The sequence below is a fragment of the Sporomusa malonica genome (assembly GCF_900176355.1).
GTDB classification, from domain to species: domain Bacteria; phylum Bacillota; class Negativicutes; order Sporomusales; family Sporomusaceae; genus Sporomusa; species Sporomusa malonica.
Genome location: NZ_FWXI01000013.1, coordinates 1 through 115,343 on the forward strand (window position 1 = coordinate 1; position 115,343 = coordinate 115,343).

108 protein-coding genes, 6 tRNA genes, 1 rRNA gene and 3 riboswitches (1 of these 118 running past the window's edge) are annotated in these 115,343 nt (G+C 45.3%); of the genes, 83 read left to right on the top strand and 32 right to left on the bottom strand.

Annotated features, from left to right (window positions below):
- Positions 1-313: ribosomal RNA gene (locus tag B9A22_RS14685) — 16S ribosomal RNA — on the bottom strand; the annotation flags it as partial.
- Positions 314-786: 473 nt separating this feature from the next.
- Positions 787-3,240: a DNA gyrase subunit A gene (gene gyrA / locus B9A22_RS14690; RefSeq protein ID WP_084576623.1), complete on the bottom strand. Its 2,454-nt coding sequence runs from the start codon at positions 3,238-3,240 to the stop codon at positions 787-789.
- Between the two features lie 188 nt (positions 3,241-3,428).
- Between gyrA and B9A22_RS14695 the strand changes: the two genes are divergently transcribed.
- From B9A22_RS14695 to buk, 3 genes are all read left to right on the top strand, one after another.
- The gene (locus B9A22_RS14695; RefSeq protein WP_084576625.1) at positions 3,429-4,067 is read left to right on the top strand and encodes a manganese efflux pump; all 639 of its coding nucleotides are present in this window, start codon (positions 3,429-3,431) and stop codon (positions 4,065-4,067) included.
- Positions 4,068-4,091: 24 nt separating this feature from the next.
- Positions 4,092-4,718 carry a sporulation membrane protein YtaF gene (gene ytaF, locus B9A22_RS14700; protein ID WP_084576627.1) on the top strand — a complete coding sequence of 209 codons (627 nt, stop codon included), beginning with the start codon at positions 4,092-4,094 and terminating at the stop codon, positions 4,716-4,718.
- Between the two features lie 94 nt (positions 4,719-4,812).
- Entirely contained in the window at positions 4,813-5,886 is a 1,074-nt protein-coding gene (buk, locus tag B9A22_RS14705; RefSeq protein ID WP_084576629.1) for a butyrate kinase, read from the top strand.
- A gap of 58 nt (positions 5,887-5,944) precedes the next feature.
- Here buk and B9A22_RS14710 read toward each other — a convergent pair whose 3' ends face one another.
- The 4 genes from B9A22_RS14710 to B9A22_RS14725 all read right to left on the bottom strand — a co-directional run bounded on the left by B9A22_RS14710 (position 5,945) and on the right by B9A22_RS14725 (position 12,378).
- Positions 5,945-7,246: a SpoVR family protein gene (locus B9A22_RS14710; protein ID WP_084576631.1), complete on the bottom strand. Its 1,302-nt coding sequence runs from the start codon at positions 7,244-7,246 to the stop codon at positions 5,945-5,947.
- Between the two features lies 1 nt (position 7,247).
- Positions 7,248-8,453 carry a YeaH/YhbH family protein gene (locus tag B9A22_RS14715; RefSeq protein ID WP_084576633.1) on the bottom strand — a complete coding sequence of 402 codons (1,206 nt, stop codon included), beginning with the start codon at positions 8,451-8,453 and terminating at the stop codon, positions 7,248-7,250.
- A gap of 19 nt (positions 8,454-8,472) precedes the next feature.
- On the bottom strand, positions 8,473-10,398 hold the full coding sequence (locus B9A22_RS14720) for a PrkA family serine protein kinase (protein WP_084576634.1): 1,926 nt from the start codon (positions 10,396-10,398) through the stop codon (positions 8,473-8,475).
- A 291-nt stretch (positions 10,399-10,689) separates the two neighbouring features.
- Positions 10,690-12,378, bottom strand: a complete 1,689-nt coding sequence (locus B9A22_RS14725) for a methyl-accepting chemotaxis protein (protein ID WP_084576636.1) — start codon at positions 12,376-12,378, stop codon at positions 10,690-10,692.
- 210 nt (positions 12,379-12,588) lie between these two features.
- On the opposite strand from B9A22_RS14725, the gene B9A22_RS14730 reads away from it, so the two are divergent.
- Complete coding sequence (locus B9A22_RS14730) at positions 12,589-12,927, top strand: L,D-transpeptidase (RefSeq protein WP_084576638.1); 339 nt, start codon at positions 12,589-12,591, stop codon at positions 12,925-12,927.
- Between the two features lie 2 nt (positions 12,928-12,929).
- Here B9A22_RS14730 and B9A22_RS14735 read toward each other — a convergent pair whose 3' ends face one another.
- Entirely contained in the window at positions 12,930-13,457 is a 528-nt protein-coding gene (locus B9A22_RS14735; protein ID WP_084576639.1) for a hypothetical protein, read from the bottom strand.
- Between the two features lie 138 nt (positions 13,458-13,595).
- On the opposite strand from B9A22_RS14735, the gene B9A22_RS14740 reads away from it, so the two are divergent.
- On the top strand, positions 13,596-14,075 hold the full coding sequence (locus B9A22_RS14740; RefSeq protein ID WP_084576641.1) for a YbaK/EbsC family protein: 480 nt from the start codon (positions 13,596-13,598) through the stop codon (positions 14,073-14,075).
- An 81-nt stretch (positions 14,076-14,156) separates the two neighbouring features.
- On the opposite strand, the gene B9A22_RS14745 is transcribed toward B9A22_RS14740, so the two are convergent.
- A complete protein-coding gene (locus B9A22_RS14745; protein ID WP_084576643.1) occupies positions 14,157-15,146 on the bottom strand; it encodes a beta-ketoacyl-ACP synthase III in 990 nt (329 codons plus the stop codon).
- Between the two features lie 322 nt (positions 15,147-15,468).
- On the opposite strand from B9A22_RS14745, the gene B9A22_RS14750 reads away from it, so the two are divergent.
- Complete coding sequence (locus B9A22_RS14750; protein ID WP_084576644.1) at positions 15,469-16,557, top strand: FUSC family protein; 1,089 nt, start codon at positions 15,469-15,471, stop codon at positions 16,555-16,557.
- 432 nt (positions 16,558-16,989) lie between these two features.
- Here B9A22_RS14750 and gyrB read toward each other — a convergent pair whose 3' ends face one another.
- From gyrB to dnaA, 7 genes are all read right to left on the bottom strand, one after another.
- Entirely contained in the window at positions 16,990-18,906 is a 1,917-nt protein-coding gene (gene gyrB, locus B9A22_RS14755; protein WP_084576825.1) for a DNA topoisomerase (ATP-hydrolyzing) subunit B, read from the bottom strand.
- A 5-nt stretch (positions 18,907-18,911) separates the two neighbouring features.
- A complete protein-coding gene (gene remB, locus B9A22_RS14760) occupies positions 18,912-19,175 on the bottom strand; it encodes an extracellular matrix regulator RemB (RefSeq protein WP_084576646.1) in 264 nt (87 codons plus the stop codon).
- Entirely contained in the window at positions 19,153-20,019 is an 867-nt protein-coding gene (locus B9A22_RS14765; protein ID WP_084576648.1) for a DciA family protein, read from the bottom strand. The genes remB and B9A22_RS14765 overlap by 23 nt, the downstream gene beginning before the upstream one ends.
- Before the next feature lie 4 nt (positions 20,020-20,023).
- A complete protein-coding gene (gene recF / locus B9A22_RS14770; protein WP_084576650.1) occupies positions 20,024-21,121 on the bottom strand; it encodes a DNA replication/repair protein RecF in 1,098 nt (365 codons plus the stop codon).
- Positions 21,118-21,339 carry an RNA-binding S4 domain-containing protein gene (locus B9A22_RS14775; protein WP_084576652.1) on the bottom strand — a complete coding sequence of 74 codons (222 nt, stop codon included), beginning with the start codon at positions 21,337-21,339 and terminating at the stop codon, positions 21,118-21,120. Before B9A22_RS14775 ends, recF begins: the two co-directional genes overlap by 4 nt.
- 34 nt (positions 21,340-21,373) lie before the next feature.
- Positions 21,374-22,504, bottom strand: coding sequence for a DNA polymerase III subunit beta (gene dnaN, locus B9A22_RS14780; protein WP_084576654.1), 1,131 nt, complete (start codon positions 22,502-22,504; stop codon positions 21,374-21,376).
- A gap of 288 nt (positions 22,505-22,792) precedes the next feature.
- The gene (gene dnaA / locus B9A22_RS14785; protein ID WP_084576826.1) at positions 22,793-24,361 is read right to left on the bottom strand and encodes a chromosomal replication initiator protein DnaA; all 1,569 of its coding nucleotides are present in this window, start codon (positions 24,359-24,361) and stop codon (positions 22,793-22,795) included.
- A 507-nt stretch (positions 24,362-24,868) separates the two neighbouring features.
- Between dnaA and rpmH the strand changes: the two genes are divergently transcribed.
- The 5 genes from rpmH (at position 24,869) to jag (ending at position 27,016) form a co-directional block, all read left to right on the top strand.
- The gene (rpmH, locus tag B9A22_RS14790) at positions 24,869-25,003 is read left to right on the top strand and encodes a 50S ribosomal protein L34 (protein WP_084576656.1); all 135 of its coding nucleotides are present in this window, start codon (positions 24,869-24,871) and stop codon (positions 25,001-25,003) included.
- A gap of 111 nt (positions 25,004-25,114) precedes the next feature.
- On the top strand, positions 25,115-25,477 hold the full coding sequence (gene rnpA, locus B9A22_RS14795) for a ribonuclease P protein component (protein WP_084576658.1): 363 nt from the start codon (positions 25,115-25,117) through the stop codon (positions 25,475-25,477).
- A complete protein-coding gene (gene yidD / locus B9A22_RS14800; protein ID WP_084576659.1) occupies positions 25,474-25,692 on the top strand; it encodes a membrane protein insertion efficiency factor YidD in 219 nt (72 codons plus the stop codon). The genes rnpA and yidD overlap by 4 nt, the downstream gene beginning before the upstream one ends.
- Before the next feature lie 55 nt (positions 25,693-25,747).
- Positions 25,748-26,377: a YidC/Oxa1 family membrane protein insertase gene (locus B9A22_RS14805; RefSeq protein ID WP_084576827.1), complete on the top strand. Its 630-nt coding sequence runs from the start codon at positions 25,748-25,750 to the stop codon at positions 26,375-26,377.
- Between the two features lie 3 nt (positions 26,378-26,380).
- The gene (gene jag, locus B9A22_RS14810; RefSeq protein ID WP_084576661.1) at positions 26,381-27,016 is read left to right on the top strand and encodes an RNA-binding cell elongation regulator Jag/EloR; all 636 of its coding nucleotides are present in this window, start codon (positions 26,381-26,383) and stop codon (positions 27,014-27,016) included.
- 135 nt (positions 27,017-27,151) lie between these two features.
- On the opposite strand, the gene B9A22_RS14815 is transcribed toward jag, so the two are convergent.
- Positions 27,152-27,811, bottom strand: a complete 660-nt coding sequence (locus B9A22_RS14815; RefSeq protein ID WP_176215535.1) for a hypothetical protein — start codon at positions 27,809-27,811, stop codon at positions 27,152-27,154.
- Between the two features lie 337 nt (positions 27,812-28,148).
- Between B9A22_RS14815 and B9A22_RS14820 the strand changes: the two genes are divergently transcribed.
- Complete coding sequence (locus B9A22_RS14820) at positions 28,149-28,916, top strand: sulfite exporter TauE/SafE family protein (protein ID WP_084576665.1); 768 nt, start codon at positions 28,149-28,151, stop codon at positions 28,914-28,916.
- 140 nt (positions 28,917-29,056) lie between these two features.
- On the opposite strand, the gene B9A22_RS14825 is transcribed toward B9A22_RS14820, so the two are convergent.
- A complete protein-coding gene (locus B9A22_RS14825; protein WP_245824000.1) occupies positions 29,057-29,959 on the bottom strand; it encodes a chemotaxis protein in 903 nt (300 codons plus the stop codon).
- A 266-nt stretch (positions 29,960-30,225) separates the two neighbouring features.
- Here B9A22_RS14825 and mnmE point away from each other — a divergent pair, with 266 nt between their 5' ends.
- From mnmE to noc, 4 genes are all read left to right on the top strand, one after another.
- Positions 30,226-31,611, top strand: coding sequence for a tRNA uridine-5-carboxymethylaminomethyl(34) synthesis GTPase MnmE (gene mnmE, locus B9A22_RS14830; RefSeq protein ID WP_084576828.1), 1,386 nt, complete (start codon positions 30,226-30,228; stop codon positions 31,609-31,611).
- A gap of 16 nt (positions 31,612-31,627) precedes the next feature.
- On the top strand, positions 31,628-33,502 hold the full coding sequence (gene mnmG / locus B9A22_RS14835) for a tRNA uridine-5-carboxymethylaminomethyl(34) synthesis enzyme MnmG (protein ID WP_084576668.1): 1,875 nt from the start codon (positions 31,628-31,630) through the stop codon (positions 33,500-33,502).
- A 12-nt stretch (positions 33,503-33,514) separates the two neighbouring features.
- Positions 33,515-34,234, top strand: a complete 720-nt coding sequence (rsmG, locus tag B9A22_RS14840) for a 16S rRNA (guanine(527)-N(7))-methyltransferase RsmG (protein ID WP_084576670.1) — start codon at positions 33,515-33,517, stop codon at positions 34,232-34,234.
- A gap of 78 nt (positions 34,235-34,312) precedes the next feature.
- Positions 34,313-35,263: a nucleoid occlusion protein gene (gene noc / locus B9A22_RS14845; RefSeq protein WP_084576672.1), complete on the top strand. Its 951-nt coding sequence runs from the start codon at positions 34,313-34,315 to the stop codon at positions 35,261-35,263.
- 150 nt (positions 35,264-35,413) lie between these two features.
- Here noc and B9A22_RS14850 read toward each other — a convergent pair whose 3' ends face one another.
- From B9A22_RS14850 to B9A22_RS14860, 3 genes are read right to left on the bottom strand one after another with little or no spacing between them, the layout of a single operon-like run.
- The gene (locus B9A22_RS14850) at positions 35,414-36,337 is read right to left on the bottom strand and encodes an ADP-ribosylglycohydrolase family protein (protein WP_084576673.1); all 924 of its coding nucleotides are present in this window, start codon (positions 36,335-36,337) and stop codon (positions 35,414-35,416) included.
- A gap of 12 nt (positions 36,338-36,349) precedes the next feature.
- Positions 36,350-38,716, bottom strand: coding sequence for a homocysteine S-methyltransferase family protein (locus tag B9A22_RS14855; protein ID WP_084576675.1), 2,367 nt, complete (start codon positions 38,714-38,716; stop codon positions 36,350-36,352).
- Positions 38,716-39,402: a hypothetical protein gene (locus B9A22_RS14860; protein WP_084576677.1), complete on the bottom strand. Its 687-nt coding sequence runs from the start codon at positions 39,400-39,402 to the stop codon at positions 38,716-38,718. The genes B9A22_RS14855 and B9A22_RS14860 overlap by 1 nt, the downstream gene beginning before the upstream one ends.
- Positions 39,403-39,612: 210 nt before the next feature.
- Here B9A22_RS14860 and B9A22_RS14865 point away from each other — a divergent pair, with 210 nt between their 5' ends.
- The 9 genes from B9A22_RS14865 (at position 39,613) to B9A22_RS14905 (ending at position 47,917) form a co-directional block, all read left to right on the top strand.
- Positions 39,613-40,374 (top strand): ParA family protein, encoded by a 762-nt coding sequence (locus B9A22_RS14865; RefSeq protein WP_084576679.1) that lies wholly within the window; start codon positions 39,613-39,615, stop codon positions 40,372-40,374.
- Complete coding sequence (locus tag B9A22_RS14870) at positions 40,367-41,296, top strand: ParB/RepB/Spo0J family partition protein (protein ID WP_176215536.1); 930 nt, start codon at positions 40,367-40,369, stop codon at positions 41,294-41,296. Before B9A22_RS14865 ends, B9A22_RS14870 begins: the two co-directional genes overlap by 8 nt.
- 167 nt (positions 41,297-41,463) lie before the next feature.
- Positions 41,464-42,861: an aspartate ammonia-lyase gene (locus tag B9A22_RS14875; RefSeq protein WP_084576683.1), complete on the top strand. Its 1,398-nt coding sequence runs from the start codon at positions 41,464-41,466 to the stop codon at positions 42,859-42,861.
- 17 nt (positions 42,862-42,878) lie between these two features.
- Entirely contained in the window at positions 42,879-44,102 is a 1,224-nt protein-coding gene (gene hydF / locus B9A22_RS14880; RefSeq protein ID WP_084576685.1) for a [FeFe] hydrogenase H-cluster maturation GTPase HydF, read from the top strand.
- Between the two features lie 13 nt (positions 44,103-44,115).
- Positions 44,116-45,261, top strand: coding sequence for an aminotransferase class V-fold PLP-dependent enzyme (locus tag B9A22_RS14885; protein WP_084576687.1), 1,146 nt, complete (start codon positions 44,116-44,118; stop codon positions 45,259-45,261).
- Between the two features lie 3 nt (positions 45,262-45,264).
- The gene (locus B9A22_RS14890; protein ID WP_084576688.1) at positions 45,265-45,960 is read left to right on the top strand and encodes a DUF554 domain-containing protein; all 696 of its coding nucleotides are present in this window, start codon (positions 45,265-45,267) and stop codon (positions 45,958-45,960) included.
- 43 nt (positions 45,961-46,003) lie between these two features.
- Entirely contained in the window at positions 46,004-46,522 is a 519-nt protein-coding gene (locus B9A22_RS14895; RefSeq protein ID WP_342747840.1) for a DUF4446 family protein, read from the top strand.
- A gap of 78 nt (positions 46,523-46,600) precedes the next feature.
- Positions 46,601-47,521, top strand: coding sequence for a M23 family metallopeptidase (locus B9A22_RS14900; protein WP_084576690.1), 921 nt, complete (start codon positions 46,601-46,603; stop codon positions 47,519-47,521).
- 15 nt (positions 47,522-47,536) lie between these two features.
- Positions 47,537-47,917: a bactofilin family protein gene (locus B9A22_RS14905; RefSeq protein ID WP_084576692.1), complete on the top strand. Its 381-nt coding sequence runs from the start codon at positions 47,537-47,539 to the stop codon at positions 47,915-47,917.
- A 146-nt stretch (positions 47,918-48,063) separates the two neighbouring features.
- Here B9A22_RS14905 and yyaC read toward each other — a convergent pair whose 3' ends face one another.
- Positions 48,064-48,690 carry a spore protease YyaC gene (gene yyaC / locus B9A22_RS14910; RefSeq protein ID WP_084576694.1) on the bottom strand — a complete coding sequence of 209 codons (627 nt, stop codon included), beginning with the start codon at positions 48,688-48,690 and terminating at the stop codon, positions 48,064-48,066.
- Positions 48,691-48,845: 155 nt separating this feature from the next.
- Here yyaC and selA point away from each other — a divergent pair, with 155 nt between their 5' ends.
- From selA to B9A22_RS15150, 49 genes are all read left to right on the top strand, one after another.
- Positions 48,846-50,231, top strand: a complete 1,386-nt coding sequence (gene selA / locus B9A22_RS14915; protein WP_084576695.1) for an L-seryl-tRNA(Sec) selenium transferase — start codon at positions 48,846-48,848, stop codon at positions 50,229-50,231.
- Positions 50,232-50,292: 61 nt separating this feature from the next.
- Positions 50,293-52,173: a selenocysteine-specific translation elongation factor gene (gene selB / locus B9A22_RS14920; protein ID WP_084576697.1), complete on the top strand. Its 1,881-nt coding sequence runs from the start codon at positions 50,293-50,295 to the stop codon at positions 52,171-52,173.
- Between the two features lie 280 nt (positions 52,174-52,453).
- Positions 52,454-53,560, top strand: a complete 1,107-nt coding sequence (locus tag B9A22_RS14925) for a class II glutamine amidotransferase domain-containing protein (protein ID WP_084576699.1) — start codon at positions 52,454-52,456, stop codon at positions 53,558-53,560.
- A complete protein-coding gene (locus tag B9A22_RS14930) occupies positions 53,548-55,185 on the top strand; it encodes a glutamate synthase-related protein (protein WP_084576701.1) in 1,638 nt (545 codons plus the stop codon). Before B9A22_RS14925 ends, B9A22_RS14930 begins: the two co-directional genes overlap by 13 nt.
- 12 nt (positions 55,186-55,197) lie before the next feature.
- On the top strand, positions 55,198-57,507 hold the full coding sequence (locus tag B9A22_RS14935) for an FAD-dependent oxidoreductase (protein WP_084576703.1): 2,310 nt from the start codon (positions 55,198-55,200) through the stop codon (positions 57,505-57,507).
- Positions 57,508-57,678: 171 nt separating this feature from the next.
- Complete coding sequence (locus B9A22_RS25495) at positions 57,679-57,831, top strand: hypothetical protein (RefSeq protein ID WP_176215537.1); 153 nt, start codon at positions 57,679-57,681, stop codon at positions 57,829-57,831.
- 72 nt (positions 57,832-57,903) lie between these two features.
- Positions 57,904-59,034: an ABC transporter substrate-binding protein gene (locus B9A22_RS14940; protein WP_371361043.1), complete on the top strand. Its 1,131-nt coding sequence runs from the start codon at positions 57,904-57,906 to the stop codon at positions 59,032-59,034.
- Positions 59,035-59,383: 349 nt separating this feature from the next.
- Positions 59,384-60,562, top strand: a complete 1,179-nt coding sequence (locus tag B9A22_RS14945; protein WP_084576707.1) for an ABC transporter substrate-binding protein — start codon at positions 59,384-59,386, stop codon at positions 60,560-60,562.
- A 111-nt stretch (positions 60,563-60,673) separates the two neighbouring features.
- The gene (locus tag B9A22_RS14950) at positions 60,674-61,570 is read left to right on the top strand and encodes a branched-chain amino acid ABC transporter permease (RefSeq protein ID WP_084576709.1); all 897 of its coding nucleotides are present in this window, start codon (positions 60,674-60,676) and stop codon (positions 61,568-61,570) included.
- Positions 61,571-61,580: 10 nt separating this feature from the next.
- Positions 61,581-62,549: a branched-chain amino acid ABC transporter permease gene (locus B9A22_RS14955; protein ID WP_084576711.1), complete on the top strand. Its 969-nt coding sequence runs from the start codon at positions 61,581-61,583 to the stop codon at positions 62,547-62,549.
- Entirely contained in the window at positions 62,527-63,291 is a 765-nt protein-coding gene (locus B9A22_RS14960; protein ID WP_084576713.1) for an ABC transporter ATP-binding protein, read from the top strand. The genes B9A22_RS14955 and B9A22_RS14960 overlap by 23 nt, the downstream gene beginning before the upstream one ends.
- 9 nt (positions 63,292-63,300) lie before the next feature.
- Complete coding sequence (locus B9A22_RS14965) at positions 63,301-64,005, top strand: ABC transporter ATP-binding protein (protein ID WP_084576830.1); 705 nt, start codon at positions 63,301-63,303, stop codon at positions 64,003-64,005.
- A 64-nt stretch (positions 64,006-64,069) separates the two neighbouring features.
- Entirely contained in the window at positions 64,070-64,714 is a 645-nt protein-coding gene (locus B9A22_RS14970) for a CBS domain-containing protein (protein WP_084576715.1), read from the top strand.
- A 52-nt stretch (positions 64,715-64,766) separates the two neighbouring features.
- Positions 64,767-64,846: riboswitch (NiCo riboswitch) on the top strand.
- 45 nt (positions 64,847-64,891) lie between these two features.
- The gene (locus B9A22_RS14975; RefSeq protein ID WP_245824001.1) at positions 64,892-65,818 is read left to right on the top strand and encodes a cation diffusion facilitator family transporter; all 927 of its coding nucleotides are present in this window, start codon (positions 64,892-64,894) and stop codon (positions 65,816-65,818) included.
- A gap of 127 nt (positions 65,819-65,945) precedes the next feature.
- The gene (gene selD / locus B9A22_RS14980) at positions 65,946-66,974 is read left to right on the top strand and encodes a selenide, water dikinase SelD (protein ID WP_084576719.1); all 1,029 of its coding nucleotides are present in this window, start codon (positions 65,946-65,948) and stop codon (positions 66,972-66,974) included.
- Positions 66,964-67,569 (top strand): sulfurtransferase-like selenium metabolism protein YedF, encoded by a 606-nt coding sequence (gene yedF / locus B9A22_RS14985; protein WP_084576721.1) that lies wholly within the window; start codon positions 66,964-66,966, stop codon positions 67,567-67,569. The genes selD and yedF overlap by 11 nt, the downstream gene beginning before the upstream one ends.
- A 36-nt stretch (positions 67,570-67,605) precedes the next feature.
- Positions 67,606-67,866: a putative Se/S carrier protein gene (locus tag B9A22_RS14990; RefSeq protein ID WP_084576722.1), complete on the top strand. Its 261-nt coding sequence runs from the start codon at positions 67,606-67,608 to the stop codon at positions 67,864-67,866.
- A gap of 1 nt (position 67,867) precedes the next feature.
- Positions 67,868-68,719 carry a mechanosensitive ion channel family protein gene (locus B9A22_RS14995; RefSeq protein ID WP_245824002.1) on the top strand — a complete coding sequence of 284 codons (852 nt, stop codon included), beginning with the start codon at positions 67,868-67,870 and terminating at the stop codon, positions 68,717-68,719.
- 1 nt (position 68,720) lies between these two features.
- Positions 68,721-68,918, top strand: coding sequence for a DUF951 domain-containing protein (locus B9A22_RS15000; protein WP_084576726.1), 198 nt, complete (start codon positions 68,721-68,723; stop codon positions 68,916-68,918).
- Between the two features lie 97 nt (positions 68,919-69,015).
- Entirely contained in the window at positions 69,016-70,125 is a 1,110-nt protein-coding gene (ychF, locus tag B9A22_RS15005; protein ID WP_084576728.1) for a redox-regulated ATPase YchF, read from the top strand.
- Positions 70,126-70,260: 135 nt separating this feature from the next.
- Positions 70,261-71,430, top strand: a complete 1,170-nt coding sequence (locus tag B9A22_RS15010; protein WP_176215538.1) for an MFS transporter — start codon at positions 70,261-70,263, stop codon at positions 71,428-71,430.
- Positions 71,431-71,579: 149 nt separating this feature from the next.
- Positions 71,580-71,864: a 30S ribosomal protein S6 gene (rpsF, locus tag B9A22_RS15015; RefSeq protein ID WP_084576732.1), complete on the top strand. Its 285-nt coding sequence runs from the start codon at positions 71,580-71,582 to the stop codon at positions 71,862-71,864.
- 27 nt (positions 71,865-71,891) lie between these two features.
- Complete coding sequence (locus B9A22_RS15020) at positions 71,892-72,287, top strand: single-stranded DNA-binding protein (RefSeq protein WP_084576734.1); 396 nt, start codon at positions 71,892-71,894, stop codon at positions 72,285-72,287.
- A 21-nt stretch (positions 72,288-72,308) separates the two neighbouring features.
- On the top strand, positions 72,309-72,539 hold the full coding sequence (gene rpsR / locus B9A22_RS15025) for a 30S ribosomal protein S18 (protein WP_084576831.1): 231 nt from the start codon (positions 72,309-72,311) through the stop codon (positions 72,537-72,539).
- A 161-nt stretch (positions 72,540-72,700) separates the two neighbouring features.
- Positions 72,701-73,009, top strand: a complete 309-nt coding sequence (locus B9A22_RS15030) for a MazG-like family protein (RefSeq protein WP_084576736.1) — start codon at positions 72,701-72,703, stop codon at positions 73,007-73,009.
- A gap of 3 nt (positions 73,010-73,012) precedes the next feature.
- Positions 73,013-73,972 (top strand): YybS family protein, encoded by a 960-nt coding sequence (locus B9A22_RS15035; RefSeq protein WP_084576738.1) that lies wholly within the window; start codon positions 73,013-73,015, stop codon positions 73,970-73,972.
- 14 nt (positions 73,973-73,986) lie between these two features.
- Positions 73,987-75,990, top strand: coding sequence for a DHH family phosphoesterase (locus B9A22_RS15040; protein ID WP_084576740.1), 2,004 nt, complete (start codon positions 73,987-73,989; stop codon positions 75,988-75,990).
- The gene (gene rplI / locus B9A22_RS15045; RefSeq protein WP_084576742.1) at positions 75,950-76,396 is read left to right on the top strand and encodes a 50S ribosomal protein L9; all 447 of its coding nucleotides are present in this window, start codon (positions 75,950-75,952) and stop codon (positions 76,394-76,396) included. The genes B9A22_RS15040 and rplI overlap by 41 nt, the downstream gene beginning before the upstream one ends.
- 39 nt (positions 76,397-76,435) lie before the next feature.
- The gene (lonC, locus tag B9A22_RS15050; RefSeq protein WP_084576744.1) at positions 76,436-78,382 is read left to right on the top strand and encodes a Lon family ATP-dependent protease; all 1,947 of its coding nucleotides are present in this window, start codon (positions 76,436-76,438) and stop codon (positions 78,380-78,382) included.
- Positions 78,383-78,469: 87 nt separating this feature from the next.
- Entirely contained in the window at positions 78,470-79,804 is a 1,335-nt protein-coding gene (gene dnaB / locus B9A22_RS15055) for a replicative DNA helicase (protein WP_084576746.1), read from the top strand.
- Between the two features lie 50 nt (positions 79,805-79,854).
- Positions 79,855-79,919, top strand: a riboswitch (Fluoride riboswitch).
- A 51-nt stretch (positions 79,920-79,970) separates the two neighbouring features.
- On the top strand, positions 79,971-80,663 hold the full coding sequence (locus B9A22_RS15060; RefSeq protein WP_084576748.1) for an iron-sulfur cluster assembly scaffold protein: 693 nt from the start codon (positions 79,971-79,973) through the stop codon (positions 80,661-80,663).
- 22 nt (positions 80,664-80,685) lie between these two features.
- Positions 80,686-81,690, top strand: a complete 1,005-nt coding sequence (locus B9A22_RS15065) for a GGGtGRT protein (RefSeq protein WP_084576750.1) — start codon at positions 80,686-80,688, stop codon at positions 81,688-81,690.
- Positions 81,691-81,728: 38 nt separating this feature from the next.
- Positions 81,729-81,793: riboswitch (Fluoride riboswitch) on the top strand.
- Positions 81,794-81,814: 21 nt separating this feature from the next.
- The gene (locus B9A22_RS15070) at positions 81,815-83,044 is read left to right on the top strand and encodes a cation:proton antiporter (RefSeq protein ID WP_245824003.1); all 1,230 of its coding nucleotides are present in this window, start codon (positions 81,815-81,817) and stop codon (positions 83,042-83,044) included.
- Positions 83,028-83,462, top strand: a complete 435-nt coding sequence (locus B9A22_RS15075) for a universal stress protein (protein WP_084576752.1) — start codon at positions 83,028-83,030, stop codon at positions 83,460-83,462. The genes B9A22_RS15070 and B9A22_RS15075 overlap by 17 nt, the downstream gene beginning before the upstream one ends.
- Positions 83,463-83,484: 22 nt before the next feature.
- A complete protein-coding gene (locus B9A22_RS15080) occupies positions 83,485-83,859 on the top strand; it encodes a DUF190 domain-containing protein (RefSeq protein WP_084576754.1) in 375 nt (124 codons plus the stop codon).
- Between the two features lie 157 nt (positions 83,860-84,016).
- Positions 84,017-84,451 (top strand): EamA family transporter, encoded by a 435-nt coding sequence (locus tag B9A22_RS15085; protein ID WP_084576756.1) that lies wholly within the window; start codon positions 84,017-84,019, stop codon positions 84,449-84,451.
- A 250-nt stretch (positions 84,452-84,701) separates the two neighbouring features.
- Positions 84,702-86,291, top strand: coding sequence for a PocR ligand-binding domain-containing protein (locus B9A22_RS15090; protein ID WP_084576758.1), 1,590 nt, complete (start codon positions 84,702-84,704; stop codon positions 86,289-86,291).
- A 260-nt stretch (positions 86,292-86,551) separates the two neighbouring features.
- Positions 86,552-88,663, top strand: a complete 2,112-nt coding sequence (locus B9A22_RS15095) for a sigma 54-interacting transcriptional regulator (RefSeq protein ID WP_084576759.1) — start codon at positions 86,552-86,554, stop codon at positions 88,661-88,663.
- Between the two features lie 174 nt (positions 88,664-88,837).
- The gene (dhaK, locus tag B9A22_RS15100) at positions 88,838-89,836 is read left to right on the top strand and encodes a dihydroxyacetone kinase subunit DhaK (protein ID WP_084576761.1); all 999 of its coding nucleotides are present in this window, start codon (positions 88,838-88,840) and stop codon (positions 89,834-89,836) included.
- An 18-nt stretch (positions 89,837-89,854) separates the two neighbouring features.
- The gene (dhaL, locus tag B9A22_RS15105; RefSeq protein WP_084576763.1) at positions 89,855-90,490 is read left to right on the top strand and encodes a dihydroxyacetone kinase subunit DhaL; all 636 of its coding nucleotides are present in this window, start codon (positions 89,855-89,857) and stop codon (positions 90,488-90,490) included.
- 3 nt (positions 90,491-90,493) lie between these two features.
- A complete protein-coding gene (dhaM, locus tag B9A22_RS15110) occupies positions 90,494-90,886 on the top strand; it encodes a dihydroxyacetone kinase phosphoryl donor subunit DhaM (protein ID WP_084576765.1) in 393 nt (130 codons plus the stop codon).
- Between the two features lie 58 nt (positions 90,887-90,944).
- Complete coding sequence (locus tag B9A22_RS15115) at positions 90,945-91,211, top strand: HPr family phosphocarrier protein (protein WP_084576766.1); 267 nt, start codon at positions 90,945-90,947, stop codon at positions 91,209-91,211.
- Positions 91,212-91,213: 2 nt separating this feature from the next.
- Positions 91,214-92,929 carry a phosphoenolpyruvate--protein phosphotransferase gene (ptsP, locus tag B9A22_RS15120; RefSeq protein WP_084576768.1) on the top strand — a complete coding sequence of 572 codons (1,716 nt, stop codon included), beginning with the start codon at positions 91,214-91,216 and terminating at the stop codon, positions 92,927-92,929.
- A 257-nt stretch (positions 92,930-93,186) separates the two neighbouring features.
- Entirely contained in the window at positions 93,187-94,479 is a 1,293-nt protein-coding gene (purB, locus tag B9A22_RS15125) for an adenylosuccinate lyase (protein ID WP_084576833.1), read from the top strand.
- 16 nt (positions 94,480-94,495) lie between these two features.
- A complete protein-coding gene (locus tag B9A22_RS15130) occupies positions 94,496-95,779 on the top strand; it encodes an adenylosuccinate synthase (protein ID WP_084576770.1) in 1,284 nt (427 codons plus the stop codon).
- Positions 95,780-95,974: 195 nt separating this feature from the next.
- Positions 95,975-96,050, top strand: a tRNA-Lys gene (locus B9A22_RS15135).
- Positions 96,051-96,057: 7 nt separating this feature from the next.
- Positions 96,058-96,132: transfer RNA gene (locus B9A22_RS15140), tRNA-Glu, on the top strand.
- A gap of 7 nt (positions 96,133-96,139) precedes the next feature.
- Positions 96,140-96,215: transfer RNA gene (locus B9A22_RS15145), tRNA-Val, on the top strand.
- Positions 96,216-96,627: 412 nt separating this feature from the next.
- Positions 96,628-97,962, top strand: coding sequence for an L-lactate MFS transporter (locus tag B9A22_RS15150; protein WP_084576772.1), 1,335 nt, complete (start codon positions 96,628-96,630; stop codon positions 97,960-97,962).
- Between the two features lie 32 nt (positions 97,963-97,994).
- Here the strand turns inward: B9A22_RS15150 and B9A22_RS15155 are convergent, their stop codons facing one another.
- Genes B9A22_RS15155 through B9A22_RS15165 form a run of 3 tightly spaced genes read right to left on the bottom strand, consistent with a single transcriptional unit; the run spans position 97,995 to position 101,139 of the window.
- Positions 97,995-98,687, bottom strand: coding sequence for a cache domain-containing protein (locus tag B9A22_RS15155; protein WP_084576774.1), 693 nt, complete (start codon positions 98,685-98,687; stop codon positions 97,995-97,997).
- A gap of 23 nt (positions 98,688-98,710) precedes the next feature.
- Complete coding sequence (locus tag B9A22_RS15160; protein ID WP_084576776.1) at positions 98,711-99,439, bottom strand: LytR/AlgR family response regulator transcription factor; 729 nt, start codon at positions 99,437-99,439, stop codon at positions 98,711-98,713.
- Positions 99,436-101,139 carry a histidine kinase gene (locus B9A22_RS15165; RefSeq protein WP_084576778.1) on the bottom strand — a complete coding sequence of 568 codons (1,704 nt, stop codon included), beginning with the start codon at positions 101,137-101,139 and terminating at the stop codon, positions 99,436-99,438. Before B9A22_RS15165 ends, B9A22_RS15160 begins: the two co-directional genes overlap by 4 nt.
- A 289-nt stretch (positions 101,140-101,428) precedes the next feature.
- Here B9A22_RS15165 and B9A22_RS15170 point away from each other — a divergent pair.
- From B9A22_RS15170 to B9A22_RS15190, 5 genes are all read left to right on the top strand, one after another.
- Positions 101,429-101,505, top strand: a tRNA-Asp gene (locus B9A22_RS15170).
- A gap of 7 nt (positions 101,506-101,512) precedes the next feature.
- Positions 101,513-101,588, top strand: a tRNA-Phe gene (locus tag B9A22_RS15175).
- Positions 101,589-101,779: 191 nt separating this feature from the next.
- Positions 101,780-103,474 carry a methyl-accepting chemotaxis protein gene (locus tag B9A22_RS15180; RefSeq protein WP_176215539.1) on the top strand — a complete coding sequence of 565 codons (1,695 nt, stop codon included), beginning with the start codon at positions 101,780-101,782 and terminating at the stop codon, positions 103,472-103,474.
- A gap of 118 nt (positions 103,475-103,592) precedes the next feature.
- Positions 103,593-104,243, top strand: coding sequence for a phosphoribosyltransferase (locus tag B9A22_RS15185; protein ID WP_084576782.1), 651 nt, complete (start codon positions 103,593-103,595; stop codon positions 104,241-104,243).
- A gap of 348 nt (positions 104,244-104,591) precedes the next feature.
- On the top strand, positions 104,592-105,236 hold the full coding sequence (locus B9A22_RS15190; protein ID WP_084576784.1) for a GGDEF domain-containing protein: 645 nt from the start codon (positions 104,592-104,594) through the stop codon (positions 105,234-105,236).
- 112 nt (positions 105,237-105,348) lie between these two features.
- Here B9A22_RS15190 and B9A22_RS15195 read toward each other — a convergent pair whose 3' ends face one another.
- Entirely contained in the window at positions 105,349-105,972 is a 624-nt protein-coding gene (locus B9A22_RS15195; protein ID WP_084576786.1) for a CBO0543 family protein, read from the bottom strand.
- A 441-nt stretch (positions 105,973-106,413) separates the two neighbouring features.
- Between B9A22_RS15195 and B9A22_RS15200 the strand changes: the two genes are divergently transcribed.
- Together B9A22_RS15200 and B9A22_RS15205 are read left to right on the top strand one after the other, a co-directional pair.
- Positions 106,414-106,488 (top strand) — tRNA-Gly (locus B9A22_RS15200).
- Positions 106,489-106,679: 191 nt separating this feature from the next.
- Complete coding sequence (locus B9A22_RS15205) at positions 106,680-107,636, top strand: tyrosine-type recombinase/integrase (protein ID WP_084576787.1); 957 nt, start codon at positions 106,680-106,682, stop codon at positions 107,634-107,636.
- A gap of 121 nt (positions 107,637-107,757) precedes the next feature.
- Here the strand turns inward: B9A22_RS15205 and B9A22_RS15210 are convergent, their stop codons facing one another.
- The 3 genes from B9A22_RS15210 to B9A22_RS15220 all read right to left on the bottom strand — a co-directional run bounded on the left by B9A22_RS15210 (position 107,758) and on the right by B9A22_RS15220 (position 110,013).
- Entirely contained in the window at positions 107,758-108,615 is an 858-nt protein-coding gene (locus B9A22_RS15210; protein ID WP_084576789.1) for a macro domain-containing protein, read from the bottom strand.
- Complete coding sequence (locus B9A22_RS15215) at positions 108,612-109,220, bottom strand: hypothetical protein (protein ID WP_084576791.1); 609 nt, start codon at positions 109,218-109,220, stop codon at positions 108,612-108,614. Before B9A22_RS15215 ends, B9A22_RS15210 begins: the two co-directional genes overlap by 4 nt.
- Before the next feature lie 325 nt (positions 109,221-109,545).
- Positions 109,546-110,013, bottom strand: coding sequence for a JAB domain-containing protein (locus B9A22_RS15220; protein ID WP_084576793.1), 468 nt, complete (start codon positions 110,011-110,013; stop codon positions 109,546-109,548).
- 399 nt (positions 110,014-110,412) lie between these two features.
- On the opposite strand from B9A22_RS15220, the gene B9A22_RS15225 reads away from it, so the two are divergent.
- Positions 110,413-110,892, top strand: a complete 480-nt coding sequence (locus B9A22_RS15225) for a hypothetical protein (RefSeq protein WP_084576795.1) — start codon at positions 110,413-110,415, stop codon at positions 110,890-110,892.
- 36 nt (positions 110,893-110,928) lie between these two features.
- Here the strand turns inward: B9A22_RS15225 and B9A22_RS15230 are convergent, their stop codons facing one another.
- Together B9A22_RS15230 and B9A22_RS25000 are read right to left on the bottom strand one after the other, a co-directional pair.
- A complete protein-coding gene (locus tag B9A22_RS15230) occupies positions 110,929-111,579 on the bottom strand; it encodes a hypothetical protein (protein WP_084576797.1) in 651 nt (216 codons plus the stop codon).
- A gap of 213 nt (positions 111,580-111,792) precedes the next feature.
- Positions 111,793-112,002 carry a hypothetical protein gene (locus B9A22_RS25000; RefSeq protein WP_139796263.1) on the bottom strand — a complete coding sequence of 70 codons (210 nt, stop codon included), beginning with the start codon at positions 112,000-112,002 and terminating at the stop codon, positions 111,793-111,795.
- A gap of 766 nt (positions 112,003-112,768) precedes the next feature.
- Between B9A22_RS25000 and B9A22_RS15235 the strand changes: the two genes are divergently transcribed.
- Entirely contained in the window at positions 112,769-113,053 is a 285-nt protein-coding gene (locus tag B9A22_RS15235) for a hypothetical protein (RefSeq protein WP_084576799.1), read from the top strand.
- A 703-nt stretch (positions 113,054-113,756) separates the two neighbouring features.
- On the opposite strand, the gene B9A22_RS15240 is transcribed toward B9A22_RS15235, so the two are convergent.
- Both B9A22_RS15240 and B9A22_RS15245 read right to left on the bottom strand, forming a co-directional pair.
- Positions 113,757-115,082, bottom strand: coding sequence for a DNA primase family protein (locus tag B9A22_RS15240; RefSeq protein WP_084576801.1), 1,326 nt, complete (start codon positions 115,080-115,082; stop codon positions 113,757-113,759).
- A gap of 84 nt (positions 115,083-115,166) precedes the next feature.
- Positions 115,167-115,343: the 3' portion of an ERF family protein gene (locus B9A22_RS15245; protein WP_084576803.1), read on the bottom strand. It continues 438 nt past the right edge of the window; the window shows 177 of its 615 coding nt (coding positions 439-615); its start codon lies off the right edge, out of view; it ends in the stop codon at positions 115,167-115,169.

Sequence of the window (115,343 nt, forward strand, 5' to 3'; positions counted from 1 at the left end):
TCATCCTCTCAGACCGGCTACTGATCGTCGCCTTGGTGGGCCTTTACCCCACCAACTAGCTAATCAGACGCAGACCCATCTCTAAACGATAGCATATTCAGAGGCCATCTTTCTTATCTCAGTCATGCAACCGAGATACCACATTCGGTATTAGCACCACTTTCGCGGTGTTGTCCCCATTTTAGAGGCAGGTTGTCTACGCGTTACTCACCCGTTCGCCACTAAGTAACCATAAATAAATACTCCGTTCGACTTGCATGTGTTAGGCACGCCGCCAGCGTTCGTCCTGAGCCAGGATCAAACTCTCCAATAAAGTTGTATGCCGTCTATATGACTCTTGGCATGCTGTTTCTTGATTGAGGAGACAAGCTACTCGATCAGAAGAGACAGGCCAAATTCAAAGTCACATTGTGACTACATTATATTGAAGCCATTTAATGGCTCATTAAAATCAAAAATTGTTTTTAGTTTGTGTCTTGCGACACGCACGCACATCTGGCATTTTTTATGATGCATTACTTTACATTGTTCAGTTTTCAGAGAACGTTTGTGTTGTCGTTTCGCATTACTGCTGAATTCGACAGCTTTTATATGTTATCACGTCTATCTCGCCGTGTCAACATCTTTATTCTTGGTATTTCTTGCTGTCATTATTCGTATTTGGTTATTATTGCCTTGTACTGAACCGACTTGATTATATTATCACGTCTACCTTGTTGATGTCAATATTATTCTGAGGACGGTTGAAAAAACAAAGCGCCCCGCTAACGCGGGGCGCTTATAACTTTAATCGTTATTGGCTTTCTTTTCAACGACCGCTAAGGCAACCACTTGATCATCTTTGTCGGTTCGCATAACCTTTACGCCCTGAGTACTACGACTAGTCACTGATATCGTATCGATTTCCATCCGAATGATGATACCGTCACTTGTTATCAGCATCAGTTCTTGGCCTGGCTTAACAACTTTTATACCAACAACATGGCCGATTTTTTCAGCTGCACTTGGTTTAATGTTAATAACACCTTTACCACCACGACCAGTGATGCGGTATTCGTTGACTGTTGTACGTTTACCATACCCTTCAGAAGTAACAGTCAGCACTTCGCCGTCTTTCCTCACAACCTCCATGCCAATTACTTGATCGCCTTGATCCAAGTTAATTCCACGAACTCCATGAGCAGTCCGTCCCATTACGCGCACATCGGATTCATGGAAAACAATGGCTTTGCCATCCCTAGTACCCATGATGATGTCTTGCTCGCCATTGGTTAACTTAACACCGATCAAATCATCGTCCTCATCCAGGGAGATAGCGATCAGGCCACCTTTACGCGCCGTATCAAATTCCAGTAGCTCGGATTTTTTGACAATCCCTTTTTGGGTAGCCATAAATAGGTGCCGATTGGCACTAAACTCTTTGAGAGGAATAACGGCTGTAATTTTTTCATCCTTTTCCACCTGGAGCAAGTTGACAATAGCCGTCCCTTTGGCCGTACGCCCTGCCTCTGGCAGTTCATAGCCCTTCAGTCGGTACATTCTACCCCTGCTGGTAAAGAACAAGAGATTGTGGTGAGTTGTCGCAACAAAGAGATGCTCAACAAAGTCCTCTTCTTTTGTTCCCATCCCGGTTACACCTTTGCCGCCTCGGCGCTGACTGCGATAAGTATCAACAGGCAGACGTTTGATGTACCCTTGGTGAGTCAAGGTAATTACGATATCCTCTTCTGCAATAAGGTCTTCCATATTCATCTTGGACACATCGCTGGTAATAATAGTACGCCGTTCATCAGCAAACCGTTTTTTGACATCCAGCAACTCTTCCTTAATGATATTCATTACTTTACCCTCGTCTGCCAGTACGCCCTCCAACCATTCGATGGTCTCAAGAATGTCTTTGTATTCATTCTCGATTTTCTCGCGTTCAAGTCCAGTCAGACGTTGGAGACGCATATCCAGAATAGCCTGAGATTGCTTCTCGCTTAGGGTGAACTTGTCCATCAAAGCATTTTTTGCAATCTCAGGGGTTTGCGATCCCCTAATTGTTTTAATAACAGCATCCAAGTGGTCAAGCGCAATTTTTAAGCCTTCTAAAATATGAGCTCTAGCTCGCGCTTTATCCAATTCGAACTTGGTCCGACGAACAATTACAATTTTTTGATGCTCAATGTAGTGGTACAGAACTTCTTGCAGGTTAAGAACTTTAGGGCGACCATTAACAAGCGCCAGCATATTAACCCCGAAGGTATCCTGCATTTGCGTATGTTTATAAAGCTGATTTAAAACAACATCAGCATTAGCATCGCGTCTAAGTTCAATGACTATCCGCATACCCTTCCGGTCACTCTCATCTCGGAGATCAGTAATGCCATCAATGGTCTTATCCCGAACAAGACCAGCAATGTTTTCAATCAGTCTGGCCTTATTGACCTGATAGGGTATTTCACTAACTAAAATACGCTGTTTACCGCTGGACATGTTTTCAATTCTGGCCTGCGCCCTCATTTTGACACTGCCTCGCCCAGTAGCATAGGCCTGCCTAATACCTTCACGCCCGAGGATTAAGGCTCCAGTCGGGAAATCAGGCCCCTTAATAGCCATCATTAATTCCATGATAGTCACTTCGGGATTATCAATCATCATGATGAGACCATCAACCACTTCCCCAAGGTTGTGCGGGGGAATGTTAGTAGCCATACCAACAGCAATACCAGACGAGCCATTAATGAGCAAGTTTGGCACTTTAGCCGGCAATACTGACGGCTCTTTTAATGATTCGTCATAGTTGGGAACAAAATCAACTGTGTCTTTTTCAATATCGGCCAGCATTTCCTCGGCAATTCGCGACATACGCACTTCAGTATAACGCATAGCCGCCGCCGAGTCGCCATCAACAGAACCAAAGTTTCCATGTCCATCTACCTGCATATAGCGGGTAGAGAAATTTTGCGCCATTCTAACAATGGCATCATATACCGAAGAATCACCATGAGGGTGATATTTACCCAAAACTTCGCCGACAATACGTGCCGATTTTTTGTACGGCTTATTGGCAGCCATTCCGGCTTCGTGCATAGCGTAAAGTATCCGCCTATGAACAGGCTTGAGACCATCACGAACATCAGGTAATGCCCTCATAACAATTACGCTCATCGCATAATCGATATATGAATTTTTCATTTCGTCTTCAATTTTGATAGGCAGCACTTTACCTAATCCTAAATCTAAACCATCTTCCACAAAACCACCTCAATACTCGACATCTTACTATATTTTCCCCACATATGCAAAAAAATCCTGCAAAAAATCAAACAAACAGGCAAAAGTATCTGATAACCCTGTGGCTGTAACCGATTTTTGCCTCCAACCATATACTAATCACGAAAAGACAAAACAGTCTTATCATCATAACAGGAGGCGCACGGTTCATGAGCATCTTTTATGTTTTGCTGCTTGGCTTAGCTGTCAGTATTGACGGTTTTGTGGCCGGCATCGCTTATGGCTTGAGAAATATCCGCATGCCCTTTGCTTCTTTGTGTATTGTCGGATTTGTAGCCAGTATTTGCACGGCTGTAGCAATGGTTATGGCCTACATGGTCGGTCAGTTTATTCACACAGATATTGCCATTGCTATCGGGGCTGCCTTGCTGATACTGCTTGGCCTATCAAGCCTGTTTCAGCAATATTTGACCAAGGACGTCACTTCATATGAAATAGACGGTGAAGTAACTGCCCGCAAACTCACCTTTTCCTTAGGGCGTCTAGTAATTAGTATTATGGCTAAGCCGGAGACTGCCGATGTTGACAAACTCGGTTTTATAAGTCCTTTAGAAGCTGTTTTTTTAGGATTGGCTGTTGGAGCTGACGCTATGGTTGGCACTTTTGCCGCTGCGCTTATGGGGCCGCTGCCGCTCTACACACCGATCATAATCGGGGTAATACATATGATATGTATCTCTGGCGGCTATCACTCTTCACGGAGGCTTGTTTCAGAGAAATTAAAAAAAAGATTTCCTTATCTTCCCGGAACCTTATTAATTATTCTAGGGTTACTGCGTTTAGGTTAAGGTTGCTGCTAGGAGGCAGAAATTATGTTATATGTAGTTTTGTTAGGCTTCGCGGTCAGTCTTGACGCCTTTGCCGCCGGTGCAGCTTACGGATTAAAATCTATAAAAATGCCTGCCACCTCACTTGCTGTCATCGGCCTTATCACCGCACTCAGCACTAGCGTTGCCATGGTTCTCTCATACTACCTAGGCTCATTTCTCAATACTCATATGGCGGTCGCCGCGGGGTCCCTGCTTCTAATTGCCATAGGGGCATGGAATATTTTTCAGGAATACATTACAAAAAAATGCGTAAGCCAGGATACCTTGATAGCAGATACCCGCCTTACATTCCGGATAGGCCGTATTGTTATCAGTATAATGGCAGACCCCGAAACAGCAGATGTTGACCACTCCCGTTCTATTAGCCCTTCTGAGGCCATCTTACTTGGTTTAGCCTTAGGTATTGACAATATGATTGCCACCTTCGCCGCGGCACTAATTAAGCCGCTGCCAATCTATACCCCTGCAGTTATGGCCTTTATCCAGGTGCTGCTGATTGCTGTGGGCATTGGTGCTGCCTCCCGCCTGGTTTCAGAGGACCTGAGAAGACGTTTTCCTTATATTCCTGGAACAATTTTAATCATCCTGGGCTTACTTCGCCTGGTTTAAACCAGGCGCTTTTTATTCTTTATTTTGCTTAACAAATTCCGATAATAATACTACAATAAAGGTAGTTGTAATTAGATGCGATTGGGAGGTTATCATGGCATATCAGATCTTAACAATTAACCCTGGCTCAACATCCACCAAAATTGGTTTATACCATGACACAAATGAAGTATTTACTCAAAATATTAGCCATAGTGCTGAAGAAATTGCGCAATTTACTACGATCACCGATCAGCTTGATTACCGTCTGGAAAAAATAAATGATTTTTTAACTACTCAAAACGTTAAATCAACTGACTTCGCAGCAGTCGTCGGACGTGGTGGTCTCTTAAAACCGATGGTAGGCGGTACATATCAAGTTACTGATAGCATGCTGGACGATTTAAAGCATAGTCGCTATGGCTCCCACGCCTCTAATCTTGGTGCCATTCTGGCTGATCTCATAGCCAAGCAAGGCTGCTGCCCAGCCTATATTGTTGACCCTGTAGTTGTTGACGAATTGGCCCCGGTAGCCCGGATTACTGGAAGGCCGGAAGCTCCCCGCAAAAGTATTTTTCATGCCCTTAATCAGAAAGCTGCAGCTAAACGGTTTGCCAAAAGCATCAACCGCCCTTATAACAGCCTCAATCTGATTGTGGCCCATCTGGGCGGCGGCATTTCGGTTGGTTGCCACACATTTGGCGAAGTTGTTGATGTAAACAATGCCTTGGATGGTGACGGCCCCTTCTCACCGGAGCGCGCCGGCACGCTGCCTGCTGGACAGTTCATCGAGAAAGTAATTACAGAAAAACTCGACTATACAGCTGTAGCTAAGTTATTAGCTGGAAAAGGGGGGCTGGTAGCTCATCTGGGAACCAATGACGTGCGTGAGGTTGAGCACCGCGCCGCAGCCGGTGATACTCAAGCTGAACTTATCTATCAAGCCATGATTTATACCATTGCCAAAAGCATCGCCGCCGCCGCCGTACCAGTATGCGGCAAGGTAGACCATATTATCCTGATCGGCGGCATTGCATACTCAGAGCAGCTTACAACCAAACTTAAAGAATATATTAGTTTTATTGCACCTGTCACTGTCTTGCCTGGTGAGAACGAACTGCAGGCACTGGCCGAAGGCGCATACCGGGTACTCACTGGTGAAGAGACAGCCCGCGAATACGCTGAATAGAAACTCCCCCCAGGGCAAGGCTCCAGCCTTAACCTGGGGGGAGTTTACTAATACCTGGCTACGCGTCCCATACTGACACAATCTTATCTTCGGTACAGCGAATAATCTTATCCTTGTTATTAAGCTTGGTTTTCAAATCTACTTTGCCGCCCCATAAATCAGAAATATACTTAATCGTTTCTTTAGCATAATTGATCTCTAGTTCCCGGTCGTCATAGAGATGCTCAAGGTTCAATGTCCCATTTTCTACGCCTTGCGCGTCTATTTCCGGCACCATCCCCAAACCAACGGAATTAGCCAAGTCGTTCCTGATGGCTTTCCAGCCGTCTTCGTCAGATACTTCGGATACTACAATATCAACACCACGCACTTTATAATTAAACAGGCACATCTCCTCACACAGTTCTCTGTTCAAATACCGTCGTAGAAAAGACTGATCTCTTTCTTGCGCGCGGATCTCAAAGATCTTTTCCCGCCCGCTTGTTTTATCCAGATACTCAAACATTTTAAAACCAATAAAATACGGATTAATCTGGCCTTCGTGCGGTCTAACTACAAGGTTGTGGCGCTGCAAAAACTCAAAATGCAGGCCCTGTGGCAATTCAAGCTGATTGAGCAGCGTATAATGCCAATAGCTGGCCCAGCCTTCATTCATAATCTTAGTTTCCAGTTGTGGCAGAAAGTAAAAGGTTTCTTCCCTGACAATATTGATTAAATCCTTCTCCCAGTAAGCCAGCTTACCACGCTCGCTTAAATAACTCAGCAAGTCACATTTAAGCCGTTCAGGTATCTCTTCCAATGTCTCTTGGGCCAGTTCACTCCTGTTTGGCAACTTACCCTCACCTTGCCGCCTGACTTGGAATCGAAGAGCGTGAGCAGCGTCGAGAATGCGTTCAACCTTCCTTGGGCCTATGCTGGGATCGGCAATGTAGTCTCGCACTCGGCTGGCATGACTCTTGAACATCTCGACAGTCAGCTCAGCCCGGGTGTTCTGTTTAAATAGCCGGTTATTCTTAAAAAAGTCGTTATGTCCATACACGTGAGCAATTGTCAATATCTGTAAGAGCAACGTGTTATCTTGCATTAAATAGGCGAGGCAAGGGTCAGAATTAATTACCATTTCATAAGGCAGGCCGGTTAAGTTATAGCTATAATAGGTTTTTTGCCGTTCATACATTTTACCAAAACTCCAGTGAGGATAATGAGAAGGCATGCCGACATAGGCTTCATAGCACAACATATCTTCGTAACTGCAAATCTCAAACTGCTGCTCATAGCACTCAAGACCCACGTCTCTAATCAGTGCTTCAATCTGGCTGCTCCAGTTTTGTAATTCACTTATTGTATACTCGGCCGGCATTTTATTCCCCACCCCCAGCTCCGGCCTCGGCCTCTGACTCTTTTTCAAGTACTCGCCTAAAGGCCGGCCAAATATCCTCTTTTCGCCCCATAGTCACAATAATAAAGTTTTGATCTTTTATATTCTGCTCCAGTTCTCGACGAACAGTAACACCATAGCCATAATTGGCAAGAATCTCGACATAGCCAAATAAATTGCTGACACTGGTAAGCTCCTTAGCCTTTTCAATTGTTCTTGAATTATCTTCTGTCCAGTTGTCGCCATCTGTGCAATGAAAGGAATAAATATTCCATACGGTCGGGCTATAGCGCTGCTCAATAATTTCAAGTGCTTTTGCGTAGCCGCTCGAAATCATTGTTCCGCCTGTTTCTCCATGATGAAAGAACTCCCGCTCATTAACTTCTTTGGCCTCCGTGGTGTGGGCAATGAACACGACCTCTACCTGTTCATACTTCCAGCGCAAAAACTGATATAAGAGAAAGTAAAAGCTACGGGCCAGATACTTTTTACTCTGATCCATCGAGCCTGACACATCCATAATGCAGAATACAACAGCATTCGAGTGGCGGCGAATCTCTTCTTTTACCCGGAAATAGCGTAAATCGTCTTCACGGAAAGGTACCCGCTCCCGTACCCGGGAGCCATCTTCTGCGTAGCGTTCAGTACATACATTTTCCCGGATTAATCCTTGCTGGCGCTTGAGCTTCTCCACCATGGTCCGCTTCTTGGCCAGTCGCGGTGGAATACCTTTACGCTGGTAGCCTGACTTTTTGAATTTATGCTCTGACTCTTGCACGGCAAATTTTTTCCGCTCTAAATCAGGTAGTTTAAGATCCTCAAACATATAATTGACGATTTCGTCCATGGTAATCTCAGTCTCATAGATATCTTCGCCTTGTTCACTACCAGCGTGCCCCATCCCCTTTTCCTGCTGGCTGTTAGTACGGCCAACTACCTGGCCGCGCTGCTCGTTGCCGCTGCCACTGGCAGTACCGCCGTTATTCTTGCCATAGATAAACTGGTACTCTTTAATCCCGCGAATAGGTATCTTAATTTTTTTGTTTTTACTCTGGCCGATAATACTTTCATCGGCAATAATATCACCCAGATTCCGCCTAATGGCATCTTCCACCAACTCCCGGTGGCGCTTGCGGTCATATTGTGAACGGTCAGACTGTCCAGTGCGTCCCTCCTTAAAGATTGCCATAGGTCACCTCCGCTTTCGCCTAGTCCTTCCACAGATTATTGGCAGCATATTTTAAGACCACATTGCAGCAGTGCGGGCAGTAGCCATTGTCTTTCATGGCTTCGACCATGGCATTATACTTGGAATCCTGTTCCTTATCCCTTACTCTGGCCTGGGTAATGATGCGGGAAAGTTCTTTGACTGATGCTGTCAATTTCTTTTCAATCGCTTCTTTCAGCGGTTCATAGCTCCCGTATTCAATTTTTCCCCCGCCCCGCATGACTGAAAACATATAAGACGTCACATCCTGGCGGAACCCCTGGGCTGCCGTACCAGTAATGCCGATTTGTTCTTCGATAGATTGTAGAAACTTGATGTCAGGCTCAAGCTCTTCCCCTGTACTCTTATCTTTTAACTTAGTCGTATTAACATAGGCCTCAGCGTGGTCAAGATAGTTGTTAAACAGACTTTCAGCTTGTTCTCTATACCCATGAATAAAGGCTTTTGTTACCTCTTTTTCCAATATCTTATTATACTCTTTCTTGATGGTATCCTGTAGAAAGCCAAGATATCTTTTCTTTTCATCCTCGCCAATAGCCATTTCCTTCGTCGCCTTAACCATAGTCTCAATAACGGCAATCGGATTAATGCAGTTAAATTCAGATTCTGACAATGCCGTATCAAGAGCCTTCATGATAAAACGGGTAGAGATGCCGGTCATGCCCTCACGCAGAGATTCCTCGCGAAGCTCAAATATGTCGATTTTTTTGGTCGAACCCTTTTCAACAATTTCTTCGCCATTATAAATTTTGAGCTTAGTAAACGGATCAACCTTAGTAGAAAGCGTTAGCCGGGTAAGAATGGCAAACATAGAGGCTACCTCAATGGTATGGGGGGCAATGTGGGCGTTAAAACTGCTGCTCTTTAGTACCTTGCGATATATCTTGACCTCTTCGTCCAGTTCCAGGCAATAAGGCACTTCTACTTTGACAATCCTGTCAAGAATAGCCTCATTGGTATGGTCAGATTTGAACTTATTCCATTCTGCTTCATTGGAGTGGGCCAGGATAATGCCGTCGAAATAAATCATGGCGCCCTTACCAGGCGACGGGATCGACTTTTCCTGAGTCGCCGTGATCATTGTATGAAGATATTCAACGTCATTTTTAAATACTTCGATAAATTCGACTACACCCCGGTTACCCACATTAAATGCGCCATTTAAGGACAGCACCCGCGGGTCATCTTCTGGATACAGATCAAGTTTGGAGATATCTACAGACCCTGACAGCACTGATGTATCCTGGTTATTTGGATCAACTGGCGGCACAACGCCAATGCCTTTGCGAGACCGGATAGAAAATCCGGATGTTGTAACAGGAAAGCGCTCGAACTCACCGTTATATTCGTGATTAAGCCGGTAACGGCAGATAGGGCATAAATCGCCTTCAATCTTAACGCCAAGCATTTCCTCAAATTGGGGACGGAGGTGCTTAGGAATAAGGTGAAGCGGCTCCTCCCGCATTGGGCAGTCTTTCAAAACATATACTGGCAGACTCATTTCCAACGCCTGTTTTAATGATTCCATAATGGAGGACTTACCTGCACCAACTGGGCCTACCAGATACAGTACCTGCCGGGATTCTTCGCCTTTCATAGCAGCTGAATGGAAATAACGCATAATTTTCATGATACTTTTATCAATACCAAAAAATTTATCTAGAAAAAAACTATACCTTTTTAAGGTATCATTGCCGTATATCCGTTTTAGCCGTGAGTTTTCTTCTGTCTTTATTGTCTCGACACCGGGCTTGACTAGCAGTTCATACATTCGCTGATGGGCTAGCACGACTACGCTAGGGTTTTCTTTTACAATTGTCAGATAGTCTATCAAGTTACCGTCAAACTTGTATTGCTTGTGTTCATCCCTGTCTTTCTTAATCAGTTTCTCGAAATCATAGGCCATATTACATGCCTCCTCCTTCTTATTTAACGGAAAGCACCCTGGGGAATATTTCTAACATTTAATCAATATGCATTTTCTTATGTCACAGGGGAGAAAAACTACTTTTTACTAATTTATTATCCTCACAAAAAAATTGGGCCTGTCTTAAATAAAAAAAAAGCAGCAGGTGTTTTTGAAACACCTGCTGCTTTGCGTTTATCCTGTAAGAAAGTACAACTTTCCGTCTGGATAAGGCAACATCGGCTTCCGCTGTCGCCAAAGGCTCGGCGCAAGCCGTGTTTTCTTTATCTACTAAACTTTTTGCTTTTCGCCTACAAATAGCATCCCAATGATATGCCCGCTTTTATCTTTGAGCGGCTCATAATTGACGATATACCACTGCCTCATTACAGTAGCACGACCAATATACTCAGTAGCCCGTTCAAGTACAGCCTTTTCAACATACTTAGCTGCCGGTGTGCCTGTGGCTCGCCGTCCCGACTTAGTTGTCACGGTTGTGGCAATTCGGGTATTTCCCTGGAACACCGTACAGGCTGCCCCGACTTTTTGCGCAATGTCATCAACAAGCCTATCATTGTTATTAATTACTTGATCACCGGCAACCACCTGATTGTTGCTATTAATATAAATAGGTCCATATTGGGTTAATAAATTACGGGCTTTATCCAGCTTATCTTTAATTCTCTTCCGTGTGATTTCATCAACAGCAACAAATTGAGCTGTCATTTCTTCCATGCTTTGGGCCATAAGATCCAGATCATGTGCTGAGGCTGCGATTTTTTCAATTGTCGCAAACACCTCTTCACTGGCAGCATTAATTTCCTGACTAGAGCCTGAGAAATGGCGGGCAATACTGGTGATTTCGCCTACATTAACCGCGATATCCTCTATATCATTGGCAACACCGGCTGTATTGTGCGCCATAGAGCTGACTTGTTCATTTAGCTTTTTGCTTACGGCGATAATGTGGTTCAAGGCAGCTTCTGAACCGCTAGCCTTCTCAGCTCCCTGATGGGCCTGGTTAAGCGCGTCCTCGATGGCTGCTACCGTGTCTATCGTTTCCTGTCTTACCCCTTGTACCAGGCTGGTTATTTCCTCAGCCGACTGACGCGAGCTTTCTGCCAGTTTTCGTACCTCATCAGCAACTACAGCAAAACCTCGGCCTTGTTCACCTGCCCGAGCCGCCTCAATAGCTGCATTGAGCGCCAAGAGATTAGTCTGGGCGGCAATCGCTGTAATCACTTCGACAATCTGCCCAATCTGGTTAATTCTCCCAGCCAGACCATGAATAGCCTTAGCCGAGATATCCATTTGATTCTTTACCCCGGTCATGGTTATAATGGCTTCTTTAACCTGACCTGCGCCATCAACAGCACTGGCACTGGCTTCTTTAGCCAGTTCAACTGTCTGAACAGCCATGCGATTGGTATCCTGTACCTGGGTACTGGCATGATTAGCAGACTGACTGCATAACTCAATGTCATGTACCTGCCTGGCCGAACCAGCTGCAATTTCACCCATATTCGCGGTGGTTTGGCGCATGGCTTCCGTAGTCTGTATTGTATAATCAGACAAATATTTACTTGCTGAAGATACTTTTCCGCTAATCTGCGTAAGTTCCCCCACTAAGTCCGATATTTTTCCCATGAGATTATTTGTCGTATGGGCCAATTGACCAATTTCATCATTTGTTGCTATTTTTAATTTTTTACTCATATCCCCGCCGCCCCCAGCCATTTCCATTAGGCTGGCCAGCAATTGGTGAATTGGATTGGCAATAGCCCTGGAAACAAACAGCGCCCACACTGCTAGAACGAATAATGATCCTATAATATACATAATTATAATTGCCTGAAAAGTCGCAGGAGACATGATGTTCATTAGCAGAAGAATCCCGGCCAAAGGTGCTATACCGGTAAAAAACAGACAGCTAGCCAACTTACCATTAATACCTTGCAACCATTTTAATAGCTGCTTCATTTTGACTCACTCCTTTCAAATCAGATAGATCATTCTCATTTTTCATTACTTCGTGAAATTTCTGTTAATTCCTTCTGTAACTGGATTAAATTGTTAAAAATATCACATCATCTAACTAAAAATAAAAATAGTGTCACATATTGTCAACACTATTCCATGATCACATCACATCCGCCTCTATCAGCATAGAATAGTAGCGGAGGTGAAAATATGGCTTATTCTATTAAAATCTCGTTACTACAGAAACTCCTAATTCTTATGAAAGACGGCAAAATCGTGAGAAGTTATCCTGTCGGCGTAGGCAAAACAGCTACCACTACCCCCATAGGAAGATATCATATTATTAGTAAGATCCGTAATCCTGGTGGCCCCTTTGGAGTAATGTGGATGGGGCTCAGTCAGCCTCACTACGGTATTCATGGCACTAACAATCCATCTTCTATCGGCGGTGCGGTATCTAAAGGCTGTGTTCGTATGTATAACCGGGATGTGCTTGAATTAGCGGGCTTAGTTGATGTCGGCACCCCGGTCACAATTGAAACTAATTAATCTTAACCCAACTCAACACTATCCTCGTCCTCTATATTACGTGAAAAACACATTTCTGCAGTGAGCTGTTCAAAAAAGTTTACATTGAAGACCCCAGGTACAGTACCATTTGTCATGCGGTTGCCGTGAAAACCGATAATGACCCCTTGGACGATGGCTGCTGTCTTACCGTTTGACAGTGGTATGCCGCGAAAAGGATTAAAATCAAGAGGAGCAATATAATAATTAAGTACACCGTCACTATTGACGACCAACCGATTAGGGTCTAACCCATCAGCAGTGTAAATGGCATCAGTAGGAGCAGCTGGCCTAAGACCTCTATCTGTAGCAAACCAGACAGTATAGACGCCCTGCGGAATAAGCCCTTCAGCCGATATTGAAATACTACCGCCACCGTCGTAACCGCATACCTCACCTGTGGCTGTAGCTTGCACCCAAAAACCAGCATCAATAACCGGCGGCCTGTTGGCAGGCAATATATCAAACTCAAGCTGACAGCAGCCTTGACATTTATCAACCTTTCTGTCCATTACACATCTCCCCTTCCCGAAACATTATGTTGCTATATTATATGCCTCATTTAGCGTAAATGCTAAAGCCACTTCACATCTGTTGTGATTATTGTATAATAATACATAATTAGTCATATTTACCAGGAGGATATTGTTATGGCAGAAACATTAGGAAAAAGTGCGGCCAAAATCCAGGAAGAGCTCAATAAATTCGGTCTGGAACTCCAAGTAGTTACCATGCAGGATTCAACCCGTACTTGTGTCGAAGCGGCCACTACTATTGGCTGCGAAGTCGGGCAAATCGTCAAATCTATGATCTTTCGCGGAAAAAATACCGGCATACCGGTACTTATTGTTGCCAGCGGTGATAACCGCATTAATGAAAAAAAAATGAAAGAATATCTGGGTGAAGCTGTATCCAGGCCTGATGCCAATTTTGTTCAAGAAACAACAGGCTTTGCCATTGGTGGTATTCCTCCTATCGGACATGTGAACAAACTCAAATGCTTCATCGATTCAGACCTTTTCCGCTATAATGAGGTATGGGCCGCTGCCGGCACACCGTTTGACGTATTCCGGCTTAGCCCTGATCAATTAGCGGCAATCACGCAAGGTCAAATTATTGATGTCAAATAACGCAAAACCGCTGGCACCTGGCCAGCGGTCTATTTTTTTATTATAAGCGGACTCTTCCCCGCTTTTTGTAGGTCTTCTCCCTTATTGCCATTTGATTATGGTTGCGCCCCATGTAAGACCGCCCCCAAAGCCAACTAATGCAATTACATCCCCACTTTTTATCCTGCCGCTTTTAACGCCTTCATCGAGAGCAATAGGAATAGACGCAGCCGATGTATTCCCATATTTGTCAACATTAACGATAACCCGCTCCATTGGCAAACCTAGCCGTTTAGCAGCTGATTGAATAATTCTCAAATTTGCTTGATGTGGTACAAGACAGGTAATATCAGTTGCTGTAAGATTTGCATTTTTAAGCGCTTTGTTTACCGTTTCTCCCATAACCTTAACAGCAAATTTAAAGACCTCATTACCATCCATATGGATAAAATGGAGTTTATTTGACAGTGTTTCTTCAGATGCAGGCAAACGTGATCCACCGGCAGGCACCTTGAGCAGATCACCCCCTGCGCCCTCTGCTCCCAAATCAATCCCAAGAATTCCAGTTTCTGGGCTGGTCTCACCTAAGACAACAGCTCCTGCTCCATCCCCAAAGAGGATAGCAGTATTCCTGTCTGTCCAGTCGGTAATGGTTGACAGGGTTTCTGCGCCAATAACTAATACTTTTTTATAAGTACCGGATTTGATAAAACAACTGCCGGCAGAAAGTCCGTAAATAAAACCAGAACAAACTGCTGTGAGATCAAAGGCAGCCGCGTTAACAGCTTTGATATTACTTTGTACTAGACAGGCGACAGAGGGGAACATCATATCTGGCGTAACAGTCCCAACGATAATCAGATCAAGCTCCTCAGCACGAACGCCTGCAGCTAACAGGGCTCTCTCAGCCGCTTTAGTCGCTAAATCTGATGTAGCTTCCCCTTCGGTTACAACATGTCTTTCACGAATCCCTGTGCGTTCAACAATCCATTTGTCTGATGTATCAAATTTCTCTTCTAGATCATAATTTGTAATCACTTTTTCTGGAATATATGATCCTACTCCCAAAATTCCTACAGATATTTCGCTCACTAAACGCCCTCCTTATTAACATTCTACACCCTATACCTTTACTATCAGTGCGATTATTATACCACAAATAAGTTACATAAAATACCAAGGAAAATACAACCCTTTATTATGAGTTGACTGGTATTCGTGAATAAAATTCACCTTCTATCTCCTCGTATAAAGCGATCTCTATGTTATTCTATTGGATTATTTTAAATTAATACCTACTATTATATTCTGCCATTAAATTCTCTGAAAATCAACTATTTTATTGCTAGGATTGCCGAAATGGATTATATTAACCATGTAATCACATATTTTTTTAAGGATTGATTAAAAACACATGAAAATAGGCGCTCGCATTATAAAAACAGGTATTGCAGTCACAATTACCATGTTTATTTGTAAGATGCTCGATCTTGAGCCAGCCTTTTTTGGCGCTGTCTCGGCGGTCATTAATATGCAGCCATCTATATTTTTAACAATTACAACCGCAAAAGATCAGATTATGGTACACATTTTGGGAGTTAGCGCTGGCCTAATTTTGGGCTACCTACTTGGAAGTAACCCTATTACAATGGGCCTTATCACCATCCTGCTCATCTATTTACATATAAAGTTTGGCTTTAAGAGCAATATCACAATGGGGATAATTGCTGCCTTATTTGTCCTGAGTTCAAACACTGAGCAATTTTTACCACACGCATTAATCAGAACAGCAGTAATATTTGTTGGTCTGAGTGTAGCTATGCTCATTAATATCATTCTCTGGCCCCCCCGCTACAAACAGCAATTCAAAGAGAAACTACAAGCAAGCAACCAACAAGCAGTCAGTTATTTTTGCCAGGCCATACAGGACTATGTTCAACTTGAAAATAACAAACCGCCTATACGTCATGAACAAAAGAAAGCCGTCCATAAAATAAATAAGGAGTCACGCAAACTGATAGAGTTTTTACAACGGGAAGGAGAAATATTAAGGCCAGGTGCAACAGAACAAAGTGATTGGCTTACCAATGCTGAAAAGTTTATTGACTACAACCAGTCGCTGATCGGAAAGGCAGATAGAATTTATGAACTCTTGCCTGCCAGATTTGACCGGCGACAACAATCAGGCTCTCAGTCGATTAGTGAAGAATTTAGAATGATTTTAGAGATATTAGAAAGTGGCTGCTCTACCATCGCCAGGATTAACGGAAAGCTCAGGTCTGTTATTATCGATGAGATTCCAGCTGAACCTGAAGAGATTAGTGAAGATTACTGGGAAAAACTGACCCAAGCTATTGAGCACTGGCAACCCAAACTAACTGGTAGTTATTATCTGCATGCTTTACTTGATGTAGCAGTGACCGCAAATGAAATAAAATGGGCCTCACGCCAAGCTAAAAAGCTATTATATGACAGCATGTCAATAAACATGCCAGAGGGCTAATTCGGCTAAACGATTTACTACAAATCTGTGCTTTTAAGTAGTCAAATTTTTCTAAATAAATATTACTTGAAAAGCAATCTAAGCTATGGTATTATCTAAGTAAGCACCATCCCTATAGAGCCGTAGATTCAACCAGGATTGCAGTATCTAGGAAATATCCAGGTTTCCGTTAATTGCAAGTAGGTTAGTTTCAGGCAGGATAGTGTTTTTTGTTTGTAAAATAGGGCCGTTTGAAACAAGTTTTCCGTCTGGTATAAGAGTAAAGTTAACCCGTTTCGGAAGCAAGTTGTTTGAGATTGTCGTGTTCATGAATTCTATAGGGATGGCTGCTAAAGTAAGAGGAAGGGGAAAACCTTCCTCTTACTTTTTTTTAAAAAATCACCCAGTCAATATTTTTATTGACTGGGTGATTTGCATTTATAAACAACTATTTTATATATCCAAATTCCTAACCTTACTTGCATTATCCTCAATAAACTTACGTCTTGGTTCTACTTTATCACCCATGAGTATCGAAAATATTTCATCCGCAGATATAGCATCTTCAAGTTCAACCTGGAGGATTGTCCTGGTTTCAGGATTCATAGTAGTTTCCCATAATTGCTCTGGATTCATTTCACCTAAACCTTTATATCGTTGAACATTAATGCCTTCACGACCAATTCTGCTTAGCAGATTATCCATTTCGGCATCACTATAGAGATACCAGCTTTCTCTGCCTTTTTTGATAAGATAGAGCGGCGGTTGGGCAATATATACATGACCACTCTGGATTAACGGCTGCATATACCGATAGAAGAATGTTAACAGCAAGGTGCGGATATGTGACCCGTCAACATCGGCGTCTGTCATGATAATAATCTTGCCATAACGGCGTTTTTCGATGTCAAACTCCTCGCCAATCCCACTACCAAAGGCAGTAATCATAGCTCTGATCTCTTCATTGTTGAGGATTTTGTCCAATCGAGCTTTTTCTACGTTAAGGATTTTTCCCCGTAATGGCAGAATAGCTTGAAAGCGACGGTCACGGCCTTGTTTTGCCGAGCCTCCGGCGCTATCTCCTTCTACGAGATATATCTCTGTCTGGTCAGGATCTTTTATTGAACAATCGGCCAGTTTCCCTGGTAGTGAGCTTGATTCAAGGGCACTTTTACGCCTAGTTAATTCACGCGCTTTACGGGCAGCTTCTCGTGCCCGAGAAGCTGTTAGAGATTTCTCAATGATTTTTTTAGTAACTGCAGGGTTTTCTTCAAAAAATTCATTAAGACCCTCTGAGACAATATTATCGATAATACCTCTGACTTCGCTGTTGCCCAGTTTAGTCTTGGTTTGCCCTTCAAATTGCGGTTCCTGCAGTTTGACGCTGATGACTGCTGTCATTCCTTCGCGAACATCTTCGCCGCTTAGGTTTTCATCATTTTCTTTAAGGACATTAAATTTGCGGGCATATTCATTAATCGTCCTGGTTAAGGCAATCTTAAAGCCACTTAAATGTGTGCCGCCTTCCTGGGTATTAATGTTGTTAACAAACGAATATATATTTTCAACATAGCCGTCATTGTATTGAATTGCGATTTCAGCAAGAGTAGTGTCTTTTGATCCGTTTAGGTAGATTGGCTTGGCGTGAACAACATCCTTATTTTTGTTTAAATGCTCAACAAAAGAAGAGATGCCGCCCTCATAGTAAAACTCTTTCCTTTCTTCAGTCCGCTCATCCTCAATAATTATAGTCAGCGTTCGATTAAGGAAAGCCAGTTCCCGGAGGCGATTTTTTAGTGTATCAAAACTATATTCAGTTTCCTCAAAAATTTGTGCGTCAGGTTTAAAAGTTACCTTGGTTCCAGTTTCTTCAGTCTCGCCGATAATCTTAAGACTTTGTACAGTATTACCGCGTTCGAAGCGAATAAAATGAATCTTACCATTTCTTTTTACCTCTACCTCCATCCATTCGGACAGCGCATTAACTACAGATACGCCAACACCATGGAGGCCACCAGAAACTTTATAGCCTTCACCGCCAAATTTACCGCCTGCATGTAGGATGGTAAGCACGACTTCAACAGCCGGTTTTCCTGTTTCATGCATATCTACCGGGATACCGCGGCCATTATCAATAACTGTTATACAATTATCTTTATGTATTTTTACTTGAACTCTGTTGCAGAAACCGGCCAAAGCCTCGTCAATACTATTATCCACAACCTCGTATACCAGATGATGCAGTCCTTTAGCTGAAGTACTTCCAATATACATACCAGGGCGTTTGCGGACAGCCTCCAAGCCTTCAAGAACCTGAATCTGCTGAGCACCATAACTGCCGTTTACTGTTGTATCACTCATTTCTGACATCATGCCTAACCCCCGTATTCCTCATCGCCGACCGCTATATGGCCAGCTCTTTTTTTCAATGTTTGTGATGATATAGCTGATAGATAAACATTTTGGTCTGTTATAATAAAACTTTTTGCATTGTTATCAGATATATCAATGGTTTTGTTCATAGATTTTACTTTTTTTATATATTTTTCAGTGATTGCTGAGCCAGCTATCTTCAAATCAAAAATGGCTATTACATTGCGTAAGGGAATAACAGTATCAGCGCCCAGGTGAAGAAACATATTTTTTCCTCCTGACTTTTTCCGCAAGTCGCACTTTTATTTTGCTAATAACAGTATCAATAGTTTCTTGGTTTATTCTATCTGGTTTGATTCCTGTCATCAGCATAACTAATACAGCTTCGTTAAGCTTATCCCATCCAGGCTCAAACAGACCACGAATTAGTTTATGTACTAAGCGCTTTTTAACAGCGTGAAACTCACGCGGAACACAAGGAACAAAATTGCATGTTTCCTGATAATTAAACCAGGGAGCCTCCATTAGGAGCTTTGTGAGCGCCTGACTCTTTTCCTGCTTACATTCAATATAGCAGGCTGTGCAATGCATTTGCCCTGGAGGCACTAATACGCTGCAGCGTTTACAGGACTGCCAGCCTGCTTTTTGTTTTGTTTTAGTAATCCCTGTTTGTTTTATTAACATGTAATAGCATTTTTTCCGAAGGTTAGCATCCTGAATAGCTTCAGTTTTTTGCCACACATCAGCTAACTCGCCAGCATCAAGCTTAGCTGGTTGCAAAATAGCAATATTTTCCCCATCTTCTTGATGATTCTGGTATTTTTTCAAATCTCCTGCCTGAAACCGAATATCTACTATTAGTTTTTCATTGAGAAATGTATTAATCTTATCCATTATCCCTAGTTTAAGCATCATCAAATGATGACTCCATACTGGATTATTCACAGCTAAAAGTAGAGTACCGCGCTCTACTGAAATGGGCCACGAATGACTTGAGATTTCCTCACCTACAATCTCCTGCCAGTGAATAATAACAGATTGAGCATTATACTTTTTGGTTAAACCCATCGATTTTAGCGTCCCTGGCAATACATCCTTTAGCCTGAACATTGTATCACTCCGTTACTGTACCACTTAATATTCGGTAGAATTTTCCTAATTTTCCTTCAGAAAAATATTGTTCATCAGCAGCGGTGATAAATGTTTGAACACGTTCCCTAATAAATAAGAGTAACTCAGAACGGCGTCCGGCGTCAAGTTCACTCATAACATCATCTAACAATAAAATAGGATATTCGCCAGTTTCTGATTTAATAAATTCTAATTCAGCCAGCTTTAAAGCCAATACACCTGTACGTTGTTGACCCTGTGAGCCAAAATTGCGCATATTCTTGCCATTTACTGAAAAAATTAGATCATCACGGTGTGGGCCAATACTTGTACTACCGCTCATAATATCCTGTTTACGCTGACATTTAATTTGCTCATGATACCAACCGCTCAAATCATCAACTTTATCCTGATTTGAGCCGTTTAAAAAGTATGCTACTGACAGGTTTTCACGGCTGCCGGTAATTTTACGATGATGGAGATTGGCGAGCATTGTCAGTTTTTTTACTGATTCAAGGCGTTTTTTTGTAATATTTGCAGCTGATCCAGCTAGTTGTTCATCCCATGGATGCAGCAAATCAGTACTTGCCTTGCCTTCTCTGATTTTTTTTAGCAGATTATTACGTTGTCCCAACATCCGGTTATAGTTTAAGAGTTGTCGGTAATATACCGGGTTAGCTTGCGATATTTCATTATCCAAAAAGCGCCGACGTAAAGCCGGCGCTCCTTTTATTAGCAGCAAATCCTCTGGCGAAAATAATATTGCATTAAGGGAACCTACAATCTCCCGCGCCGGCAAAGGATGACTATTATATAGTATCTCCTTATTTTGGTTGGCTATAAGCTTTATTTTAAGCGAATTTTCCATATCTTGCCGATCAAAAATAACTTCTATACTGGCTGCAGGCTGATCCCAGCGAATTAGCTCCAGATCGGTGCTAGTACGGTGGGATCGCCCCATCGCCGAAAAATACAAAGCCTCTAAAAGATTGGTTTTCCCTTGTGCGTTTAATCCAACAAAAATATTAATGTTAGCCGTAAAGTCAATATTAATATTTACATAATTTCTGAAATTACGTAAAGTCAGCCGTTTTACTCTCATGCCTCACCTGTAATAATTCTCCAGCAGCCAATACCTTTTATCTCAATAATATCACCAGGACGGACTTTCTTTCTTCGTTCAGTAATAATAGTGCCATTAAGTTTAATCATCTTGTCCTCAATAAAAGGCTTAATGTGGGCACCATTATCAATAATTCCTGCCCATTTTAGCAACTGATCCATATTAATTTCTGAGGTGTGTATTTCGATTTCTTCCATAATTTTTCCTCCATACGAAATCGCGCTTTAACAGTTAACTGGTACGAACTGGAGTAATAATATATGTATAGTTATCATCATTAACAGGCTTTATACTTGCTGGACTAAGAGGAGTATTTAGGGAGAAATGTAGTTCGGTGGCGCCAATGTTTTTTAGAATATCTGTTACATACTTAGCATTAAATGCAATTGTTATTTCTGTACCCTCTGTAACAATAGGTACTGTTTCATAGGCCTTTCCAATATCAGGATTATTCGAGGTTATGATAACTTCATCAGCGTTGAATTGAAACTTAATTACGTTATATTCCCCGTCTTTAGCCATAAGTGAAACACGTTCGACAGCATCCATAAATAAGGCTGTATTGATCGATGCGACTGTACCAAATTGCGGAGGAATTACGCGGTTATAGTCAGGGTATTGTCCTTCAATGATTCTAGACTCTAAATATACATTTTCAAAACGAAAGGCTACCCGGTTTTTTTCCCAGCAAATATTAACATCAACAGGCAGCTCTGATGATAATAAACGAGCTAATTCATTAAGCACCTTAGATGGAATAACGATTTTTAAAGGATTACTATTATCACTAGATTTTTCTAATATACTCTTTTTTAATGCTAGTCGATGAGTGTTGGTAGCAATCATTCGTACATCAGTTTCTGTTGATTCTAATAGCGCACCAGTAAAAATAGGTCTGCTTTCTTCGGTAGCGCAAGCAAATACAGTTCGTTTAATTAGGTCGCGCAGTAAATTGTCTTTAATTATAAGTGTATTGTTGTTATCTGATTTATCAAAAAGAGGTTTTAAGATAGGAAATTCTTCAGCAGGCAGACTTAGAAGATTAAATTGAGATGTACCTGCGGTGATTTTTATTGTGCGATCTTCAGTTGATGAGGCAATTTCAACTGTTTCGCCTGGAAGCCTTTTTACTAGTTCTTGAAAATAACGGCCTGATAAAACAATTTGTCCTGGAATATCGACTTGGGCATCGATAGCGCAGCTTATGCCAATTTCATAGTCTGTCGCTTGAAGTTCGAGTTTGTTATTTTGGGCTGAGAGATATATACCTGCCAGGATAGGGAGAGTTGCTTTTGCAGCCACAGCCTTTTGAACTGTTTGAACAGCATGGTTCAGCTGGTCTTTAGCACAGGTAATTTTCATAGAGAAGCCTCCTTGCATTTCTCGGTTGCAGTAAAAAATTTGGATAAAGCAGTAATATTATTATTATTTAATACATATAGTAATAAAATAGCCGTAATAGTAGTAGGTGCTGTTGATATGTTGATAAATATGTCGAGTGGTGGATTTATTTGAAGTTAGCGTGTTTATAATATGTCGATAAGTGTTATAGCGGTTATCAACATATCAACAGAAAAATGTCTGTATAAAATTATACACAGTTTGTGTACATCTTAAACTTGTGGTTATACACAGAGTTATACACTGATACTATGATTCAATACGCTTAATCAGATCCTTGAGTGTATTGTTAAGTTTGGCGTCCATATTTTTCTCCCGGCTGATTTTGTCGTGAGCGTGTATAACGGTAGTATGGTCACGGCCGCCAAATATTTCGCCGATCTTTGGCAGTGAAGTTTCGGTTAGTTCGCGGCATAGATACATGGCGATTTGCCGGGGGTAAGCCACATTACGGGTTCGTTTCTTGGCTGACATATCCTCTAATTTAAGTTTAAAGTGGCCTGCGACAATTTCTTGAATTAGATCTGTGGTAACCTGTTTTGGCCGGCCATTAGGAAAGATATCTTTAAGGGCTTCGGTAGCCAAATCAATATCGATTGGTTGATTATTAAGTGATGCATAGGCAATAACCCTGATTAATGCACCCTCAAGCTCACGAATATTGTTTTCAATCCGGCTGGCAATATATACGACAACTTCATTGGGAACACTAAGACTTTCCATCATAGCTTTTTTTCGGAGTACGGCAATCCGTGTCTCTAGGTCTGGGGTCTGGATATCTGTGATCAATCCCCATTCAAAGCGGGAGCGCAGCCTGTCTTCAAGGGTTTGAATTTCCCGAGGCGGCCGGTCACTGGAGATAATGATCTGTTTGTTTGCCTCATGCAGGGTGTTAAAGGTATGAAAGAATTCTTCTTGAGTATGTTCTTTTTTAGATAGGAATTGAATGTCATCAACAAGGAGAACATCAATATAACGGTAACGCTGACGAAAACTTTCCGGATTACCGCTAATAATGGAATTAATGAGTTCGTTGGTGAATTTTTCGCTGGATATATAGACAACCTTCATGTTTGGGTTGTTTTCTTTGATGCGATGACCGATAGCATGCATAAGATGAGTTTTCCCTAATCCTACACCGCCATAAATAAAGAAAGGATTATAGACTTGTGCTGGTGCCTCTGAGACGGCCAGCGAAGCAGCATGGGCTAATCGATTGGAGTTGCCAATAACAAATGTGGAAAAAACGTATTTAGGATTTAAATTAAAATCATCTCCGGGTATTGTATAGTATGGCTGGTTTCTTGAAGGCCTTTTTTCCGGTTGGATAGTGGTTTGGGGAGCAGGTACAGCAGCCGCCGGTGAAAGTGACGCAGCTGCTTCAGGAATATCGCCCATATCATCAAGGTATTTCAGAAAGTCATTATGGTTGATATCATCCTCAGCCTCTTGCTGAGCAGGACTTTGTGGAAGCGAGAGTGTGTCTTTGGCTGGAGTGGTGAAAGGAATATCCTCAGCAAGTACGTCAGCTTCCGTATCTACGTCAAGCAGGGGAGTTTCTTCGACACCTTCCATTTCAATATCCATATTTATAAAGATAACTTCAAAATCTTTGTTGGCGGCAGCTTTTAAGGCAGCCTTAATAACAGGCACATAGCGGCTTTCCAACCATTCCTTGACAAATTGCTTAGGAGTGCCAATTTCAATAACATTATCGTTAATTGACAGCGGCATTGTCGATTTGATCCATGTTTCAAAAAGCGGTTTGATAAACGCTTTTTTCATATGTATCAGGGCCTGTTGCCAAATGCTTGCCATATAAGCGGTATCCGCGCTCATTTCAGTTGATCAGTCCTTTCCTTGTTATGTTTTCCACAAAATGTGATGACAATTAACATAAGTTATCCACAAAGATATCAACAACTGTGAATAAGTTTTATTCAGACAGTGTTTAGGGCGAAAAAAAAATACAACGGCGGTACATAATATTCCCGCGACCGTGTATTATCAAGTTATCAACCTTTGTGGACAAACTTGTGAATAAGTATGGTTTTTTGTGGATAAGTCAGAATAAATGTATATAAATCAACGTTATCCCAAGAGATTGTTGATAACTGCATAATTTATATTAACAAATCACGTGACAGTTATCAACAAGATATTTTCCCCTTGGACAAAAAATGGCGAATTTTATCCACAGAAGTCTATGTTTGATACTGTCAATATTCTTGACATATTGCCTTGCGCTAGTCTATAATCTAAGCTAGTGAAATTTTGTAGATTTCAGTGTAGTATGTTCTCCGCTTTAATAAGGAGGTGTTTAGAATGAAACGTACTTATCAACCAAATACGCTGTGGAAAAAAAGAACTCATGGTTTTCGTGAGCGTATGTCGACAATAGGTGGCCAGGCCGTTATTAAGAGAAGACGCGCTAGAGGCAGAAAAAAATTGTCAGCATAAGTAGGCCGCTTTAGTGGCCTATTTTTTCCATCAGATAGGGCTGTTTGTAAATGCATAACTGCGCTACTAAGCAGCCCTGAGAAAAATAATGAAGAAACCGGATGATTAACTATGGTCAAAAGGTTTGCCCTGCCCAAGTGTAGCAGGCTTTGTCAGAATAAGAGCTTTCAAGCAGTATATCGTGCAGGCAAGTCATATGCCAACAAGTATTTGGTGCTTTATGTCTTGCCTAATCGAACTGCTAAACGCCAGATTGGTTTTGCCGCCGGCAAACGACTAGGCTGTGCTGTTGTGCGCAATCGCCTTAAGCGTTTGTTAAGGGAATCATATCGTCTCCACCAGAGTAACCTTATTAATGGTGTCGATTTAGTGCTTGTTGCCCGCCAGCCGTTAACTAATGCCGGCTTAGCGCAGGTAAATCGAGCATTTTTAGAGCTCTGTGCAAAAGCTAAAATAATGGTGGAGAAGTCATGAAAAAAATAGTTACTTTATTAATTGTCGGCGCTATTAAGTTTTATCGGCTATTTATATCGCCGCTAAAACCGCCTAGCTGCCGGTTTGTACCGACATGCTCTGAGTATGCGTTAACAGCTATCGAAAGGTATGGGATTGCCCGCGGCTTGGTGATGGCTATACGACGTGTCTTGCGTTGCCATCCCTTTCACCCTGGCGGGTATGATCCTGTTTAAATAAACAGCCAATTATTTGCAGGAGGGAAATTTCTTGGATTTTTTAAGCAATATCATGCAGAGTGCATTGACTTTCTTTTATAATTTGACAGCTAGCGCAGGTTATGCCAATTATGGTATAGCGATAATTCTTCTAACCATCGCCATTAAAGCGCTGATGTATCCGCTGACTGTTAAGCAGGTAAAATCAATGAAGGCCATGCAGGACATTCAGCCAAAAATGAAGGAGCTTCAGGAAAAATACAAAGGCAACCCAGAGAAGCTCAACAAGGAACTGGCTAATTTATACAAAGAGGCTGGGGTAAATCCTCTGGCTGGCTGTTTACCGCTGCTAGTTCAAATGCCGTTCTTAATTGCCATATTCTTCGCGATTCGCGATTATCAATATGCCCAGCTGCCGCCAAGCTTTTTATGGATGACAGATTTGGCTCAGCCTGATCCTACATATATATTACCGATACTTTCGGCACTCACTACCTTCATTCAGCAAAAACAGACGACAACAGAGATGACCCAGCAAAATAAGATGATGCTGATATTCATGCCGATTTTCATTGGTTATATTAGTTTAACCTTCCCAGGCGGTTTAGTACTCTACTGGGTAGTAAGCAATCTTTCTCAAATTGCTCAGCAGTGGTTTATGTATCGTAATAGTGCGTCAGTTGCTCGTGAGGAGGCACGCTAATTTATGAATGATAAGCTTACAGTTTCAGAAAAGACTGGAAAAACGATCGAAGAGGCTATTGAACTTGCACTGGCCGAACTAGGGGTAAGCCGCGATCGCGTTGACCATGAGGTGTTGGAAGTACCTAGTAAAGGATTATTTGGGTTTATCGGCTCCAAACTCGCTAAGGTAAGAGTGGCTATTCGTCCCATTGATCCGATCGACGTGGCCAAGCAATTTTTAGAGTCAGTCTTTAAGGCCATGAACATTACTGTGAGTATGGAAAAGAAAAATCAGGATGACCATGTAGTTATTAATCTGCGTGGCGAAGATTTAGGCATTCTTATTGGCAAACACGGTCAAACGCTTGATGCTTTGCAATATCTTACCAATCTTGCTGCCAACCGTGATGCTGACGAGCGCAGCCGGATTGTGCTTGATGTAGAGGACTATCGCAAACGCAGGGCAGAAACGCTTTCGCGCTTGGCGATGAGGCTGGCAGATAAGGTTAAAAGACGGGGAGAACGGGTAGTTCTTGAACCTATGAGCCCACAAGAGCGCAAGATTATTCATATGGCGCTCCAGAGTGATAATCGGATTGTGACATATAGCGAAGGTGACGAACCCTATCGCAAGGTAGTTATCTCCTTAAAGAAATAAATAAATAGTAAAGCCAGGGATGAAGTCCCTGGCTTTACTTATGTGAGTCTACCAGAATTTACAACGCAATTTTGTTGACATAAGAACGACTAAGGCTTCTGCCGGCGTCCTGAAGGACTTGGCACAAGCCAAGTCTTATCTTATGATTGTGCGTTCATATAGTTGGCCGCAGTGGCATCTCTCGTCAGGAGGTGCGCTGTCTGCATAATCTTCTGATATGTAGCCGCAACCGATACATTTTGTCTTAAGTTTTATTAAATATTTTTTTGCCGCTTTGGCTTTCCTTATGGCCATTTTACTTGCAGTCAGGTATTCTGCCGGTATTGTGAAAATATCGGTTTGGCAGCCGTTTAGATCAGCGTAGCTTATAGACAGGCTGTTAGCTTGGATTGGGTCAGAAGAGGCAGTCATTTGATTGTAGGGGATAATGAGTGAGCGGCATTCTTTATCACCGTCTGGTTTGTCAATAAAATATACAGCATGACTGGTTATCACTAAAGCACCGTCTGAACCTAAAAAGTTTGCAGGAACAATTATGTGTATTGTTTCTCCCAACCAGAGTTTGGGTGGAACATCAACAAGCAGTAATTGCAATTCAGGGCTTAAATCTAAAAGACCAGGGTAAATTTTATATAAAGCCAAAGATGGCGGTACGCCATCAGTAGTAACGGTTATTGCCGCTTTTTCAGCTGTAAATGCCCGCAGTACAGGAACAATAGTATCAACTTTACCCTTATATATAATAACAGCTGGCATCTGATCAAGAGCCATTCTTATAGCTAGTTTTCCCCTCATTAGCACGGTTTCCAGACGGGAACCGAGCTTTTCCCGGCGGGAACACCCTTTAATTATAATGCTGTAATACTTGTGTTCGCAGACCATTCAGACACCTCACTTTTACCAATATTGTACACTGCCAGTTAACTATTGACAATAAAGAAAACACGGCTTGCGCCGAGCCTTAGCAAAAGCGGAAAAGCCACCTGTGCCCTTTGGGTAATGTTGCCCTTATCCAGACGGAAAGTTATACTTTCTTACAGGATAAAAAGACAGCGAAATAATCCTTGATTTATAAAGTGCGTAAGGTTTATGATAATAACGTCGCAATCTTACCATAACAGGAGATGTTATCTTGGAAAGTATAAGTCCGGAAATCATTGTTTTTTTACTTGTAGCAGGCTTTATTGGTTCATTTATTGACTCGGTAGTCGGTGGCGGCGGTCTGATATCATTGCCGGCGCTTATGTTTACCGGTTTACCTCCCAGTGTAGTGCTGGGTACTAATAAGATCGCCGGTACTATGTCATCAATGACAAGCACTATTTCATTTTTACGATCAGGAAAAGTCGACTGTCGGTTGGTTGCCTGGTTGTTTCCGTTATCTTTTGGCGGCTCGGTTTTGGGTGCATATACTGTACGGCATATTCCTCCGGAATTCTTAAAGCCGCTGGTGGTTGTGCTATTAGTGCTAGTTGCCATCTATACGGTTTTAAAAAAAGACTGGGGTTCTGAGTCTACCTATCAGGGGTTAACCACCAAGACAAAGTTTTTTATTGGACTGGCTGCCTTTAGTATCGGGTTTTATGATGGTTTTTTTGGGCCTGGGGCTGGTTCATTTTTTATTTTTGCATTTTTACTGTTAGGTTTTGATTTTATTGTAGCTGCTGGTAATGCGAAAGTAATGAATTTTGCCAGTAATATTGCAGCAGTGACCACCTTTATCTATCTGGACTCAGTTAATTTTCAATATGGACTGATTATGGGGGGCGCCATGATTGCCGGGGCGATTGTCGGCTCGCGCCTGGCTATTAAGAGTGGTACCGCTTATGTGCGTCCACTGTTTATTGGGATGACTAGTTTGTTGATTGGTAAGCAGCTATGGGATTTGATGCTAAAATAGAATTGTGGGTTAAAAAAACGACTACCCGGAAAGGGCAGTCGTTTTTCTTACCCTCATAGAAAGGTTAACTTTCTTCAAGACAGGATAAGGAAAACAGCAGCTTGCGCTATTGCCAAAGGCTTGGCGTAAGCTGTGTTTCGTTACAGAATATGTTTATCAATCAGGTCGATTAGTTGAACAATTTCAGGTTTGGACACCTGTCCGTTGGCACCGATGGACTGGCCTTTAAGCCGCATCTCTTCATTGATAAGCGAAGAGAAGATAACAACAGGCAAATGTTTAAACTTATCATTTTCTTTAATGCGCTTAGTGAGATGGTGGCCATCCATTTGCGGCATCTCAATGTCTGTTATCACAAGCTGGATGTGGTTTTCAATCGGTTCACCGCCAGCGGCCAGCTGTTCAATTTTATTCCAGGCAGCTTGTCCGTTTTCTGTCGCGATGACATTGGCATAGCCTGCATTGTGGAGGGTGCCTAATAACAAATCGCGCAGCATCTTGGAATCTTCAGCAACTAAAATAGTTTTGGTTTTGCGAATATCAATTATATCAGCAGGTTTTTTTGTAAATTCATTAAATTTTTGGTTCATATCTGGGTTGATATCGGCTACTATTTTTTCAAAGTCCAGCAGGACGACCATTTTATCGGTCATTTTAATAATGCCGACAACCATATCCGAGTTTGCGATATGAGGAGGCGGTTCCATGGCTGTCCAGGAAATACGATGAATGCGCGAAACTTCGTCAACAAGGAAGGCAACATAGTAATTATTTAGTTCGCTTACAATAATCTTAGGGGAAGTTGTTGAGGATTCAGCGCCAAGGCAACGCGGCAGATTAACCAGCGGCATAACACGGCCGCGCAAAGTGAAGATACCATCAACCCATGGATGGACGGTAGGCATTTTGGTGACAGGTATGGGGTTAATGACTTCCCTTACTTTTGCCACATTAATACCATAGCTGACAGGGCCAATTGAAAATTCCACTATCTCAAACTCATTAGTACCAGTTTCCAGCAAAATCCCCTTTTTATCAGACATTGCCATCCCTTCTTTCTCTTATGAATAACGCACAATATAGCGATATGTATAGATAATTACTATTTCTATGTTATGGTTATTTTACCTGCTAAAGTTATGTCGAATAATAAAATTATGTGTATTTTTTATTTTCCCAGTAAATACTATATTAATTATTTATTTTTGCAGGAACAGTGGAAAGTATAGGGAATATTAATAATTTTACAGTATAATTAAATAATCAAATTATGGTTACTATGCGCAAGGAGTGGAAGTTATTGAATGTGCTGACCAGCGATGATACTATTAGCGCTATAGCCACGGCGATCGGTGAGGGCGGCATTGGCATTGTCAGGGTAAGCGGCAGTAAGGCTGTAGCTATTGCGGACAAGCTGTTTATCGGTAAAACAGGCAAGCGGGCTGCTGATATTCTGTCCCATCAAGTTGTTTATGGTGATATTGTTGACCCGGGTAGCGGTGAAACGATCGATGAGGCAATACTGATTATTATGCGCGGTCCACGGTCTTATACCCGTGAGGATATTGTCGAGATTCATTGTCATGGCGGCCCAGTGCCGTTAAGGCGTATTTTGGATTTGACGCTTACGCTGGGTGCCAGGCTGGCTGAGCCTGGTGAGTTTACTAAACGGGCATTTTTGAGCGGGCGCCTTGATTTGGCTCAGGCCGAGGCGGTCATTGATATAATCAGATCAAAAACAGATGCTTCCCTTAGGGTGGCAGTAGGTAATCTGTCAGGGACTTTATCTGGCGAGATTAAACACTTACGCCATGATATCCTCAAGATGATTGCCCAGCTAGAGGCAGCCATTGATTTTCCTGAAGAGGATATTGAGGAAGCGGCAGCTGCTGATGTCGCTGAGCTAATTGTCAAGGCTAACGCTGAGATTGGTAAACTCCTATCCACAGCTCAGACAGGCCGGATTTTGCGTGAGGGTCTGGCAACTGTTATTGTTGGTAAGCCCAATGTTGGTAAATCAAGCCTGCTCAATGCCCTGCTGCGGGAAAAGCGGGCTATTGTTACCGATATACCAGGAACGACCAGAGATATTATCGAGGAATATGTTAATATTCGCGGCATACCGCTTAAAATTATTGATACAGCAGGTATTCGTGAGACAACCGATGTTGTGGAGAAAATTGGCGTAGAGCGGGCTAAGGAGCTTGTAAATCAGGCAGATCTTATTTTACTGCTTTTAGATGCCTCCATGCCACTGTCTGCTGAAGACCGGGCTGTATTAGAGCTGCTTGCAGGCAGACAAGCCATTATTCTTGTGAATAAGAGTGATTTGCCATCCTTGCTTGAGTTTGAGGAACTAAAAAAGGCTGCAGGCAACCGGCTGGTATTAAAAATTTCTGTAACCCAAGGGGATGGACTGGCTGAATTGGAGCAAGCAATCGCTGATTTAGTTTACAGTGGTCATGTCAGTCAGGGGGAAGCTGCTTTTGTTAACAATGTTCGTCATGCTGACGCGTTAAGGCATACCAGTCAGCGGCTGGAAGAAGCCCTGGCAACAATTGAAGCTGGCATGCCGCCTGATTGTATTGTTGTTGACCTCCGAGCCGCCTGGGAGAAGCTTGGTGAAATTACCGGTGATACGGTTGGTGAAGATATAATTGACCAGATATTTACTCAGTTTTGTATCGGGAAGTAAGAATGAGGTGGAAATTTTGTTTCAAGCAAATAATTATGACGTAGTAGTCATCGGTGCTGGGCATGCTGGCTGTGAGGCAGCGCTGGCTGCGGCCCGGCTGGGATGCCGGACACTGATTACTACGCTTAATATGGATAATATTGCGATGATGCCCTGTAATCCGGCAGTAGGTGGACCGGCTAAAGGCCATCTGGTGCGGGAGATAGACGCATTGGGCGGCGAAATGGGTGTTAATACTGATAAGACCTGTATTCAAGTGCGTATGCTCAATACAGGTAAAGGACCTGCTGTTCATGCTTTGCGGGCACAGGCTGATAAACAGTTGTATCAAATGGCTATGAAGCATACGCTGGAGAAACAGCCGAATCTTGATGTTAAACAAGCACTTGTTGACAACATTCTTGTCGAAAATGGACAGGTAACAGGCATAGTTACTGAGCTGGGAGAAGTATATGGTTCTAAGTGCGTAATTATCGCCACAGGCACTTATCTGCGCGGCAAGATTATCATAGGCGATATTAACTATCCTGGCGGTCCTGCTGGTCAGCGGCCGGCTGAAAAGCTGTCTGAGGCAATCCGCGGACTAGGCATCTCGCTTATGAGGTTTAAAACCGGTACCCCGGCCAGGGTGGATGCCCGCACTGTTGATACCAGTAAGATGACTATTCAGCCTGGCGATGATATAACCCACAATTTCTCTTTTATGAGTGATATTATAACGCGGGAGCAGACGCCCTGCTGGCTTACATATACCAATGAGGAGACTCATGCCATTATCAGAGCCAATATGCACCGTTCGCCTTTATATATGGGAGTTATCGAGGGAACAGGACCGCGTTATTGTCCATCAATTGAGGATAAGGTCGTGCGGTTTGCTGATAAATTGTCTCATCAGGTATTTGTTGAGCCAGAAGGAACAGGCACTACCGAAATGTATATTCAAGGTATGTCTACAAGCCTGCCTGTGGATGTTCAATTAGCTTTTCTGCGAACTATTCCTGGTTTAGAGAAGGCGGAAATTATGCGTGCAGGCTATGCCATTGAGTATGATTGTGTTGACCCGACTGAACTTAAACCAACCCTTGAGACTAAAAAGATTGGTGGGTTGTTTTCCTCAGGGCAGGCGAATGGTACATCAGGTTACGAAGAGGCTGCCGCTCAGGGGCTTATGGCTGGCATTAACGCTGCCCTCTTGGCCCAAGCTAAGCCCCCCTTCATTTTATCGCGCTCAGAGGCTTATATTGGCGTTCTGATTGATGACTTAGTAACCAAGGGTACCTCTGAGCCTTACCGGATTATGACCTCACGGGCCGAATACCGGCTAATTCTGCGCCAAGACAACGCCGACCTTAGATTGACTGAAAGAGGCCGCGAAATTGGTCTTGTGAGTGATGAGCGGTATCAACGGTTTACTGCTAAACAGCAAGCTGTTCAAAGCACGCTTACTCTCTTAAAAAGTAAGCAGATTACACCAGTACCTGAGATGCAAAACAGGTTGGCCGCTCTCGGCACTGCTGAACTACGGACAGGCATTACGCTGTATGATCTGCTTAGGCGCACAGAAGTGAACTATGAGGCCATGCGTACCCAATTTGACTTGCCGGAGATACCGTCCTTGGTACGGGAACAGGTCGAGATTGCCGTTAAGTATGAGGGGTATATCCAAAAGCAATTTGAACAGGTCGAGCGCTCAGCCAAATTGGAAGCAAAACACCTGCCAGATGATATTGATTACAGTCAAATCAGTGGTCTGGCGCTGGAAGCCCGGCAGAAACTTAATAAAATCCGGCCATTGTCAGTTGGCCAGGCAGCACGCATATCAGGGGTTTCCCCGGCCGATATCTCCATACTCATGGTGTACCTGGAACAGCGGCGGGGCCGACAAGAGTAAGGGAGCTGTTTTATGGAACATTTTAAAGATCTGCTGGCGCAGGCAGCGGCAAAATACGGACTGAACCTGTCAGAAGGCCAGATTGAGGCCATGAATACTTACTACCGTCTGCTTATTGAATGGAATGAAAAAATAAACCTGACTGCCATTACCCAGCCTCATGAAGTGGCTGTTAAACATATGATTGACTCACTATCTTGCTACCAGGAGGATATCTTTAATTCCGGCACCAGCATAATTGATGTTGGCACAGGTGCTGGTTTCCCTGGTATTCCCCTTAAGATTTATCAGCCTGACCTAAAACTTACGCTTATGGATTCGCTCAATAAACGCCTGCTATTTTTGCGGAAGGTCACAGACACTCTTACCCTTGAGGGGGTGGATATTGTTCATGCTCGAGCAGAGGAAGGCGGCAAAAATAAGCTGCATCGTGAGAAATACCAGATAGCCGTGTCGCGGGCGGTGGCCAGATTGAATGTTCTGTGTGAACTATGTCTGCCGTTTGTTAAAACAGGCGGCTGGTTTATTGCGCTTAAAGGAGCCCAGTATGAGGATGAAGCGGCAGAAGCTGCCAAGGCAATAACTATTCTAGGTGGCAGGCTTGAACGGATTGAGCCAGTTAACCTCCCAGGGCTTGTTGATAAGCGGGCTGTAATCTATATCAGAAAGATTGCAGCCACCCCGCAGGATTATCCCCGTCGCCCAGGCACACCTGAAAAAAAGCCGCTTTAATTTAGAGGAAAATTCCATTGGCTGCAGAATATAGAGAATAAAGCATGTCCCTAATGTTGTTTTGTAGGTGGTGGAAACATGAGAAACTTGGCCAGACTGTTTGGTATTGGAGAGGCTTCGCCAACTGTTCCCGAACTTGTTCCAGAAAGTATCCCGACTGATACTATTAAAGAAACAGATGCAGCTAATACTGCTCCTAATAATACAGATTTAGGCTCTGGTATTGAATCTCAGTCAGTCCAACTAGTCTCACCAGAAGCTATTATGCCCAATCGGTTCCAACCCCGTAAGACATTTAATGACGATTCTCTTAAGGAATTGGCCGCGTCTATTCGTGAGTTCGGCGTAATTCAGCCACTCCTGGTTCGCCGTCAAGGGGAAGCATATGAATTGGTTGCTGGCGAACGGCGGCTGAGGGCCTCCCGGTTGGCTGGTCTTGCTGAGGTTCCGGTTATTGTGCGGGAACTAGAGGATCAAGAAATGGCTGAACTGGCGATGATCGAAAACCTGCAGCGGGAAGATTTGCACTTTTTGGAAGAGGCTGAAGGCTATCAACATCTGATTGCAAGCTTTAACTTTACCCAAGAGGAGTTAGCCCGAAGAGTAGGGAAAAATCAATCTACCATTGCCAATAAACTTCGCTTATTAAAATTGGCTCCTGAAATACGCCAATCGGTTGTTGGCCAAAACTTAACCGAGCGCCACGCTCGGGCTTTGCTAAAGCTGGATGATACCCAGGTGCAAATGGAAGTACTTGACGGGGTAAAGGAAAAGGGTTTAAATGTTCGGGAAACCGAAGACTTAATAGAAACCTATTCCGGGAATATTTCCCGGGAAAAGGAAAAACAGGCAACGCCAAGGCAGACTGTCGTAAAGATTATTAAAGATGTCCGCATTTTTATTAATACTATCAATAGTGTAATTAGCCAAATGAAGAAAAGTGGTATGGATATTAAGGTTAAGCAGGATATTGAAGGTGATTATGTTAATATCAATATCCAGGTGAAAAACAATCGAAAAAGTAGTTAATACTATTATCTAAATAAAGAAAACATGGCTTGCGCCGAGCCTTTGGCGAAAGCGGAAGCCGATGTTGCCTTATCCAGACGGAAAGTTTTACTTTCTTACAGGATAAATAAAGTCCTGACACCGGGAAATGGGTGCCAGGACTTTTTCTATTCAGTTATTTAAGGTGATCTTTAATAGATTGTCTGCTGTTTCCTCAATGTACTCCCGCCTGTAGAGCATTGCAAGCCACTCAGACGGTATGGCAGCTTTGCCGTAATAAGCACCGGCAAGTTGACCATAAACAGCTCCGGTGGTATCAGCGTCTTCGCCGAGGTTTACTGCCAAAAGTGCACCTTGTCTAAAGTTGTCGCTGTGGTAGAAGGCCCATAGTGCGGCTTCCAGTGAATCGGCGACATAGCCTGTACCGCGAATAGCAGGCGGGTTGCTATATTTGAACGATCCTGCGGCTATATCGCTAATTTTGCCAGCAAGTGGAGGATTCCAGGATGTTGATAAAGGGGAATAACTGTCAGATAACAAAGAAGCTTTATCGAGGCCACTGAGTGAGCCGATAATCAGGGCAGCTAAGTATCGGCACGCATCAACAGCCTCGGCTGCAGCATGGGTGGTACGGGAGCTGGCGGCAGCCAGGTCAATCGCTAAAGCGGGATTGGCGGCAAAGGCTAAAGGAATAGGGGCTAGGCGCATAATAGAACCGTTACCGGCAGTACGGGGATCATTAGAGCCGGCATAAGGCTGACTAGTACGGCCATAGGTATCAAGTGCGCTCCGCACGGTATTACCGATATCAAAGCAGGTGCCGGTGCTGCTTAAATAGCCTTCTTTGTACCAGCGAACATAGCGATCCATCTGGTCAGCAGGGTTAAAACCCTGACAGCTGATTAAACTGTCTGCCAGGCATAGGGCCATACTTGTATCATCAGTCCATTCTCCCGGCTTGAGGTTAAAAGGGCCGCCCCCAATTAGTCCGGTTACTGGGGTAAAGCTGCCAGGCGTTTTGAACTCCAGCGGCATTCCTAAAGCATCGCATATGGCTAGGCCTAATAAAGCGCCACGGTAACGATCTTGAGCCATGACAGCCGCCTCCTAGCACCCCAGTAATTTTTTAGCAATGTTGACAGCCGCTACGCCGTTGGCGGCGTAGGCATCAGCCCCGGCCTGCCTGGCATAGCTTTCTGTAAGAACAGCACCACCCACAATGGATTTACCAGTATAGCCTGCGGCTTTGAGTGCGGAAATAGTTATGTCTACTTGCGGCAGGGTAGTAGTCATTAGTGCACATAGGCCCACAAGCTGTGCCTGATGTTCTTTAGCGGCGGCTACTATGGTTTCAGGGGCAACGTCTTTGCCTAAATCAATCACGGTAAAGCCGTTGTTTTCCATAAGAGCGGCGACAATATTTTTGCCTAGGTCGTGAATATCGCCTTTGACTGTGGCTAATAGTACTGTTCCTAAGCTTTGGGTAGTGTGGGATGGAAGTACCTCTTTAATGGTCATAAAGGCAGTGCGCATAGTCTCGGCTGATAAAAGCACCTGGGGTAGGAAACAGCGGCCTTGGCCGAAGGCCTGGCCGACTTCATTCATGGCTGCCGTCAGTGCCTGTTCAGTAATGGTAAGAGGAGTATGATGCTCGGCAAGCGCCTGGCGAATGAGGGGAACAACACCTGTTGTTTCGCCATTGACTACTGTTTGGCGAATTTGCGTTAATATATCAGGGGCCGCATTGCTGACAGCAGCTGTCTGGGCTGGCATATCCACATATTTTTTGCTATAGGCAATGGCCTGGTTGTCATGGCCGCCTAAGGCGGTGGCAGCTGACCATATATCCTGCATCAACGGATCAAAGGGGTTGAGGATCGGGGCATCAAGACCTGATGCCAGCGCCATAGCGCAAAACGCGGCATTCATTAAATCCCGGCGAGGCAGGCCAAAGGATACGTTACTGAGGCCCATTACGGCAGGGCAGCCAAGCTGTTCGCGATACAGTTTGAGGGTGAGGAGTGTTTCAGCCGCTGCCCGGCCATCTGTGGCAACTGTCATAACAAGTGCATCAAGCAGCAGGTCATGGCGGTTTAGCCCATGTGACAAGGCGATATCGATGATTTGTTGAGCAACTTTTATACGCTCTACTGCGGTAGTAGGGACACCGCTGTCTGATAACGGTAGACATAATACAGCTGCGCCGTATTTTTTTGCAAGCGGCAGGAAGCTCTCGAGTCTTTCTGTTTCAGCGGTAATCGAGTTAATCAGGGCGCGGCCGGGATATGCCTTGAGTCCGGCTTCAAGCGCGGCTGGGTCGGTTGTGTCGATGGCTAACGGCACATCAACTAAGACAGATAATTCCTCAACAGCCTGTTTCATGAGGGCGATTTGGTCAACACCAGGTACACCCATATTAACATCCAGGATACCGGCACCGGCTTTTATTTGAGCAAGGGCATCTTTTTTGACAGTAACAAAATTGCCTTCTTTAAGATCATTGGCTAAGGTCTTACGGCCAGTGGGGTTAATGCGTTCGCCGATAATGACTGGTGCGAACTGGGGTCCAAGGTATATGGCACGGGTGCGGCTAGTTAAAGCAGTAACATGTTGAAGGCGGCGCTCTGGTGGGCTGGGTAGTTTGTCTACGGTTTGTCTAATTGCTTTGATATGGGCAGGTGTAGTGCCGCAGCAACCGCCAATGAAGGTGGCTCCGGCAGCTGCCAGCTTAGGTATCCAGGCTGCCATTTCATCAGCTTGCATCGGGAAAACCGTCTGTCCATTTATGAGCTCAGGCATACCGGCATTTGGCTGAACACTAATTGGCAAAGAACAAGACTGGGCTAAGGTTTCAATAACCGGCAAAAGTTGGGCTGGTCCTAAAGAGCAGTTGGCGCCAATTATGCTTGCCCCCATAGCCTCTAAGGTAATTGCGGCTGTGCGCGGATCAGTACCTGTTACCGTGCGGCCATCGGCATCAAATGATAGCTGGCAGATAACAGGTTTGTTGGTTGCAGCCTTGGCTGCCAGGAGTGCAGCCCGCATCTCCTGAATATCAATAATGGTTTCAATCAGTATGTAGTCAACCCCGGCTTGATCCAGTGCGTGGATTTGTTCGTAAAATACATCATAGGCGGTATCGAAGGTCAGTTCGCCAAGTGGCGCGATAAATTTTCCGGTTGGACCGATAGAACCTGCTACCTTGGCATGAGTGCCAGCAGCTTGACGTGCCGCAGTGACACCTGCAGCATTGAGAGCTGCTACCTTTGATTCCAGACCATAATGCGTTAACTTAATGCGGTTAGCGCCAAAGGTATTGGTTTCTATGATAGTAGCGCCTGCCTCAACATATTGGCGATGAATGGCTATTACATTTTCTGGCTGCTCAATATTCCATAATTCAGGACACTGACCTGGCTCCAAACCCGCCTGGTGCAGCATTGTGCCCATGGCACCATCAAAAACATGGATCATTATCTATCGGTCTCCTTTCGCGCATGACAGCCCGGTTGCCCGCATTTATCGCAGGACAGCTCTTGCTGATGAGGTAAACTCAGTGCTTGGTGGTAGGGATATAAGCCAATTACAGCAGTAACTGATTTACGGGGTACAAGCATTTTTGTATCTGTAACGCTCAGATCAATGGTAGCGCCTGAGGCTAGAGCCAATATCTCTGGCTGTATGTCTACTGGCCAGCCGCCATAACCGGGACTGAAGCGCCTGCCTGCCGTAAGCCCTGTACGGGCGGCTTGCCCTGATATTACACTACAGACAGCATCACAGACTGCTTCTACAGCAGTTGTTCCGGCGGCATCTAATAACAGTCCTAAAGTATACTGGTCTCTGGAAAACAGGTTAGATACTTCTTGCTCTAGTGGTTGCCCAATTGTTACAGCCATTACTGCTACTTCGACTGCGCCACTTAAATGCTTAATAATGCTCTCTGCTGTGAGGCTAAGTGGATTAGGCGACATGATGGTATGTGAGTCTTGGTCATAGACATACACCTGCCAAACTCCTTTTGGGGTAGCCAGAAGCTGGGCTTGAGTGCATGCCTCCGTAAGGAGTGCGGCGGAAAAGTTTGCTTTACTACCTAGTCCTGCATAGCGTTTGGTTTCATCAAGGTCAACTGTTATCAAACGGGGGTGATATATCGGCATTAAGAGAACCTCCAGATTAAAGTGAGGTATTATTAGCATTATATTATATTTTGCCAATTAGTTAAAGCTGTGATGTTTACAGATTAACAAATTCTTTATAATTCTATTGTTATCAGTGATCAAGTTTTGCATATTAGCATTTTTTTGGCAGGAAATAACGCAACTGTGTTGAATGAGAAGATGGAACTATCTATTTTGAGGTGAACTAGTTTGGTTAAAGTAATTGCTATCGCCAATCAAAAAGGAGGAGTAGGCAAGACGACGACTTCGGTCAACCTGTCGGCTTGCTTGGCTGAGCTGGGTAAAAAGGTACTGCTTATTGATATTGACCCGCAGGGGAACTCCACAAGCGGATTGGGATTCAATAAAGGTACGATTAAGCGCTGTGTTTATGATGCTCTGGTGAATGATGTGCCGATCGACACAATTGTGGTACAGACGGAAATTGCTAACCTTAAGCTTTTACCAGCCACAATTCAACTTGCCGGGGCTGAGATTGAACTGGTCTCGATGATGTCGCGTGAGGGTAAACTTAAGCGGGCGCTGGACAAGGCGAAGTTTAGTTATGACTATGTGCTTATCGATTGCCCGCCGTCATTAGGCTTGCTAACTATTAACTCGCTGACAGCTGCTAACTCAGTTCTTGTACCCATCCAATGTGAGTTCTATGCATTGGAGGGATTGACTCAATTAATGAGCACAGTGAGTTTGGTACAAAAAAATCTTAATCCGGTGCTTACTCTCGAAGGGGTTGTCCTTACTATGTTTGATGCCCGGACCAATTTATCCATCCAGGTTGTTGACGAGGTAAAAAACCATTTTCGTCATAAAGTTTATCAGACGATTATTCCTCGAAATGTGCGCTTAAGCGAGGCGCCTAGCCATGGACAGCCGGTAATTAAGTATGATCCTAAGTCTAAGGGAACAGAAGTATACTTTGATTTAGCACGTGAGGTGATTGGTGATGAATAAACGTGGATTGGGACGAGGATTGGATGCGTTGTTTGGTTCTCCTAATACTGGTGATGCTAATGTACATAATGAACAGCCTAATGAGATTGCCATCAAGGATATCGTTCCCAACCAGCACCAGCCTCGCCGGGATTTTGATGAAGAGGCGCTGGCCGAACTGGCGCAATCCATAAAACAGCATGGAATCATTCAACCGGTGGTTGTTCGAAAGACGCTCAGTGGCTACGAGCTGGTGGCAGGGGAACGCCGGTGGCGTGCTTCGCAGTTAGCTGGTCTTAAGCAGATTCCGGCTGTGGTACGTGACTACACAGATGCCGAAATGATGGAAATTGCCTTAATTGAAAACTTGCAGCGCCGTAACCTTAATATGATTGAGGAAGCTATGGCTTTTCGTCGGCTTATGGAAGAGTTCGGGTTGACACAAGAAGAGGTGGCTCAAAGAATCGGGCGCAGCCGTTCAATGATTGCTAATATTGTACGACTCCTAAATCTACATCCAGAGGTACAAGATTTTGTTTCACGTGGAACATTAACCATGGGACAAGCTAGGCCGCTGTTAGCTTTAGAAACTGTTGAAATGCAACTTGATGCTGCTAATCAAATTATTGAAGAAGACTTGTCTGCCCGTGATGCTGAGGAATTGGTGCGTCGTTTGGCTGCGCGTCGGCCTGCCAAGAAGGCGGAACCAAAGCCTTCGGTAGAGCCAGAAAACGGTGATGATCCTAATCAGTTTTTCATGAATGAGTTTGAAGACCGGCTTAAGGTCATACTTGGAACGCAAGTAAGAATTAAGCCTGGAAAAATGAAGAGTAAAATTGAAATTGAATACTATTCTCCTGAAGATCTGGAAAGAATTATGGAAATGCTGTCAACTCGCCAAGAACCAGTTTCTTCTAAATTCCGTGGACAGCTTGTAGTATAACATGGATAAAGAAAACACGACTTTCTCCGAGGTGCGACTAGAGCTGATGTCGAGGTTGCCCTTATCCAGGGGAAAGTAATACTGTTCTAACAGGATAAAAAAATGTTTCACGTGAAACAATAATAGATCTGCTTGTTTTTGGGATGTCAGGGTGGTGGGGTGAAGAAATGCGACTAGAAAAGGACTTGCTGGGGGAACGGGAAGTTCCTGCAAGTGTATATTATGGAATTCATACCTTGCGGGCATTAGAAAATTTTCCGCTATCAGACTATAAAGTATCTTACACTCTAATCAAGGCCATAACTTTAATAAAAAAGGCAGCAGCAGAGGTCAATGCAGAGTTAGGTCATTTAGCAAAAGATAAAGCACAATCAATAGCGGTTGCAGCTGACGAAGTAATAAATGGTAAATGGCGCGACCAATTTGTTATTGATGCCTTACAGGGTGGGGCTGGAACTTCTACCAATATGAATGTTAACGAGGTACTGGCCAACCGCGCCATTGAACTTTTGGGGGGGCAGCGCGGAGACTATGATCTGGTACATCCACTCAATCATGTCAATATGCATCAATCGACCAATGATGTTTACCCCACTGCACTGAGGATTGCGGCAATTTGGCTGCTTAAACCTTTAAGTGAGGGTTGTGCCGCCCTACAGGCATCACTCCAGGCTAAAGAAGCCGAATTTGCCGGAGTCATTAAGGTTGGTCGCACCGAGATGCAGGACGCGGTGCCTGTCATGTTGGGGCAGGAATTTAGCGCTTATGCTGGTGCTGTTGCCCGTGACCGCTGGCGATTGCATAAGGTGGAAGAGCGACTACGTCAGGCGGCGTTAGGCGGCACAGCCATTGGTACTGGGCTTAACGCTGATAAGAAGTACATATTTATGGTTAATGACCGAGTGCGGCAATATGCCGGTATTGGCTTGGCCAGAGCCGAGAACATGATTGACGTTATCCAGAACGCTGATGTATTTGTCGAGGTTTCAGGTTTGCTCAAAGCGTTAGCAGTTAATCTAGGTAAGTGTGCCCATGACCTCAGGCTACTATCCTCAGGACCGCGGGCTGGCCTGGGTGAAATCAGGCTGCCGGAGCGGCAGGCTGGTTCTTCGATTATGCCAGGTAAAGTGAATCCAATCATCCCTGAAGCCATCAATCAAGTTGCTTTTCATGTCATGGCTTCAGATATGGCGATTGCTATGGCGGCGCAGTCGGGCCAACTGGAACTCAATCCGTTTATGCCGCTGATAGCCCATCATTTGTTAGAAAGCTTGACTGTGTTAACGAATGCTGTAACAGTTTTTAATGAGTTTTGTATTCAAGGTATAACGGCAGATGCGCAGCGCTGCCAGGCGCTGTTGGAAGGTAGTCAGGTAAGTGTTACAGCCTTAGTTCCTCATATTGGCTATGACCTAGCATCAAAGGTGGCGCGCAGGGCTCTGGAGACTGGTGTGACCGTGCGTCAAGCTGCACTTGAATTAGCGGTGCTGCCGGAACCGAGGATTGACGCCATTTTGGATCCTCGCGCTATGACAAGACCGGGAATTGCTGGGGCACAAAAGTGATTAGGGAGGCAAACAATATGCAAGAAACCCCAAAAGGATCACGCCTGCATATCGCCATCTTCGGACGCCGTAATGCAGGTAAGTCCAGTTTAATTAACGCCCTTACCAACCAGGATATTGCGCTGGTTTCAGATGTGCCTGGCACAACCACCGATCCGGTGTATAAAGCCATGGAGATATTGCCGATTGGGCCTGTCATGATTATTGATACAGCAGGCATTGATGATGTAGGTGACTTAGGCGCTCTCCGAATTGAGCGGACAATGCAAGTGCTTAATAAAGCAGATTTAGCTGTAGTAGTCATTGAACCTGAGCAGGGGTTGACTGAGTTTGAGCAAACGCTTGTAAAAGAAATACGTAAACGCAGCTTACCCATTGCTGGTGTTGTCAATAAAAGTGATGTTATGTCGGCTTCGTCTGATACGATTGCCGGCTGGAGTACAACGCTCGATTTGCCGCTCATTAATATCAGTGCCAAAACTGGCCAGGGTATTGAAGAGTTAAAACGACTGATTATTAAGTTGGCTCCTGACAACTGGGAGGGTCCACCTGTTATTGGCGATCTGGTGTCACCAGGAGATACCGTAGTGTTGGTAGTCCCCATTGATTTAGCTGCGCCTAAAGGCCGCTTGATTCTACCCCAGGTTCAGACCATTCGCGATCTTCTGGATAATGATGCCTGTGCCGTTGTAGTCAAAGAAAGAGAACTTAAGGAAGCATTGGACGGTCTGAAAAAACCACCGCGTCTAGTGGTCACCGACTCGCAGGAATTTATGAAGGTGGGAGCAGATACCCCGCCAGGTGTAATGCTTACCTCGTTTTCTATTTTAATGGCTCGTCATAAGGGAGATCTTGAGACCTTAGTAACCGGGGCTAAAGCCATTGAAGCGCTAAAACCAGGGGATAAGGTGCTGATCTCGGAAGGGTGTACCCATCACCGGCAGGCAGATGACATTGGCAGGGTAAAAATTCCGCGTTGGCTTAGACAGGCAGTAGGTGGGGAACTTGACTTTGAATGGGTGTCAGGCGGTACGTTCCCTCCTGACTTGGCAAAATACAAGTTAATTATTCACTGCGGCGCGTGCATGCTTAACCGGCGGGAAATGCTGTATCGTCTGGCGATGGCCAGAGAGGCGGAAGTGCCGATCGTAAATTATGGATTGTTAATTGCCCAGGTTCATGGCATTTTGCACCGGGCGCTGGCACCATTTCCGCTAGCCCAAATGATACTTGAAGATTAGGAGCGGATGAGCTGTGATCTATCTTGATAATGCTGCTACAACGTGGCCTAAACCAGAGTGTGTCTATCAGGCAATCGATCATTGCTTAAGAACAATGGGAGCTAACCCGGGTCGTGGTGGGCATAGCATGGCGCGGGCAGCTAGCCTGATGCTGTATGAGGCCAGGGAGGCCCTGGCTGAATTGTTTAGGATTGAAGATGCAAATCAGATTGTGTTTACTCACAATGCAACCGATGCCATCAGTATGGCTGTGTTTGGGTTGCTTTGTCCTGGGGATACACTTGTAACAACTGCGATGGAACACAATGCTGTTGCCCGGGCTGTAAGATATGTGGAAGCGAAAGGTGTTCATGTAGTTATTGTTCCTTGTAAGCGTGACGGCCAGCTTGACATGAACGCCATGAGAGCAGCGGTCATGCAACGGCCTAAAGCAGTAATTATGAGCCATGCCTCCAATGTTACAGGTACCATTATGCCGATAGCGGAGATAGGGAAACTGACCAAGCAGATCGGCGCTATATTCATTGTGGATGCTGCTCAGACGGCAGGGGTGGAGGCAATTGATGTAGCCGCTATGGGGATAGACCTGCTGGCATTTAGCGGGCACAAAGGCCTGCTTGGGCCACAGGGTACAGGCGGCCTATATGTAAGTGAAGCACAGGCTGTCACACCACTTAGAGTTGGAGGAACCGGCAGTCTGTCCGAATCTGACAAACAGCCTGAGTTTATGCCTGACCGCCTGGAAAGCGGGACACCTAACACGCCAGGCATTGCCGGGCTTAAGGCCGGTGTCCGGTTTATATTGGATACCGGACGAGAAAACATTCAAGCCAAAGAAATGGCGCTGACCCAGCTTTTGCTGGACGGTTTAAAAGGTATACCAACACTGACTGTTCATGGTAATACAGATATTGCCGGACGCACGGCCGTTGTGTCATTTACGCTCAATGGCAAAGACAGTGGGCAGATTGCTCATGCCCTTGACCGGGATTATGAGATTGCCTGTCGCTCAGGATTACACTGCGCCCCCTGGGCCCATCAGGCGATAGGAACACTTAAGACTGGGACGGTGCGGCTTAGTCCTGGTTATTTTAATACAGAAGAAGAAATCGGGCAGGTTATTGCCGCTGTACAGAAGATTGCTGCTCAAGGGGGTTAGTACATGAAAGGGACCATAGTTAATGCCGCTGCTGTTCTTGTCGGCTCCGGGCTGGGGCTGGCGCTAAAACGTGGTATTCCGGAAAAATACCAAAGCACTGTCATGCATGGGATGGCGTTGGCCGTTGGTATTATTGGATTGCAAATGGCCTTTAAGACTGAGAATATACTTGTCGTCATTTTAGGTTTGGCTGCCGGTGCAGTTATCGGTGAGTCACTTAACATTGACGGCTATCTCAATAAAATTGGTGAATGGCTGTCAGCTAAGTTTGGCAGTCAGAACAACCCGGGAGAAAATAACATTGGCCGCGGCTTCGTTACGTCCAGCCTGGTATATTGTATCGGTGCTATGGCTGTGGTCGGCTCAATTCAGGAGGGACTTACCGGTGATACCAGTACGTTGTATGCAAAGTCCTTGATAGATGGCATTGTCGCAATTGTATTTACCGCAAGCATGGGTATTGGGGTAGCATTTTCCAGTGTTTCAATTTTTGTATATCAAGGACTAATTACCCTGCTGGCCGGTTTTTTCAGCGCAGTGCTGTCTGATAGTATAATTAAAGAAATGACGGCAACCGGCGGCATTCTTATTGTCGGGGTGAGCATACTAATGCTGGAACTAAAAAAGATAAGACTGGCAAATCTGCTGCCAGCGATACCAGTCGCTGCAGCTATCGCCTATTTTTGGCCGACAATGTAAAAAAAATTACTAATATCCGCAGATTAGAGGAAAGGTGATACAAATGACGACCATGGATTTGTCGCAGTATACAATATTCATTACAACAAATCTCCCTTACATATTACTTGGTCTGACTGCATTGATTTTTGTGGCACTTATCGTTTTTATCAACATCAATATCAAAATGAGCCGCCTCAATAGACGTTACCAAAAAATGATGGCAGGCATGGACGGGGTAAATATTGAACAATTACTGATCAAACATATAGAAGAAGTCCACCAGGCGGTGGGCAAAGTAAATCGCCTTGATGGTGAATGCCGTCGCCTGGACACGATTGCGACCGCTTCTGTTCAGTATGTAGGAGTTGTTCGGTTTAATGCATTTGAGGATATGGGCAGTGACCTCAGCTTTGCTCTGGCCTTACTTGACGGCAAAAAGAACGGAGTAGTGCTGTCAAGTATTTACGGCCGGAATGAGTCGCGGGTCTATGCTAAGCCGGTGGCTGATGGTCAGTCTACTTATTATCTGACTGACGAAGAAAAAGGTGCGCTAGACAAGGCGTTGGTAAAAAGTTCATAAACTAGCAGGATTTTTATAGTTTTTGGCGAATATCATCAAAGTTAGGGCGAAAAAATTCTACTCAAGAAGGTGATGTTTTTGAACCAAAAAACGCCAAAGCCTGACAGACGCGAATATACATTGATGATTGTGCCACATCACGCTAAATCTGTATTTAGTGTTCGTATACCTATTAAAACAGTCAAATACACGGCCGCAGCGCTGGTTGTTTGTCTTACAATACTCTCCGGCACAATGCTAAGCTATCGTTACCAGGCCAATGTAGCCACACAGGAAAAGCATGAGCTGGCTCAGCTGAGAGAAGTAAACAGCAAACAATATTCACAACTGGAAGAACTGGCTAAAACTACGGCACAGCTGCAGGAAGACATGAATCGCCTAAATCAACTTGATGCCGATCTTCACCGTTTGGTCAATGGTGAGGAGTCAACAGCAACTTCCCGTTCGGCCCCAGCTAGGGTGGGAAACCATAGCGGTCAAGGCGGCCCTAAAAGTAAGCCTAATATTGATCAATTGACCAATCTGACCAAAGAGCTAGGGGCAGCTGTTAAAGAAAGAGAACAGAGTCTTACAAACCTGAAAAATGCACTGACAGAAAAGAATGAGCGGTTAGCAGCTACTCCGTCTATTTGGCCGACAAGCGGTGATGTAACTTCGCGCTTTGGTTGGCGCAGTTCGCCGTGGGGCTGGGGTAGCGACTGGCACCCTGGTATAGATATTGCCAATGATACGGGCACTCCGATTGTCGCTACTGCTGATGGTGTTGTTACTAGCAGCAGCTGGTATGGTGGTTACGGAAAAATGGTAGAGATTGACCATGGTAATGGGATTGTTACAATCTATGGGCATAATTCGCAGCTCTTTGTTACCCCAGGTCAAAAGGTTAAAAAAGGTGAAACCATAGCCTATATGGGGAATACCGGCATAAGCACCGGGTCGCATTGCCACTATGAAATCCGCGTCAACGGCACTGCCGTCAATCCATCAAGTTTTCTGTAGGAGGTAATCGATAAGATGTGGGGCAGTAAAAAACAAGCAATCAGCACAGGTGACCAAGTAGGCACTATTATTGGCGCAGATACCTCGTTCAAGGGTAACATTACTTCACAGGGGACTATCCGCATTGATGGCCAGCATGAAGGTGAAATTGCTACTGCTGGAGATGTTGTCATAGGTGAAGGCGGTCAGCTGCAGGCTCAAGTGAAAGCCCGTAATGCAGTTGTTGCCGGGATGATAAAAGGCAACATCGATGTTTCGGATAAATTGGAGCTTTTGCCTACTGCAAAAGTTTATGGCGATATCAAAGTAGGTACGCTGACAATCAATGAGGGCGCGGTATTCCGCGGCGCCTGCCAGATGCTTAAAGAAGTATCTGATAATGAGGGCAACGAATAGGGAAAAAATAAACCCAGGATGCTTTATAGTATCCTGGGTTTTTTATACTGTTAGAAAGGTTAACTTTCCTCCTGGATAAGGGCAACATCGGCTTCCGCTTTCGTAAGGCTCGGCGCAAGCCGTGTTTTCTTTATACTTACAAGGGGCTATTTTGAATGACTTTGAGGCCGTCCTAGACCAAAAGATAAACCATGGGCAATGATGTCAGCCATTTTCATTACAAGGTTGAGGCGGGTACTCTGCAACACCAGATGCTCCATAAATCCACCGACATTGACAATGCCGGTGATATAGGCATTGCCAACAGGCGGCAGGTCTTTGTTAACCGCAGCGCCAGGCTTGACTGACCCATGACCTAAGGTAACACAGCCAACGTTTTCAAGTTTGCCCAAGCAGGCATCGACGGCAATGACGAAAGGGTGACCGAACGTCGTATTAATTGATTTGAGCATGGTTTCAAGGTTGGTAGCATGCACTGGGTCGTCAAGGGTGCCGTAAATATGTGGAAACAGATTAAGTGTTTTGAGCTTACTTCCTGTCAGCGGGCCCAGAGAATCACCGGTAGAGCGATCAGTACCGATGCATAACACCACAAGTTCGTGACCGTCTGACTTGGCACCTTGAACCAGATTACGAACTGACATTGCCAAATCGTACACAGCGCCAGGTTGATTAATATTAAACTTAGACTCACGCGCCGGTTCGGGGGCGGGTGGTGATTTAACTGGGGACAACCTACTCAACCCTGGAAAATTAAGGATATTATTTAACATACCAAAACTCCTGTGAGATATTTTTAATACCATTATGTGTAAATCCAGAGCAATCTATGCATAAAGGGAGGAAATTTCATCAGGTAACAGGAATAATATATGAAATATTTAACAATAGATATAATAGAGGCTAAGATAGGGAGGCAAAATGATAGATGGGTGCCGATAATAACAAGCTGCGGTTAATACCTGCTATTGACAGGCTGCTGACTGTTGTAGCTGCTGAGCCTGAGCTAAATAGCTATCCTCGAGACTTGGTTATTGCGTGCTTGCGCAAAGTGACTGATAATGCACGGGCGGTACTAATGCAAGGGGATGATGCAGAGGTCAGCCCTGAGGCTCTTGTTGCAAGTGCCAAATATCTACTTGATAAGCAGACACGCTTAAGTTTACGGCGATTGATCAATGCTACCGGTGTCGTGCTGCATACCAATTTAGGGCGGGCACCGCTGGGCAGCAGGGCAAGAGCTAGTGTAGCCGATATTATGGAAGGGTACAGTACACTTGAATACAATGTGGATTTAGGAGCACGTGGCAGCCGGTATGCCCATGTATCTGAGTCATTACGCCAACTGACAGGAGCCGAAGATGTACTTGTTGTTAACAATAACGCGGCAGCAGTGTTGTTAGTATTATCAGCCTTAGCTAAGGGTCGAGAGGTCATTGTTAGTCGCGGCGAACTTGTAGAAATCGGCGGGTCTTTCCGCATCCCTGATGTGCTCAAGCAAAGTGGTGCTACCCTTGTCGAGGTTGGGACAACCAATAAGACACATCTGTATGACTATGAACAGGCCATTACCCCAAACACTGCTGCTATTTTAAAAGTTCATACCAGCAACTATTGCCTTATCGGGTTTACATCACAGCCGGACGGAGCAGAGCTTGCAGCATTAGCCCATAAGCACAATCTACCGGTTATTGAAGACTTAGGAAGTGGTACGCTTATGCCGCTGACTGTAGGCGGTCAAACAGAGCCAGCAGTTACAGAACGGCTTGCCTTGGGCTTTGATATTATTACCTTTAGTGGCGACAAGCTTCTAGGAGCTGGACAAGCTGGCATTATTGCCGGTAAAGCTAAGTTCGTTGCTATGATGAAAAAGCACCCGCTGCTCAGAGCAATTCGGATCGACAAACTGTCATTAGCTGCCCTTGAGGGAACCCTGCTAGAGTATATATTGGGCGATCCCTGCAGCAATATTCCGGTACTAGCAATGCTAAATAGGACTGAAGCGGAGCTAAAAAAACAGGCTAACCTGCTTTTGGAGTTAATAACTCAATATGGTCGTGCGGGTCTAGCAGCCGAGATTGTGGCACTAAACTCCCCGGCAGGAGGGGGAGCATTGCCTGCTGCTGTGTTGCCAGGCTACGGTGTGGCAGTTAGTCTTGCTGGTATGAGTGCCAGTAAGTTAGAAAGCTGTCTCAGGCAACAGCTGGTTCCGATTGTTGCCCGCATACAAGACGATCGGGTGATCTTCGATGTGCGCTGTTTAGTCGAGGCGGATTTATCGGAAATCGCTGCAGTTCTTTGTGCGATCTCTTAACCAGAACGAAGCAGGGATGTTGGCTTAAAGCCGCTGCTCAGATATACGGAGGCTCTGATTAATGAAATATATTATAATTGGGACAGCAGGCCATGTTGATCATGGCAAGTCGGCCATTATCAAGGCGTTGACAGGGACAGATACGGACCGGCTAAAAGAGGAGAAGCTGCGCGGAATATCGATAGACTTAGGATTCGCCTCTCTGCCGCTAGGGGAACAGCTTGTTGCTGGGATTGTTGATGTACCAGGACATGAACGTTTTTTAAAGAATATGCTGGCTGGAACCGGTGGTATTGACTTGGCTATGCTGGTGATAGCGGCTGATGAGGGGGTTATGCCCCAGACCAGAGAACATTTGGCCATGCTTGAATTGTACGGAATTAAGCATGGGTTAGTTATTATTAATAAAATTGACAAAGCAGATGACGAGTGGCTGGAGCTTGTGGAAGGTGAAATAAGAGAGTTTGTCAGCCATACGTTCTTAAAAGATGCGCCGTTTTGCCGGGTATCAGCGCAAACAGGGGCAGGCATAGAAGAACTTAGAAAAACAATGAAAGAATTGGCCGATACACTGCCTGTCAGAGACAGTAATGCACCCTTCAGGCTTTGGATTGACAGAGTATTTACCATCAAAGGCTATGGTATTGTAGTTACCGGTTCAGTGTTAAGCGGACAGATTAAGGTTGGCGATACCTGCAGGCTGCAGCCTGCAGGCACGATTGTCCGCGTTCGTGGTCTAGAGTGGCATGGCGATAAGGTAAATGAGGTAATTGCCGGTCAGCGGGCAGCTATCAATCTGGCAGGACTTGAAATGGAGGAAATCTCCCGTGGTATGGCGCTTAGTGCGGTTTGCCGTGGAGAGGTCAGCCAGATCTGGGATGTGGTAGCTGATTGGCAGCAGGAAATAGACAGTGGCGTACGCGTCCGGCTGCATCTGGGCACCGGTGAGTTTCTCGGCAGGATGTATGCCTTTAAAGAGGCTTCACATCAAACGATGCGGCTTATCCTGGAACAACCGTTGGCAGCAGGTGCCGGTGACAGGGGCATTATTAGGCTCTATTCGCCGCAGCACCTCTTAGGAGGCATCACGCTAATAGCCCCTGGACGTGCCACCAGGCGGCTAACAAGCGACCGGAAGGGGCTTGCTGAAGCGTTTACCAAGTCAGATCAATCAGCCGCCCTTTATCACCGCGTGGCTGAGAGTCGTAAACTCCTGACAAGGGAAGAAATCAGGCAGCAAAGTGGATATCTTCCAGAAAAAACTGTTGATAGGATGGTCAATAAGCTGACTACAGACAAAAAATTGCAGTGTTTGGACGGGGTGTATCTAGCAACAGTAATGTTTGAAAAACTTACCCTGACCATTAAAGGTATGCTGAAGGATTATCACAAAGCACAGCCTGAGCGAAGCGGTTTATCCAAAGAAATAGCCAGGCAAAAATTGGCGCTTGACGAAAAAAGTTTTGAGATCATCCTTGCTGAGTGGCTGGCTGGTGGCGTGCTGATTACTAATGGTGGCGAACTTGCGTTAAAAAGCCATGCTGACAAGCATGGCGGCTGGAAACAGGATATTGTCGATAAAGCCTCCATCGCGCTGGAGGATGTTGGATTAGCAAGTGTTGATCTGACGCTATTATCGCAAAAATTAAATCTTCCACCAGACAAAGCCAAGGTCACACATGACGCACTTGTGCGGGCTGGAGTGCTGGTAAAGGTCAGTGATATTTTTGTATACAGCAAAACAATTCAGTACATTGTACAGCTTATTCACCGATATTTTAAGGAAAATGAGACACTAACAGTGGCAGAACTGCGAGACATACTGAACACTTCGCGCAAAATTGCCCTGCCGCTCATGGAGTATCTTGACATGCATAAATATACAGTGAGAGATGGTGATGTACGCCGTCCGACCAGAAAAGTACTAGATTTGTCAGAATAAACTTACTTTAAAGATGCATATTGACAGTATAACAATTCGTTTCTATAATTAAACTCAAAACAAACAATGTACATCGCGGTATTTTTGAGATGTACATATGTTTTGAGGGAGTGTGCCTAGGGTTCCGCGCTGTTACAGCGGTCTGGACCAAGCGGCACAGGTGCAGCGTGGCACAGCACTACACCGTGGGTATAAAAGACCCGGCGGGAGGTCCCAGAGACAGGGTATCTTCGCCAGGTCTTTTTTTGTTTGAATTTGTAGAAGAGGGTGGGAGAGTAGTATGTGTAGAATAGGAGCTATAAAAAGCAAAGTCGCATTTCATCCGTCGCTGGCGCTTCATTTGATGCTGCCCCAGCAGGAGGGACATGACAACTCGGGTTTCGCAATGACCATGCAAGACCTTGATGGGGTTTTTGCCAAATATAAGGATAAACCGCTATTGTCGATGGCCTGTACGCAAAAGGGTGCAGCCATGGTCGAACATTTTATGGAGACCAATAACTTCACCCCAGTGCATGAATGGATTCCCAGGGGTGTCCGCCAGCCAGGATTGGATATTAAGGCCATGCCCTACTATATCTTCCGCGCATATGATTATCCTGAGTACTACCGTACTGCTACCCAGGATGCTAAAGAACAATTACTATTAGACACACGGTTAGCCCTGCGGGTGCTGTTAGAGAATGAGGACCAGGGGTATGTCTATTCTTTCTGGCCAGATGTGTTGACACTGAAAGAAATTGGTGATCCTCGCGATATTGCTGTTTACTTTAAACTATGGGACAATACCGGCGAACTGATGGCTAAAAATGTTGTCGTTCAGTGCCGGCAGAATACTAACTACGAAATCGTTCGCTATGCGGCTCATCCATTCTTTCTCCAGGGTTATACCCTGTGTGCGAATGGTGAGAATACCTTCTATACCAAAAACAAGGAATACCAAAAATCGCTGCATCGTGGCTATATTGGTTTTGAATCAGACTCACAAAACTTCCTTTATACTTTGCACTATGTTCTTAACGTGCTCAAATGGCCGATAAAATATTACAAGCATGTCATTACGCCGTTGGCGTTTGATGAAATTTCTAAAAGGGCAGACCATCGAGAACTGACAGCTATTCGCCAGTCGCTCGGCCATCTTGAGATAAACGGGCCGAATACGATTATTGCCATGCTGCCTGACGGCCGGATGATGACCTGCTGTGATTCGAAGAAGCTGCGGCCTGTTGTCGTAGGTACCGACGGTACAACTATTGCCATATCGTCAGAGGTCTGCGGTCTTAACCAGATTATGCCTAATCGCAATCAGGAACTTGATATATATCCCAACGAACGGGAAGTTGTGGTCATTACCCCGGAACTGGAGGTAGAACGATGGAAACAGTAAGAGTACAAGACGTCAGTGTCAATGACCTGCCGTGGAAAATACAGTATACAAGCGAGCGCTGTACTATGTGCGGCAGCTGTGTAGCCGCGTGTACCTTCGATGCCATTGAACCGGCGATGGAAAGGCGGTCGGTGACTGTATCAACAGGACACCAGCCTGAGCCTAGTCAGCGCCATTTGGCCACACCTGTGATTAAACAAAAAGCGTCAGTGGCAAACGCCTGTGTAGGCTGTGGCATGTGTGAAAAGGTCTGCCCTAATAATGCCATTAAGCCAGTGCGCAATATTGATTCGCGGGTAAACTATTTAAATAGGAGTGGCGGCGCTACGGTAAAACGCGGTGGCCGTAATAACCTCATCGGCAGCGAACGAACCCTGGATAAAATTGTCGTTGGGCGTATCTCGCAGATGACTGACCCGGCGTTAGACTCAGAACGCCACACCTTTGATATCTTAGCCCCGTTTGGGCGTGTCCTGCTGCCACATGAGCTGCCGCTTACCTCTGACGGGAACGAGCTTAAATTGAATGCTCATACACCGCCAGTTAACTGGATTTATCCGGTTATCTTTAGTGATATGTCGATCGGTGCACTCTCCACCCGCGCCTGGGAAGCTGTGGCCTTAGCTACTGCGTATCTTAATGAAAAACATAAGATGCCAGTAAGGATGTGCTCTGGCGAGGGTGGTATGCCCAAAAAGCTGCTGCAGTCCGATTATTTAAAATATATGATTTTGCAGATAGCCTCAGGGCATTTTGGCTGGAATCGTATTGTTCAGGCTATGCCATACATGAAGTCTGACCCGGCCGGTATTCTTATCAAAATCGGTCAAGGTGCTAAGCCTGGTGACGGAGGACTGTTGCCGGCAGCCAAAGTATCTAAACCTGTTCAGGCCATCCGGGGTGTACCCAAAGCCGACCTGCTATCTCCCCCGAACCATCAGGGGCTGTACTCAATCGAAGAGTCTGTACAGAAAATGTTCATGTCAATGAACGCTGCCTTTAAATTCCGCGTGCCTGTTGCCATTAAGTGTGCGGCTTCGGCCACCTCGATCGCGGTCTATAACAACCTCCTCCGAGACCCATACAAAATCTGCGGTGGCTTTTTCCTTGACGGGATTCAAGGCGGCACCGGCGCAGCCAATGAAGTGTCACTTGACCATACCGGCCACCCGGTAGTATCTAAAACCCGCGAGTGCTATCTGGCTGCTGTTAAGCAAGGACGCCAAGGTCAAATCCCGCTTTGGGCAGGTGGTGGTGTTGGTCTGACCGGTAATGCAGCTGCCGATGCGTTCAAATTAATCTGTCTCGGCGCCAACGGTGTTTTCCTTGGAAAAATGCTCATCCAACTGTGTGGCTGCGTAGGTAACGAGCATGGACGCTGTAATGCATGTAACACCGGTAATTGCCCGGCAGGAATCTGTACCCAGAATCCTCGTCTGGTTAAGCGTCTGGATATTGATAAAGCAGCACAAAACATTGTAGATTATATGCTGGCATTAGACAGTGAACTCAAAAAACTTATGGCGCCTGTCGGCAACAGCTCATTGCCTGTTGGACGTTCTGACGCTCTGGTTACTACAGATAAAGCCATTGCTGATAAGCTGGCCATTCAATACGTATGCTAGGAGGAAATGCGCATGTTTAAAATAAATACCATTGACGGCAACAACCGGATGTCAACGCAAGACCTCTTAGAAAGCGTAAATGCGGCGTTGGCTGAGGGCGAGACAGAGTTTTATATCGAAGCCTCAGGTCAGCATGATATTGGCGGTCCGCTTTGGCATCCTGAAGGTAAGACACTTAAATTTTTTGTAAAAAATGCCGGTCAGCGTGTGGGCTCTATGTGCCTGCCTGGAACCGAAATTATCGTCGAAGGCTCAGCCTCCGCCGATGTCGGCTGGCTTAACGCTGGCGGCCGGATTGTTGTTAAAGGCGATGGTGGTGATACTACCGCCCATTGTGCAGCTGCAGGCTCGATCTATGTTGGTGGCCGGGCGGGAACCCGTTCAGGCTCACTCATGAAGCATGACCCGCTGTTTGACGCGCCAGAGTTCTGGGTGCTGAAAAATGTCGGCAGTTTTTCCTTTGAATTCATGGGCGGCGGTATCGCTGTCGTGTGTGGCTATGATAGTGAGAAGTTTGAATCAGTATTGGGTGACCGTGCCTGTACCGGTATGGTTGGCGGTATTGTCTATTTCCGGGGCAAGGCCAGCGGTATATCGGCAAAGGATACTAAGATCCTTTCATTAAATGCCGAAGATATAGCTTATCTTGATGGCAAAATGGATGATTTCCTGACTGCTGTGGACCGGACTGAAATACGTAATCAGCTGACTGACTGGAGCCAGTGGCAGAAAGTAGTGCCGCTTTCCTATGATGAACGTCCCAAAAAGGCCAATACCAATCTTAATTCTTTCCGGACTGGTACCTGGGTGCCTGGCAGTATCTTTGGCGATGTATGTGATGATGATTTCGCGGTTATTGGTGCGATTGCCACAGGTGAATACCGCCGTCGTGTGCCTGTCTGGGAAAACACCAAATACAGTGCTCCTTGCGAATTTAACTGCACAGCCTCAATACCCTCGCAACAGCGCTTCAATTTGCTGCGGGACGGTAAGATCGACGAGGCCTACCGCTTGGTGCTTGAATATACACCGTTCCCCGGTTCTGTATGTGGTGCGGTATGTCCGAACCTCTGTATGGATGACTGTACCCGGAAGACAGTTGATATCTCGGCCCAAATCGGCAGACTGGGCAGCTACTCGGCTGAGGCTGAACTGCCTAAAGCTGAGGCAAAGACAGGTAAACATGTGGCAGTTGTCGGCGGCGGTGCGGCCGGTCTTACGGCAGCCTGGCAGTTAGCCCGGCTTGGTCATGATGTAACAGTATATGAAGCCGACGCTAAGGTTGGCGGCAAAATGGAGCAGGTCATTCCCCGTTCCCGCTTGCCGCAGGAAACACTCACCCGCGAGATCAGGCGGATTGCTGAGATGGGTGTTACCCTGAAAACAGGCGTTGCTGTTGATAAAGAAAAATTTGCTGCCATCAAAGACAGCCATGATGCTGTAGTAGTAGCCACTGGTGCCCATATAACAAAAGTAATTCCTTGGCCTGGCCATGAGCAGCTTGTCAAAGGTTTAGATTTCCTCAAAGCCATCAACCGGGGTGAACGCCCTGCCATTGGCAAGCGGGTCATTGTTATCGGCTGTGGCAACTCAGGTATGGATGTGGCCGTGGGTGCTTACGGCCTGGGGGCCGAGCAGGTAACCTGTATCGACGTGCAGCGCCCGGCAGCCTTTGAGCACGAACTGGCACATGTTAAAAACTTGGGTGGTGAAATACTCTGGCCAGTGACTACCAAAGAGATTACGGCAGAAGGCATTATTACCCAAGAGGGTCAGCTTATTAAAGGTGATACAATCATCATCTCTATTGGTGAATCGCCTGACCTCGGCTTTATCGCTGATGGAATTGAGTTTGACCGCGGCTGTTTGAAGCCGGCTGGCGACTTTAGTGTAGCCCCTGGTATCTTTACAGCTGGCGACACCATCCGTCCTGGCCGACTGGTTGATGCCATCGGGGCTGGGCGTGAAGCAGCGCTTGCTGCTCATGCATATCTAAACAGCAGCAGCTATGCGGCTAACCAGAAAACAAAGATTCCGGCAGGGCGCATGAGTACAGCTTATTTCAAAAAATGTCATAGCTGTGATTTACCTGAAGCAAACAATGACTATACCCGCTGTATCAGCTGTGGTACGTGCCGTGATTGCCATATGTGTCTGAAGTCTTGCCCTGAGAATGCCATTACCCGTACAATCGGCGCAACCGGCGCCGAATACGCATCAGACCCGAATAAATGTATTGGCTGCGGTATCTGTAGCGGCATTTGCCCCTGTGGCATCTGGAGTATGGATACAAACGCTGAGCCTATTAAGTTTTACCGGTAACACCAAAAAAAACATCTCTGCCAGCAGGACAACTGGCAGAGATGTTTTTTTGCCGGGAACTAAAATCTTTTTCGTGGAAACATCAAAATTACACGTACCAAAAAAAACGTATTGACAGGTCAGATTGCTGCCAATATAATAATATCCATAGACAAATGCACACAAATATCTGTGGCTGAAGTACATGTGGTTTGCACAGCAGTCAAACTCATTGTAATCCGGAAGGAGTTGGTTGGGGCGATACATAATACTATTCCGTTATATGTAACAGAGACCCAGACAGCTGTTAGCCTCATTGCTTGTGTGTATAAAGAGAATGAATAATTGGGAGAAAAGAGGGAATGTACAGTGACTAAAAAGTGGTTAACCTTTATCAGTTTAGCAGTAGCGCTCACTATGCTGGCCGGTCTGGTGGCAGGTTGCGGCGGTTCGACGTCATCAAAACCTGCTGAATCCAAAGATATTAAAATCGGCGGTAACTATGAAATGACCGGTGGTATTGCCAACTTTGGTAATCAAACTGCTAATGGCATTAAGTTAGCATTCAAAGAGGCCAATGCCGCAGGTGGAGTACTTGGTAAGCAGCTTACATTTATTGTAGCTGACAACAAATCTGAACCAGCTGAAGCCGCTAATGCAATCACCAAGCTGATTACCCAAGACAAAGTTGTTGCTGTACTAGGACCGGTATCCAGCTCTAACGTACTGGCTACCCTGCAAATAGCCCAAGATAATAAAGTACCGGTACTTACTGCTACCGCTACTAACCCTAAAGTAACTGTTGATAATGGTAAAGTACGGCCTTATGCTTTCCGCGCCTGCTTTATCGATCCTTTCCAAGGCAAGGTAATGGCTGATTTTGCTAGCAAGTCGGTTAAAGCCAAAACAGCTGCTATTTATATCGATAACAGTTCTGACTATTCCAAAGGTTTGGCTGACGTTTTTGAGGCTTCCTTTACTCAAGCCGGTGGCAAGGTTGTAGCTAAAGAAAGCTTCCTGCAGAAAGACACAGACTTTAAAGCTACCCTGACCAAGATTAAGGCCACTAATCCTGAAGTAATCTTTATCCCTGCTTATTATGAAGAAGTAGGCAAAATCGTAAAACAAGCCCGTGAACTTGGAATCAACATACCCCTGTTAGGCACTGATGGCTGGGATGACAGCAAGCTGGTGGACATCGCCGGTGCTGCTCCGCTTAACAACGGATTCTTCAGCAATCACTATTCCTCGCAGGATAAAGACCCTAATATTGTGAAATTTGTTGAGGCCTATAAAAAAGAATATGGCCAAGAACCTAGTGCTTTGGCCGCTCTTGGCTATGACTCAGGTATTATGATTATTGACGCGATCAAACGTGCCGGCAGCGCAGATCCTGCTAAAATCCGCGATGCTCTGGAACAAACCAAGAATCTGCAAGTAAGCACCGGCATCCTGACCCTGGACGCTAACCACAACCCTGTTAAGAGTGCGGTCGTAATTGAAATGAAAGATGGCAAACAGGTATTTAAGGAAAAAATTAATCCCTAATAGCAAGATAAGTGGATAGAGTGAAGTAAATATTACCGGCGTACAATGACGTGCAAGGGGTAAGGCAAAAAGCCTTATCCCTTTTTACTAAGACAGAACACATCAATGTATCTCCCAAATGGACAAAAGGTAAGATGTACTGTGGTGGAAGTATTGACAGAGATGGACAAGGACCCTATAATTACACTGTATGAGACACAAGTATTTGTTGTTAGTGGACACGAGTGCTAGCAACAGTTGGGGGCTGGGGGTCTGTTTGATGGTTGGCCTCAATGCATGGCGGGGCGATACTCTGTACATACTGTTTTGAACCACATGTATCCACTTTTACTATTTGGGAGGGAAAACCATGTTGAAGACAAGATTTACTAAGTTAGTCAGTGTAATGGTAAGTATGCTCATGGTTGCAGGTCTTGTTGCAGGTTGCGGCGGTAGTGGCGGCCAGCAGGCAGATGTAATCAAGCTTGGTGCCAACCTGGAGATGACCGGCGGCAATGCTACTTTTGGCCAGTCGGCAACAAATGCTGCTAAACTAGCTATTAAAGAAGTCAATGCAAAAGGCGGCGTGCTGGGTAAGCAGCTTACCCTGGTTGTTGCTGATAATAAGAGCGAAGCAGCTGAGGCTGCTAATGCAATGCAAAAACTTGTAACTCAAGATAAAGTAGTGGCAGTTATTGCCCCGATTGCGTCCTCTAGTGTTATTGCTGCGGCTCAAGTTAATGCCGATAACAAGGTGCTTGCAATCAGCCCGACAGCCTCTAACCCTAAAGTGACTGTTGATCCTAATACTGGCAAGGTTCGTGATTTTAATTTCCGTGCTGCCTTTATCGATCCGTTCCAAGGATCGGTAATGGCATCGTTTGCCCAAAAATCGCTGAAAGCCAAAACGGCTGCTCTATATATTGATAACTCCAGTGACTATGCCAAAGGCTTAGGTCAGTTCTTTAAAGAAACCTTTGAAAAAAATGGCGGCAAAATTGTGTCTAACGAAGCTTATTTAGCTAAAGACACTGATTTCAAAGCCACACTAACCAAAATTAAAGCCCAAAATCCTGACGTAATATTTGTACCTGGCTACTATCAAGAGGTTGGCATGATTGTTAAGCAAGCCCGTGAGCTTGGCCTTAATGTTCCTATTATGGGCGGCGACGGCTGGGATTCAGCTAAATTGCCCGAGATTGGCGGTGCTCAGGCGTTAAATAACACTTTTTTCAGCAACCACTATTCGCCTGACGACAACAGCCCGGCAGTAAAAACCTTTGTTGAGGCCTATAAGAAAGAATACGGCCAGACTCCTGATGCATTTGCTGCATTATCCTATGACGCCACGATGATGGTTATTGAAGCCATGAAAAAGGCTAACAGTGCCGATCCTGTCAAGATTAAGGATGAATTGGCCAAGACTAAAGATTATCAGGCAGTGTCTGGTTTAATTACCTTTAATGCGACCCACGACCCTGTTAAGAGTGCCGTAATTATTGAAATGAAAGACGGCAAGCAAACCTTTAAAGAGAAGGTAAATCCCTAATTAAGGGTGCGTTGCGTCCCCTGTGGCCGGGATAATCATATCCCGGCCATCCGGACCAACCGGCCCTTCAACATATAATAATATTTTTTGAAATGGAGAGGGGAGAGCGCATTGGATTCCTCAAGCTTAATCGTACAGCTAGGACAACAATTAATTAATGGTATTTCCCTGGGCAGCATTTATGCGCTCATTGCGCTGGGTTATACCATGGTTTACGGTATAATCAGGCTGATCAATTTCGCCCATGGCGACATTTACATGGTGGGCGCTTATGCAGGGTTTTTTGCCACATCGGTATTTAAGTTTTCGTTTATTCCGGCGTTGATTTTTTCTATGGCCGCTGCCGCTGCTATTGGTATGGCTATCGAAAAAGCAGCCTATCGTCCCCTGAGAAACGCACCCAAAATTGCTATCTTAATTACGGCTATCGGTGTATCGTTGTTCTTAGAGTACGGCGGAATGCTGTTGGTTTCACCTCAGCCGCGTACCTTTCCGGCGGTTTTTAATGCCGAGGTGTATAATGTCTGGGGTCTGGTGATTAACAGCCAGCAAGTTGTTATCTTAGTGGTATCTCTGCTATTAATGGTCATTCTGACCTATGTCGTACACCAAACCAAAATCGGCAAAGCTATGCGTGCTGTATCATTTGATACAGATGCTGCCCGGCTTATGGGTATTGACGTTGACCGGGTAATCTCCTTTACCTTTGGTATTGGATCAGCACTGGCTGCCGCAGCCGGCGTGCTTGTTGGCGTTTATTATAACTCTATTGACCCACTGATGGGGATTATGCCAGGACTCAAAGCCTTCGTTGCTGCAGTACTAGGCGGTATCGGCAGCATTCCCGGCGCCATGCTTGGCGGCACTATTTTGGGAGTCATTGAAGCGTTAGTCAGCGGTTTCTGGTCTTCAACCTTCCGGGATGCAGTAGCGTTTGGGATACTGATTATTATCTTGCTGTGGAGACCGACTGGTCTCTTGGGTAAAAATATCCGGGAGAAAGTGTAGGTGACAGGCCATGAGTTTACGAGGAAAAACTAAAACAGATATTATGGGGATAGTGGCCTGTATAGTAGCTTACGCCACTATTCAAGGCCTAATATTAGCCGAAGTGATCGGCCCCTTCTGGCAGCTTAACATTATCCTAATTGGTATTAATATTATTCTGGCAGTCAGCCTTAATCTTATTAACGGTTTTACCGGCCAGTTCTCTATTGGTCATGCCGGCTTTATGGCTGTCGGTGCGTATGTAAGCGCCGTGCTTACGGTCAAGATGCAGCTGCCGTTTATTGCTGCTATTCTTGGCGGCGCGCTTGCTGCCGGGTCTTTGGGTTTTGCGATCGGCCTTCCGACTTTGCGGTTAAATGGCGATTATCTGGCCATTGCGACTTTGGGGCTTGGCGAGATAATCCGGATTTGTATTTTAAACATTCCCTATGTCGGCGGTGCGTCCGGGTTTATGGGTATTCCCCGCTTTACTGACTTTACTTGGGTGTTTGCGATCACGGTGTTTACCGTGTTTGCTATTAAAAATTTTATTGACTCAACACATGGCCGGGCGTGTATTTCTATTCGTGAAAACGAAATTGCCGCCGAAGCTATGGGGGTTGATACAACAAAATATAAGGTGTTGGCCTTCACTATCGGGGCGGCTTTCGCCGGTGTAGCCGGTTCGCTGTTTTCCCACTACTTTTATATAGCCCATCCCGCATCATTTACTTTCATGAAGTCATTCGACATCTTGACCATGGTGGTATTAGGGGGCCTCGGCAGTATCTCTGGCAGCATCACGGCAGCTGTTTTACTGACCTTTGTGTCAGCGGCACTGGCTGGCTATCCCGAGTGGCGAATGATTATCTACTCGCTAATGCTTATCGTTTTGATGTTGTACCGGCCGCAGGGCTTGTTTGGCAATAAAGAATTAAGCCTGAAGATGTTAGGCCGCTTGACAGGAGGTAAGAAACATGGCTCTACTCAAGGCAACTAAGCTATCGAAAGTCTTTGGCGGCCTTAGGGCGGTCTCGAATTTCGAAATTGACATTGCTCCTGGCGAGCTGGTTGGTCTTATCGGTCCGAACGGCGCCGGTAAAACCACGGCATTCAACCTTTTAACCGGTGTATATGAGCCTACTGAAGGTCAAATTGAGTTTGACGGCACAAGCGTCGTCGGCCTCAAACCCTACCAGATTACTCAGCGCGGTATTGCCCGTACATTCCAGAATATCCGCTTGTTTGCCGACCTTACAGTGCTTGACAATGTTAAAATTGCGTATCACTTTCACGTGAAATACGGCTTGCTTGAATCCTTCTTCCGGGTGGGCGGCTATCATTCTGAAGAAGCTGAAATTGAAGAGAAGGCCATTCGCTTTCTGGAAATCTTCCAACTGGCAGATAAAAAAGATGAGATTGCCAAAAACTTACCTTATGGTGAACAGCGCCGTCTGGAAATCGCCCGGGCACTGGCAGCTCAACCAAAACTGCTGCTCCTAGACGAACCGGCAGCAGGGATGAATCCCCAAGAGACGCAGCAGCTCATGGAAATGATCCGCTGGATAAAAAAGGAGTTCAACCTGACAATCCTGCTGATTGAACATGATATGAGCCTGGTTATGGGTGTCTGTGAGCGGATCTATGTACTTGATTATGGCAGCATCATTGCACACGGAACTCCACAAGAAATTAAAAATAATCCACGGGTAATCGAGGCCTACCTCGGTGAGGAGGTTTAGATCATGGTTATGTTAAAAGTTGATAACATCAATGTATATTATGGTGCTATTCATGCCCTTAAAGGGATCAGTGTTGAGGTAAAACAGGGTGAAATCGTTACGCTTATTGGTGCTAACGGTGCTGGTAAGAGCACTACACTCCGGACTATCTCCGGTCTGCTAAAACCTAAAACAGGCCAAATCGTTTTTGAGGGACAAAATATTGCCGGCGTGCCTGCACAGAATATTGTTAAACTTGGTATTTCGCAGGTTCCTGAAGGACGCCGTGTATTTGCCCACATGTCCGTACTTGAGAACCTTGAATTAGGCGCATATCTTCGTTCTGATACTAAAGAGATCAAAGAGGATATGGATAAAGTATTTTCGCGTTTCCCGCGTCTGGGTGAACGGCGCAGCCAGCTCTCTGGTACACTGTCAGGTGGCGAACAGCAGATGCTTGCTATGGGACGAGCACTGATGAGCCGTCCGCGTATCCTGCTCCTGGATGAGCCTTCAATGGGCTTGGCTCCGCTGTTGGTAAAGGAAATATTCTCGATTATTAAAGATATCAATCAGACAGGCACTACCATTCTTTTGGTTGAGCAAAATGCTCATATGGCGCTGTCGATTGCAAATAAAGCCTATGTGCTGGAGACCGGTCGCATTATCTTGTCTGGTGATGCTAAAGAACTGGCTGCAAGCGAAGAGATTAGAAAAGCATATCTGGGCGGCTAACAGCCGCCCCAATACCCATATCTTACATACAATATGAGAATCTATATGTAGGGGAGTGTAATGCATGATCGTATCCAAACGAATGACAGCCAATCCTACTACCATTACATCAGCCATGACTGTTGTTGACGCTCTGCAGATTATGAGGAGTAACAAGTTCCGCCGTCTGCCGGTGGTAGATAATGGCAAGTTGGTGGGTATTGTTACAGACCGGGATCTCAGAGAGGTATCAGCGTCGCCGGCAACGTCCTTGTCGGTATTCGAACTCAACTACCTTTTGGCCAAAATGCAGGTAAAAGACATTATGACCAAGAAGGTACTGACAATCAGCGCAGACGCCACCGTAGAAGAAGCTGCGCTCGTAATGTATAATAATAAAATCGGTGGTTTAATCGTTGTTGATGCTAATCAGGCTGTTGTCGGCATCCTGACCGAAACGGACATATTTAAAGCCTTTGTTGATGCTATGGGGCTGCCGCAGGGCAAGACTCGTCTCAGCCTGCTTGTTCCTGACCGTTTGGGCGTTATTAATGATATTTCCGGCGTGTTTAAAGAGCAAGGTGTCAGTATTGGCAGTTTTGTTAGCTTCCCTGCCGAGGATGGCCAGTATGAAGTAGTTATCCGCGCCGACATTAAAGATGTAAAGACACTGACTGATCGGTTAGCCGACTTGGGCTACACGGTGCAGCACGTTGCTCAGATCGGGTAAAATTTCTTAACCGCCTCATAAAATTTTACACATTTTATTTGCTGTGCTAATATAATAAGCGTAGGAACAGGCGGCCGGCATTGTCGGCGCAGCTGGGCAGCGCAAGCAGCAGGTTAAACCTGCGGGACCTATACAGGACCCGCAGGTTTCTTATTATTTATTATGGGGGGGAGCGGCTTGGCAACTGATTATAATCAACTAAAACAGCAAACAGCGCGATTGTCGGTAGTATCGAATACGCTCTTAGTTGCGCTTAAGTTATTTGTTGGCCTATTTACCGGGGCTGTTAGTATTATTTCGGAGGCTGCTCATTCTGCAGTTGACTTAATTGCCGCCCTGGTAGCCTATATTGCTGTAAAAAAATCGGGCAAACCACCTGATGATCAACACGCATATGGTCATGGTAAAATAGAGAATTTATCAGCGGCGTTCGAAGCGGTGCTCATTGTATTGGCAGCACTATGGATTGTTTATGAGTCGGTAGAAAAGATCAACAATCCGCATGTTCCTGAATATCTGGAGTATGGCCTAGTAGTAATGGCCTTGTCAGTGGCTGTTAACTACTGGGTATCGAATAAGCTGTATTATGTGGCACGTCTTACTGGTTCCCATGCCTTAGAGGCTGATGCACTGCACTTAAAGGCCGACATATGGACGAGTGCAGGTGTATTTATTGGGCTGGGAGTTATCAAGCTGACGGGTTTGTACTGGCTTGATCCGCTCATCGCTGTTGCCGTAGCTGTCATCGTGTTTAAGGCCGGTTTTAATATGACGATGAAAAGCATCTATGAACTGACTGATGTCACTTTGCCTGAATCAGAAGAAGAAGAAATTAGAACTATTGTTCATCAGCATCCGGCTGTTATTGCCTTTCATCAGCTGCGAACCAGGCGATCAGGCAGTTTTCGGCTGATTGACATGCATATCGTGCTGAAAAAAGATATGCATCTCGACAAGGCCCATGCCGTATGTGATGAAATCGAATGTTCGATAAAGGCTCAGTTTGCTCCTTGTGATGTGATTATCCATTTGGAACCATGTGATTACAACGGGGGACTTGGTGCCTGCCCTGCAGAATGCGGCGAAAACTGCAAACTTGAATAAGTGATTTTGGTGTAAACAAAGTATCCCTCGGCTTCTTTAGGATTGAAGGAGGATTTTGCCTCGGCAGGTTATAATATATCAAGGGTATAATATAGTATAAGATTTTAGCAAAGGAGGCGCATTACCTGTGGTAAAACTTACAGAATATACAGAGCGCGGCGGCTGAGCAGCTAAAATAGGGCCAGGGGACCTGGCTGAAGTGTTAAGTAAGCTGCCGGTAATAGAGCATCCCAATGTGCTTGTCGGTATTACTACATCAGATGATGCTGGCGTATATAAACTAAACGCAACAACTGCCTTAGTGCAGACTGTGGATTTTTTCACACCCATTGTTGATGATCCGTATTTATTTGGTCAAATCGCTGCTGCCAACAGCTTGAGTGATATTTATGCCATGGGTGCTACGCCTTTAACTGCGCTTAATCTGGTGACTTTCCCCAAATGCAAGCTGCCAGGGGAGACTTTGCTCGCGATCTTGCAAGGCGGCCAAGATAAGGTGAGTGAGGCGGGGGCTGTGATTATCGGCGGCCACACCATTGATGACGATGAACCTAAGTATGGATTATCTGTCACCGGCATTGCGCACCCGGACAAGATTTGGACAAACGCAGGGGCACAGCCAGGAGACTGTCTGGTATTAACCAAAGCACTGGGGACTGGTATTCTGGCATCAGCGGCAAGGGCTGATTTATTTCCTCAGGGTGTGGCCGCTGCAACTGCCAGCATGGCGGCACTTAATGCGACTGCGGCCCGGATTGCTGCAGACTTTACTGTACATGCCTGTACAGATATTACTGGGTTCGGGCTGCTTGGTCATATTTATGAAATGGCATCAGGCAGCAAAGTGACAATCACTATTGATAGTGCTGCATTGCCTCTGCTCACGGAAGCTGCAGAGGCAGCTGCTATGGGGTTGGTGCCAGGCGGTGCTTACACTAATCGCAACTATTTACAGACAGTTACTTTTGCCCAAACCGTGCAAGAGAATATCCGAGATATCTGCTTTGATCCACAAACCTCAGGCGGGCTGTTATTTGCCGTGCCGGCAAGCCAGGGCGCCGCATTAACTGCTGCCCTCAAGACTGCAGGCCTGGCAGAGGCTAGCCTGATTGGACAAGTGGCGGCAGCTGGGAGGGGAGAAATATATGTTAGATAAGATTGTTGATTGCCGGGGGCTTGTTTGCCCTCAGCCGGTTATAAATACCAAAAAAGCTGTGGAAGAGGCTGCCGCAGACCGGATTATCATCATTGTTGACAACGAGGTAGCTAAGTCTAATGTTGTAAAATTTGCCGCATCAAAGGGATTCGGGGCTGCTGTCGAAGAGAAGGCCGGGCACCATTATATTACCATTGTCAAAGGGGTAGATCAGCCGAGCGCAGCTGTTAGCGATGAATCCGCTGCTAGTGCTCCAGCGGCGTGCCGCCAGGTTTACCTGATTACGCAGAATACACTAGGCCATGGGTCGATCGAGTTGGGTGCAGTGCTGATGAAGGCCTTGATGACCACCCTGCTTGAGGCCCAGCCGCAGCCTGCAGCACTATTGTTTATCAATAGTGGCGTCAAGCTGACTGTGCAAGGTTCACCAGTGCTGGAGCAGCTGAAAACGCTGGCTGAAAGGGGTGTCAGCCTCTTGTCATGCGGCACCTGCCTTGACTATTATCAGCTCAAGGCCGATTTGGCAGTAGGCGAAGTGACTAATATGTATACCATCGTAGAGACAATTACAAGCTCCAAAACTGTGACTTTGTAAGCAGGTGATTTTATTACATATCAGAATTATGACCGGTTGGTTTCTTTTGCGTCAATTCATCAGGCGATCAAAGCCGAAAAGATGCTTGCCGAAAACGGCATTATGATTTATGCATTACCGACACCGCGGGTAATCGACATTAGCTGTGGTCAATGCCTGCTATTTTCAGCAAAGCAACAAACTGCACTGCTTAGCCTATTGGCTAAATTCAAGGTGCGTTGGTCTAAATTATTTAGCCGGACCTTGATCGGTGACGGGTTATACATTTATGAAAAAATAACTGAGTATGGAGGTTAGTGTGGAACAACTGCTGACACAGGATTTTTGGCTGGGGATGGCGGTGAGAATGGTCCGTCTGCTGGCCATTTGCAGCGGCGGATTTATCCTGCTTAGGGTTACCAATATGCTTGTTGAACAGTTCTTTATCCCCAAACCTGGGGTTAAGACGCTATACCTGGAAGAAAAACGAGCAAGGACGCTAAGCAGTCTTCTGCACAGTATTATCCGGTATACTATTTACTTTATTGTTGCCGTCATGATCCTTCAGGAGTTTAAGATTGATACAACCTCAATTGTGGCTGGCGCTGGTATCATTGGCTTGGCCTTGGGCGTTGGCGCCCAAAGCTTGATCAAGGATTTTATTACTGGTTTTTTTATCATTTTAGAAGATCAGTATGGGGTAGGCGACTATGTGGTCATTGGTGATATGACTGGTACGGTTGAGGAACTGGGCTTTCGGGTAACCAAACTGCGGGATGGGAACGGAATTTTACATATTATTCCTAATGGCTCCATCCTCAGGGTGAGCAATTACACCAGAGGGCATATGCAGGCTACTGTCAATGTTCCTGTACCGTATGAAGCCGATATTGATGAAATATTTAACATCTTGGATGAAGTCTGTGTTACTATTGGCAAGAGTATGCCAGAGGTATTAGCAGGGCCGAACGTCGTTGGTGTGGTTGATCTCAAACCTGGAGAGGTGGTTATTCGTCTGACGGCCAAAACAGTGCCGTTAGAGCAGGTGAAGGTGGAAACGGCACTTCGCCGTCTGATCAAAGAGCGGTTTGCCGCAGCCAAAATTCCTCCGCCTCAGGCACTAAATCCAAGTTCTACACCACAAATAAAAGCGGCGCAAACAGGAGGATAACATGAACCAGAGGTACAATTATAAGGTCGGCGAGATTGTCAAAATGAAAAAGCCGCATCCCTGCGGCGGTGACCGCTGGGAGATTACTCGTACCGGAATTGATTTTGGTCTCAAATGCCTGCAATGCGGCCGCCAGGTCATGATTCCCAGGCCAAAGTTTGAAAAAGGGGTAAAAGCCGTTATTCCTCAATCTACTTGAATTTTAGCCGACAGTATTTTACAATATATAAGTTAACTATTAAATATAAACATTCGGGCTGTACAATTAAGCCAGCCTTAAAGGTGGAGTAATATTAATGAGCACTAATCTTGAAGTAGGTATCGTCGGCTTGCCTAATGTCGGCAAAAGTACCCTATTTAACGCCATTACCAAAGCTGGGGCCGAGGCAGCGAACTATCCTTTTTGTACCATTGAGCCTAATATCGGCGTTGTTGATGTTCCCGATGACCGCCTGACAAAGCTGACTGAGATGTATAAACCTAAGCAGCGGACACTGCCTGCTGCCATGCGGTTTGTTGACATTGCCGGTCTGGTTGCAGGCGCAGCGCAGGGCGAGGGGCTTGGTAATAAATTCCTCGCGCATATTCGTCAGGTGGATGCCATAGCGCAAGTAGTCAGATGCTTTGCTGACGATAACATTACCCATGTTGCCGGACACCTTGATCCAATGAGAGACATTGAAATTATTAATACTGAGTTATGCCTGGCTGACCTGGAAACAGTGGAAAAACGCATTGATCGTGTACAAAAAATGCTAAAAGGCGGGGACAAAAAAGCCCAGGCTGAGCTGGATGCCCTGAAAATAGTGCATCAAGCCCTTGCTGACGGCCAGCCTGCACGCCGCGTCGTGAACGATGCCGATATGGCTGAGCTGCTCAGAGACTTGTTCCTGCTAACCTTAAAACCTAATCTGTTTGTTGCTAATGTGAGTGAACAGGAAGCTGCTGACGCCAGTGCCAACCCGCATGTGGCTAAAGTGAAAGAATATGCCGCTCGTGAAGGGGCTGAAGTTATTGTTGTATCAGCCAAGGTTGAATCTGAGATTGCCGAATTGGATGGGGACGAAGCACGCGAATTCTTAGCTGATTTGGGTCTGGAAGAATCTGGTCTTGATAAGCTGATTCGTGCTAGCTTCAAGCTGTTAGGGCTGATGACATTCTTTACGGCAGGCGAGCAGGAAGTGCGGGCCTGGACCATCGTACGCGGCACTAAAGCGCCGCAGGCTGCCGGTAAAATCCACAGTGACATTGAGCGGGGCTTTATTAGGGCCGAGATTGTATCTTATACTGATTTGATGACCGCTGGTGCGCATAGTGCCGCCAAGGAAAAAGGCTGGGTCCGGCTTGAGGGCAAAGAGTATGTTATGCAGGACGGCGATGTAACCTATTTTAGATTTAATGTATAAAGGGACGAGATTGCCACGATACTGCCCGCAATCTCGCTGTTTGAGCGGTTTCCAGGAACCGCTCTTTCACTTTTTAAGGAGGGAGTTACCATAAGTCAGAAACTAAAGAATTCAATTTTCTTTAATGTATCCTTATTGGGGGCCGGGCATTTTTTTAGTGATTTCTATGCCAATTTTTTACCGGCGCTGCTGCCGCTGGTTATGGTCAAACTCGGCCTATCGCTGACCCTGAGCGGGATGCTGGTGATGGCCTATTCGGTCATATCAAGCGTATTGCAGCCGATAAGTGGCTACTTTATTGATAAGCATGGTTATGCCTGGCTCATTCTTGTTACTACGCCGGTAAGTGCGATATTTATTTGCTTGGCAGGGCTGGCTGAAAGTAAGTTGACCTTGTTTCTTCTGGTAGGGTTAGCGGGGCTGGGGGCTTCTGTCTTCCATCCATTGGCGGCCAGTCTTATGGGCAGAGTGGTAACCGCTGAGACCAAGGGAACAGCTATGTCCGTTTTTGTATTTGGCGGCAATGTCGGCTTTGCTGTCGCTCCGGCCACTATCATGTACTTCCTAAGCATTGGGGGTACAGCCAGTCTGATTTGGCTAATGATCCCTGGACTCTTGGTTACCGGGGCTTGTTATCTGGCCGGTTTGCACAAGGTAAGTCTCATTCCGGCGGCTGTAGGTGCTCAAGGCCGGGCTGGTATGGTGCAGGGTGAGCCATGGTACAAATCTAGAGGTCTTATTTTGTTGAATGCGGTTACTGCTCTTCGATCTTGGATGCAAGTGGCCTTGCCCACCTTTTTGCCTGTGGCCCTCGCCGGAGCAGGACAGCCGCCTGTTGTAGCCGCAAGTATGCTTACTGTTTTTTTATTTAGCGGCGCGTGTGGCGCACTGGTTGGCGGCTGGCTGGGTGACAAAATTGGCCGCAAGGCCGGTGTTATCGGTTCTTTGACACTATGTCTGCCTGTTACTTATTTATTCTTGTCAGATTTAAGCCCGTCGCTTGTAAGTTATATCCTGCTGGCTCTTAGCGGTGCGCTGCTTCAAAGCACCGCGCCAACCTCAGTTGTCTGGGCGCAGGAGCTGATCCCTGGCAATGCCGCTATGGCGTCAGGGATGATGCTGGGGCTGTCGTTTGGCTTAGGCGGTGTCGGTGCAGCCATAACAGGTGCGCTGGGAGACCATATCGGCCTTGAAGCCGCTCTCCTGTGGTCGCTGCTTTCTCTTGTCGTTGCTGTCAGCTTGACTTTTGCTATCCCTCAGCCTGGTAAGATGGCAGCCAATCATCAAAAGTTAAACATTAACTAAATTAGTCTGGCTTTTTTCTTGCATTTGAGAGACAACTAGTGATATAATAATTTAGTCACAGTGATACATATTGTGACATTGGTTTTGTTATTCAAAACCTTCCCTGCTCCCGTAACGGGGGCCAATAGTCCAAAGGAGGAGGTGATTTCGTGAGAAAATACGAAGTCGTGATTATTATTAAGCCGAGTGACGAAGAAGTTACTAACGCAACTATTGCCAAGTTCGAGAACATTATTAAGAACACTGGCGGCACAATCGACAAGGTTGACCGTTGGGGCAAAAAGCGTCTGGCTTATGAAGTAAAAGATTTCATGGAAGGGTACTATACCCTGATTAACTTCACTGCTGAGCCAGCTACTGTATTCGAACTGGAACGTGTGCTGAAGATTACTGATGAAGTTCTTAAGCACATGGTTATTAAGTTGGATGCTTAATTTTGTAGCCGGGAGGTGTGAGGATATATGAATAAAGTCATCCTTGTCGGCCGCTTGGCGCAAGATCCAGAAGTCAGATATACTCAGAGCGGCAAAGCTGTAGCCTCTTTTACGCTGGCTGTTAACCGGTTTGGTGGCGGTCAGGGTCAAAATAATGCCGATTTTGTCCCGGTTGTAGCCTGGGAAAAACTGGCCGAGACGTGTGGTAACAACCTCACTAAAGGTCAGCGGGTATTAGTTGAGGGGCGTCTACAAATTCGTTCATACGAAGCCAATGATGGCCAAAAACGCCGCATCGCCGAAGTTGTGGCGCAGACCATCGAATTCCTCGAGCGTAAGCAGGCGTCAAGTAGTGATGCTGGGAATATAGATGTAAATTCGTTCGGCAAAGATGTCTTCCCTGATGAGGAAATACCGTTTTAAAAGGGGGGTAAACAAATGGCTATGAAACGCGAAAGAGGCCGCAAACCCAAGAAAAAGATTTGCAGCTTCTGTGTTGATAAAGTAAGCTCGATCGACTATAAAGATCTGCCGAAACTGCGTCGGTACACCACCGAGCGGGGCAAAATTCTGCCGCGCCGCATTTCCGGTAACTGCGCTAAGCATCAGCGTCAGATGACATTGGCTGTTAAACGGGCTCGTAATATCGCTCTTCTGCCGTTTACTGCAGAATAAGCCGATAATTATTGCCATAAAAGAGCAAGAACGCCTTTACGGAGGCTTCTTGCTCTTTTTTTATATAACGCTCTGGGGCTCTAAGTGATTTTCATCCCCGTAAAGCAGGAAATAACGCCTCCTCATTAGAATATAATAAGATGGACTAAGGAGGGGGTTGCGTGTTCTCCCAAGAATCAGATATCTTAGGAAAGCTCAGGCTAATTGAAGGGCTAAAAGCTGATCTTTTGGCCGAAGTGGGTAAACTATATCAGGCGATGGCCAGGAACCAGCGGGAGGCTATCGGTGATTCGCTGGCCCAAGTGGTTATTTCGGCTCACGTCCTGGGCCGGAGACTAGGGATTGATTATCCTGAAATGGATGAGATTGTAAATACGAAGCTTGGACACAATATAAATCAAGAACCTGAAGTAGAACGTTGGTTTGGAGATATGAGCGAATATCGCCGCCATCTCCGCCAGAAGAGGTGAACTATGCAAAAGGCTCCAGTCAGACCGGTCGTTGAAGGCGGGGTACTTACCGCTGTTGCGATACTATTTGCTCTTATCAGCACTTATGTGCCTGTGATCGGGGCTTTTGTCAATCTAATATGGCCTGTTCCAATTATTCTCCTGGGGGTGAGACATGGCTACAAATGGAGTATCCTGGCCGTTGTGGCATCAGGCATCATCATTGGGCTCCTCATGCACCCGCTTACTGCCGTGTCGGTTGTCGTAGGCTTTGGCTTAATTGGTATTGCGCTGGGGTATGCGCTTAGGCAGGGTTTTCCCCCTGGAAAAACCTTGCTGCTGGGGTCGGCTGCCTCCCTGGTGTCCAAAGCTGCCGTTATCGCAATCAGTGCAGCTGTTATGGGCTTTAATCCGCTCAATCTGCAGACCGAAGCTATGGTCAAAGGACTTGAGCAAGCGATGGAATTTTACCGCGGCATGGGGATGAAGGCTGAGGATTTGGCCCAAATGGAAGCCTCCATGCGGCCCATGATGGATCTAATGAAGATTATTTTACCTGCCGGTTTTGCTTTGGCAGCCGTTGTCGATACTTTTCTTAACTATCAGGTGGCAAAAGCTGTCCTTGCCAGACTTGGCCAGCGTATTGAGCCGTTTCCTCCTTTTCGCCATTGGGTGGTGCCGCGTATTACTTTGTATGCGATGGCGGTTGCGTTAGTTGCCATCTATTGGGGGAAAACCCGCGAGATTGAGCTGTTATACAACTCTGGAATGAACCTGCAGGTAATTTCTACTATGGTCTTGTTCGTTCAGGGATTGGCTGTCTTTTACTTCCTTGCCGATAAATACAATTTGTCAAGATTGGTTCGAGGGATTATACTATTCTTGATCTTTTCTAACGGGATCTTCATGCAGGCCCTTATTATCGGTGGTGCTTTTGATCTCATTTTCGACTATCGTCAACTGCGTGCTCCGCGATTGGAGTAACAGGAGGAATTGTAATGCCTCAGGGTCCATCATTTTGGTTTGACACCCGAATCTATTTGGCAGTAACCGCAACTTTTTTGCTTATTATCAGCTACTATAATCCTTATGCTGCCGCGCTTGGGGCTATCTTACTCTATGCACTCTATCTATATGGGCGAGAGCGATATGCCACTCGCAAAAAAGCAGTCAACAACTACATGGAAACAATCGGACGTTGTGTTGATAAGGCGGCTGCCGATGCGTTTAATAATCTGCCGTTAGGTATTGTAATTATTAACTATCAGGGCATTATCGAGTGGCGTAACGAATTGTTCTCAGAATGGATACCTGACTCGTCAGAGCTGGGGCAGCCTTTGACCAAAATTTGGCCGGTGCTGCCTATCGAAAAAATGATTGATAAAGATGGTCAGACCAGGATTGAAGCCGGAAACCGCCACTATGATATTGTTTATCGCGCTATCGACAAAGCAAGGATTGTTCTTTATATCTCGGATGTTACCGGGCAGGAGTCTGACAGGGCGGCAAGTTGCCGCATTCAGACAGTGCTTGCCTATATTCAAATCGATAATTATGATGATGCACTAACAGGTCTAAGTGAGAGTCAGCGAACAGCGATTTTGGGTGAAGTCAACCGGATGCTGGCTGATTGGATTACCGAGCTTGACGGTTATCTAAAGAAATACAGCGAGGACACCTATATTGCCGTACTAAACCGCTGTGCACTTGACCGCCTGATGACAGGCGACAAATTTGATATTTTGGATCGCATTCGCAGTATTCAGGCAGGTAATAAGATTCCTGTAACCTTAAGCCTTGGTGCAGCCACAGGTGAAAGCTCGGTGGCTGAGCTTGGCCAGCGGGCGCAGGCAGGATTAGATTTGGCCTTGAGCCGCGGCGGTGACCAAGCTGCTGTCAATATCAGTGGCAAAGTTCAGTTTTTTGGTGGTAAAGCCAAAGCTGTTGAGAAAAATACCAGGGTTAAGGCGCGGATTGTGGCTCAGGCTATCAGGGAACTGATTGATCAGGCTGATAGTATTGTTGTGATGGGGCACACCGGCGAAGATTTTGATAGCCTGGGCGCTGCGCTGGGTGTCGCCAAGATGGTGCGCCATATGGGCAAACAGGTGCATATTGTTGTCAGTCAGCCAGGTGTGGCTGTTGACAAATTGTCAGAGCTTTTATTAGACTACGAAGAATACCGCGATGTATTTATATCACCCATGCAGGCGGCACTCTTGGTTAATGCTAAAACGCTGGTGTTTGTTGTGGATACCCACCGCCCCGAACTGGCAGCCGCCCCAGATGTTTTAGCCAGAGCCGAGCGCACGGTGGTTATTGATCATCACCGCCGGGCTGAGACAATCATCGCTAACACCTTGCTTGTATACCTTGAGCCGTCAGCTTCGTCAGCCAGTGAGCTGGTTACCGAGCTTTTGGGCTATTTTGATGATAAATTGGAATTAAACCGTCTTGAGGCATCGGCGCTTTATGCCGGTATTGTTGTTGATACCAAGAACTTTGCCGTGCAGACAGGCGTCCGCACATTTGAAGCTGCGTCCTACCTGCGGCGGGCAGGTGCAGACCCTACCCTGGTTCGTCATTTGTTCCGCGTGGATTTTCAAACCATGAAAAACAGGGCGGCTATTATTGAAAATACAGAAATGCCGCATGAAGGCGTAGTCATTGCCGTATGCCCGGCCGATGTCAAAAATGCGCAGATCGCTGCAGCTCAAACGGCCGATATGCTGCTTAATATTGAGGGCGTGCGCGTAAGTTTTGTACTATTTAAAACGGAAGACGGCATTGGTGTCAGTGCCCGGTCACATGGTGATATTAACGTCCAGGTAATCATGGAACAACTAGGGGGCGGCGGACATCAGTCAGTCGCCGGGGTCAAAGTCAAAAATGCCAGTATCGATGAGGTCAAGGCTAAAATAGTCGAAATAGTAGATAGCTACATAAAGGAGAGTGTAACACATGAAAGTAATTCTGCAGCAAGAAGTGAAAAAACTCGGTAAAAAAGGCGATATCATTGAGGTATCTGAGGGTTATGCCCGCAATTATCTATTACCGCAAAAACTGGCCATTGCGGCCACTGCCAATAACGTTAATACGATAAGCCAACAAAAGGCATCTGAGGAGCGAAAGAAAGAGCGCATTTTAGATGAGGCTAAACTCTTGGCCTCTCAGATGGCCAAGATTACAGTTGCCATCCCTGTCAAAATGGGGGAAGGCGGCCGCCTCTTCGGTTCAGTAACGGCCAAGGACATTGCCGATGCCTTGGCCACCCAGCACAAACTTGAGATTGATAAGCGGAAAATTGAGCTTAAAGATGCACTCAAGTCCCTGGGAACCTTTACTGTACCCATCAAACTTCATCCGGAAGTAGGAACTCAGATCCAGGTAACAATTAAAGCCGAATAACGGCTGTTGAAACCTTAAAATTAGAAAGGTATAACACCAATGAAAGATTTTTTTAACAAACTAGTACGTAATGGCAGCCGGGAACGTGCTGCTGCTAGCGGCCCCGGCACTCAGGAAGATCAACTCAAACGCCAGGTAGCTGCCCTGTACGGTTTGTACACCGGTGTCCTGGGCGCAGAAAAAGTCGTGCTCAAAGCTGGCAAACTGGGAGCGTTAGAACTGATGCGCTCCGAAGATTTGTCAGAACGAGTGCTGGCGTTGCAGAAACTGGTGTTTGAAGATCCTACCATTGACAAACAGCCAGCTGTCCAAGAAATTCCTAAAATCTTAGAAGACATTGAGGAAGAACTGGCTGAGCTCTGCGCTCGGCGCACTTTGGAAGATCGCATTGAAAAGAAAATTGCTGAGAAGATGGAAGAACGCCATCAGGAATATGTCCAGGAGATTCGTATGCAGGTCATCAAGGAAGAAAGCGATGCTAATGCCGAAAACCCGCAGACACTCAAAAAATTTGCCCTCCTGGAAAAATTGGAGACTCGTAAATTAACCCGTTCGGCCATGGAGCTTTTGCGTCCGGCCGCTCTTGATGAGATTGTCGGTCAGGAACGGGCAGTAGAGGCGCTGAGAGCTAAATTGGCGTCACCGTATCCCCAGCATCTCATCCTGTACGGACCGCCTGGAGTGGGTAAAACAACAGCAGCCCGCTTAGTGCTTGAAGAGGCAAAGAAACTAAAAAGTACACCATTTGCTCAAGATGCGCCATTTGTTGAGGTGGACGGCACAACCCTCCGCTGGGACCCACGTGATGTCACCAACCCGCTCCTGGGCTCAGTACATGATCCGATCTATCAGGGGGCTCGCCGTGACTTAGCTGAAGGCGGTGTGCCTGAACCCAAGCCTGGTCTGGCGACAGATGCCCATGGCGGCATTCTGTTTATTGATGAAATCGGTGAGATGGACCCTATGCTGCAGAACAAGCTGTTAAAGGTGCTTGAAGATAAAAGGGTGCGTTTTGATTCGGCCTACTATGACCCCTCAGATAACAATGTACCGAAATATATAAAAAAGCTGTTTGAAGAGGGTGCGCCGGCTGACTTTATCCTAATCGGCGCTACTACCCGCGATGCTGGCGATATTATGCCTGCTGTGCGTTCGCGCTGCGCAGAGATTTATTTTGAACCCTTGACTCCTAAGCATATTGAGGAAATTGTTTATAATGCCTCTGTCAAGCTGGAAGTAGCTATTGACCCAGAAGTTCCCCGCCTTATTAGTGATTACACGATTGAAGGCCGGAAAGCGGTGAACATTTTATCTGATGCGTACAGCATGGCGCTTATGCGTGTTGGCGACGACAGGAAAAATGTCACAATTACCAGCTCGGATGTATACCGGGTTGCGCAGGTTAGCCGACTATCGCCCTATGTTAACCGCAAGGCAACAGCTACGCTCGAAGTCGGCAAGGTATTTGGCCTAGGCGTAAACGGCTATCTTGGTTCGGTGTTAGAGATTGAGGCAGTCGCCTTCCCGGCTGAAAAGGGGAAAGGCAGCATCAGGTTTAACGATACGGCTGGCAGTATGGCTAAAGACTCAGTATTTAACGCTGCCGCTGTTGTCAGGAAGCTTACCGGCCAGGACTTAGCCAGCTATGATATCCATGTCAATATCATTGGCGGCGGTCGCATTGACGGCCCGTCAGCTGGTACAGCCATAGTATCGGCTATCATTTCGGCCATTACCGGCAAACTCATCCGGCAGGATGTTGCCATTACTGGCGAAATCTCTATTCAAGGCAGGGTTAAGGCTGTGGGCGGTGTATTTGAAAAGGCGTATGGCGCCAAACAGGCCGGTATTGTTACCATGATTATCCCCGAAGAGAATAAAAAAGATATCCCAGAAGGTCACTTAGACCTGGATATCCGCCCGGTTACTACAGTAGAAGAAGCGATGGCCATACTTTTTGATGAAAAAGAGGCTGTCAGCGCCTAGATAAAAGATCCAATGCCGCGCTTCGCCCGTAATAAAGGTAGTTCTTATACGGGCGAGCGCGGCATTTAAGTGAGGGAGAAAATTTACATGATCGACCGCGTTCCCCCCCAAAACGTTGAAGCCGAGCAGTCAGTACTGGGTGCCATGATGATAGAACGGGAAGCTATTTCTAAAGTGTGCGAAATCATAAGGCCGGAAGACTTCTATCGCGAAGCCCACCGCCTTATCTATAACGCCATGATGGAGCTGTTTAACAAAAACGATGCCGTCGACCTGGTCACTGTGGTAGAAGTACTGCGGCGGGATGAAAAGCTGGAACCAGCTGGCGGCATTGCTTACGTCTCGGCGCTGGCCAACAGCGTCCCGACAGCCGCTAACGTCATGTACCACGCCCGCATTGTGGAAGAAAAGGCCCTGCTGCGCAACCTGATCAATACAGCCACCCATGTGGCTGGTATGGGCTATGAAGCCAATGAGACAGTGGCTGTCATTATGGATAAGGCCGAAAAAATGATTCTGGAGGTATCGCAGCGCAAGGCTGGACAGGAGTTTGCCTCAATAAAAAATATCATTTTTGACGTGTTTGATAAAGTTTCTGAGCTTTATTCCTCAAAAGGCGGTATTACTGGGTTATCAACCGGTTTCAAAGACCTTGACAAGCTGACTTCAGGCTTGCAGCCGTCAGACCTCATCCTGATTGCTGCCCGCCCCAGTATGGGTAAAACTGCGTTTGTCTTGAACATTGCGCAAAATATTGCCATTAAGGAAAAGTCATCGGTTGCCTTCTTCAGTCTGGAGATGTCCAAAGAACAACTGGTGCAGCGGATGTTGTGCGCCGAAGCACCGATTGATGCCCAGCGTCTTCGGATCGGCGAACTGGAAAACAACGACTGGGACAAGCTGGTACGCGCCGCTGACCGCCTGGCAGCAGCCCCTATCTTTATTGACGACACCGCCGGCATCACGGTTATGGAGATGCGGTCTAAGGCGCGGCGGCTTAAGATTGAACATGACCTAAAACTCATTATCATAGACTACCTGCAGCTTATGCAAGGCAGTGCAGGCAGTTCCCGCAGCGAAAATCGGCAGCAGGAAATCTCCGAGATCTCCCGCTCTTTAAAGGCCCTAGCCCGTGAACTCAAAGTGCCAGTTATCGCTTTATCCCAGCTCAGCCGGGGTGTCGAATCCCGTCAGGTTAAGAAGCCTATGCTGAGTGACCTCAGAGAATCAGGATCACTTGAGCAGGATGCCGACATTGTTGCCTTTATCTACCGTGAAGATTACTACGAACCTGAAACCGAGCGTAAGAATATTACCGATATCATTGTCGCCAAGCACCGTAATGGTCCTGTCGATAGTGTACAGCTCTTTTTCCACAAGCAATTTACCAAATTTAGCGATTTGTCTAAGATGCCTGGGTAAGAGGGGAATTCGTGGATTGACCACTTACCTATACGTTGCTATAATAGAATCAATCTATAGGCGATGGAGTTCGCCATTAAATCCGTTATTATGCGGTGATGACTCCTACTAGTAATTAATATACTAGTAGGAGTTTTTTGTTTTATAGCAAGAGAGGAGAGAGAGGATGAACTATTCAACAGAAGTTATACAAATGTGTACTGTGGCTAAAGGTCCCAATCATGGATCTGCCCCAATCCCGCAAGAAGGGCGATGGGGAAAAGTAAGAGAAGTCAAAGACATAAGCGGCTTAACACATGGTGTGGGTTGGTGTGCACCTCAACAGGGCGCATGCAAGTTAACCGTGAATGTCAAGGACGGCATTATTCAGGAAGCATTAATTGAAACAATTGGCTGCTCTGGCATGACTCACTCGGCAGCGATGGCGTCGGAAATTCTTCCAGGGAAAACAATTTTGGAGGCGTTAAATACCGATTTGGTCTGTGACGCCATCAATACCGCTATGCGTGAATTATTCCTACAGATTACATATGGCAGAACCCAGACGGCCTTCTCTGAAAACGGATTGCCAGTAGGTGCGGGGCTAGAGGATTTGGGTAAGGGATTACGAAGCCAAATTGGAACAATGTATGGCACTTTGGACAAAGGGCCTAGATATTTGGAATTGGCGGAAGGGTATGTTACCCGTGTTGCGCTTGATGAGAATAACGAGATTATTGGCTATCAATTTGTGCATCTCGGAAAAATGATGGAAATGATTGCAAAAGGCATGGATGCCAACCAAGCGTTAAAGAAAGCCACAGGTCAGTATGGACGGTATGATGAGGCGGCTAAAGTGATTGACCCCAGGCATGAGTAATCCATGGAGGAGATGATAAATAATGATTATGTTTGAAGGCTATGAACGACGTATCAACAGCATTAATGAAGTGTTGAAAAAGCATGATATAGATTCGCTCGAAGACGTTAAAAGAATTTGTGGTAGCAAAGGAATTGACATACATAGTATCGTCAAGGGAATTCAGCCAATTTGCTTTGAAAATGCATGCTGGGCTTATGCGCTAGGAGCAGCAATTGCAATTAAACAAGGCAAAACAAAGGCTGCCGATATTGCGTTAGCTTTAGGCGAAGGCTTACAGGCATTTTGTATTCCCGGCTCGGTTGCAGATAATAGGAAAGTTGGATTAGGCCACGGGAATCTGGCAGCTATGCTCCTAAGAGAGGAAACAAAATGCTTTGCCTTCTTAGCCGGACATGAATCCTTTGCTGCTGCAGAGGGTGCTATTGGCATAGTGAAGTCCGCAAATAAAGTAAGAATAAATCCGTTGCGCGTTATACTTAATGGCTTGGGAAAAGACGCGGCACAGATTATTTCCCGTGTTAACGGGTTTACATATGTGCAAACAAATTATGATTATTATACGAGTACTTTACAGATAGCACGGGAGATTAAGTACTCATCCGGTGAACGGGCTAATGTAAGATGTTATGGTGCAGATGATGTTATGGAAGGTGTAGCTATTATGGCGATGGAAGAGGTAGATGTATCTATCACCGGTAATTCTACTAATCCAACACGTTTTCAGCATCCGGTAGCCGGCACCTATAAAAAGGATTGCATAGAAAAAGGCAAAAAATATTTCTCGGTAGCTTCCGGTGGCGGAACTGGAAGAACCCTCCATCCAGATAACATGGCTTCAGGACCGGCTTCTTATGGTATGACAGATACTATGGGTAGAATGCATTCAGACGCTCAATTTGCGGGTTCATCTTCTGTTCCCGCTCATGTAGAAATGATGGGTTTGATTGGGATGGGGAATAACCCCATGGTGGGTGCCAGTGTGGCGGTGGCGGTAGCTGTTGAAGAAGCAACAGGTTTTGATTGACATATGTTGGGAATAATTGCTATAATCGAGTCATAATTGATGTTTGGGGCGATGGAGTTCGCCATTAAATCCGTAAACAGGCGGTGATGACTCCTACCAGGTAGCTGGTAGGAGTCTGTTTTTTTTGGTCAGAAATCTAATAAAGGGAGTGGGTGTGTTGGAGCAAAACTTTTTAGTGGCGACCGAGTGGCTTTTATTGGCGTTTGCAGCTAGTATTCTATCCATCAGGCTAGGAATTTCAGTGGCGCTCATGGAGATTGCCGTGGGCGTTATCGGTGGTAATGTCCTGCAAATCGAGATTACATCCTGGGTGAATTTTCTTGCAGGGTTTGGTGCTGTAGTTCTAACTTTTCTAGCTGGAGCCGAGATTGACCCGGAAAGTATGAAAGCAAATTTAAAAGAAAGCGTGTCAATTGGCTTATTATCTTTCTTATTACCGTTTCTCGGAGGGATGGCGTTTGCGTATTACGTTTTTGGTTGGGACAGCAATGCGTCTAAAATAGCCGGTATCGCTTTATCCACTACTTCGGTAGCGGTAGTGTATGCTGTAATGGTGGAAAGCGGGCTTTCTTCAACGCGGTTAGGTCAGGCTATTTTAGCCGCGTGTTTTATTACCGACCTTGGCACAGTTTTAGCATTAGGTATACTCTTTACAGGATTTTCAATGAAGGTAGTTTGGTTTACCGTTATTCTCATCGCAGTTGTGCTTTTTATCACTCCAGTAGCGGCTAAAATTTTTGAATGGTATGGCGGACGCGTAAGTGAGCCAGAGATTAAATTCATTTTTCTTACCCTGCTTGCGCTTGCTTATTTGGCTGTAACCAGTGGCAGTGAAGCAGTTTTACCTGCTTATATCATTGGGATGGCTATGGCTGGATTTTTCATGCGCCACAAGGAGACGTTGCACAAAATGCGGGCCATTATCTTTGCCACTTTTACGCCGTTTTATTTTATTAAAGCTGGAGCCTTGGTGTCTTTTAACGCGTTATACACAATGGCTGGCGCAATCTTATGTTTTCTCATAGTTAAGATAGTGGCAAAATTTATTGGCGTTTTGCCAACTACCAAGTATTTCAGCTATGGAAGGAGAGCCGGGATATATACTACACTGCTTATGAGTACCGGCCTAACCTTTGGAACTATTTCAGCGCTTTACGGGTTGGCAAACAACTATATTGACAAAAGTCAGTACAGTGCATTGGTGGCTGCAGTAATTTTGAGCGCCGTTATCCCTACCTTTATTGCCCAAAAGTGGTTCTTCCCAGTTCCGGGAGTAGAGGAGAGCTCTAGCCTCTCATTAGTAACGGAAAATTGCAGTTTGGAAAGGAGTGCGGGAAATGAATGCAAAGACTGATGTAAAGAATATTGTGCTAGCTTATGATGGGTCCAAGGGAAGTCAGCAGGCTTTGGAATGGGTGGTAACACTGGCACGGCAATTGGGGGCAAAAGTTACGGTAGTGACCGTTGTTAAACCACCGGAATATAGCCCAACTATTGATGAAGTGGATGAGTTTTATGCTGATGGGGAAAGGCATTACCAACCGCTTTTAACCAAGGTTGTCGAATTTGGCCTTGAGCAAGGATTAACTATTAAGACAGAGATATTACGAGGCCATCCGGCAGAAAGTATTGTGAAATATGCTTATGACCAAAAGGCAGACCTTATTGTCACCGGTACACGGGGGATGGGCGGATTTAAAAGTCTTATTATTGGCAGTGTAGCGCAAAAAGTGGTGACTTATTCGAAAGTGCCTGTCCTAGTGGTAAAGTAAAACTGAATAAGGTGGGAAAGCGATGCCCAAAATTGCAAGTAAGGCGAAACGGTTACGCATATATATTGGAGAATCTGACCGCTGGAAGCGACGTCCTTTATACAATGCTATTGTAGAAAAAGCAAAAGAATTAGATTTAGCAGGAGCCACAGTATTTCGTGGCCTTATGGGCTATGGAGCCAATAGCCGGATACATACGGCAAGTATTGTTGATTTGTCAAGTGACTTACCGATTCTGGTTGAAATCGTTGATAGTGAAGAATATATAAATAAATTAATGCCTTATCTGGATGAGATGCTGCAGGAAGGTTTAGTCATTATAGATGACATAGAGGTAATAAAATACGGAAAAACAACGCCGAAACGTAATGTGAAAACTCCTGTCTCTGATTTGTGAGAGACAGGAGTTTTATTTTCCTGTAAGAAAGTATAACTTTCCGTCTGGATAAGGGCAACATCGGCTTCCGCTTTCGCCAAGGCTCGGCGCAAGCCGTGTTTTCTTTATTGTCAAGTATGATATAATTTCCTGGAAGGATATGTATAGGAGGTATGTCATGCTGTATTATTTGACTGTAGGACTAACGATCATTTCAAGTATACTATATCATGTATTTTTAAAAGTAACCCCAGCAAATATAAATCCCCTGATTTCTCTTGCGATTACCTATTTGACTGCCAGCATTGTAACTTTATTGATGGTTCCTTTCTATCCTGGAGACAAACTGATTTCCTTTATTGGTAGTTTGAGGGAGTTAAACTGGGCTAGTTATGCGTTGGGATTTGCCATTGTCGGACTGGAAGTGGGAACATTACTAGCCTATCGCGCTGGGTGGAATATAAGCCTGTTTAATATTGTGGCAAGCACTACGGTTACTGTACTATTAATCCCTATTGGCTTATTGTACTTTAAAGAGAGTTTGACAAATACCACAATTGCTGGACTGGTGTTTTGTCTTATTGGACTTATTCTTATCAATTATAGAGGGTAAGCTAAGGCACATGGCTTATTTTAGGGCCTGTCCGGTACTTTCGGCCAGAGCAAGGAGTTCTGGCTGGGTGTTGATTGCGTCTTCCTGCGCTAGCACGTCAGCGACGATATTTTGAATCGATAAGGTGATTCCTTGAATTTGTTAACTATTTCTTTATTTGTTTTTAATTACCTATAATGGCAGGAAATTACTGAATGAATGTATAATAGTATTAGCATCCTGCTGTGAGGCAGCCAAGAAGGAGTGCGCTGTGAATTATAAATTTACCGACCTTATCGATATTGCTAAGCTCCAGTCGCTTATGGAAGCTTTCTTTAAAATATCTAATATTCCAACTGGCATATTAGATGATGAAGGAAATGTACTAGTCGCTGTTGGCTGGCGTGACATTTGCCGGCAGTTCCATAGACAATGCCCTGCAAGCGAAAGGGTGTGTCGTGAAAGTGATAACTGTATTAAGGATTTTATTGGACAAGCCGGTTCATATACTAGTTACACTTGTACTAATGGCCTCATTGAGGCCGCAGCCCCAGTAATTATTGCAGGACACCATCTGGCGACTATTATGCAAGGACAGTTTTTCTGGGAGAACCCTGATATAGACTATTTCCGTAAACAGGCACAAAGATATGGATTTGATGAAAAAAAATACCTGGATGCCTTAGACCAGGTTCCTATATATTCGAAGGATAAACTTGATTCTATTATGAAATTTAATATTGAATTGGCAGCGATACTTACTGAACTTGGCCTGAAGCGGCTTCAGGAGATCGAGTTACAGGCCAAACAACGTGAGGAAAGTGATCTTCAGCTGTTTTGGATTTTTGATAGTATCCCGAATATTGCAATTCAAAGCTGGGATGCGTCTGGGAAAGTACTGTATTGGAATAAATTTTCCGAGCAGCTCTATGGTTATACGACTGAAGAAGCCATTGGCAAGCATATTAGTCAGCTTTTTATAGATGAAAGCTCTGATTGTGTATTGAAAAAAATTTGGGATAGGGTACATAGTACTAAGAAATTATATGGCCCCGAAGAGATAGAATTAAAGGGGAGAGATGGCGTTCAAAGGGTGGTTTATTCTACGATCTTCCCAATCAAGCTTTCGCGGGGCAGCGAATTTGTTTGCATGGATGTCGATGTTACAGAACAAAGAAAAATACAAAAAGAAATGATGCGCCTCGACCGGCTTCACCTCGTTGGAGAAATGGCAGCAAGTATTGGCCATGAAGTACGAAATCCTTTGACCACGGTAAGAGGCTATTTGCAAATTTTGCATAGAAAGCCCGAGTTTGATGAATATGCAGAGCGTTTCGAAGTAATGATTGAAGAAATTGACAGGGCGAATCAAATTATTACAGAATTTCTATCCTTAGCTCGCAATAAACTGGTGGATAAACAAATGCAGTGTTTAAATCGCGTCATCAGCCCGCTAATGCCCCTCATCAATGCAGATGCGGTAAAAAACAATGTTGTTATCAATTTTTCCCTAGGCAATATTCCGGAAATTTTGCTAGATACTAAAGAGATACGCCAGTTGTTGTTGAATTTTGTAAGAAACGGAATAGAGGCAATGCCTAAGGGCGGGGTTCTGAATGTTGCAACCTCGCAAGAACGATCTGAGGTCATATTGAAGGTAACAGATAATGGAGAAGGCATACCTAAACAGGTACTTGAAAAGTTAGGAACTCCGTTTGTTTCAACAAAAGACCAAGGAACAGGCCTAGGTTTAGCCGTAAGCTATAGCATAGCGCAGCGGCACCAGGCCAAGATTGAAATTACATCTGGTGATTGCGGTACTACCGCGACGATAAGGTTTCCTATACCCGTACATCACTAAAAGATGATAAGGACTATGGTAAACAGACTTAACTTCTCTATTTATTGAGTTAAGTCTGTTTTTTTGCAATAGCGGGGCTTCAGACAAGTTGCGACTAAGTCCTAATATATGTTGGTCCTGAAAATTTTTCCATGAAAAATCGCAGTAATAAGACATAACGAGCTTGCGGTAGAAGGATTTTGCGAAGATCGCGCTAATAGCATAAGGTAAGGAATTATATCGTGTTGATGCTTGCAGCTTAATAGAATTGGGGTGACGCAGTGGACCGCAGTAAACAAGCCATAATTCATCATGATAAGGGACTTCATGCCCGTGTGGCCGCGATGATTGTGCAAAAGGCGTATGAGCTTGAACGTAAATGGCAGAGTAAGCTATATTTCCGGCGTCAGGATGGATCGGCCGTTCCTGCAGTCAGCCTTATGCCACTGGTGTCGCTGCGGGTGAAACAGGGTGATACATTGATTATTGAGGCTGCAGGGGAGGCTGCCGAGGCTGCTGCTGCTGAGATGGCTGCATTTGTGGAAAGCGATTTTGTGCTGACTGACGCTTCGGTGATCAGTCAGGTTGATAGCTTGCTGCAAGACAATGCCTTTACAGCCGGGCAGATATTTAACAGCATGGCCAACGGTCTGATTGTGACTGACGAAAACGATGTAATCACAGTATTTAATCCGGCTGCTGAGCGTATTCTGGGCATCCCTGCCAGCCAAGCCATTGGCAGTAGGGCCCAGGATACTATTCTGGGCTCGCGGCTGCATATTGTCGCAAAAACCAGACAAGCTGAACTGGGCTGCCGGCAGGCCATTGGCAAGCTGACTATTCTGACCAACCGCACGCCCATTATTGCCGAAGGCCAAGTACGTGGTGCGATGGCCATTTTTGAGGATATATCGGTGCTGGAAACAGTAACCGGCGAACTTAAAGCGGTAAAAGAGCTTAAGGAGCGTCTGCAGCTGGTGCTGGAGTCGGTGCAGGACGGGATTTGTGTCGTTGATAAAGACGGCTTAATCAGCTATGTCAACCCAGCTTATGTAGAGCTTCTTACCCAGTCCTGTGATGAATTGATCGGGCAGAATGTACGCGATTTGTCGCCACACGGTGCACGCAGCCGGGTAATTAAAACTGGCCAGCCGGTAGTGGGCAGCATTGCTGTCAAGACGAGCGGGGTAACGCTTGTGGCCAACGTCAGTCCGATTGTGGTTGACGGCGAACTAACAGGGGCTGTATCTGTTGTTAAGAATGTCAGTGAAGTCCATAAGTTAATGGATAAGCTGAGCCAAGTCTCAGCCAAGGCTGAATACCTTGAGCAGGAACTGCGGCGAGCGCAGAAGCCAGGGCCAGCCTTTAATAAGTTTATCGGGCAGAGCGGCAAGGTACGTGAGGCGTTAGCTATTGCCGTTAAGGCAGCAGGAAGCGGGGCAACAGTGCTCATTAGCGGGGAAAGCGGCACAGGTAAGGAACTGGTGGCTGAGGGGATTCATTACGCTAGCCAGCGTGCGTCAGGGCCGTTTATCCGGGTTAACTGCGCCGCACTGCCGGAGAGCTTGCTGGAGAGCGAACTCTTTGGTCATGAAAAGGGGGCCTTTACTGGGGCGGTGCGCCAAAAACCGGGTAAGTTCAGCCTGGCTGACAAAGGTACGATTTTTCTTGATGAAATTGGCGAACTCAATAAAAGTATGCAGGCTAAGCTGCTCCGTGTATTGCAGCAAAAAGAGTTTACCCGCGTGGGCGGCGAGGTTGTTCTGAAGGTCAATGTCCGGATTATTGCCGCCACAAATCGCAACTTAGTGCAGATGGTGGCTGAGGGCCAGTTTCGTGAAGACCTTTATTACCGGCTAAATGTTATTCCTATTTTACTGCCGCCCTTACGGGAGCGGGCAGAGGATATTCCATTGTTAGTCGACCATTTTCTCCATAAAATCATTACTGAACAGGGAAAAAGTATTAGTGGGATTGCCGGAGAGGCATTAACTGGGCTGATGGGATATGGCTGGCCTGGCAATGTACGTGAGTTGGAGAATGTCATAGAGCGGATGGTTACATTAGCTGACAGCATGGCATTGACAGCCGCTGACTTACCGCTATATCTTCGGGAAAGCGGTAACCCGGCTAACCTATTACCAGCCCCGGAAGAACAAGTGTTATTACCAAATACAAGTATGACAGCCATCTTGCCTTGGGTAGAATACGAAAGGCAAATCATAACTATGGCATTGGCTAAATACGGTAGCTTTAACGCTGCCGGTAAAGCGCTGGGGCTAACCCATAAAACGGTAGCAGCCAAAGCACAGAAATTCGGGATTGCTAAAACAGTATCTTGGGAAAATTGTGACAGTATGGTAAAAAGTATCAATGACGTTGAGCCCTGTTGATACTTTTGTACAAGTCAAGGTGTAGTTTGAAGCGAGAAAAGAAGCTGGAGCCGTCCTCCTGCTTCTTTTCTTTAGCGTCACTTTGTTTTGTAGCTTTGGCATGGTTATTGCAGATATAAATGGGTATCTACCGTATACCGGTACACTAATTGATAGCGAGGAGGCTGTAATTGAATGAAAAAGGTAATTAACAATGCCGAGCAGGTTGTAGAGGAAATGTTACAAGGGGTGGTAGCAGCTCATCCCCAGTATGTTAAGCGGGTGGCGGGTTTTGATGTGCTGGTGCGGGCTAATTCGCCGGTACAAGGTAAGGTTGCACTGGTATCAGGCGGCGGCAGCGGTCACGAACCTTCCCACGGCGGGTATGTCGGACGCGGTATGCTGGATGGGGCTGTGGCTGGGGCAGTATTTACCTCTCCGACCCCGGACCAGGTTTATGAGGCTGTTAAGGCTGTCGATGGCGGCAAAGGTGTACTGTTGGTTATCAAAAACTATACCGGTGATATCATGAACTTTGAGATGGCTGCTGAAATGGCAGATGCGGACGGAATTAAAGTGGCCAAAGTCGTTGTCAATGACGATGTGGCTGTAGAGAATAGTACCTGGACTACCGGACGGCGGGGAATTGCCGGTACTGTGTTTGTACATAAGATTGCCGGTGCTAAGGCTGAAACCGGCGCTGATTTGGCTGAAGTACAGAAAACTGCCGAAAAGGTAATCGCTAACGTTAGGTCAATGGGAATGGCGTTATCGCCCTGCACTGTGCCAGCTGCTGGTAAACCGAGCTTTACCTTGGCTGAGAATGAGGTTGAGATCGGCATGGGCATCCATGGCGAACCTGGTACTCATCGGGAGGTCATCCGCACAGCTGATGAAACGGCTGAACATTTGCTCAACAAAATTTTTGCCGATATTGCCCTGGGAGCAGGTGATGAAGTTGCAGTAATGGTCAATGGCCTGGGTGGCACACCGCTGATGGAACTGTATGTTGTTAACCGTAAGGTAGCAGCCATGCTTGCTGAGAAAAATATTAAAATCGCCAAAACATATGTTGGCAACTATATGACTTCATTGGAAATGTCAGGATTCTCAGTCACTGTATTAAAATTGGACAGCGAGCTGAAAGAACTGCTCTTTGCCCCGGCAGATACTCCGGCGCTGGTACAGTTCTAAGCGAAGGGAAGAATAAAAATGGCAAACGTAATTGCAGCAATTGAAGCGTTGGCAGATATAATCATCGCCAACAAAGAAAAATTGACAGAGCTTGACGCGGCTATTGGTGATGCCGACCACGGGATTAATATGGCGAGGGGCTTTGAAGCTGTTCGCGTCAAGCTGGCTGCGACAACTACTGAGGATATCGGCGCTGTGCTAAAAATGGTAGGCATGACCCTGATTTCGACAGTTGGCGGTGCGTCCGGGCCGCTCTATGGTACTGCTTTTATGCGGGCAGCTGCGATTGCGCAAGGCCAGACAGTCATCAATAATGACACAGCTGCTGAGATGCTGCGTGCAGCAATCGGCGGCATTAAAGACAGGGGTAAGGCTGTCAGGGGAGAGAAAACAATGCTTGACGCCTTAGAGCCTGCCTATGAGGCTTTTACACAGGGGATGGCTGAGGGGGAAGCGCTGCCCGAGTGTCTGGAACTGGCGACAGCCGCAGCTGCGGCTGGTATTGAATACACCAAGACAATCATAGCCACCAAGGGGCGGGCCAGCTATCTGGGAGAACGCAGTATTGGACACCAGGACGCAGGGGCAACTTCGTGCTATCTTATGCTGTCAGCACTTACAGCGTTGGCCAAGCAGCATCGGCAGGAGGCGTAAGACATGGTAGGAATTGTTGTCGTTTCGCACAGTGCCAAAGTCGCTGAGGGAATATGCGAATTAGCCGGACAGATGGCGGCTCCAGGCCAAAAATTGATTGCCGCCGGTGGTATGGCTGACGGCAGTATCGGCACAGATGCTTTTCGGATTCTGGCAGCCATCGAGGAAGCCAATACTGGCGACGGTATACTTGTCATGGTGGATTTGGGCAGTGCCGTTCTTAGCGCCGAGTTGGCTCTGGACATGTTGGACGGAGAGCTAAAAGGCCAAGTCGCCATTGCTGATGCGCCCATCCTTGAGGGAACCATTGCCGCCGCTGTCGATGCATCAATCGGCCAGTCACTAGTCAGTGTGACCAAGACTGCCGAAGGTGCCCGCGATTTAAGGAAACGCTAGGAGACCGCTTGAAAAGTTAGAGGCACCACCATATCTAGACTTGTTGGAGGAAATACATATGACCGAAATAGAACTGGTGTTAACCAATGCAGCTGGGCTGCATGCCAGACCGGCTGCGCAGTTTGTACAGAAAGCAGCTGCTTTTAAAAGCAAAGTAATTATTCAGGCCGGCAGCAAAACAGCTGATGCAAAAAGCATTCTGGCTGTTATGGGGCTGGGGCTTAACCTGGGTAGTGCATTTTTGCTGAAGGTTGACGGTGAGGATGAAGCCGAATGTGCGGCAGAATTGAAGGCACTTGTTGAACGTAATTTTGGCGAGGGATAAAAATGGGAGATGTCTTGCGCGGAACCGGAGTAGTAGCGGGTATCGCTATTGCTAACGCAAAGGTGTTGTCAGGTGATTTAACAGGATATTTAAATAAATATAATGCCGGTACGCCGGATGTCGAGTCAGGCAAAATGACTGAGGCGATTAAGGCAGCATCTGCTGAGCTTGCTCAGCTGATAGCAACTGCTAAAGCGAACAGTCAAGACAGTCAGGCTGATATTATGGATGCCCATTATACGATGGTTAACGACCCCGGGCTTGCAGCCAATATGTACGGTAAAATTGAACAGGGGACAGCAGCCCCCCAGGCAGCCCTAACTGCTGCTGAAGAGTTTGCCACTCTGTTTGATTCAATGCCTGACCCCTATCTAAGAGAACGGGCTGCTGACGTGCGAGATGTGGGCCGTCGACTTGCCAGGCTGCTTCTGGGGGTTGGACACATACAATACGAGGCTGAAGCCATTGTGTTGTGCGCAGAGGAGATTGAGCCGTCTGTAGCTGCCAGTATGCCTGAAGGGCCGGTATGCGGGATTGTATTGGGGAAAGCCAGCACAACCTCTCATACGGTTATTATTGCTAAAGCGCGCGGCATTCCGACTGTTGCCGGTCTAGGTAGTTCCTTAACCCGGATTGCTGATGGCACTGCCATTATTGTTGATGGCAATACCGGGCAGGTACTGCTGGAACCTACGCCTGAGCAGTTGGCAGAGTATCAGCATAAGGCCGAAGCCGAAGCTGCCCGAAGGCAGCAAGACGCGCAGTTAGCTGCTCTTGAAGCTGTCACGCTAGACGGCAAGAGAATTCAGCTGGCGGCTAATGTTGGCTCACCATCGGATATGACGGCAGCGCGCAAACAGGGTGCTGAGGGGGTTGGATTATTCAGAAGCGAGTATTTATTCATGGGGCGGGCTGTTCCGCCAAGTGAAGAGGAGCAGTTTGCTGCTTATAAAGAGGTAGCCGAACAATGTGGCAGTCAGCTGTGTGTTATCCGGACGATGGATATTGGCGGCGACAAGCCACTGCACTATCTGAATATAGCAAAGGAAGAGAACCCCTTCCTTGGCTGGCGGGCTATTCGCATCAGTCTGGAGCGGACAGATTTGTTTATTACTCAGCTTAAGGCTATCCTGCGGGCCGGCGCTTTCGGTAAGGTTGCTATTATGCTGCCAATGATCATCAGCACAGCAGAAATAACGGCAGCACGGGAGTGTGTGAAGCAGGCGGTGGCTGAACTGAGAATGGAAGGCAAAGCATTTGCACCAGATGTGCCGCTCGGCATTATGATTGAGACACCTGCAGCTGCGGTTATGGCGCAGCAGTTGGCTGGAGAATGTGATTTTTTCAGTATTGGCACCAACGATCTGGTGCAGTATACGCTGGCGGTTGACCGCGGCAATCCGGCAGTCAGCTCCCTCTATAGTCACTTTCACCCGGCGGTGCTTGCACTGATTGACAATGTGGTTAAAGCAGGTCACAATCACAACATCTGGGTTGGTATGTGTGGTGAAATGGCAGGTGACCCACTGGCTGCCCCGTTGCTCACTGCCATGGGGATTGATGAACTCAGTATGAGTGCTCCTTCAATACCCCGGGTGAAGGCGGTAATCCGTAAGCTTGAAGAAAAGCCAATCCGCGAGTTGCTTGAGCAAGCGCTCGCGTTGAATGAAGCCAGGGCTATCCGCCGCTTAATGGAGGATTATATTTCCGGGCAATAAAATCATTGATAGTCTGCCTGCAGTAGTCATACTGCAGGCTTGTTCTATTTTCCGAACAATAATTATATTATTCATATAATCATTCGATTTTTATTGACAGTCAATATATGCTAATGCTATGATAAACAAGGGAAAAAAGGGGAAAAACTAGGTAGAGTATTCTTACAATAATCAAGACCGAGGTGTTCTTTGATTATGTGGAAAATATACGACTGGCTACTGACCATTCAGAGCCGCTCGGAAAGCGAAGTGGTATCATGATTGAACGTTATACGTATCCCGAAATGGGACGTATCTGGACTGACGAAAATGAATTCCAAACAATGCTTGACATTGAAATCGCAGCATGTGAGGCTATGGCCAAACTAGGGCAGATTCCTGCTGAAGCCGTACCGGTAATTAAGGAAAAGGCCAAGTTTTCGGTAGAACGCATTCGCGAAATTGAAAAAGAAACCCGCCACGACATATTGGCTTTTCTTACAGCTGTGGCCGAGAATGTGGGTGAGCCTGCTAAATACATCCACATGGGATTAACCTCAAGTGATGTAAAAGACACAGCATTAGGCGTCATGATGAAACAGGCCGCCGATATTATTCTTGATGATCTTGTTAGATTCCGCGATGTGTTAAAACGCCGGGCAGCTGAGCACAAATATACGGTCATGATCGGCCGTACCCATGGCATCCATGCTGAACCGCTTACCCTAGGCCTGAAATTTGCTTTGTGGCTGGATGAAACCGAACGTAATATTGAGCGTATCAAACGGGCCAAGGATGCTGTAGCCATTGGCAAGCTGTCTGGGGCTGTAGGTACCTATGCCAATATTGATCCTTATATAGAAACCCATGTCTGCCAGCAAATGGGCATTAAAGCCGCTAAACTGGCCACCCAGGTTATTCAGCGTGACCGTCATGCTGAGTTCGTGACTACGCTAGCCATTGTCGCTGGTTCGCTGGATAAGTTTGCAACCGAAATCAGAAATCTGCAGCGGACTGATATCAGGGAAGCTGAAGAATACTTTCACCCAGGCCAAAAGGGTTCATCGGCAATGCCGCATAAACGCAATCCAATTACTTGCGAACGTGTCAGTGGCTTGGCCCGGGTAGTTCGCGGCCATGCGCTGGCTGCGCTTGAAGATATGCCGTTATGGCATGAACGGGATATTTCCCATTCTTCAGTTGAGCGCGTTATTTTGCCTGACAGTACTATCCTGGTTGATTATATGCTTAGGATTTTTACTGATGTTATTGATCGTTTACTGGTTTACCCTGAGGCGATGAAAGCCAATATTGAAAAAACCGGCGGCATGATTTTCAGTCAGCGTGTAATGCTAAAGCTTGTTGACAAAGGGGCCGTGCGGGAAGAAGCCTATCGCTGGGTACAGCGGAACGCCATGGCCAGATGGCTAGAGGGTGCAGACTTCAAGACCAATGTCATTGCTGATCCAGATATTAAAAAGTACCTTACAGCCCAGGATATTGAGGAATGCTTTGAGTACTCCCATTATCTCCGGCATGTAGATACCATTATGGCCCGTTTTGGCCTATAAAGAGAGGATTGATCCTATGTCTTCTGTTGTTGTCATTGGCACCCAGTGGGGTGACGAGGGTAAAGGAAAGATTGTTGATTTCTTAGCTGAAAAAGCTGATGTTGTTGTCCGTTATCAGGGCGGTAATAATGCCGGGCATACAGTTGTTGTTAACGGCACTGAATTTAAGCTACACCTTCTGCCGTCAGGCATACTATATTCCGGTAAGACCTGCGTAGTCGGCAACGGCGTAGTTGTTGATCCAGCTGTTATGCTCAAAGAACTTAAGGGTATGCTGGATAAAGGTATCGATACTTCAGGACTAAAAGTATCTAATCGGGCTCATGTCATCATGCCTTATCACCGCTTGCTCGATGAAGTGGAAGAAGAGTCCCGTGGTGACCGTAAGATTGGCACTACTAAACGCGGCATTGGCCCGTGTTATATGGATAAAAACTCCCGCGCCGGCATCCGGATGGTTGATTTGATGGATGAAGAGGAATTCTGCTCAAAGCTGGAATTCAATCTGGAGGCTAAAAATCATTTACTCAAGGCTGTATATGGTGTCGAGGGTTTTGATTATGAGCAAGTAAAACAAGAGTATCTTGAATATGCCCGTCAGCTTAAACCATACGTGACAGATACTGCGGCAGTGCTGCATGCAGCCATCAAAAACGGTGAGAAAGTTTTGTTTGAAGGTGCGCAGGCTACACTTCTTGATTTAGACCATGGTACTTATCCGTATGTCACTTCATCGCATCCAATCGCAGGCGGTGCATGCATTGGCGCTGGGGTCGGCCCGACGCAGATCGGCAAGGTTATCGGTGTGGTTAAGGCTTATACTACCCGTGTGGGTGAAGGGCCGTTCCCAACTGAGCTTCATGATGAGATTGGTCAGACCATCCGCGAACGGGGTCATGAGTATGGAACTACAACCGGCCGGCCTCGTCGTTGTGGCTGGATGGATGCCTGCGTCGTCCGCTATGCTGGCTATGTCAGTGGTATTGACTATATGGCAATCACCCGTCTGGACATCCTTGACGGCTTAAAAACCCTCAAGATTTGTACGGGCTATAAATATAAGGGAGAGCTCTTGAATGAGTTCCCGGCCAGCCTCAAGGTGCTGGCCCAAGTTGAGCCTATATATGAAGAACTGCCAGGCTGGGATGAGCCTACAAGCACTATCAGAAAATATGAAGACCTGCCAGTGAATGCCCGTCGCTATATTGAGCGGTTAAGCGAAGTCAGCGGGATTGGCATTGGGATTGTTTCGGTTGGACCTGGCCGCGAGCAAACTATCATTCTGGAAGAGATGTTTTAGACTGTCTGATAAAGTAGACTTAGCTTCAGATGGGGTTTTAACCCCACCTGAAGGTTAGTCATCGGATAAAAGTAACCTGCAGTAATACTTGCAGGTTACTTTTTCTTTCCGGTTCCCTTTGGCGAACTATACAAATTGAACAGAATATGATTGACAAATCTATTAACATCTTGTATACTTTTATCTTGTGAAGATGATCCACTAGCTCAGTTGGTAGAGCACCTGACTTTTAATCAGGGTGTCGATGGTTCGAGCCCATCGTGGATCACCATCTATCTGGCCCGTTGGTCAAGCGGTTAAGACACCGCCCTTTCACGGCGGTATCAAGGGTTCGATTCCCTTACGGGTCACCACCTATATGGGCGATTAGCTCAGCCGGGAGAGCGCCTGCCTTACAAGCAGGATGTCGGCAGTTCGATCCTGTCATCGCCCACCATAGAAATAAGCTTCGGATGATATTCCGAAGCTTATTTTTTCATGTGTCTTTCGATTCGCTAAATATTCCCAGTTTAATAAGTATTTTACACATGAGGCATAAAATTCCGCAGCTCGGTAGCCGGTTCATCCCTCTCAGCAAGATAGTGTGGCGAGGTTGTTTTGATGGTGACTATAATAATAGTGTAGAAGAAGTCTCACCAACAGGATGATATGCTTCTGAGGCGCCGGGAGCATGTCGTCTAATTAGTGCGAATATTCGGCATGGGTTTCGTGGTGAAGCTATTCATTTAGGAAGGTAGACTTTTTCACATGTTTGGTCTAATATATATAAGTCTTTGTGAATTCAAGCGTTGTCTCTGCCCCGAGTCATTCCTCGAAATCCTCAATTTGAAACAAAGGAGCTAAGAACTATGGGAACAGAAGTACAAAACACTCCAAACCGGTGGCTGGTAGCCATCATGGGAACTTTGCTGCAAGTTTGTCTAGGAACTGTTTACGCCTGGAGCTTTTTCCAAAAGCCGGTTATGGACGCCAACAACTGGACTAATGCTGAGGCTGCCTGGGCATTCAGTCTGGCAATTTTTTGCCTCGGGCTGGCGGCAGCCTGGGGCGGCATCAATCTTCCTAAATACGGACCGCGCAAACTTGCCATGACAGGTGGTTTCCTGTTCAGTCTTGGCTATTTGATTGCTGCCTATGCACTCTCGATTAAAAGCCTGGCACTGCTCTATATCGGCTATGGCGTTATCGGCGGAATTGGCCTGGGTCTCGGCTATGTAACCCCGGTTGCAACCGCTGCTAAGTGGTTCCCTGACAAGAAGGGATTCATTACTGGTATGGTCGTTATGGGCTTCGGCTTTGGGGCGCTCATTATGGCCAAGATCCTTGCTCCGATGTTCATGAGTATGACTGGAGGCAATCTTGTCCTGGTATTCTCCTATGTCGGCGGAATTATGTTCTTCATGACCTTACCGGCAGGCTACTATATGATTAATCCACCTGCTGGCTTTGTGCCGCAAGGATACATCCCTCCTGTTACATCAGCAGGGTCTCAGGCGTCTCAGGATGCCATTACCGCGAAACAGTGTATTCTTTCTGGTAAATTCATAATGATGTGGACTGTTTTCTTCTTCAATATTATCGCTGGTATCATGTTTATCAGCTTCCAATCTCCATTACTCCAGGATCTGTTGAAAAAGACTATGGACCCAGCTACCCTGACTGATCCGAAAGTAATTGCTGGCCTTGCCGCTTCTGGTGCGACGCTGATTGCTATTAGTTCTATCTTTAATGGAGTTGGCCGCTTCTTCTGGGGTGGGCTGTCTGACAAAATCGGCCGTGTTCAGACCTTCCGCCTTATTCTTGGCAGTCAGTTGCTAGTTTTTATTGCCCTGATGTTTGTCAGCAACCCGATCGTTTTCGGTGTGCTTGTGTGCTATATCCTTCTTTGCTATGGTGGCGGCTTTGGCTCAATGCCTTCGTTCGTCCTTGATGTCTTTGGTCAGAAGCTGATGCCAATCGTCTACGGCACCATTCTTACTGCATGGGGATGCGGTGGCATCGTCGGTCCTCAGATCGTAGCTTTTCTGAAGGATAACTTCGCTAATCAGGCCGCTCAGTATACCTTCGTGTGTGCCTCGGTACTGCTGCTGCTTGGTCTGCTCATTACATTTGCATTGAACAATAAGAAATTTGATCCAAGTGGAGCGAGCCAGGTCACTGGTCCGACTCTCTCTATAAAATAAGTCTACCTAGTGAGACGAAAAACGCCACGCATTTAGCGTGGCGTTTCTTTATGGGCAGAGGTTTTTTCCCACCGGAGTCCAAGGCGAGTGCCAAACCCGGTCGACCAAGCATCTAACGGGATAAAGCAGGTGGCAGCTAGCGCAAATAAGAGGGCAATTCGCACTGATAATACTGCGATGGTCGTAAAGCTGTGTTTAAGCTGGTCTGCTAATTTTTTTGATACGCCAATATAGAACATACCGATAATCTGGCCGGAGTCATCCCGAATGGGGGTGTAGCAAGTCTGGTATTTAACACCAACAACCTCAGCCTCACCAATATAGAGTCTGCCGCTATTAAGCACTGTCTCACTGACATAATCGGCAGCAGTTGTACCGGTTGCTCTGCTGCCGTCCCGCATGATGTTGGTGGCCACACGGGTATTGCTTAAAAATATTGTGACGGTATCGTCTGTCAGACGAGCAATTTTATCTACCAATTCAGTATCGTCGTTAATGAGATATTGCCCCTTATATAATTTACCATCTTGAACATGCCAGGAACCAGGGAGCATATAGTCGGTGATTTCAAGTGCGGTGGCAAGGTCAGATTTTGCTTTTTCAGCCATAGCTGCTTCAATCTGAATCTGCATATCTTTAAGAATGACAATGCCTGCAGCTAGGCAGACCAACAGTGCCATCCCGAAAAAGAAAACTGTAAGCTTAGTTTTGAGACCTAACTGCACGGCTAAACCTCCTTACAATTATCCTATTTTAGCCCAAGGGCTGTCTTGAAGTGCTTCGCCCGGTTGCGGCTGACAGGGACTTCTTGTTTGGCGAGGTCGTTCATACGCAGTAAGTAGGAACCATGGAACCAGGGGGTGATCTCTAATATTTCATCTAAATTAATGATATATTGGCGGTGGATTCGGAGGAAAGTAGCCTCAGTCAACAGGCTGTCAAACTCTTGTAAAGTAAGCATTGCTGAAAACTCGCCGGTGCGGGTACGTACATAAACATCCTTGTCTTTGACATAGATAAAAACAATGTCTTTTTTACTTAGCGGGATAATTTTGTCCCCGGTTACTACGCAGACTTTAGCAGTCTGCGATCCTTTTTCATTAGAGGTTTTTGCTGACAGATTACGTACCTTGGCTAATGCCTTACCCAGTTTTTCTTGGGTAACAGGTTTGGTAACATAGCCGACAGCCGGTGTATCAAAGGCTTCGACGGCATGTTCGGGAAAAGCGGTAATGAAGACTATATATGGAGACTTGTTCATGCCGCTTAGCTTTTTCGCCATTTCCATGCCAGACATACCAGGCATATTAACATCTAAGAATACCATTTCTGGCTTTTTCTCCAAAATATAAATAAGAGCATCTACGCAGTTAGTAAATGTGGCACATACCTCAATATCAGTCTGCTGACTGAGCAAAAATTCAATTTCGTCGCAAATAGGCTGCTCATCATCAATAATAACAGCTTTTATTCTCATGACACACCACCTTCTTTCTGAACCACTTGTGTCTCAACTTGGAAAGGAATCTTCAAAAGAATTTCAGTTCCAAACGGCGGTTTGGAATTTATCGTAAGTCCGTATCCTGGTCCATAAAGGCTGCCTAACCGTTTGTGAACATTCATTAGTCCTACCCCGTCAGAATTGCCTGCTCGTATCTGTTCCAGTTTCTCGGGAGAGATGCCTACACCGTTATCGGTAACGGTAATCATAAGCGTAGTAGCCTCGACATAGGCCTCGATAGACAGTAAAGAGTGACCTAGCTTAGGAAATAGGCCATGATTTAAGGCGTTTTCTACTAAAGGCTGGAGTGAAAGTGCTGGTACTAGCGCGTTGGCTGTTGTATCGTCAATATGAACCGCGATATCCAGTCTGTCGCCAAAGCGGGATTTGGCAATCTCAAGATACGCTGTGACGGCGCTAAGTTCATCTTGTAAAGTGAGAAAGTCATCCTGGTTAGAATAGCCGCGATGCATGAGTGTAGCCAAGCTGTCCAGCAGGCTGCGGGCCTTATCAGGGTCGGTACGGCAAAAAGACATAATAATATTAATGGTGTTAAAGAGGAAATGGGGGTTAATTTGAGCTCTAAGCGCTTTAAGCTCGGCTTTTTCCCGCATCTTTCGCTGCTCATCAAGCTCTGCCAATTGAATCTGTACTGACAACAAGTTGGCAATTCCGTCAGCAATACGAATGTCCAGTTCTGACACTGTATCGTTATTGACGCGGGCGAGTTCGATTGTTCCGACTACCTTGCTGCCGGTAAAGAGTGGAACTACAACGCCAGCTTGTAAGGGGCAGTAAGGAAAGGGACAGCCCCGGTCAGCTGGGGCGTTGATGACTTTCATTACCTTGCTGGTAATGGCGTCCTTGACTGCTGCAGAGATAATCGGCTCTCCTGGCTTGTGGTGCTCAGAGCCTTGGCCGATGAACGCCAGGCACTTATAACGGCCAGTAATCGAAACAGCATCTACTTTTGTCAATTCATAGATAATATGGGCAGCAACCGTAGCTGAGTGGGTATTAAACCCTAACTGAAGATAAGGAAGGGTGCGACTGGCGATATTAAGTGATAATTGGGCAGCCCGGGCACCGTAAATATCCTGTTCGGCTTCAATCCAATTAACAGTCAACAGAAAAAGCCATACACCGGCAACTCCGACGGCCAGGGTAGGGATAGCTGTTCTCATAATATAGGCAGAAAAAGACTCTTGCGTCGCAAATAATGTAAATAAAGCAATTTGGCATAGTTCTGCGACCAGCGCCACACACGCCCCGGTAAGCGGAGTCAACTGCTGGAAGCTAAACCGAAGTCTTAACAGCCCGGCTAGTGTTCCGGCCATGACAATAAACACAGCCAAAGCTGTGGACATATTTTCAACCAATGCCAAGTACAGGCCACAGATAAGGCCGACATTAAACCCCGTGATAGGCCCACCGGCAATACCGGATAGCAGCACGCCAACCAAGCGAGTGGTGATGACTGGCTCTCCCCAAGGAAGCGCACTGTAATTACCGGTTATAGAAAAAAGGGAGAATAAGACAATAAGGGAAAAGTGACTTAGCGGATGGAACGGATAACGGGCGCAGCGCATGATAAAGCGGCTGCGGCCTGTAAGATACGCCGTCATAGCAATAAATGACAAAGCGCTGATGACTTCTAACAGAGTAAAAACTGTCATACACTGCCTCCGGAATAATCTACAAGTGAGTATTCGTCATAGGTGCAAATTTCCCTTTTTTGGGAATCAATCCTGGTGAAATATTTATTAGAATCTACAGATTTATCAAAATATGCTATAACTTGTTAAAGGTACACTGCATGCAATACAAAAATACGACTACAAACAGGCAGCCAGTCCGGTGCCTAACCTGGTGCATTTGGGGCTGGATAAAATTCAACAATTACTTATGTATAGTTGCTTGACTAATAATACAGCGTAATATATAATAACATTTGTTAGTTAAAGCGGCCCTGTGGTGTAGCGGTCTAACATGCCGCCCTGTCACGGCGGAGATCGACGGTTCAAATCCGTTCAGGGTCGCCAACTTAACGCCTCGGTAGCTCAGTCGGTAGAGCAGAGGACTGAAAATCCTCGTGTCGGCAGTTCGATTCTGCCCTGAGGCACCATAAAATAAGAAGACCTTGCAGAAGCAAGGTCTTCTTATTTTATACGTAAGCAACTGCTGGAATGACGGAATTTGTCGAAATACGTAAAATGACGGAAATTTTTTCTCTATTCCGACAAAATAAGAAGGAATTTGTAAGCGAGAGCCCGAATGATAGCCAAGAAAGAAATACGAAGGAGATGTTACGGTATTATGAAGGGAATGCGTTTACCGCTAGGTCGGCAGTTGGCAGGAATGTTTGGGCTGACCATTATCCTTTTACTAACAATGGTATCAACAGCAATTTTTCATCATAGTGATGCAATTGATATGTTCCAAAATTTGCTGTCAACAACAACGACTCGCACAATATTGATTAAAGATGCCCATGTTGACTTTACCAGAGCGCTTCTTGATATGCGCGGCTTTTTAGTATACAATGATCCGGCTTATTCCCAAGGATACCGTGATAATTTTAATAAATCCTTGTCCGCCGTCAAGAAATATAACACGGCGGTAGATAATAAAGAATTGACTGAAGTCGCCCAAAAATTAGAAAGCCTATTGTCCGACTATCTGACTTTAGGAGAAAAGGTAATTGCCGCTAAACAGAGTAATTCGCCTAATCTTAGTGCTTTGACGACTGAAGGCCGTAAAATGGTGAAGGATATTGACGATCAGTTTAAGAAAATATCTGAGGTTCAAGATAAGTCCTTGACAGTCAGCACTGAAACGCTGATTAAGGGTGAGAAAGAAGACGGCCGCGCTGTCATCATTGCCAGTATTATTATTACAGTTTTGATTGTTGCCTTTGTTATTTGGTATAGCCGGAATCTGGCACAGCGGTTGGGGCGGTTACACCGGGACCTGGGCGCTATCGGCAGTCTTGACTTATCACAGCCTGACGCACATCCTAGCCGCAATGACGAGATTGGCGATATGGCACTTGTAGTCATTGACATGAAAAAAGCACTAAAAGAGTTTGTCCGCAAGGTTCAAATTAGTGCTGACACGCTGGCGTCCTCAGGTGAGGAGCTTAATGCCACCGTTGAGGAACAGCTCAAAGCCTCTGAAACAGTGTCGCAAAGTATCGAGGGGATCGCCTCAGGTGCTAGCGATAATGCCCATAGCATTTCAAATATTACTGCTACTGTTCAACAACTATCTGCCGGCTCACAGCAAATCAGAATCAGGGTAGGCACTGTAGCACAAGATACCCACACGGCAGTTGCAGAAGCAGATCACGGTATGGGGATGCTCAAGGAAGTTGTTACGCAAAATCAGACAATTGGACAGACAATGACGTCCATTACTGGCGTCTCAATAGAGTTAGCCAAAGGCTCAGACCAAATTAAGAGTATTGTTGATCTGATTCGGGGGATTGCCGGACAGACTAATTTGCTGGCCTTAAATGCAGCCATTGAGGCGGCCCGGGCTGGTGAAGCCGGACGAGGGTTTGCTGTTGTTGCTGATGAGGTGCGTAAGCTGGCTGAACAGAGCGCAGCCGCGACGGCGAATATTGAAGAAATTATCAATAGCATGGCTACTGGCATTGATTCGATGGTTAGGACTGTTGATGGTGCTCGTGCTGAGGTAACTAAGGGAACGGCTGCAGCTGCTGATACACAAAAAGGCTTTGAGGAGATCCTGGCTAAGCTGGCCAACGTTCGCAGCGGGGTTGAGCACATAAACGCAGCCGTTGGTGACATGGCGAAAGGGACTCAAACCATGGTGCAAGGCATCGATACCATCAATAAAGTAGCTGATCAAACATCGGCCAGTACAGAGGCTGTAGCTGCGGCCAGTCAGCAGCAAACGGCAAGCCTTCACGAAGTCAACCGCAGCGCTGAGTCACTAGCTGAAATGGCGAATGAACTTAACGGCGTGGTACAAAATTTTAAATTATAAGCATTTTCAAGCAGAGTACTCAGCTAAAATCGATTTTTAGCCTGAGTACTCTTTTTTACCTGCATTAAAATTACGGTCAGCACAAATCCTATAAATAAGAATTAAAGGAGGGTGAGCTATGTTTAACGACCGTACTCATGCCGGACAACTTTTAGCAGAAAAATTAGCCGCGCGTAATCTAAAAAATCCATACATATTGGCAGTTCCCCGGGGCGGGGTGGCGGTGGCATCTCCGATTGCAGCTAAGCTACAGGCTAAAATAGGGGTCCTAATTGCAAAAAAAATCGGGCATCCGCTCAATCCTGAAGTGGCTATTGGCGCGATAATGCCTGACGGCAGCCTAGTTCATGACAATCAGTATATCAGCGGAATAGGCGTAAAACAGGAAAACTTTGACCAGCTAGCTGCCGAAGCGCGTAAGGCCCTTGATGAACGGAGCAAAGTATATGAGGCCATGATTGTGAAAAACCATGAGGTTAAGGGTCGCGATATTATCATTGTTGATGATGGTATTGCCACTGGCTATACCATGCATGCAGCTGTCAAGTGGCTTCAGAAGTGGAACCCTGCAAGCATTACTGTTGCAGTACCAGTCGCGCCCAACGATGTGACAGGCAAATTGCGTCAAGCGCAAGTTGAGGTTGTCTGCATTGATGAGAGAGATGTATTTACAGCTGTAGGCAGCTATTACAAAGACTTTAGCGAGATGACAGACCAAGAAGCATTGGAATACCACCGGTTTGCTCCTAACGGTATTATTCGGCTATAGCGCAGGCAAAAGAGGACGCCCTAAGTTAATTAGGACGTCCTCTTTATCTGGCTCTCCAGTCTGATAAAGGGTATTCATCCCTTGGCCATCTTTTGCTTGAGGATAGACATTGAAATAGTGTTAAGCAGTTACTATTTAATGTAAAACAAGGTATAATAAATAAAAGTTGATCAATAAATGTAATTCTATTTATCCGATGACTAACCCGCTCTAAGACTCCCTCTTCTACAAGTGGGAGTTTAGGAGGCTTCCCTGGAAGTTGGGCGACTAACCTTCAGGTGGGGTTAAAACCCCATCTGAAGCTAAGTCTACTTTATAAAATCTTGTACTTAGAATAAGGGTGACTAAATGAAATATACCGGAAGAATAACAGGCTTAATTATTATGCTAATAGCTATTGTAGCGGTAAGAGTCTATGCGTATATTTATTTAGACTATTCTTTTAGCCATCTACCTATCCCAGGGGTTATTGGTTTATGTATTGCATTTTGGGCCGGTAAACAGTATGACAAAGTAAAATTCTATTCAGAAAAAGACAGTTTGACAGGTTTTTATAACCGAAGATTTGTTGATACATTATTTCCTTCTCTGTTGGCTCAAATGGATAGAAGAAATGAAAAATTAAGTGTAGCTATTTTGGATTGTGATAGGTTTAAAGACATAAATGACAGATATGGTCATAAAAAAGGGGATTTAGTATTACAAGAACTGTCAGCTTTACTTTTTACTAGTATAAGAAAAAGTGATATAGTTGCTAGATGGGGTGGCGACGAATTCTTGATTATTGCGCCTTATGCAGATGAAGAAGATATCAAGGTAATCATTAGTCGCTTTAAAAATAAACTACAGGAATTATCCCAAAATATTCAAATCGACATTTCTGTTTCAAGTGGATACGCAATCTACCCTAGTGATGCCAAAACACTAGACGACTTAATCAACATTGCAGATAGTAGGATGTATGGTTATAAAAATACAGCCAGGTATTGCTGACGGGAAATTACCGCCAGCCCTTGATTTATCTACGACGATACAGGTGACTATTCATTAGTGGTATCTCCTGATATTCCTTCTTAGTCGTGATGTTGAGAAAGTGGCTATCTCACTACTCTGTATCCTCATCTTTATCAAGCGGCTTCATTGCTGGAATTAGTTTAGGAGATAAAGAAACTCGACTTGTCACTGGTGCATGGTTCTGCTCTACTTTCGCCATCCATAGAACTATAGCCCGTGCAAAGAACGAAATCCCCCCAGCGATAAGAAACGAGTAAACGTAATTCCAGTTCTCAAGCCATAAAATTCCTACCCAAGCATAGAACGGTTGAGCAACGAAGGCAAAAAACGCTGCTGCTACGGTATTGGTAACTGCAAAACTACGCCAATTATCAGCATATTGATAGGCAAACATATGAACTATTGGATGAACTGTATAGGTATATGGCAAAAGGCTGGGTTTAAAGGGAAGTAAGTGCGACTTATAAGCCCAAAGGCCCATAGTAGTTCCAATTACGTCAGCGTACCCAAAGCCAGCGGAAAGAAGCGATCCAAAAAAGAAAAGTTCTCTCATGCGTTTTCGGTCAATAAGTAGATAGAGCAAAGTATAGATAATCGCCATACTTCCGAGAGTAATAAACCATCTCGACGAGAATAGCTCTTCGGAGATCCAATGTGTATAAAGTTGGTTCCATAGAGTAATATTTGTGTTTATAATTTCATAAAAAGTAGGCAAATGAATTCCTCCCTCAAAGTCGCTGATAGTTTAGTTTCCTTTTGGGGAGAAGGTTTTATACTTCTGTAGCGAGTTCGAAAAGTATACTTTTTCCATTGGTAACTTACCGGCAACTAAATCGCTCACTTGTATTGAGGATCAGGTTCCAAAACTTTAGAATGTAACACAATGCACTTGTGACAGATTGAAAAAAAGACTGAAACCTCAGATATTCTCTGGGTTCATCGGTCTTTTGTTATTTAATCGCAAATTGGAAGACGAATAGATTCTGATTTGTAACTATATGTAAATATTTCGGCCTATGTTCTAACTTGCGTAAGGACGTTATGTATGCTATAATTTCCACAGAGAACGAGAGCATCGGCTTCCTTAGCCGTGGACAGTTTGCGCTTAAGGGTATAAAATGCTCACCAAACTATATATTCTCTATGTTTTACATGTGCGGGCGTAGCTCAGTGGTAGAGTACCGGCTTCCCAAGCCGTGGGTCGCGAGTTCGAATCTCGTTGCCCGCTCCAGTAAAATCAACAACGACGCGGCATCTCGGCCTCAGATGAGCCTCTCAAACCCCAAAGAAATACTGCTTTGGGACGTCAGAACTTTTGATGAAGATGATGGAGAATGAGAGAGAAAACCAGAGATTGAGAGAGTTTAAAATCGTGTCAATGTTTCTTAACCAACGTACCCAATAAGGGAGGTTGGTTTTTTTATGCCCAAAAGAAATGAAGACGGCGTAATTATGAAACTAAAGAGGACGGTTGATTTTGAGCTTTTATCGGAGGAATATATCCTCATCAGGGAAGCTGAAGTATCTAAGTATACGGTCAATTCTATAAGAAATACTCTGCGGCACCTTCTTGCGAGTTTTGAGGGAGAAATCAGCGATAAAGGATTAAAGCTAAAAATATTGCAATTTTTGAGCGGCAAAAACAACGAGCATTATAATAAGCAACTTCAGGCAATTCGAGGCTTCTTTCAGTATTGCGTAGGTGAAGGGTATCTAGATAGCAATCCCTGTACGGCAATGAAGTATAAACAGCATACGAGTCGAGTTATTCAACATAGTGAAGAAGTTATCCGAAAGCTTTTAGATGCTCCTGATAAAAATACTTGGGCTGGATTACGTGATTATACGGCAATGGTTTTAACACTAGATACGGGTATTCGTCCAAATGAGTTAATTCAAATATGTATTTCTGATTTTGACTTTGCTAATGGCTATTTATATTTGAGGGAAAATATTACGAAGACGAAACAAAAGAGAACATTACCGATATCAGATGTATGTATTTCGGCTATCAAAAAGCTTATTCATTATCGGCATGCAAGCTGGAATAACGAGTTAGTCTTTTGTAGTTGGCGCGGAGAAAAAATTACCACAGGAGATTTGCGTGATAGATTCAGGGCTTATTCGAAAATAATCGGTACACAAATCACACCGTATCATTTACGGCATACCTTTGCACTCTATTTTTTAAGAAACTCTTCCAAAACAGGGGTGTTTGCTTTACAGAAAATTATGGGACATAGCAAGTTGGAACAAACACGAAATTATGTAGCGTTGCTTGAAGCGGATGTTCAGCAGGCTCACCAAACTGCATCGCCGATTGCCAACCTGCTTGGACGAAGCGCAGGCAAGAAAAAAGCGATACTAATGAAATTATAAAACGAGTAAAGGGATACGCAATGCGTATCCCTCAGACTGTAGACAAAGTAGTATCATAAAAATAGGTATGTATATTTAATTGAATTGTAGTTTCCTGTGTTTAGTTAGAATATACCATTAATCATTTTCCTATATTATTGATGGAAAAATCACTGTTTTTCTTGCAAACGATACGTAGCTTGTGCGGATTTTTTATTTTATGAGAACTTAATTTATACGACAAAATCATCATGTCAACTAAATCTTGCTGTGAAAAAGATGCTCCCGCTCCACCATCAAATGACGTTGTTCCTGCGCCTAATACTGGTACGCATACATCATTTTCAGAATAGTTGTTCTCTAATTCCTTCCACAACAAATCCAAACACTCAAGATACTCGTCACGAGAAAAGAATCGCCCTTTACCTTTTTCATCTAATTTTGCAAACGCCATCAATAAGTCATCGCCATTTGGTACTATGGTTCCTGAATCATACCGTGTTTTACGCAGATATTTTGATTTGCTTTGGGCTGGTATAATTTGCGCAGAACTGATTAACTGTTGGACATCTAAATCTGGATGCAATTTTAAATACTGGCCGCATATGGAACCTGGATTTATATCTGGCGTTGCGCTACCTACTTGTGTTGTAAAACACTCATCAAAATTAATTACTCGCTTGCATTTCCTCTTTTCGAGAATATCTCCATACTCTACAATAATCGAATAATTTTGACCTTTGATTGTAATACTACTGCGAAATTTCAAAAAAGCCATATATAGAAACGATGTTACAACACAAACAAGCAAAAAGCACATAAGACGAGATATTATAATATTAACATCTTGAGCATCTAAACGCGCAAACCATTCACATTGTTCAAGAGCCTCTTTCGTTATCCATTCATGTTTTCCAAAGAATGCCTCTGGCACAAAGGTAAATATACCTGTGACGGTAGCAAATGCTAGAGTTACCCTCTTTACGACGAAATCAATCAAAATCCAAGTACCTCTTTTATGTATGAATAGTCTCCAACTTTCTTCCCATTAGCATCGATTTTCCAGAATGGTTTCGCATCATTTTCGTAACCTTTCATATATGTGGGAAGCCAATTTGATTCATTACGTGTAGAATTATATACGATAATGATTGTTTTTTTCTTCTTTTGGGACTGTTCAAATTCATGACGAAGGTAAGAACACTTATTTATGTTTCCGTAATCGTCATTCTCGCTAGGCTTGGAAACACTGGAAACTGTACACGCTTTAGCGCCGTTGGTATTTTGTTTATATGGTGTACAAGTACACTCCCATTGTTCTTTAGAAATACGTTCGCATCCGTTTCCAGCTGTTCGAGAAGCAGTCATATCGCCCACAACAAAAATCGCTGCCGACGAAGCGTTAATTTGGCGATTAAATTCGGCTTTCAAATCACAAATTCGGCAATCATCGCTATTAGCCACACTGCCAGACGACACCTTCGACATATCAATAAAATCGACTTTATGGAGATTATCCATTCCCCATTTATTCAATTCCTCTACTACATTTTTATCACCATTTAGCTGGTCATAGTCCGCGCTGATGTAAACTTGCTTACTCATGCAAATCACGCTCCTTTGGGGATAATTTTAATATTTTCAAACTATACAAGGTCGTTAATAACAACTGTAACATTTTAGTATATTATAGCACAAACTGCGAACAAAATAACCTAATTTTTACATTAAAAACCATTAAAAGCCATCAAAACTCCACCTCTTCATCGTCTGATATTTGCTCCAATAACTTCGGATTTGCTTCAAAATTGCCTGTTTATTGTGTTGTAAATATTAAAATGTATAATCATAAGCGATTATACATTTTGTGAATTCCTTTATATACTTTGTCTACAGTCTGAGGGATACGCAATGCGTATCCCTTTTAAGTTTAGAGAATTCCTTTTTCCTTAAAACTTACATACGAACTGTCTGAGTAAATAATATGGTCTAATACACTGATATCCAGTAGTTTCCCAGCCTCGACGAGTCGTTTGGTCAAGGAAATATCCTCTTGGCTTGGCGATGGGTCGCCGCTGGGGTGGTTATGAGCTAAAATCACCGAGGTAGTTGTTCCTCCCTGCAGCAAAGCTATCCGAAATAATTCCGCAGGACGGACAATCGAGCTATTTACGTTGCCGCTGCTGACAATACTAACTGCTAATACGTGGTTTTTGGTATTTAGCAATATGGCAACAAACTGCTCTACTATAAGTCCTTCAAATATTTTTTCAAGCAGGGGAATCGTATTGGAAGGCTGACGGATAATTTTTGGTTCTGAAGTAATAATACTGCCTTCCCTGACAAGCCTAACCGCTACTTGGGGAATATAGTGCCGTTTTGTGCATTCACCATTCATTTGTTATTCCTCCCTAATGTTTAAATAAAAACACTAGGAGGATGCTGATGCCCTACCCAGTGTTAACTGGGCAGAAGCCCTGATTTTTTGTTAGTCCATTTGTCGTAATGGAGTAAACGCTGTTCAGAAAACGAATGACGCTCGCCGTGACCAGTCGGCACGCTGTGCAATATAGGATGCCCAGAACCTTTATCAGTTTCTAAGATTATATCCATTGTGTTATGCGAAAACAAATAATATAGAAGTTTTTTTGTGATAACCCTCGAAAAACAGCCATTTTTCAAGAAAAAAAATACAGTTTTGGTACAATTATAATGTAGGCAATTACAAAAACTGACTGCAGCAGTAACGCTAATTGTTTATCACAATAGAACCTCAAATACCAAGGAGTTGATTGATATGAATTTGTTAGACCGCAAAACCGTTTTTGACCACTATAATATTACCCTCCATCCTGAACTGGCTCCCAAGGATTATCCCGAAGAACTGGCAAAGAGCGTTTCGGGGCCAAGTTACGAAGACATTTGGTGCAGTAATGATGAAGATAATATCGCAAACTCGATAATTTCATCACTGAAGCAGCGTTATCCTAACGAAAGCAATGTAGCCTATTGCTCTTTTGTTTCCGTAATTACGGAATATTTTTTGAAGCGGGGAATTTCTTATGGTACTGATATGTATGAAGCATTTTATGCCAAAGAACATGCAGCGCAGAAATTGCTTCTAGATTTCCTTGCCGAGCAGCCAGTAGCTGAGTTGCAAGAAGGAATGCTTCTAGTTTCTAAAAAGGTGGTGAATAGACTTTATCAGGAAACGTTAAATACCGAAGAAACCATGAAGCGAATTAAGCTCTTAGAAAACTTCTATTTTGAACAATAAGTCGGATTGAAAATGAACCCGCCAAAAATGGCGGGTTCAACTTTTTGCAAACACTTTGTATCGGTGTAAGCGAGTATAAATGCGCAGTTGAGAAGCTTTAAGAGGCAGTTGATGACGGTGTGCCTGTTTAAATAAATAGGCGGCAAGAGAACGTTTTTGCTCAATGATGCCTGCATAGGCTGGTATACCGTTCAATTTATTGAATTCATAGCAAATCTGTTTGATGCTTTTAGACCGTGTAACATTGCTCAAAGCAGCTTTCGCGCCTCGGAACATGCCTGGCGACATTCGTGCCGATACAGATATCTTATTGCCGATAGCCCGTTGGACATAGATGGATAAGGTAGTGCTCTCGCTGATGGCGAGCTGTAAAGCATGGCGGCGAATATCAAAAAATGTATCGTCATAGCAAAGGTCATCTGCCACGATACCCTGTGAATGCAAAATAAAACCGATATGTTGCCACCGTAAGTAATAGAAATTGGCAAAGCCCTGCTCCTTACGGCGGCAACGTTGGAATTTAGAACGGCTGACCTGATATTTTTGCATGAGTTTTGCATCAGTCTTTCCCCATTTTTCCTGCTTATCCATACTTAATTGAATGGGGCAGTAAAAATAGTAGCCGCGCGATAGCAAATAAACGAGCATTTGCAACAATCCCTGCCAACTAAGACAAATAGTGTTCATGTTTTCACCTCCCGATGACGAAGAACACGGCATCCCTGCCAAATTATTCGCCATCCCTATAAACCCAAGGTTGGTTTACACGGATGGGGAATAATCCCCAGTACGAAAAATTGCTTGCGGCAAGGACTTTCGGCAGGTCTTCTCGTCAAGTGCCACCTTGACAACCAACGCACTATTACTGACCAGCAACAGCGTCGCGCTTGTTAAAGCATCCTACTCATCCAATCTCTCAACCTTCGCACGGCGGTTGCCACACCGCCGCCGTTCAGGTCTTGCCTTGTTAGTCAAAATCATCAAGACTGCAGTCAAGTTGCTATTCGTTAGCTTGTGTGCCTTGCGGTACGGGGTAGAATATGTAAAACCCCCGCTACTTTCAGCAAATGCTGATTTGTCTACACTAACGACATCAACGCAGTTGGTCACTTCTCTGCAGTCTCTTACACGGTTGCCCCAACCTTTTCCAAGCTATGCTTCGGTGTAGGGGCTTTAGACTGTACCTTGCTACAGTTCCTTTACGGGTTGAGCTATTTACCAGTTGTCTTTCGACACTTGACTCCCCCGCCGTGCCTAGCGTTACGCCGTTTCCGAACGTCCCGCAGGATGGATTTGCACCATTTTGATTTCAACAGACACACGCCCGCAGGTGGGAATGCATCGTTTCCAAGTCGCCCATATTTGCTTGGTTGCAGTGGGTAGAAGCGGTATTGCCCGCAGCCCCCATCATAGCGACGCAAGCACCTCTCGATGCACGTCGCTTTGCCGATGCTGTCTGCATATCCGCTTGGCAGGCGGATAGTAGCGACAGCATAGCCAACTCTGCAGATTGGCAATCTGCATGTTGACCCGCAACTTTGTCGTACAAGTTATCTATCATAGACGACATTGACCATGTCGGAATTAGCTTCCGAGGGGTTCGTTATTCCATATTCCATATAGGAGTTGCGGAATGGTTAAAAACTCAAAATACCAGACCGAATCTTAATGGTACTGTCTATCGTGCCAGTAAACCGCCTCTAATGCGAGGAGCATCTGTTCTGACGTGCCCAGTGACGCTCAAAAAATGAGAATTTGAAACATTTAAATCGTATCAAAAAATATTATGTAGTTCCAAAGAAAAAACGGGTTTATTTTTTGGTAATGGAAAAAAGTTTTGATATTATTTCTATATCTGAATGGGAGGTGACAAAATATGAATAAAAATAAATTAGTTAATCGATTTGCACACATTATCCGTGAAGCGGACAACTTATCCATGTTGCAAGACGAACATGCACTATTCTATTACATTCAACGAGTGGCTCTGGACAAAATGCTGCTGACGGTGGAGATTGAAGCTCCTGAAGAAGTTCTAAATGATACGATTGATACTGCTTTATCGCCGCAGCAAATTGCTGAGAAGGTTTTTCAGACGCAAGGTTTCTATGACCATCTTTCCCGAAAGGAAGCCATTGCAAAGGCGGCCTGCTATTGCTAGCATCTGCATGGACTGCGGCAAACTAATTGAGGTTGGCGAGGAGCGCTTCCCTGATTACGATACTAAGCAGGTTCGCTGCAGAGAGTGTTTTCTAATAGAGATGGATAGCTGGATGCACGGGAAGCCAAATGTCGATAGTGGCAATAGCTAATAACAGTAAGATGTGATGACACAAGACGCATAAGAGGTGAATTTGCTAAGCGATATCCATATGCGTCTTGTGCATTTAAATGTACATAACGTTCAGCAAATGATGGAAAAGCGTTCTTTTAAATCAATAAGACTCTAAGACGGGTGGCTGTGATTACTTCTATTTACTGTTATCTCTGATTTTCTGAAAATCAAAGTAGTTGGCAAAGGGAGAAGTAATGTGCAAATCCTGTCTTGGCGTCTTTGGTTTTGAGTAAGAGCACAGTATCTTGCTAAATTGAGGTGAAACTTTATAATATGACTACAGTTCAGTGTTTCCACAAATAGCAAAAGTCGTTAAGACGTGAGGGGCTGGCTATTTTTGCTGTTGCTTTGTAACCGTGAGCAAGGTTATGCAAAAAAGAAGTAGTGCAAGGCTGAGTCTTAACGTCTTTGCCATTTTCCGAACGTATTTCTTCTTTAAATAGTGGTACGTGCTTAGCATGTAGTACCAGCTTGAAATGCAAAAAGGCAGGACATAATGCTCTACCTTTTTGCAGAAGTTTATATGAAGTTAAGAAGCGTTGCCAATAAAGACTATTCCCTTCCAGTGACGCCTGCTATGGTTACGGTCTTCTTTAACTTGCGGATAAAGTTGCATTAACCGTTGAGTAAACTGCTTGATATTGCAAGGCTTGTAGTTGCACGATTTAGCCCATGCCATATATAGGTTAAACAAGTCTTTTTTGGGGTAAAGCTGAGTTGGCTCCACTTGGCAATTTTCGTCTAAAAACTCAGCCACAGAGTCATTGGCTGTGCGGTAAATATTCAACTCTTGTATGACAGAAAGGGGAATGCTGAATTTTTTATTATTCATTAAACGGCGGAGTGCAGGGATAGCAAGGTTCAAAAGTCCTGATAGTTCTTGTGGCGTTGTTAGCTTGTCCATAAGGTCGGGGTCGGCTGCCCCTGGTAAGAATTGATTTGGGAAACGCAGGATTATCCAGCGGCGGAAAAAGCCATCACTGACATCATCGCAGTCGGGAAGGTGATTTGCGGAGAAAAACAACTTAGCAAAATTACAGGTAGTATATGGCATGCTGTACTTCTTCTCGACAGAAATCTCATCCCCAGTGGTAAGTTTTTTGAAGGTTTCGCAGGAAGGGAGTTTCTGTCCTGAGATATCTGCGCAGATGTTTACCAATTTCCCCGTTAAACTAGCTAGACGGAAGCGATTTTGCTCAATGTCGTGAAGTGATTCGGCAGAAATATTATTTGCGCCAACGAAATGTTTCAAGAGTTTGAGGAATGCGGACTTTCCATTCCCGCCGTTGCCAACTAGGAGAGAGGCGATATCTAGTTTGGTAGTAGGCAACAGGCAATAGGCAAATAGCTCAATGACCAAGTCGTGGCACTCTATAGGAAGCACTTGCGCCAAAAAGCGTTCAATATTGGGGCAAGTTGCATTGGGGTCGTAGGTAAGTGGAACTCGAATGCTCGATAGGTGGTGAGGAGAATGCTCATATAGTGTGTTAGCATTCCAGTCGAGCAAGCCATTTTCAAGATTAATAAGCTGAGTCGATTTATCTAAAGTAATAGGTTGACTGCTGTAGTAATCGTTGAGGTAACGATGTACTTCGTTGCTGTGGGATGAACGAAACTTATCTCCCAATAGTCGGACAACCAAATTACTAATGTGTTTGGAAGCGCCTGCTTTATAGACGCCGTTATTATAATAATGCAGTTCGCCATTTGCAAATAAGAGATGGTATTGTTGAGCGATGTATTCAGATAAAGTAGGGGTGTTAATGACATAGCGCCCATTTTGGTCTTTTTTCAGCCAGGAGTCTTTGATGATAATGGATGTAATTGATTTGTTTATAGTTTGGTTATTGTTCATAAAAATTACCTCTTTCTTTATCCTGCTTAGGCAGGTTATTTTTTTTGTACGATAGAGCCACTTCCTTTGATTGCGTAGTCGGGGTTAATGTGTTTTTTGGCAATCGAGACAAAGTGGACGGTTAAAGTTGAGTATGGAGTATTCGCGCACTTTAGACGATATTGGGTCATTGCATGAAGAACAACGCGATTGGGTAGGTGAAGATGTCGTATTGTTTTGTACAGGGATTTTGGGATTGCTTGCATTTGCAATTCTTTGTTT

Bases quoted from the DNA above. Each gene is read 5' to 3' on its own strand.
- yidD (WP_084576659.1), top strand. From the start codon at position 25,474: ATGAAAAAAATAGTTACTTTATTAATTGTCGGCGCTATTAAGTTTTAT.
- B9A22_RS15085 (WP_084576756.1), top strand. From the start codon at position 84,017: ATGCTGTATTATTTGACTGTAGGACTAACGATCATTTCAAGTATACTA.
- B9A22_RS14720 (WP_084576634.1), bottom strand. From the start codon at position 10,398: ATGGCCTATGATTTCGAGAAACTGATTAAGAAAGACAGGGATGAACAC.
- B9A22_RS15185 (WP_084576782.1), top strand. From the start codon at position 103,593: ATGTTTAACGACCGTACTCATGCCGGACAACTTTTAGCAGAAAAATTA.
- remB (WP_084576646.1), bottom strand. From the start codon at position 19,175: ATGTTTCTTCACCTGGGCGCTGATACTGTTATTCCCTTACGCAATGTA.
- buk (WP_084576629.1), top strand. From the start codon at position 4,813: ATGGCATATCAGATCTTAACAATTAACCCTGGCTCAACATCCACCAAA.
- yyaC (WP_084576694.1), bottom strand. From the start codon at position 48,690: ATGTTAAATAATATCCTTAATTTTCCAGGGTTGAGTAGGTTGTCCCCA.
- B9A22_RS14925 (WP_084576699.1), top strand. From the start codon at position 52,454: ATGTGTAGAATAGGAGCTATAAAAAGCAAAGTCGCATTTCATCCGTCG.
- recF (WP_084576650.1), bottom strand. From the start codon at position 21,121: ATGAGAGTAAAACGGCTGACTTTACGTAATTTCAGAAATTATGTAAAT.
- dnaA (WP_084576826.1), bottom strand. From the start codon at position 24,361: ATGGCAAGCATTTGGCAACAGGCCCTGATACATATGAAAAAAGCGTTT.
- B9A22_RS14825 (WP_245824000.1), bottom strand. From the start codon at position 29,959: ATGTCTGATAAAAAGGGGATTTTGCTGGAAACTGGTACTAATGAGTTT.
- ptsP (WP_084576768.1), top strand. From the start codon at position 91,214: ATGGGAGATGTCTTGCGCGGAACCGGAGTAGTAGCGGGTATCGCTATT.
- B9A22_RS14935 (WP_084576703.1), top strand. From the start codon at position 55,198: ATGTTTAAAATAAATACCATTGACGGCAACAACCGGATGTCAACGCAA.
- lonC (WP_084576744.1), top strand. From the start codon at position 76,436: ATGAAAGATTTTTTTAACAAACTAGTACGTAATGGCAGCCGGGAACGT.
- B9A22_RS14970 (WP_084576715.1), top strand. From the start codon at position 64,070: ATGATCGTATCCAAACGAATGACAGCCAATCCTACTACCATTACATCA.
- B9A22_RS15230 (WP_084576797.1), bottom strand. From the start codon at position 111,579: ATGAACACTATTTGTCTTAGTTGGCAGGGATTGTTGCAAATGCTCGTT.
- dnaB (WP_084576746.1), top strand. From the start codon at position 78,470: ATGATCGACCGCGTTCCCCCCCAAAACGTTGAAGCCGAGCAGTCAGTA.
- B9A22_RS14715 (WP_084576633.1), bottom strand. From the start codon at position 8,453: ATGGCAATCTTTAAGGAGGGACGCACTGGACAGTCTGACCGTTCACAA.
- B9A22_RS14765 (WP_084576648.1), bottom strand. From the start codon at position 20,019: ATGTTCAGGCTAAAGGATGTATTGCCAGGGACGCTAAAATCGATGGGT.
- B9A22_RS14905 (WP_084576692.1), top strand. From the start codon at position 47,537: ATGTGGGGCAGTAAAAAACAAGCAATCAGCACAGGTGACCAAGTAGGC.
- B9A22_RS14735 (WP_084576639.1), bottom strand. From the start codon at position 13,457: ATGGACAGAAAGGTTGATAAATGTCAAGGCTGCTGTCAGCTTGAGTTT.
- B9A22_RS14740 (WP_084576641.1), top strand. From the start codon at position 13,596: ATGGCAGAAACATTAGGAAAAAGTGCGGCCAAAATCCAGGAAGAGCTC.
- gyrB (WP_084576825.1), bottom strand. From the start codon at position 18,906: ATGTCAGAAATGAGTGATACAACAGTAAACGGCAGTTATGGTGCTCAG.
- B9A22_RS14945 (WP_084576707.1), top strand. From the start codon at position 59,384: ATGTTGAAGACAAGATTTACTAAGTTAGTCAGTGTAATGGTAAGTATG.
- B9A22_RS14890 (WP_084576688.1), top strand. From the start codon at position 45,265: ATGAAAGGGACCATAGTTAATGCCGCTGCTGTTCTTGTCGGCTCCGGG.
- B9A22_RS14805 (WP_084576827.1), top strand. From the start codon at position 25,748: ATGCAGAGTGCATTGACTTTCTTTTATAATTTGACAGCTAGCGCAGGT.
- dhaM (WP_084576765.1), top strand. From the start codon at position 90,494: ATGGTAGGAATTGTTGTCGTTTCGCACAGTGCCAAAGTCGCTGAGGGA.
- B9A22_RS15130 (WP_084576770.1), top strand. From the start codon at position 94,496: ATGTCTTCTGTTGTTGTCATTGGCACCCAGTGGGGTGACGAGGGTAAA.
- B9A22_RS14960 (WP_084576713.1), top strand. From the start codon at position 62,527: ATGGCTCTACTCAAGGCAACTAAGCTATCGAAAGTCTTTGGCGGCCTT.
- B9A22_RS15220 (WP_084576793.1), bottom strand. From the start codon at position 110,013: ATGAATGGTGAATGCACAAAACGGCACTATATTCCCCAAGTAGCGGTT.
- rsmG (WP_084576670.1), top strand. From the start codon at position 33,515: ATGGAACATTTTAAAGATCTGCTGGCGCAGGCAGCGGCAAAATACGGA.
- B9A22_RS15040 (WP_084576740.1), top strand. From the start codon at position 73,987: ATGCCTCAGGGTCCATCATTTTGGTTTGACACCCGAATCTATTTGGCA.
- B9A22_RS15215 (WP_084576791.1), bottom strand. From the start codon at position 109,220: ATGAGTAAGCAAGTTTACATCAGCGCGGACTATGACCAGCTAAATGGT.
- B9A22_RS14725 (WP_084576636.1), bottom strand. From the start codon at position 12,378: ATGAAGCAGCTATTAAAATGGTTGCAAGGTATTAATGGTAAGTTGGCT.
- B9A22_RS15160 (WP_084576776.1), bottom strand. From the start codon at position 99,439: ATGAGAATAAAAGCTGTTATTATTGATGATGAGCAGCCTATTTGCGAC.
- B9A22_RS15020 (WP_084576734.1), top strand. From the start codon at position 71,892: ATGAATAAAGTCATCCTTGTCGGCCGCTTGGCGCAAGATCCAGAAGTC.
- rplI (WP_084576742.1), top strand. From the start codon at position 75,950: ATGAAAGTAATTCTGCAGCAAGAAGTGAAAAAACTCGGTAAAAAAGGC.
- B9A22_RS15035 (WP_084576738.1), top strand. From the start codon at position 73,013: ATGCAAAAGGCTCCAGTCAGACCGGTCGTTGAAGGCGGGGTACTTACC.
- dhaL (WP_084576763.1), top strand. From the start codon at position 89,855: ATGGCAAACGTAATTGCAGCAATTGAAGCGTTGGCAGATATAATCATC.
- B9A22_RS14815 (WP_176215535.1), bottom strand. From the start codon at position 27,811: ATGAGGGGAAAACTAGCTATAAGAATGGCTCTTGATCAGATGCCAGCT.
- B9A22_RS15000 (WP_084576726.1), top strand. From the start codon at position 68,721: ATGAACCAGAGGTACAATTATAAGGTCGGCGAGATTGTCAAAATGAAA.
- dhaK (WP_084576761.1), top strand. From the start codon at position 88,838: ATGAAAAAGGTAATTAACAATGCCGAGCAGGTTGTAGAGGAAATGTTA.
- B9A22_RS14870 (WP_176215536.1), top strand. From the start codon at position 40,367: ATGAATAAACGTGGATTGGGACGAGGATTGGATGCGTTGTTTGGTTCT.
- B9A22_RS14955 (WP_084576711.1), top strand. From the start codon at position 61,581: ATGAGTTTACGAGGAAAAACTAAAACAGATATTATGGGGATAGTGGCC.
- rnpA (WP_084576658.1), top strand. From the start codon at position 25,115: ATGGTCAAAAGGTTTGCCCTGCCCAAGTGTAGCAGGCTTTGTCAGAAT.
- B9A22_RS14710 (WP_084576631.1), bottom strand. From the start codon at position 7,246: ATGCCGGCCGAGTATACAATAAGTGAATTACAAAACTGGAGCAGCCAG.
- purB (WP_084576833.1), top strand. From the start codon at position 93,187: ATGATTGAACGTTATACGTATCCCGAAATGGGACGTATCTGGACTGAC.
- B9A22_RS15240 (WP_084576801.1), bottom strand. From the start codon at position 115,082: ATGAACAATAACCAAACTATAAACAAATCAATTACATCCATTATCATC.
- selB (WP_084576697.1), top strand. From the start codon at position 50,293: ATGAAATATATTATAATTGGGACAGCAGGCCATGTTGATCATGGCAAG.
- B9A22_RS14930 (WP_084576701.1), top strand. From the start codon at position 53,548: ATGGAAACAGTAAGAGTACAAGACGTCAGTGTCAATGACCTGCCGTGG.
- B9A22_RS15225 (WP_084576795.1), top strand. From the start codon at position 110,413: ATGAATTTGTTAGACCGCAAAACCGTTTTTGACCACTATAATATTACC.
- B9A22_RS14775 (WP_084576652.1), bottom strand. From the start codon at position 21,339: ATGGAAGAAATCGAAATACACACCTCAGAAATTAATATGGATCAGTTG.
- rpsR (WP_084576831.1), top strand. From the start codon at position 72,309: ATGAAACGCGAAAGAGGCCGCAAACCCAAGAAAAAGATTTGCAGCTTC.
- B9A22_RS15060 (WP_084576748.1), top strand. From the start codon at position 79,971: ATGAACTATTCAACAGAAGTTATACAAATGTGTACTGTGGCTAAAGGT.
- noc (WP_084576672.1), top strand. From the start codon at position 34,313: ATGAGAAACTTGGCCAGACTGTTTGGTATTGGAGAGGCTTCGCCAACT.
- yedF (WP_084576721.1), top strand. From the start codon at position 66,964: ATGTTAGATAAGATTGTTGATTGCCGGGGGCTTGTTTGCCCTCAGCCG.
- dnaN (WP_084576654.1), bottom strand. From the start codon at position 22,504: ATGAAAATTACCTGTGCTAAAGACCAGCTGAACCATGCTGTTCAAACA.
- B9A22_RS15165 (WP_084576778.1), bottom strand. From the start codon at position 101,139: ATGACAGTTTTTACTCTGTTAGAAGTCATCAGCGCTTTGTCATTTATT.
- ytaF (WP_084576627.1), top strand. From the start codon at position 4,092: ATGTTATATGTAGTTTTGTTAGGCTTCGCGGTCAGTCTTGACGCCTTT.
- B9A22_RS15080 (WP_084576754.1), top strand. From the start codon at position 83,485: ATGCCCAAAATTGCAAGTAAGGCGAAACGGTTACGCATATATATTGGA.
- hydF (WP_084576685.1), top strand. From the start codon at position 42,879: ATGCAAGAAACCCCAAAAGGATCACGCCTGCATATCGCCATCTTCGGA.
- B9A22_RS15150 (WP_084576772.1), top strand. From the start codon at position 96,628: ATGGGAACAGAAGTACAAAACACTCCAAACCGGTGGCTGGTAGCCATC.
- B9A22_RS14940 (WP_371361043.1), top strand. From the start codon at position 57,904: ATGCTGGCCGGTCTGGTGGCAGGTTGCGGCGGTTCGACGTCATCAAAA.
- B9A22_RS14850 (WP_084576673.1), bottom strand. From the start codon at position 36,337: ATGGCTCAAGATCGTTACCGTGGCGCTTTATTAGGCCTAGCCATATGC.
- B9A22_RS14860 (WP_084576677.1), bottom strand. From the start codon at position 39,402: ATGCCGATATATCACCCCCGTTTGATAACAGTTGACCTTGATGAAACC.
- B9A22_RS14730 (WP_084576638.1), top strand. From the start codon at position 12,589: ATGGCTTATTCTATTAAAATCTCGTTACTACAGAAACTCCTAATTCTT.
- B9A22_RS14750 (WP_084576644.1), top strand. From the start codon at position 15,469: ATGAAAATAGGCGCTCGCATTATAAAAACAGGTATTGCAGTCACAATT.
- B9A22_RS14875 (WP_084576683.1), top strand. From the start codon at position 41,464: ATGCGACTAGAAAAGGACTTGCTGGGGGAACGGGAAGTTCCTGCAAGT.
- B9A22_RS15190 (WP_084576784.1), top strand. From the start codon at position 104,592: ATGAAATATACCGGAAGAATAACAGGCTTAATTATTATGCTAATAGCT.
- B9A22_RS14965 (WP_084576830.1), top strand. From the start codon at position 63,301: ATGTTAAAAGTTGATAACATCAATGTATATTATGGTGCTATTCATGCC.
- ychF (WP_084576728.1), top strand. From the start codon at position 69,016: ATGAGCACTAATCTTGAAGTAGGTATCGTCGGCTTGCCTAATGTCGGC.
- B9A22_RS14695 (WP_084576625.1), top strand. From the start codon at position 3,429: ATGAGCATCTTTTATGTTTTGCTGCTTGGCTTAGCTGTCAGTATTGAC.
- selA (WP_084576695.1), top strand. From the start codon at position 48,846: ATGGGTGCCGATAATAACAAGCTGCGGTTAATACCTGCTATTGACAGG.
- B9A22_RS15065 (WP_084576750.1), top strand. From the start codon at position 80,686: ATGATTATGTTTGAAGGCTATGAACGACGTATCAACAGCATTAATGAA.
- jag (WP_084576661.1), top strand. From the start codon at position 26,381: ATGAATGATAAGCTTACAGTTTCAGAAAAGACTGGAAAAACGATCGAA.
- B9A22_RS14895 (WP_342747840.1), top strand. From the start codon at position 46,004: ATGACGACCATGGATTTGTCGCAGTATACAATATTCATTACAACAAAT.
- B9A22_RS15075 (WP_084576752.1), top strand. From the start codon at position 83,028: ATGAATGCAAAGACTGATGTAAAGAATATTGTGCTAGCTTATGATGGG.
- B9A22_RS15180 (WP_176215539.1), top strand. From the start codon at position 101,780: ATGAAGGGAATGCGTTTACCGCTAGGTCGGCAGTTGGCAGGAATGTTT.
- B9A22_RS14855 (WP_084576675.1), bottom strand. From the start codon at position 38,716: ATGATCCATGTTTTTGATGGTGCCATGGGCACAATGCTGCACCAGGCG.
- B9A22_RS15115 (WP_084576766.1), top strand. From the start codon at position 90,945: ATGACCGAAATAGAACTGGTGTTAACCAATGCAGCTGGGCTGCATGCC.
- B9A22_RS15205 (WP_084576787.1), top strand. From the start codon at position 106,680: ATGCCCAAAAGAAATGAAGACGGCGTAATTATGAAACTAAAGAGGACG.
- B9A22_RS15235 (WP_084576799.1), top strand. From the start codon at position 112,769: ATGAATAAAAATAAATTAGTTAATCGATTTGCACACATTATCCGTGAA.
- rpmH (WP_084576656.1), top strand. From the start codon at position 24,869: ATGAAACGTACTTATCAACCAAATACGCTGTGGAAAAAAAGAACTCAT.